Consider the following 108120-nt stretch of genomic DNA (forward strand, 5'->3'; position numbering starts at 1 on the left):
CTCACGCTGTTCCCAATCATCATTAAATCCTGCAAACCTGATTGCAGGTACTTTTTTAGCATTTTTTTTTGTGTTCATTAAATCAGCTCCCGCATTAGTTTCTTAAATTGGTCTAGTTGTTTAGCTGATTTTTCATCTGTTCCTGTCAGCTCATCCATCATATCTAACAATTGTTTTTTGTTTTCAGCTATTTTTTTGTCTACCTCTTGTAAATCAGTTGCAACTTTAACTAAATCAATATCCGGTTCTGGTTCAAAATTATCAACATATCGCGGAATATTGAGATTATAATCATTTTCTTTAATTTCAGCTAAAGTTGCCACATGAGCGTATTTATCAACATCTTTTCGTTCTTTGTAGGTCTTAACAATTCTTGCTATGTCTTGTGGCCGAATAATATTTTGATTCTTGTTTTTTTCAAAATCACGTGAGGCATCGATAAACAGTACATTATCATTATGCTTATGTTTCTTTAAAATCATAATCAAAGTTGGAATGCTGGTTGAATGAAAAATATTAGCCGGCAAGCCAATAATGGCATCAATATGATTATCTTCAATTAACTTCTGTCGAATCTTGCCCTCTTTTGCACCTCTGAATAAAACGCCATGCGGTAAAACAATCCCCATCGTGCCATTTTCTTGCAGATGATAAAAGCCATGCAGTAAAAAGGCAAAATCAGCTTTTGATTTAGGCGGCAATACTCCATAATCTCGGAAGCGTGGATCACTCAGCCGCTTTTCACTGTTATCCCAATGAGCGGAATAAGGAGGATTCATGACCACAGCATCAAACAAATACGGTTCATCGGTCGGCCAATCTTTACTCAAAGTATCTCCATTATGCAGATGCATGTCGTCATACGAAACACCATGCAGCATTAAGTTCATGCGAGCCAAATTATATGTAGTGGTATTTAATTCTTGGCCATGATAGCTGATTAATTTTGGATTATCGACATGCTGACCCACTGTTAACAGCAACGATCCTGAACCAACTGCCGGATCGTAAATCGTCCGAATTTGATTGTCACCTTTATCCCGCTGGTAAGTGACAATTTGGGCAATGATATCTGAAACTTCATGCGGCGTATAAAACTCACCTGCCTTCTTCCCCGCATCACTGGCAAACTGTGCAATCAGATATTCATAAGCATCCCCTAAAACATCACCATTATGTTCTGTCAAGTCGACTTCATTTAAGGCCAACATTGTATCACTGATTGCTTGATTTCGCTGTTGCAAAGAACTGCCTAATTTATTGCTGCTTAAATCAACATCATCAAATAATCCGGAAAAGTCCTGCGCTGAACGCAAATTTTGTGTCGAACGTTCTAAGTCATGCAATGCTTGTGATAAATCATCAAGTGCAAAAGTATGTTTTCGAATTTTCTCAATTAACGAACCATACAAAGCTTCAGGCTTAATAAAATAGCCTAAAGCATTTTTCAAGTAATTAGTTGCTGGCTCTTTCATCTCGATACCTTCAATTTTAAATCCTGGCTGCATATACTTTTTGTATGCCGCGGCAATATTTTCACTTTCCCCTGACCATTCTTCAAAGGCATCTAAAGTCTTTTCAGATAAGAAACGATAAAAAATCAGCCCTAATAAATAATTCTTATACTCTGATGCATCCATTTTCCCCCGTAAAACATCAGCTGCATTCCAAAGTGCACTCTCTAAACTTTTAGCTTGACTACTTTTTTCTGGCATTTTAATTCTCCCACTTTTTAATGTTTAACTAATAAGATTTTACATTACTTGAAATACAACTAAAATATAAAACATTTTAGTTGTTATCTTTTTTTAAAGACCGATTTTCTTAAAAAATCGGTCTTTAATTTATTTCTTCAAATAAATACGTAAATTATTTTCAATAAAGCTACGCCATGTTTTTTGCGCTTTGACGCGATAAACCGGTAATGGCCCTCGAAACTGCAGACCTGCTTTTGAAGCAGCTTGCGCCTTTCTTGCCTGAGTTACATCAGCACTTTCGGTAAGTTCTTGTTCATGCCGCCAAATATTAGTCCCAATCTTGTGTTCCCGTGCAACTCGCAGCAAAGCTTTTTGATTTAGCCCCCAAAGTTCAGCAAATTCTTTAGTTTTTTGATCTAACCTATTTTCAGCAAATTCCGCGATTAATTCAGCTGCGTCAAGTTCTTTAACTGGTTTTCCAATCTTTTCTTTTTGCCGATATTCATCAAGCTTTTCTCGAATATAGGGGAATGCTTCATTAATCAGCTGAGCATCATCAGGGTGAATTTCTTTTAATTCGTTAACCTTTTTGCTGATTTCTGCTTGTTCTTGAACATATTCAGACAGATGTTCTTGCTTTTCAGCAATCGTTGAATACTGCTTTTGCTGATCTAACATATCTTGAATCAAATTTGTCAGATAATCATAGTCTACTTTAATGATTGAACTGATCGATAAAGAAAAGTCAAGGCCAGCTAATTCATCGCCATCTTTAATACCAACTTCAATTTCATGTTTGATCCGTTCAAATTTTCCAGTATAATGTTCAATTTCTTCATCAGTGATTCCAAAACTCTTTTCACCATTTTCCCAAGTAAAGTCCTTGTACATTACTAAAGAATTTAATTGGTTAGCGACTCTCCGAAAAGCTTTGACGAACTGAACTTTATCGGCATTGCTTTTCAAATCATCGGCAGCATTTGGACTTGGGGCAATTCGCTTCAAATCCCCAACTGCCGCTTGAAACTGCTCAACGGCTTCATTATATTTTGGCCGCATAACAATGCTGAAAGATCCCTCACCACTGTATAAACGATAAGCCTCTTTTTCATTTTCTTCCATTACAGCCGGTCGGCGGAAAGTAACGATCTGACCTTCACGTTTCAAATCACGATTCTGTAAACGGTTTGTCCGCGAATACGCCTGAATCAGTTCTTGGTATTCAAGCATCCGATCAACAAATAGCGTATTTAATCTTGGAGCATCGAATCCAGTTAGTAATCTTTTAACCACGATTACTAAATTGATCTCCTGACTTGGTTTTAAATGAGCATAATACGATTCTCTGCGAGCAGCTCTTTTAGCGACATCTTCGTTATAGGCACTCAAATCGTCCATTCCAAAATTAGTCTGATACTGCTGATTGTAATCTTTGAGGATTTCACTCATTTTTTGATGTTCATGACCACTATTTTCATCATTTTCTGCCAATGAATAAGTGATCGCTATCCGTGGCCAATTAGGATCAATTTTGTTCTGAAAACCCTTTTTCTTCTTTTTAAAAGCTGCATAATACCTTTGTGCCATAGCAATCGAACTGGTAGTCAAAATAGCATTAAAATTACCATTTCCTAGACTAGTTTTTCGCGGGCCGTTTTTTAAAATATATTCAACAACTTGATTTAAATGCGCATCGCCTTTTTCATAATCTTCATTCTTGATGTAATTTTTCTCCAATTCTAAATCAGATAATTTTCTAACTTCATCTTGAAGATTAGAAGTGTCAAATGATGATACATCTCGTCCTTGCTTGGCTCTCTTCTTAATTAATTTGTCTTTTTCGCTTTGAATAGCTCGTTTGACTAAAGTATCCTTATCAATTGTATTGACATGTTCAACATTAAAGGGCAAAACAGCCTGGTCTTCAAGAGCATTGCGAATATTGTAAGTATGGCAAACTTTGCCAAATAATTCTTCAGTTGTAACTGCCAATTCACCTTTGATCTGCTTTTTATTCTCGTTAAAAATTGGCGTTCCGGTATAACCATACCAATTGCTGTTGACGAAAACTTCACGGATTTCTTTTTGCATTTTGCCAAATTGTGATCGATGGGCTTCATCAACAAAGAAAATAACTCGTTTTTGTAAAACTTTGCCAAAACGCGTATTCTTGCCCTCTTTTTCAAATTCCTGCTGCTTTTTTACTGCCCGATGCAATTTCTGAATTGAGGTTACCAAAACCTTGCCATCTTTCTCACACAATTTGCGCATCAAATCACCTGTATTTTCGGCCTCCTTGATTGAAATGTCATCATTAGCAGCATAAGCTGAAAAGTTGCTAGTTGTTTGTTCATCCAAATCTTTGCGATCGACTAAGAAAATCACTCGATCAACCCCAGGATCTTGAGCTTCCAGTTTAGCAGTTTTATATGAAGTCAAAGTTTTGCCTGAACCAGTTGTATGCCAAACAAAACCATCTTTATGTTCATGAATACGGCGCATTACCGCTTCAATAGCATAGATTTGATAAGGACGCAAAAGGATCAAACTTTTCCTTTCCTCATCAATTACCGTATACTCGCCGACCAACTTATGAGCCATTGGAATATTCAAAACTTGTTTGGTAAAATCAATTCCATTTTCAACTGGATGATTATCAGACGTGCGCCACTTAAAAATAAACGATTTATTGAATTTATTTGGTTCAGCGTTGGCAAAATAAGCTGAACTGTCTGGACTCATGATAACAAACATCTGAATCAACGAATAGATGCCAGTGTACTTTCCTTCAAGTGCATACTTTTGAATCTGATTGAAAGCTTTTGTTAGTTCAACTGTCGATTTCTTAAATTCAAGTTGAATCAATGGCAAACCATTGATCAGCAGTGTCACATCAAACCGACGTTTAGTATCTCCTGGCCTGAGTGCCGGCCGAACTGCTTGACGAACAACTTCATAACTTGATTTTCCGCCAGCAACGTCAGCCTTCCAAAATAAACACAGGACAACTTTTCCTTCTTTAGCATCATCGCGTTGAATTTCAACTTTACCAATACCATTTTCAGCTGCCAACAACTTAGCTGCCTGGTATGGATTAGGTACTTCAATTGCCCGTTTTATTTGGTTAAATTCATTATCAGTCAGTGGTTTCCCATGCAATTTTGCGTAATTATTATTATTAATTTTGTCGCGTAAATTAGCCCAAAGTTTATCCGGTGTTGCCATATATAAATCTTTTCGTTCCACCCACTGATTTTTCCCAGTCGTTAAAGTTTCGACGACTTCTTTTTCAAAATCTAATTCCTGCACCAATTACACTTCCTAATCTTTAAATGAGCTGTTTCTTGTATAATAACATTTTATCTTATAAATTTTGAAACTTAAATACTTCATCAAGTTCTTTCCCACCCACTTTTGCGTATTAATAAATATACCCGCCAAAAAGGAGAGATGTTTTATTATGGAACCAATTAATCAAGTTAGTGAGTTCAATTTTCTAAAAAGAAGCGATCACTATCTCAATGAAGTCATTCGCCAGCATAAGCCAATTTGTATCACTGATTTAAAACATGATCAACACGTCGTCATCCTCGAAGCCGCCGATTATTCAACTTTTGAATTATTTTATTCTTTTCTTTATTTGCAAAGTAAAGCTATCAGTAAAGAAATGCTTTCTGATAAAGAATTGATTTTTTATTTCCAGTTACAATTAAAACTCTATGTCAAAGCCAAAGAGTATGCTCAACGCCGTTTGACTGAACAAAAAAAGAACCAGTAGCCTAAAAAATCCCCGCAAAATAAAATCTGCGAGGATTTTTTCCTTGTAAATCATTAAATAATTCCGCCGCCATCGACTGCAAAGACTTGATCCATAATAAAATCAGCCTTTGAACTAGCTAAAAAAGCTACCATATTAGCAATATTATTTGGTTCAACCGTTCTGCCCAAAGGAATCGTGTTGATGAAATCTTTCCGGTTTTGCCCTAGCGGTTTGCCGTTGATATCTGACATCTTACGATCAATCTCATCCCACATTCCAGTTTTACCCACAACTCCGGGGGCAAAGCATTGAATTTGATGCAATCAGGTGCCAACCCTTTAGCCGCCGCCTGGTTTAAGCTGATGACTGCTGCTTTGGTTGATGAATAAGTCGCCCAAGCTGGAAAGGCCCGCATACCGGCAATCGACGAAGCATTAATGATCTTGCCAGGCACATTTAATTCTTTAAATTTTTTACCAGCTGCTTGAATTCCATACAAAACCCCAAAAACATTGACCTGATAGCTGAGTTCAAGATCCTTTGGCTTGATGTCTAAGATCTGATCGACTTTTGCAATCCCGGCGTTATTGACTAATATATCGAATCCACCCAGCTTTTGAGCAACTTCATCAACTGCTGCTTTAAACTTAGCCTGATTTGTGACACCCAGTTTGACAAAGATCCCCATCTGATCGGCAGTTTCGATTTCTTGAATAACCGCTTGCGTTTTGATTTCTTGCTGCGGCAAATCAGCCAAGGCAACATCAAAACCATCCTTTGCTAAATGACGTGCGATCTCAGCACCGATCCCTTGCGCTCCACCTGTGATCATTGCTGCTTTACTTGCACCATTATTAGGTCAGTCTTCTCTATTTTTCTATCTATCATTTTACACCACTTAAAGTCTAATTGATTGCGATTACATATACCTAACTTTCAAAAAATAATTATTTCCTTTTTTACTTATTTGGCTTTTGATACGGCTTGATCTTCACGACTGCTCCGATCGAACTATACTTGATCCAGGTGGCCTTTTTTAAAGCAGCTAACTTTTGCGTTTGGCCACTGACAATTATCCCGGCAAACTTAGCTGACTTTAAGCTGGGATAATGTCGGCTGTACCATTTAGCATATTTTAAAACCTGAAATTGGTTCGCAGTGAAATTCAAAGCCGAGCTGTTATGTTTGATTGCATGTTTCAATGCCTGAAAGCTTGTTTCACTGAGCCGACCGTCAGTTGCTTGCAAACCAAGATAGTTATTAGCAAATTCTGCGGCATTGCCCCGATTGCTGGGTCCCAACCAGTACCAGTCAGCTTCAAGATCGTTCGGCAACAACCGTTGAAGCTGATGATAAGTCAACGGTTTGCTAAAAGTCAGGGCAACTTCCGCCACGGAGTTCTTGACTTGGGAAATTTGCTTTAGCTGATTGAGATTGGCTGCTGCTCGATAATGATGCTTAAGACTGTAAAACAGTGGGATCTTTTGCTGTGTTTGCCGATCATAAGCTTGAGCTGTTTTTTCATCATAATCAACACCGGCTTGATTCATGACATCCTCCTGATAGCCGCTCCAACTGTAATTGCCAGTTAACGTCGACCACGGAATCCGATACCCATCAATTTCCTTGTAGCGATGACTAGTGACCGTCCCGCCCCAAAATGAAGTTGTACTCAGATAATTGTCATCGCTAGAAATATTCGGTGACAGCAGTTCCTCTTTGACTTCAAAATCATTCATCAGTTGCCAGCTTTGATTCCCTGCCAAATTCTGGGTCGCTTTATAAATAATTGCCAAGATCACCGGCACCAAAAGAATAATCAAGCCAATCGTCAACAACAGCCGTTTTAATTTCATTTTTCTGATCGTTTTTTCCATTTTTTTCGTTGCTTTATCCATTATTTTTTCCCCCGATCAAACGTCTAATTTTTCGTTTTAAGCGATATAAGCGCATCTTGACAGCTGCCACACTGGTCTGATTGGCCTGAGCAATCTCATTCAGACTGTTGCCTTGTTGATAACGCTGCAGCAGCAAACTTAGTTCAGCTATATTTAATTCTTGCAAAATGGCTTGCAGCTGCTGCTCTTGTAAAACTGCTGGCTCAGTGTGGTCAATAATGATTTGACCGACAGCTTGCGGCCCATATCTCGTCAGCATTTGTTGTTTGCGCTGCTGATGACGCCAATGATCGATTAGCCGCGACTTGGCAGCTTTACGTAGATAAACTCGCAACTGAGGTGGTGCAAGTTTTAACTCCAGCTGCCAAGCCAATATGAAAATATCCTGCGAAATGTCTTCGGCTTCTTGCTGACTAGCCCCCAGTGTTTGTAAATATTTCAGCAGCTCATGACAAAGTTTGATCAACAACCGATCGTACGCACTCAACGTCATCTTCTCCCCTTCCTTCTATAATTATTAGACGTTTTAAACTCGCAAAAGTAACGAAAAAAAGACGAGGAACAAATAAATTCTTTCCTTGTCTTTTAATTATCAAATTGATTGAGTAAATTAACAATCTTTTTTTGTGTATTATCTAAACTTAAGCTGCTATCTTTCAGCACCTGGAGCGTAAAGTGGGTGTGCATCTGTCAATTTTTTAACCTCTTGACGCACTTCAGCTAAAATGGCTGCATCATTGGCATTTTCCAAAACCATAATGATCAGCTCGGCAACGCGTTTAGCTTCATTTTCTTTGAAACCGCGACTGGTGATCGCTGGTGTTCCCAAGCGGATACCACTGGTTTTAAATGGACTAAGCGTTTCAAATGGAATCGTGTTTTTATTGACAGTAATATTGACGGAATCAAGTAAGTTCTGGGCCTGCTTGCCATTCAAATCAAAACCACGAACATTAACCAGCATTAAGTGGTTATCAGTTCCACCGGTAATGATCCGAGCTTTGTCATTTTGATCAAAAACCGCCGCCATTGACTGTGCATTTTTAATGATCTGTTGCGCGTAATCTTTAAAGTCTGGCTGCAAAGCTTCAAATAACGCCACTGCTTTGCCTGCGATGATATGTTCCAACGGACCACCTTGAGTGCCCGGAAAAATTGCACTGTTGATTTTCTTGGCTAATTTTTCATCGTTAGTTAAAATCATCCCCCCGCGCGGACCACGCAGCGTCTTATGCGTCGTCGTTGTGGTGATATCCGCATATGGAACTGGGCTTGGATGCAAACCAGCAGCAACTAGCCCCGCGATGTGAGCCATATCAACCATCAACTTAGCCCCGACTGAATCAGCAATCTCACGGAATTTCTTAAAATCGATCACCCGTGAATAAGCACTGGCACCAGCCACAATCAATTTTGGCTGATGCTTTTTAGCTAATTCAGCAATCGCCGCATAGTCCAGGCATTCTGTTTCAGGATCAACTCCATAAGCAACAAAATTATAAGTCTTACCACTGAAATTAACTGGCGATCCATGAGTCAAATGACCGCCAGCTGTTAGATCCATCCCCAAAACAGTATCTCCTGGTTTAATCAAAGCTAAATAAGCAGCGGCATTGGCCTGCGAACCTGAGTGTGGCTGAACATTGGCAAATTTTGCACCAAACAATTTTTTAGCCCGTTCGATGGCTAAGCTTTCAACAACATCTATGTATTCACAACCACCATAATAACGTTTGCCAGGATATCCTTCAGCGTATTTGTTGGTCAGCACACTGCCTTGAGCTGCTAAAACCGCTTTAGAAACAACATTTTCAGAAGCAATCAACTCCAGATTCCTTTGTTGGCGTTCTTCTTCCTGCTTAATGGCATTCCATAAATCAGGATCCTTTTGTTTAAAATCCACGTTAGATCATTCCTTTCTAATTCTTATTATCTGAATTGTATCACAATTTAAGGCTTCGTTTTTTATCAAATTGTTGCCGCAAACAAATCTTTCAACTTAAAGTTTAAAATTTTCAAAAAATTTGGCTTAACTGCTATTATCAGTGTTTACTACTAGACCAATTTTTAATTATTTCTCGTTTACTCATGAATTATATTTTGAAATCAAGTTTTTCAGTCGCAAATTATTTGCTTTTACTAATCTGTACCAATTCAAAAAAATGGAAACTTATAATTTTACTGATTTCATTTTATTAGTTCTGATTTGATGTTAAAATGACAAAGTATTAGTAGTAAAGGAAGGCAAAACAAGTGGAGCAATATCAGAGCATCTTTGATATCATCGGTCCGATCATGATTGGACCATCAAGTTCGCATACTGCCGGCGCCTTAGCAATCGGTCACGTTGCGTATCAACTATTTAACGGTCAACCCGAAAAGGTCATGATTCATTATTATGAATCCTTTGCCGCAACCCATCGTGGACATGGGACTGATTTTGCAATCGTAGCTGGAATCCTTGGCCTGGGTTATTCAGATTTCAAAATCGTTTCTTCGGTTAAGCTGGCTCAAGAACGCGGAATTCAAATCAACTTTATTGAAGAAAGTCAACCCAGTCCTATTGGTCACCCGAATACGGCTTTCATTGAAATGACTGGGTCCCAACAAAAATTGATCGTTGGCGGCTGTTCAGTTGGTGGTGGCAAGATTGAAATTAGGCAACTGCTTTATCATAATTGTCAGATCAAAGTTAACGGTTTTTTACCATTTGCACTCTGCCCGCTTGATCCACAGTATCTGAAAGTTCAACAACAGATTTGGGAAAAAATTGGTTTGATCCGCCAAATCAAAATTTTTCATCAACAGACGGCAGCAGTGGCGGTTTTGTTTTTGAGCCGCAATCCAACGGTGGCAGAAAGGCAGCATTTACAAAAAATTTTACCGCAAATAACTATTTTGCAAGGATAACCGAGGTAATTTTCAATGTACAAAACAATTAAAGATTTAGTTACTAGCTGTCAACAGCAGCAAAAACCAATTTGGCAAATTGTGTTAACAGCTGAGCAGGAACAGACCCAAGCCAATGAAACTGAAATTTGGCGGCAGTTGAGCAAACGTTACACTGTGATGCAAGCAGCAATCAAACGCGCTACAATTGGTGATGGTGTCTATTCACCAACTGGCTTGACAGGTGGCGAAGCACTAAAAATCAAAAAATATCGTGCCTCCCAACCAACCTTGGCCGGAGGAGCTTTATTGCAGGCTGTTGAAAATGCGGTTGCCACTAATGAAGTCAATGCAGCCATGGGTAAAATTTGTGCGACTCCAACAGCTGGCTCTTCGGGAACTGTTCCAGGCGTGCTTTTTTATTTAAAAGACCGGCTGCAGCTGAATCAACAGCAGTGTTTAAAATTTTTACTGACTAGTGGAGCAATCGGGCTGATCATTGCCAACAATGCCATGATTGCCGGTGCGACTGGTGGTTGTCAAGCAGAAGTTGGCAGTGCCTCAGCCATGGCAGCCGCTGCGGCAGTTGAAGCAGCAGGTGGAACAGCTGAACAAAGCAGTCAGGCTGTCGCAATTGCCATGAGCAATCTTTTAGGGCTCGTTTGCGATCCAATCGCTGGTCTAGTTGAGATCCCTTGTGTCAAACGGAATGCCATTGGAGCAGTCAATGCGATCGTTGCCGCTGATTTGGCCTTAGCCGGCTGCACGAGCAAGATTCCCGCCGATGAAGTCATTGGAGCAATGGCTGATATTGGCCGTAAATTGCCGCGCGAAGTTCGCGAAACTGGCCTGGGCGGCTTAGCTGGCACACCAACTGGTCAGCAAATTCAAATCAAAATCTTTGGTAAAAAGCTCGACTAGTTCCGCTGAAATTTTGATAAGCAAAAAGCAGGTATTAATTTTAGAAATCACTTATACTGCAAATGAGGTGATGAAAGTGAAACTAACTTATCAGTTAGATAGTGAATTAACAATCAAGCGTCTCGGTTATGGAACCATGCAGTTACCTGGTCCAGGAGTTTGGGGTCCAGCAGCTGATGAGCAAAACGCCGTTAAAGTCATTGAAACGGTCATTGATCACGGTGTTAATTTTATTGACACCGCAGATGCTTATGGGCCACTGTATGCCAATTTGTATCTGCGGCAAGCTCTGCAAAACCGTCCTGACAGTCAGGTAGTCGTTGCTACGAAGGTCGGTTTTACGCGACAAGGGCCCGGACAATGGACGCCGAACGGCCGACCAGAATATTTGCGCCAACAAGTTGAAATGAATCTCTTTTCTTTGGGTCTCGATCAACTTGATCTCTTGCAGCTTCACCGAATTGATCCGACCATCCCGCTAGCCGAACAATTAGGAGTTTTAGCGCAAATGCAACAGGAAGGCAAAATCAAGCACATTGGTTTGAGCCAGGTCACTGTTGAACAATTGGCTGCAGCCCAAAAAATCGTCCCGATCGTTTCCGTTCAAAATCGCTATAATCTGATCGACCGACGTGACGAAGATGTTCTTCAATATGCTGAAAAACATCATCTAGCCTTCATTCCTTGGTTCCCACTGGCAACGGGCAAATTGACTCATGACAGCCAATTGACTAAGATTGCGGCCAAATATCAAGCTACTCCGGCTCAAATTGCACTGGCTTGGCTTTTGCAACGCAGTGATGTGATTTTGCCGATTCCAGGAACCAAATCAAGCGACCATGCTTTACAAAATATTGCTGCAACTAAGATCAAACTTTCAACGGCAGATTTTGAGCTTTTAGATCAATTGGGAAAACATTAAAAAAACAGTCACGAAAATCTCGTGACTGTTTTTTTAGATCAAGCGGCCATTACAGTGATCGATCTCATGTTGAATCGTCTGGGCAATCAAACCACTGAATGTTTGCTGCTGCAAACGAAAATTCTGATCAAGATAGCTGACAGTAATCGTTTGAAAGCGTTTCGTTTGCCGCTGGCCTTTAAGCGATAAACATCCTTCTACCGTTTGATAAAGCCCTTTTCGCTGTTTAATTTGCGGATTGACCATTAAAACTGGCAACGGACCAACGAAAAAGGCGATAATCTGTTTGTTTTCGCCAATCATATTGGCCGCCATCCCCAGACAATCAGCCTGGTGAGCGACCAGCGTATCCCGCAAGTCAAGCAGAATAGGTTGATCGTTAACTGTTGCTGGCCGTGACTTATGAGCTAAAAAATTTATTTGCTGATTAATAGGTCTGATCATTTGCTTTGCTCCTAAAAAAACTTGGTTAAAATTATCTTAGCATTTTTTTAGCGTGTAATCATGTTAAAATGATTACAAATGAACTTAAATAAAGGTTGGGATATTTGTGACAGAAGAAGCCGAAAACGAAATAACTGAGATCACTCATAAAAATCAGCGAATGCGCCTTTTGGAAATCGTGCGAATAATGCGTAAACACGACTTTATTCGCAACTTCGTAAAGCAACAGCATCCAGCGGAGATCCGGCAAGCACTTGAAGAGTTAGGCCCAACCTTCATTAAGGCCGGACAACTGTTATCAACCCGGCCTGATTTGATTTCACCAACCTTTATCAAAGAATTCCGCAAACTGCAAGACGATGTAACGGCAGATTCTTTTGCCACCGTTGAAAAAATTTTTTCCGAACAAACTGGCAAACAGGTTGATCAAGTCTTCAGTGATTTTGAAAAAGAACCATTTGCTTCAGCATCGATTGGTCAGACACACCGGGCAACCTTGAAGAACGGAACTCGCGTAGTTGTCAAAATTCAGCATCCCGACGTTGAAAAATTAGTTGCCACTGATTTGGCTCTTTTTAGCCAGGCGTTAAAGATTGTCAAATTCGTGCCTGATATCAGTGTTGTTGATCCAGTGGAAGTTTTTGAAGAAGTCCGTCATTCCTTATTGAGCGAAATCAATACTGAAAATGAAGTTCACAATGGAACTCGTTTTTACCAACTTAATAATCACCACGGAATTTTTTTAGTACCGCGCGTGTATGAAGAATATTCGACACAAAAAATTTTAGTTAATGATGAGATGCCTGGCATTAGTATTGAAGAGATCGCTGACCAAAAGCTCAGCCAGAATCCAGTAGAAGCTAAAAAGCAGCAGCAGACCCGAACCTTTTTAGCCCGAGCGTTAGTCGAAAATTTCATTAAACAAGTTTTCGTTGATAACTTTTTTCATGCTGATCCGCATCCAGGTAATATTTTATTTTGGAAAATTCCCAAATTTGAACCGCACATTCAGCCCGATCTTGAACGACAACTGCGTGCCCGCTTCAAGCCTAAAACTAATCTGCCTGATTATCGGTTAATTTATTTGGACTTTGGCATGATGGGCAAACTAACTCCCAATTTAGCTGATGGAATCGCCAATGTCGTCATAGCTTTAAACACCAAAGAACCGCGATCGATTGGTCAAGCATTGTTAGCTATTTGCAATCGGACCGGCGAAGTCGATCAGGAGGATTTTTACGATCAACTGGCAGTTTTCTTAGCCCCTTACCTTCATAGTGGCCTTGGAGAAATTGATTTTCCAACTTTCATTTATGAAATCATCAGTCTTTGTCGACAAAACAATCTCCAAGCTAAGCCGGAAGTAACTTTATTAGTAAAAGCTTTCGGCTTGCTGGAAGGCCTGGTTGCCCAGCTGGACCCAAAATTGTCAATGATGGACATTGCGCGACCATTTGGACGTAAATATTTACGGCAAAAATTCAATTTTAGAAATGATGTTGAAGATACCATTTTAAATTTGTTTAATGCTACGAAGTCCTTGCCGCAACTACCAATCAAAGCTGAAAAAGTTTTAGATCTTTTGCTCCAAGGCCAAGGCCGGATGAATATTCGTTATAAGGGCCAGGACAGCCTACTAAATCGTTTTGAACAGATCGTCAATCGCTTAATGGTCACAATCGTCTTAGCAGCAATTATTCTCAGTTCTTCCTTATTGGTTCAAGGTAGTGCTGGTCATCCAGCTATCTATAACATCGGTGTCACTGGCTATCTAATTTCTTTTTTAATTATTGTTTTACTGATTCTAGATGAGATGCGCCGCTACTTTAAACATAAGAAATAACCTAAAGGCCTCCAAATTGACTTTTGGTATCAATTTGGGGGCCTATTTGATTGGATTAACTTAGTTCAATATTGTTCCGACTTTTGCCTGTTGTGCTGCTTTAACAATTCGATCAGCCGCGACAACATCGACAGCAGCTGTGCCAACCGTTTTGAAAACGGTAATCTGATTTTGACTAGTGCGTCCTAAAATTTTCTTGTTTATCAGCTGTCCCAGTTCACCAGTAAAGTTATTTTTAGAAAGCTGCCTCTTTTCCACTGGCTGAATAATATCGCCCGCTTCTGCTAAGACACCATCCATTGTATCAAAAATGATGCAATCAGCTTTTTGCAGCACCTCTGTCGGCATTTCACACATATCTGGGGTATATGCTCCAATGCCGTTAATATGCGTCCCTGACTTGACTAATTGTCCATCAAAGGTTGCCCGATGAGAAGTCGTAACTGTAGTAATAATATCAACTTGGGCTACTACTTGATCTGGATCGGCAATTGGCAAAAACTCAGCCGCAAATTGACGGGAAAATTTTTTGGCTGCTTGTTGGGCAAAGTCGGTTGCTCGTTTTTGGTCAAGATCATAAATGTAAATTTTTTTCAATGGGCGGACGGTCAACATTGCTAATAATTGTGACATTGCCTGGCCGCCTGTTCCAATTAACAAAGCTTGACTGGAATTTGAACGCGATAATAATTCAGTCGCCAAGCCCTGAATTGCCCCTGTTCTTAGCTGAGTTAAATAAGTCCCATCTAAAACAGCATTTACCACGCCAGTCGTTGCATCCAGGGTAATCATTGTTGCAGGTACACTTGGCAAATCCTTTTGCGGATTGTCCGGATAAACTGACACGATTTTGATTCCTAATGCTGGTTGAGAACTGCTGACATATCCTGGCATGTAAAGGCTTTGACCATTATGCTCTGGCACATCAATATTGGTACGCAACGGAATATCTGCCCGACCAGCCGAATACAAACTGAGTGCTTCCCGATCAGCTTCAATTGCTTGGCGCATTGAGAACACTTTTTTAATATCTGCTGCTGTTAAATAGCGCATTTGATTTTCCTCCTTATTTGTTAACTGCTGAATTTCTTGTCTGACGATTATCCTGGTAGAGTGAAATTGCTGAGTACAATAAAACTACTACTACGATCCATTGAATAACTCCAGTATTCAGACTTTTTACTACAAAAACTGCTAATAAAACACCAATAATTCCAAAAACTGAAAAAAGCGTAATTTTCCTAGAATAATCATCTAGTTTTATAAATTGCATACTGCCGACGGAAACTGAAAAAGTACATCCACCCATCATAATTGGAAATGCCGCCACTGGATTCATACCCATGGCATAAACAGTTGCCATCGTTAAAGCATATGATCCGATACCGATATTATTAAGTGCACCAAAGACAAACATCAACAAACCTGTCAAAGCCAGTTTCCAACCGTAAAGCTCAGTTGCCGTTCCATTAGAAGGAATCAGCCCAAATTTTCCAGCTAAAATCAAAGCTGTCGCTATTAATAAACCAACAATTACAAAATTGCGAATAACCTTTTCTGATAATTTGACTACAAAATGCGGCCCGATATATGCTCCTATTACCTGACAAATTATACAAACAAGCAAAGTTTTGATACCAACTGAGATATTAGTGATGTATGCTAATGACATTACAAATACCGGGATTACACACTGAGTATTCAAAGTACCCGGTAATTTTTTTAGTGAAACCCATTTCATTTTTGGATACAAAGCTGTTGAAATAGCGAAATCTGAAATACCAAAGGTCGATAAAAAATAGATTGCAATTTGGGCAAGTGGTGTCCAAAAATTATTTGCCGATTCTTTCATAATTTCATCGCGATGTTTGAATAAATCTCGCAGCAATACTAAGATAAATATTAAATTGATCAAGATAATTGCACTGATTAAAATTATTCGCATTTTTAAACTCTCCTGTCATTTCTTAAAATAAATATCACGGACACCTTCAAGATCCTTCCCAAACTCTTGCGTTGCAGATTCATGCAACTGCTGTAAAGTTCTTAAACAATAGGCATCATGCAAAACATATTCTTGTGCTAAAAAAACCATCGAAGGATTTTTAGTAGTTATTACACCAGTGTTAGCTGAATCTGCAAGCAACCGACCAAAAGTTGCTATTTGATTATCACTGACTATATTTAACCAGCGTCCGCCATAATCTTGAAGTTTATCGGCTTCAAAATAGTGTTTGTAAAACCGCCGAAAAGGCAAATCATACCGATGATGCTGGCTAAATAAGATTACCACGAATTCATGCAGTCGACGATCAGCTGCTCCTAACGCCGTAATTAACTCGGAAGAAAGGTCTTCAGAATAAACCTGAACGTATAAACTTTTTTTTGCCTGCTCAATTTGACAAACTGCTTTACTAAAAACTTGCTGATAATTTGGCAAGGACCAGACTGTCCCGTCTGCATTAGCAACCTCTAAACTGCTTAATGTCTGTCTAAACTTACTAATATTTGTCTGACTTTCCCTTTCCAGTCGTTTGCTTACTTCCACTACTGGAACCGTGGTATAAATTACCGATTCATCTTTTGACGTTAAAACAAAATCTTTCTCAACTAACGCTGACAAAATACTATAAATTTTGGACCGCGAAATACCTGACTTCTTACTAATCTGATAGCCAGTAGCAGGCGGTATTTGCAACATTGTAATGTAGACTCGAGCTTCATTTTCCGTTAAACCAAAATTCATTAACACTTTTATTTTTTCATCCATGTTAATCACCCTAAAACAGTTAGTAGCTACTACCAGTTACTACTATAAAGGATTCGTGACAAAATTTCTATAGTTTGTGATAAACTTATCATTTTTATTTTGCTTAAATTAAGAGCATTACAAATAATCATTATAGTCCTTGAATGTTTTATCACAAAAGTCTAAAAAAAAGTTAGAACAAGAAAACTTGTTCTAACTTTTTTGAGATTAAATTTGAATTATTTTAAAATATTATCATTCTCGGGGATGATTTAAATGAGCCAACTGTCCTTGGAACTCACCGCTATATTTAGCAACATCTGAAGAATCCGGTCCATCAGCAACTGTAAAGTCAGCATATTCACCGTGCTCAGCTTGATCCAAGCCAGCAATCTCAGAATCTTTGTCGACCCTCATCTTAATAAATGGCTTCAGAACCAAAATAATGACACTAGCAACGATGGCGACGTAAACGATGGTGAATAATGTTCCAATTAACTGCAATTCCAATTGTTTGACTCCACCACCATAAAACAAGCCATTTCTAGCAATTCCGCTGTTAGCAACTTTGCTGGCAAAAACACCAGTTAAAATTGATCCAACAATCCCGGAGATCCCATGACAGCCAAAAGCATCCAATGGATCATCATATTTAATGATTGGTTTGATCTTCGTAATAAACCAATAGCTAACAACTGCACAACACAAACCTACCCAGAATGCTCCGCCAGCAGTTACAAAACCACAAGCCGGAGTGATTCCAACTAAACCACAAACGGTTCCGGTACATGCTCCTTGCAAAGTTGGTTTGCCAAGTACGAAAGTATCGATCATCATCCAAGTAATCATGGCAGCACCAGTTGCGATCGTAGTTGTCAAAAATGCTTGCACCGCGATATCATTCATCCCAATCGCTGACCCGGCATTAAAACCATACCAGCCGATCCACAAAATAACAGTCCCTAACAAAACCCATGGTAAATTATAAATTTGAGTTTTCTTGCCAAAACCTAACCGTTTGCCTAAGAAAATTGATAAAACTAATGCTGAAACACCAGCATTAATGTGAACAACTGTCCCGCCAGCAAAATCAAGCACACCCATTTTTGCCAGGAAACCCGAACCGCTCCAAACAATATGTACTAATGGGTAATAAATCAAAATTGACCAAAGAATAATGAAGGCCGTTAAAAACTTAAATCTCATTCGACCAACAACCGCCCCAACAAACAACGCCGGCGTAATAATTGCAAACATCATTTCAAAAATCAGATAAGCACCAGTGCTGATTCCCAGATCTTTATTGACAATTGAGGTCAAATCCAGACCGCTTAAGAAGAAGTGGTGGACAGTACCAATAAATCCACCAACATCCCCATTGAATGATAGCTCATAGCCAACTGCGGCATACAATAAAATACCAAGTCCGCAAATGTAAAAAACTGAAAGCATTGTGTTAACAACGTTCTTTTTTGAAACTAAGCCACCATAGAAAAAGGCTAGCCCAGGCGTCATAAAAAGCACAAGAACACTAGAAATAATTAAAAATGTCGAATTTGCTGCGCTCATAAACATTCCCCCTAAATTGATGTTATAAAATATACCATTAGGTGGGTAAATAGTCAAATTGGTTTGAAGGTTCAGGCTCAGAAATTCAATTGAAAATTAACTTTTTCTTAAATATTGAAGTCAAAACTCACTGTTCAAGTTTAAAAATCATTGTTTAAAGCCTTTTCTTATTTATTTTCTAAGAATTTATGAATTGTAGTTTGTTTTTTAAACTAGTTAGTAAAGGCATTGGTGCCAAGCATCTTTAATTGGTACATTTCTTTACATTGGGGAAGCAAAAGTTATAACATTGCAACTATTTAACTATTTTTTTAATAATTAACTGATTCGCTGGCGGCCAATTTAAATCCTTTAATTCATTTGGTTTAAACCATCGATAGCTGCTCGCTGCCGTTAAAGCATAATGATGCGTCATTAGCTTAGCATAAAAGACATTAAATTCAATTGTGTCATATTCATATGTGTAAGTAAACGGCGGCAGCACTAGCTTTTTGACTTTAATCTGATCATCAAATTCTTCATGCAACTCACGGATCACAGCTTGTTGAGGAGATTCCTCAATTTCAATTTTACCGCCAGGAAATTCCCAGTTATCGCCAAAGATCCGGTTACGATTTCTTTTGGCCGCCAAAATGCAGCCTTTTTCAGTAATAACTGCTAAAGCTACCCGCAACATTTTCAATTCACTCCTCAAATTTTTGTGTCGGCAATCAATTCTTCATGCTGTTTAATTTTTGCTGATCTGGTTGGCTGTTTAGCAATAATCAGTAAAAAGAGCGCTTCAATGACAGTCATGGCAGCCAAGCGCGAATAATAATACGTCGATTGCAGAAATGGTGGTCTAACAGCAGTTTTCAACTGAAAATCAGCTGCTAAACTGATTGGCGAATCATTGCGGTTTGTAATAGCAATAATCGTTAGTCCGCCCTGCTTGGCAACTTTCTCCTGCTTTAAAATCTGCTTGGATTCACCGGAATTAGAAATCACTAGTAAAACATCCTGATTGGTCAAATTAAGCGTTTGGGCTAAGGCCATTTCACTAGTTGATGCTGTAATTGCCATAATCCCTAATTGATTAAAACGGTAAGCCGCATCCGCTGCAACTGGAAAAGTATTGCCCTGACCAGCGACTTGGAGGATTCGGCAAGTCAATAAACGTTCTAAAACATCATTAATTTTTTCGTTGGCAAAATTGGCCAAAGTTTGCTGAATCTCAGCGGTTTTACCTTGACTGATCTGAGCTAAAAAATTTTCCACCGAAGTCGCTTCAGTTTTTCTTAACCTAGAATTTCCCCCGACTGTTTTAGCTAATTCGATCTTTAATTCATGAAAACCAGCTAATTTTAAATTGTGACAAAAACGGCTGATCGATGCTTGGCTGACCTTGGCTTGTGCAGCTAAGTTGGCAATCGTCCATTCAGTAACTTGCGTTGGCTGGTGTAAAATAACAGTGGCTATTTTTTGTTCCACCGGCGTCATTGAGCTTAAATGCTCATTAATTTGATCAATAATCTGATTTTTCAAATTGCTTTCACTTCCATTGACAGTTCTTTGATTTCAGTATATCATGTTTATGAAATTTAGTTTCAATACTTTATAATTTAAGAAATTTTGTTTCATCAAGGAGTGATTATCATCAGAAAAACAATTGCTAGGGCGCTAGCTATGATTCAACCTGGGATGAAAATCAGCCTAGGCGGTGGCAGTAATGTTGCTCAACTAACGGCCGCAATTGCTGCAAGCAATTTAACGGTTGATCTTTGTAGCCCAGCCGAAGCAACCCGCCAACTAGCCTATCAATTAGGCCTATCAATCACTGCCCAACCATTTGAAAAAATCGATCTAGCGTTTGATGGTTGTGACAGCCTTGATTCGCAACTGAATGCTTTAAAAAGTAATGGTGGAATTCATACCTTAGAAAAGTCTTTTGCTGCCCGGGCCGATCGTTATCTTATTTTAGCTCCGCTGCAGCGTTTAAAAACTTCCCTTGATCCGCAGATTCCTTTGACCTTGGAAGTTGTAGCACTCAACGCTAAAATCATTCAGTCGACTGCTCAGCAATTGGGGTTAAATGCTAAAATTCGTCTTGCTCAAGTTGTAGCTGGTTACGCCCGGACACCGTTAGGAAATTTGCTGATCGACTGTTACTCGGCCAATGATTGGCGACAAATCTCGCAAATTGAGCACCAATTATCCAGGTTAAATGGCGTCGTTGGTACTTCTTATTTTGAAAAGATCGTCACCGATGCGATTCTATTTGATAACAACGAAAAAATCCGTATCTTAGGAAGGAACAATAATAATGAAAAAATATAATTGGTCAATTATCGGCAGTGGTTGGATTGCCGGCGAAATGGCAGATGCCTTGCAAGCCGTCAATGGCGAAATCTACGCTGTCAGTGCTCGTAACCAAACTAAGCTTAAACAGTTTGCTCAAGCTAAAGGAATTAAAAAAGTTTTTGCCGATCCACTCGACATGATCAACGATCCGCAAACTGACGTGGTTTATATTGCTACACCACACATTACGCATTATCAATTTATCAAAGCGGCTTTAGCAGCAGGCAAGCATGTCTTTTGCGAAAAAGCCATTACGATCAATGACCAGCAATTCAACGAGGTCGAAGAATTGGCACGCCAAAAACATTTGCTATTAACTGAAGGATTTACTTTGTTTCACATGCCTTTGTATCAGCAAGTTCAAACTTTGATCAAGGCTGGTAATTTAGGCAAAATTAAAATGATCCAGGTAAACTTTGGCAGTTTAAAAGCTTACGACCCTCACAATCGTTTTTTTGATCCACAACTAGCCGGCGGAGCATTACTTGACATTGGCGGTTATGCAGCTGCTTTTGCCCGGCTGTTTTTAAGCCAACAACCAAACAATCTTTTGACAACGGTTGATTTTGCCGATAGTGGAGTTGATGAGCAATCGGGCATCATCTTGAAAAACTCTGCTGGGCAATTAGCTGTGATCAGTCTTTCTTTTCGGGCTAAACAGCCAAAAAGAGGAGTCGTTTCCGGTACGAAAGGTTTCTTAGAAATCAATAACTTTCCTCGTGCAACTACTGCTCAGGTAACCTACACAGCCGATGCTCACCAACAGCAACAGCAAGCCATTACTGTCGGGGATGAACAGCGCGCTCTAGAATATGAGGTTGAGGATTTCCAGCGTTACCTAACTCAGGGTCATGATGATGGTCAACTAGCTTTATCACATGATATTGCCCAAATTCTCTCTAGTGTCAGAACTGCCTGGGGATTGAAATTTCCAGGAGAATAAATAGCTTTAAACTAGTCGAATACCCTACAACTGTTAGATAAAAAGTCTAGCAATTGTAGGGTATTTAAAGTTTTAGTAACTTCAAAGCGCTTTTTTAAAACATTAAAACCGCGTTTATATCAGAATGAATAGTATAAAATTACAGTGTAGAAATCAAAAAACCATAAGTTATATAGAAAAAGATCTTAAAAACAAAATTTCTAATAAATACTCTTAAAACTTACTTATGTTCTTTGACAATATATATAGGCCTTTTTTTTGTTTCTAAGTAAATATTTCCAATATACTTTCCGACAATTCCTAGGCAGAATAACTGCAGGCCACCAACTCCCAAAATAATTGTTACCAATGATGCCCAACCGTTGACACTTCCACCATAAACTAGTTTCCTAAAAATAATGAAAAGCATAAATAAAATTGCTACGAAAAAGCTGAAAATCCCGATAAAAGATGCAATCAGCAAGGGCACATCCGAAAAATTGACCAGTCCTTCGATCGAGTACCTAAATAATTTCCAAAACGACCATGAAGTCTCGCCGGCAACCCGATCCCGATTTTGATATTCTAGATACTTTGTTTTGAATCCAACCCAAGTAAAGATACCCTTAGAAAAACGATTGTATTCTCTCATTTCTAATATAGAATCCACGACTTGACGTTTCATCAAGCGAAAATCTCTAACACCTTGAACCATTTGAGCATCAGAGACTTTATTCATCAGTTTGTAAAATAAAATAGAAAAAAAAGATCTAAGAAATGGCTCACCCTTTCGATTGACTCTCCTTGTCCCAACTACGTCATAGCCTTCATTCAATATACTGGTCAACATTTCTGGCAACTGCTCTGGAGGATCCTGTAAGTCTGCATCCATTACCGCGATTAAATCACCGTTTGCATGCTGCAGACCAGCATATAAAGCCGCTTCTTTGCCAAAATTTCGTGAAAATGAAATATAATGCACATTTTCAGAATCTTGCTCATGCAGCTGCTGCAATTCTGCTAATGTTTTATCATGCGATCCATCATCAACAAAGATATATTCAATTTGATAGCCGCGCAATAAAGGTTGAATCTCGCTTACTGTTTTATAAAAAATTGGAATCGTTTGCTCTTCATCGTAACAAGGCACAATAATTGAGATTAGATTCAATACAATTTCCTCCTCTATATGTTTTTATTATTCAATTATTCAGAATCAAAATTGCTTTTCTTAAATATTACATTAAAGCTATTTGTTAGTATCATTAAATACAACTCTAAGATTCCCCAATACAAAAATCCATAAACTAATGATATATTAAATATTAAACTCTTTCATGCTAATCTTCACTATTCTTTTTAAATCTAGCTAACCACGCCACTAAAAGTAACATAAAAATAGATATCCAATTAATCATCATAACTAACCTAGTTAAAATTGTTGGCTTATAAACGATTTTAACTGTATTTTCCCCCCTATGAATTATCAATCCAATTGATCCTCGTTTTGTTTCAAACGAAGAAACCTTTTTCCCATTTACTGTTATCGTATAGTTTAAATTATAATTTAAGAAAGGCAAATCAATTTTTTTTGCAACTTTTTTAATGTTTATTTTATATATAACTCCATCATGCACACTTAAGGGATTTATCTTTATCACTCTATTATTTAAAATTGCTTCATGATTTCTCAAGTCATTAGCATACTTCACAGCCTTTCTTGGCCAATAGTCAATACTTCCAACACCTGTGTTAAACCCCTTAACTAGAAACAAATAGCCCCGTTTTGAATTTACTTGATAATTTGAAAATGGCAATTGTTTCGATAAACTGGGAGCGTAATTTATAACATCTTGATTTAAACTTGTGTTCAAAAAAGTATATGTTCCACTAATTGATAAAAGACTTACACTGATCAATAATACGTAATATCTTATGCTGCTTTCCTCTAAGTTTTTTATAATTCTAAAAAATGTCTCAGTTACAAAAATTGAAAGGAAAAAGTTCGAGATACAAAGTAATCTTCCAGGCCACTGTAACATAACTACAGGAGTTTTAGTAAGGAAGTTCCATGCAAAATCAAAAATAGTTGTTGTTGCTACGAAAAAAGTTGTCCCAATTATGCCAATTATGCGCATTTCAACATTTTGTTTTTTCCATAATATAAAACCAATTATTGTAATGATAAAAATCATCGGTCCAATTGAACCATTATTATTTAGTGCATTTAAAAATGCATCTCCTAAATTTGTACCTGCAGAAGAAAAACCACCTAATTTAGTTGTTAATATATCTGTTTTTGAATACACAGTTATCAAATTTACCCAAAAAAAGGATGTAGTAAACAGTGTAAAAATTACCGCCAAAATAACATAACGAAGGTTCTCAAAAAAACGTTTAGCTGTGAAAGCAGCAATAATTAAAAGCAAAAATACTACAACAGAATACATCATTACACTCAAAATATGACAGTATATTACTGCAGTCATACCTAATGCCAACAAATACCATTCTTTTTTTTCACGATAAAAAATACTATAAGTACCATAAACAACCATTGGCAGAAAAACATATCCACTTGCTTGACCCAAATCAAATGTTTTAAACAACCAACTAAAATTATAAGCAGATAATACATATATAAAGCTAAAAATTAACGACTTTTGTCTATTATTCACCCAAAACTTTTTGCCAATCCAGTAAGAAATTAACATTGAAGCAAATACTATACACCAAATTCCCAAATAAATTCCTGTTACCGGATTCTTTAATAATAAAGTTCCAACTGCTAACGGATAAAGTGGTAAAAAACCATATACCATATTAATTGGCATTCCAAGCTGATTAAAAGAATAAGTAGATAAATATGAAAATATATATCCATGCTTGAGATTTTGTTCCAAATCATATACTCTACTTAAATGGAATGACATATCTACTCCGGAATGAAGCACCCCAGAATGAAAATATGGAAACAAAACCACAATACTTGCAATAAAACACACTAACAAATCCCAAATTTTTGTTTTTAGTTTATACTTTTTTAACATTCAAATTTTTCTCCCTTATATACATTAAAAATGAAAACAATATTGTTATTAAGGATATCCACCTCAAAAATAAATATAGTATTGGAGTCCTGTATCTAATAGTTAATTTAACTCTTTTTTGATAATTCATTCTTATTTCAGCTAAATTTTTTTTGCTAATATAAAGTTTTGTACTTCTATTGTTAATATATGCTTTATAATTTTTCCGATTATATATTATGAATGGTAAAACTATAATGTTTTTTTTATTAGGCAAAAAATGTGTAACTTTGTATGTAACAGACTGATATCCAGATTTTAACTGATCAGAATGTAACAAAAAATTCTTCTTATTTATAGTAATTGTATGTTTAATAATTTCATTTTTATTATTTTTAAAACTTATGGGCAGATAGTCCTCATATTCCGTACTTTGAGATCTAATTTGATTAATTGTTAATGATTTTTTATATGACCTCAAGTCAAGTTTATATTCATATGGATTAATGTACCCTTCTCTTGTACTTGCAACAACATGTTTGTTTTGACTTAACATATAGTTTTCAATTGACCCTAATGATATAAAAACCGTCATCAAGACTAATGCTAAAGCTGTATTTTTGTTAACCACTTTTCCAATCTTACTTGCTGCATAAAATGCTAAAAAAAGAGAAGCAAAGGGTAATAAACGCCATGTAAACTGTATATGTGCTATTGGGGTATTCCTAAAAATGTACCAAGGTACTAGGGTAGTACTAAATGCCAATAGAATTACACCAAAAATATAAGAAAAAGTTTCCCAATAAGAGCTATTCTTTAAGCCCAGAAACCCTGTTAATGCTACAACAATTAAAATTAATCCTATATTGGGCAATCCCTGACCTACTGTATTATTCAAGGAGAGTGAGAGTAAATTTCCAAAGTCTAAAGACTTTGTTACAAAAAATACCGATGTTGGTGCTATGACTTTTGTGTTTCCAGAAAAAGTTAACAGCGGAACTGTAAAAGGTAAAGTAATCAATACAAATAAAAGCCCACTTAAAGCTAATGAAAAAAGAACTTTTAGTTTATTATTTTGTTCTTTTAATGAAGCCACATAAATTGCTATTAGCACAACTACTGTGAAAAGAGTGGTAAGAATATGACAATACAATTCTGCAGATAGACCCATTGATAATACAATAATTCCCTGTATATATTTTTTTTGAAGTATTATATATAAACCTACTAACGTCAACGGAACAAAAACAAATGCCCATGCTTCTCCTATATCTGCACGTCCATAATCATTAAACATCATGTAAGATGAAAAACGTAATACTATTGCAAAAACAGTTGCTCTTAGTCTACTTTTCATTATCTTCATACCAAAATAATATGCCAAAAGTAAGCCTAAAAATTGTTCTAACATTATATAAATATAATATGAACTAATTGGATTTTTAATAAAAAAACGTATTATTACATAAGGCAACAAATTTCCCCAAGGATAATATACACCAATTGCCTGGCCTATTCTTGCAAAACTATAAGTTGAAATCATTGAGAAAAAATTTCCATTTGAAAAATTTAAAAAAGCTTCTTCCATTCTTTCGAGATGATATGAACGATCATCCGCAACATAAATTAGCCCAGAATGCCAGGGCAGAGACACATAAAGCCCTGATAGAGCTAAGAAAAAAAATAACAAACATAATCTACGAATAATTCTCTTTTTTGAATACATTTTTACCTCTTATTTTTTACTCAAATAAATTATTAAATTTTCCTTTTAAAAATTATATTATTATACTATCACATTTCTAGTTTTTTGGATCTTACCTATTTTAAAGACTTTTCTGAAGATTTTTTGGAGAAAAATAATTTATTAATTTATATTTAAACAATAACATAGGCTTAGACTTATTAAGGATGAAACTTTCTAATTGCTACTTTTATCGATAAAATTTGTCTGTAAAACTTATATCAATTTTCTTATTTACAAACTAAACTGTTTAAATTGTCTATATAATATATGACAGATCCTCGACCTTATGCAACTTGATAAAATTATAATAACCTTTTTTCCTGATAATATTCCTTCACAGTTAATAAAATACTCTATCTAAGCCCCTAAAATTATATTGAAAAAAATGCAAAGAAAATATGATCACATAGTATTCTCAAGGAAACTGATATATATTAGCATAGTAGTTCATGTGCTCCATAACTGAATAATCCAAATTGACAACTAGAAATTATATTTTTAATCAAAATCAAATATTTCTTTCTAAATTATACATACAAAAACAACAAATAGATTTTTAGAATCTATCTGCTACTCTTAATAAATTAACCTAACAAAAATTTTTTATCACCAATTGGATCTTGTGAAGTCAAAATTCTGGGACCATTTTTCGTAATTGCCAAGGTATGCTCATATTGAGCAGACAAACTGTGATCCGCAGAAACATAATATTCCCAGCCAGTTGCTGGAACGACTTTTGTTTCTAGACCCCAGTCACCGCCGGCATTGACCATTGGCTCGATGGTGATCACCATTCCGGGCCGTAACCGTAAGCCATGATGTTTGACACCATAATGATAAACCTCCGGATCCTCATGAACTGATGGCCCAATTCCATGCCCTATCAGCTCCCGAACGTCCCCCATATGATTTTGATTTTCAACATAATCTTGAATAGCAAAACCAATATCTCCCATCCGATTGCCTGGCTGAGCTTGCTTAATGCCTAAATAAAGTGCCGTATGGGCAACTTCCATTAAATGATCAATCTCCGGTGTCGATTCGCCGATCACATAAGTCCAAGCTGAATCACTTTGATAGCCATGCCAATTGACGCAAAAATCAACTTTAACTACATCATGATTCTTTAATTTCAAGCCCTTCCGTGGCGTTGCGTGGGCAACTTCTTCATTAATACTGATGCAAGTTGCATATTTGTAACCATCAACTCCCTTTTCCGAAGCAGTTGCATCGTGTGCTTGAATGAAATTATCGATTAATTGTTCAATTTCCCAAGTATCCATGCCAACATACAATTTAGGCTTCAACATCTTATGTGCTGCTGCCAAAATTGCACCTGAATGAGCCATACCTTCAATTTCTCGTTGTGATTTTAAAGTAAGCAAAAAAATTCTCCCTTTGATTTAAAATTAGATTCACCTATATTATACGCTTTAGAAAACTTAAAAACTGTCTAAAAATTCTGCCAACCATGATTTATCAGATCCATTTGCTGCTTTGGTATTTGTGAAACATACGGATTTCCAGCTACCAAGAAGCGCAATGGCTTATCAGTCCATGATCCGCGCTGACTGACTCCAATTCGCGGAGCACTAATAATTTTTTTTTGGTTGATAACCTTTGCTTAAATCAAGCTTTAAGCTTCCTTGATTTAAAAGTGTTAAATTCAAGGTACGATCTGTAATTCCTAAAGCTTCAGTTAGTTTGCCTGGTCCATTAGTTAATTCAAAGCCCTGTTTTGAGCGATTCTGTTCCATTATTTCTCTGCCAGCAATTGGCTCGATCCCGCGAATTAAGATCCCTTGAGGTACCTCTCGTTGCTGAGTAATAAAATTAAGCATCATTCGCCCTCGTAATGAAAAAATATAAATCGTTCCCGGTGGACCATATAAAGCTTCATTAGCTACACTCCGATGTCCCTGAAAAGCATGAGCAGTTGAATCCTTTTGCCCCAAATAAGCCTCAGTTTCAACGATCAGGGTCGTCATTTGGCCTTGCTGACTGTGATAAACCATTTTCTTTCCCAAAAGTTGTTGCGCAATAACTTCCGTTGACTGCTGTCCAAAAAATAATTCTAACTTGCTAATTTTGTACCCTTCTTTACGTGTAATTTTCTGACTTCATTTTAAGTATCATCTTAATTCTACTTTAACACGCATCATAAAATCTACCTCTCCAAAATTTAATTGCAAAAAAGTTGTATAATAGTAATTGTAGACTATTTAAAAGCAAAGGACTGGTGAAAATCCATGCTACATATTGGTTTTGCTTTCCCGCTTCCGCCGCCTGTTTGAAAATTTGATTTCTTGAAAACTTTTTGTTTATACAAAGGAGAGATAAATTTGACTGAAGCAATTAATTTAAAAGCAGGCATGATTTTTGAAAAAGATGGAAAATTGATTAAAGTATTGGAAACAAATCACCACAAACCTGGCAAGGGCAACACCGTTATGCAAATGAAACTCAATGATGTTCGTTCTGGTGCGATTGTTCAAACGACGATGCGGCCAACTGAAAAAGTTGAATTGGCGATCATTGATAAAAAGACTGCTCAATATTTGTATCGTCAAGATGATGTCGCTTATTTTATGGACCTGGACACTTATGAACAATATGAAGTTCAAGTTAAAACAATTAAAACTGAATTTGATTATCTAGTTCCTAATTTGGAAGTTCAACTTAACTTCTGCAAAGGTGAACTAATTGGACTAGATCTGCCGACAACGGTTGACTTAAAAGTTGCTGAAACTGAGCCAAATATTAAAGGTGCAACGGCAGCTAGTGGTGGCAAACCGGCAACAATGGAAACTGGGGTAGTTGTTACTGTCCCAAACTTTATTGAAAAAGGTGAAGTCCTGACGATCAACACAACCGATGGAACTTATAAGCAAAGAGCCCAAAATTAACTTTGGTCTCGCTTTGATTTCCAAAGATTAAAAATAGCTTATCAAGGTAAATCTGGTAAGCTATTTTTTTGTCAAACTAAAGATAAATCCGTCACATTTCCTAGTATGTCGTTCAAAATGAATGACGGAATCTTTGGTAAAAAGGACCTTCAGATGCAGCCAAAGGGATATTTATCAAGCTACTTTAATTTTAATCAAACTTTCTAAAATTATTTTCCGGCATTAGATGATAACTGACGTTTAGTTCATGGCTAAATATTTTTCAATTCTAAAAATCTATTGTAAAATGAATTGTTCAGTTTTGGGTAAATCGAACTGAGATTTTTTTAAATTTAGCAGCTTGAAAATTAAGCAGTCATATCCAGAAATTATAAATTTATTGATCACTAAAGAATAGGAGCAGCAGATGAAAACAATTAGATTAGGTCAAACGGCCTTGCAAGTTCCAGCTATGGCATTAGGCATCATGCGAATGAATGCGCTCACACCACAAGCTGCCGCGCAAACCTTAAAAACAGCTGTCAAAGCAGGAATTTCTTACATTGACTCAGCCGATGTTTATGGTGGTGGAAAATCGGAAAAGGTCTTTCGCCAAGCCATGCAACTGGCTAACATTCAGCGCGAGCAACTGTTCATTCAATCCAAGGGTGGAATAATTCCGGCAAGCGATTTTTCAAAGAGTTGGTATGATTTTTCTAAACAACATTTGATCGAAACTGTTGATGGCATCTTGCAACGCTTTGGGATTGATTATTTAGACTCATTTTTGTTGCATCGACCTGATCCGTTAATGGAGCCGAGTGAAGTTGCAGCTGCTTTTGACGAACTACAACGAACTGGTAAAGTTCGTTATTTTGGGGTTTCAAACTTCAATCCACAACAAATTGCATTGCTCCAAGCTGATTTGAGTCAAAAATTGCTGATCGATCAGTTGCAGTTTAGCATTATGCATACTGGAATGATTGATGCTGGCATGCACGTTAACATGGAGGATACCCGCAGCCTCGATCATGACGGCGGCATCCTTGACTATGCTAGATTAAACCACCTGACGATCCAAGCTTGGTCACCGTTTCAATATGGAGTGATTGCCGGAACTTTTATTGATAATCCTAAATTTGAACGTTTAAATCAAGTCTTAGCTTATCTTGGGCAAAAATATCAAGTATCTAAAAATGCAATTGCCGCCGCTTGGATTTTACGGCATCCAGCTAACATTCAAGTTATTTTAGGTACTATGAATCCTCAACATATTATTGACAGTGCCGCTGGTGCAGAAATTATTCTTTCACGGCAAGAGTGGTATCAAATTTATTTTGCAGCTGGAAATGATCTGCCGTAAGAATTGCAAGCTGCTCGACCAAATTAGTAAAATAGGTTTCTAAATTAGATGAAAATCCAATTTAGAAACCTACTTTTTTACACAACTAAAATTATTTAGCTGTAATATAGCCTTGTGCTTTTAATAATTCTGCACATAAAATTGCTCCGCCAGCTGCTCCACGAGCCGTATTATGTGACAGGCCAACAAATTTCCAATCAAAAATCTTATCAGGTCGTAAACGTCCGATTGAAATCCCCATCCCATTTTCAAAATTGACATCTAATCGAACTTGTGGCCGATCATCTTCAGTCAGATACTGAATAAAATGTTTTGGCGCACTTGGCAGACCAAGTTCTTGCGGTACGCCAGCATAACTTTCCAAAGCATTGATCAATTCTTCTTTAGTTGGCTGTTGTTTGAAATTGACAAAAGCTGCCGCTGTATGACCATACAAAACTGGGACTCGTAAACACTGACTGGTAATTACTGGTGTAGCTGCAGAGATAATTTCACCTTTTTGTTCATCGACTTTTCCCCAGATTTTCAATGGCTCTTTTTCAGATTTTTCCTCTTCACCAGCGATGTACGGAATAACATTATTTAAGATTTCCGGCGCATCATCAAAATTTTTACCCGCACCAGAAATTGCTTGATAAGTTGTTGCGACCACTTGTGTTGGCTCAAATTTCATCCAAGCTGATAAAGCCGGCGCATAACTTTGAATCGAACAATTGGGCTTGACGGCAATAAAGCCGCGCTTCGTTCCTAAGCGTTGCCGCTGAAATTTAATAACTTCACTATGATCAGGATTGATCTCCGGTACGATCATTGGTACATCAGGTGTCCAACGATGAGCACTGTTATTAGAAACAACTGGCGTTTCGGTTTTAGCATAGTCTTCTTCTATCTTTTTGATAGCAGCTTTCGACATGCTAACAGCAGAAAAGACAAAGTCGACTTGGCTCGCAATTTTGTCGATCTGATTAACGTCTAAAACTGTCAAATTTTTAACAGCTGTTGGAATTGGATCAGCCATTTTCCAACGGCCAGCAACTGCTTGTTGGTAAGTTTTCCCAGCACTTCGCGGACTGGCAGCAACGACCACCACCTCAAACCAAGGATGACCAGCTAATAAAGTTACATAACGCTGGCCAACCATTCCAGTTGCACCAAGCACACCGACTTTTAATTTTTCACTCATTTTTCAAACCTCGCTTTTTTCTTTATTACTATCATAAAGGTAAGGAATCTTAAAAATCAATTAAAATTCGCAAGTTTCAGAAATTTTATTAATCTACTTAGTTTTATATTAGACCACTTACTGGCTCAAAATTCAATTTCCAGCTGTAAAATAAATCTGCCTGACTATCAAATCAGACAAGCGTAAATTGCGGCGTAAATTAAGATCTGATAAGATTAGCAAGGAGAAGATTGCAACCATCGATAACTTACAAATTCGATTCCCGTCGACTTGCAGAAAGCAACCGTTAAATTACTTTGAGAACAAAGTCAAGATAAACAAGTTTCAGAAGATCAAATCATCTTACAAGCAATCCTTGAAGGACCATACTGAAAAGCTAAGCGACTAATTAAAATTTTTGATATCAGTCGACCAGTTGTCGGTCGCGTAAAATCATAGCCAATTTTTTTATTGCCGATTTTAAAGAAGATTCTTTCAAGTTAATTAATGAACTTTGATCGTCAAATTAACAACATCGGACGTTAAAATTAAGCTCCTCTTAAACGCGAATTTATTTGAGCTGCCAAGCTTTTAAACTAAAACGATGGTTTGCTTGATGATTATAAAGCATCTGGCAGGTTAATCTGAAATTTCTTAGCTATTTCCGCTATTTCTTCCTGCGTTTTAGGATCGATCACAACCCCTTGTTTTAAATTCTGGTCATAGTTGCGGTACTCACGATCACCAGGAATCATGATTCTGGTCCCAGGAATATGATCTAGTTTTCTGATTCTGTTAAACATGCTGCTTGCTTTAGCTTTTAGAACTTCTAAATCTCCAAAAAAGGCTGGATCGATCACCATGAAGAATTGACTAAAATCATGTTTGCCTTTGCTGGTATCAGCTGAAATTGACCCTTGCGCCAAAATTCCGGTCAATAACTCAATTACTAATGAATTACCGAAGCCCTTATAGTTAGAATTAGTTTCTTGATTGCCACCTAAGGTTAAAACACCACCACCCGATTGATGCTCCGTAAAGGCTGCTTCTGATAAAATCTTAAATGCTTGCGCTGAATCATGGATCACCTGTCGGTCACGATCAACTGCCCACTCACCAGGAATCGGCTGCTGGTTTTTAGCCAAAACAGCGATTTTCCCACTAGAAACACTTGAAGTTGCACCATCAAAAACAAACGGATGCGGTTCAGCTGGAAAAGTAAACGCAAATGCATTTGAGCCTAAGAATGCTTCAATCGCATTAGTCGGCACCACCAGCGGACGCGTATTAGTTGTTGAAATGCCGATTAAGCCGGCTTTGGCTGCTAAGCGAGAATAATAACCTGCTGTTCCAAAATGGTTAGAGTTGCGGATAACTGCCATTGCAACTTGATTTGCTTTAGCTTTTTTGATTAAGCTTTTCATTGCAAAAGCTGATGCAATCTGACCCATATTCCCATTAGCATCGATTAAGAGACTTGTCAGACTTTCTTTTAAAACTTTCACTTGATTTGCCGGTTTAATCGTACCATCAGCAATCATTCGTTCATACCAAGCTAAGCGTTGAATCCCATGTGAGGAAATTCCTCGTAAATCTGCATCAACTAAAATATCGGCCAATAAAGCCCCATTCTCTTCTGTAAAACCATTTTGTTTAAAAACCTGCTGCAAAAACTTTTTTTCTGCATTTACACTTACTCGCATCATGATCTTCCTTCTTTCTTGAAAATAAAAAAAGCCCCGCACCATGGATTGACTAATCCACAGTGCGGGGCGAACTATCTCGCTGTACCACTCGCAATTTGCTTATTACTTCAATAATAAGTCTCAACGGCCTCAAGTGCCCGGCAAGATAACGGTTCCTACCGTCTGACCAGCTTGCACCAATCAAAAATCAACTGAGTTCATCTTCGACAACCTCGCGCTTGCGTCCTTTCACCAGCTGACGCTCTCTTTAAAAACTAAGGCTGCTTACTCTTCTCAAAGAAATATTAACTTGCCTTTTATTTAAATCCTAATTAACTGATTTGTCAATTCGATTTAACCGGAATCCGCAGAATAAAATCATCAAAAATTGACTGCATAGTTGGAATCGTTTCTACTAAAAACTCTGGATGCCACTGAACAGCTAAAATCTGTGGCGAATTTTCAGATTCAACTGCCTCGATCACACCATCGGCCGCCCGTGCTGCGACGCGTAAACCGGCAGCAACTCGCCTAACTGCTTGATGATGATGGCTATTAACCGCCAACGTCTGCTCAGCAAATATCTTCGCCAAATGAGTCCCTGCTGTAATCTTGATATGATGAGAAGCTTCGTTAATATCACCCTTTTGTGCATGCTGAAAAAGCTTTTGCGGTTCGACAAACTGCTTGGTGAGATCTTGATAAACATCACCGCCCAAAGCAATATTAATCACTTGCATCCCGCGACAAACACCCAATAAGGTTTTTCCTGCAGCCACTGCTTTTTTAATCAGTTCGATTTCTAGTCTGTCGCGCGCTCTTTCAACAAAGCTCAATCCCACGGTGGGCTCTTCCTTAAAGTAGAACGGCGAAACATCTGGACCACCCGGAAAATAAAAACCATCACAAATTTTTATATACCGATCAAGTTCGTCTTTAACTTGTGGTGGTAAAAGTACGGGAATTCCCCCGGCATTAATAATCGCCTGAATATCATTTTGATTGACAAATGTTCGTTTGGTATCATGAAATTTTAAATTTCCCGCTGTAATTCCAATAATTGGTTTTTGCATCATTATCCCCCTAAAATCCTGCAATTGTTGCTACATCAAGTTTTAAAATGATCTGTTTGAGCAGTTTAACCATCTTAAATTTTGGTAGCCAAGCAACTCATAACGTACCGCGATTCCAACACAAATTGTTGGAATCCTTTGATAATATAGGAGTTCGCTACCGTCAATTCCACCACCGATCCGCATTGCCCGCGTAAATGGAATTTCTAGCTCCCAGCTTGCTGAGCAGCTAAAGCTTATATGACACAGCATTTTCATCATATCTGCACAAACATTTATCTACATTGTCTATCTGATTAAACAAATTTCGATCATCAATTTTTGAAATATCAAGTGATGAGATCTCCGATGATGCTGAAAGATTGATCATTTAAGCTGAAGTTGCTTTTTTATTATTTTTTCTCCAAAAAATAACACCTGCTACAAGTATAACGATCACAATTAATGCTATCAATACTTTCTTCTTTTTCTCGCTTTCAATAACTTCCATCCCCTTTTTAAAAATCAAAAATCAATATGATTTATTTCTTAGAATACAGTAAATTTCTGAGTAATATCAATTTTGGTTTAATTATTAGGCTGATTTTTTTGATCATTTTTAAGTTTGACTATTAAAATTTTGAATCAATAACTGTTTTGGGACTCTTTACGTGAACTCTGCTTATGCGATCTCGAAATTTTTTGCTTGATTTGCTGATCCATCTTTTTCCTTGCCTCACTACTTATTTTTTATGCTAAACTGAATAAAGAATTCTTTAATTTTTGAAAGAAAGGTGAACCTTTTATGAGTGATTATATTCAAACTATCCGCAGTAAAGTCGGTCATCTGCCCATCATTTTAAATGCTGTCGCTGGGGCGGTCGTCAAGAATCAACAAATCTTATTACAAGAGCGGACTGATACGAAAAATTGGAGTTTACCCGGCGGCTATATGGAATACGGCGAAACCTTTTTAGAAACCTTGCAGCGAGAATTAATTGAAGATAGCGGCTTGCAAGTTGAACCATTAGCCATGCTTAAAACTTTTGACCAAGGATTCACGACTTATCCCAACGGTGACCAAGCCCAAGTAATTAGTCGATTATACCTTGTTAAGCCAGTTGGCGGTCACTTGATTACTTCGCCGACCGATGAAACTTTAAGTCTTAAATATTTTGATTTTTCAGCTTTACCACCGTTACTGAACCAGCAAAATCAAGAGATGATTACCTGTGTTGCAAAATATCTAAAAATCAGTTGATTTGCCTAAAAAAAGAACCACGACTAAATTGTTAGTCGTGGTTCTTTTTTAGAAATCATTTTATCTAGCGGTTACTGAAACTAAGCGATCGCCAGCTTTAACTTGTTCAGTTTCGATGCGATCAACCCCAGCATAGTTGGCCGTATTAGTAATTACTACCATAACTGTTGGATCATAACCAGCTTGCTTAATCTTTTCTATCTCAAAACTGCCTAATTTTTGTCCTTTTTTAACATGCTGTCCTTGCGTAACTTCAGATTCAAAATATTTACCTTTCAGTTCAACTGTATCGATCCCGATGTGCATCAAAACTTCTGCACCACTGTCTGATTTAATTCCGTAAGCATGCTTGGTTTCATACGCAACGGTGATCTCCCCGTTAACTGGAGCAAAGATTTCACCTTGACTAGGAACGATTGCTGCTCCATCACCCATCATTTTGGTTGAGAATACTTTATCGTTAACTTCACTCAAAGATTCTGCTTTACCAGCAACTGGAGCAAAAACAATTTCATCTTTCAAACCTGCTTCTTGATTGATCAAATCAGCAGCTTTTTTCTCAACTTGTGTCTGCTCAGTTGCGCTCGTAATAGCAACTGGATCGACTAACTGTTTATTTTTCTTGCCATAAAGGAAAGTCAAAGTGAAGGCAACAGCGAAACTAATTAATTCACATAAGATATACATTGGAATCGATTTTGCGTTAATTGATAAGAATCCTAGAAACGCAGCCGATCCTAATGAAACAGCAATTACATGAGTTAATCCGGCTAATGCAGATGCAATTCCAGAACCAACTAATGCACAGAAGAATGGGAAGCGATACTTCAAGTTAACCCCGAATAAAGCCGGTTCAGTAATTCCTAAACAAGCTGAGACAGTTGCTGAAGAAGCCAAGCCTTTCATTTTCTTGCTTTTGGTCAAGGTAAAGATTGCAAAGCAAGCAGCACCTTGAGCAATGTTAGCCATTGAAGCTACCACGAAAATAAAATCACCATATCCGGTATGATTCTGCGTAAACGCGGCAATCAGTTGCGTTTCGATGGCTGGGAAAGCTTGATGCAACCCGGTCAAAACAATCGGTGAATATACCAAGCCAAAAATACCTGTTCCAACAAATCCTAAGGTATCATATAACCAAACAATTCCCGAAGTAATTGCATCTGATAAACCACGCATAACCGGTCCCACAATAATGAAAGTCAAGAAACCAGTTACCATTAATGAAATTAATGGTGTGAAAGTAAAATCAACAGCGGCTGGTAATTTTTTATGCAGCCATTTCTCTAAAACTGATAAGATATATACTGCTGCCAAAACAGGAATAACTTGATATTGGTAATTAGCTTGTGAAACATGCATCCCTAAGATATTCCAATATTTACCATCAATTAAATCTGGGGTTGTCATAATCATCCCAACAGCAGCACCTAAGAAACGGTTTGCTCCAAAACGACTTGCTGCTGACATACCAACTAAAATCGGCATGAAGATAAATGGTGCCGAAGACATAACTTGAATCATATCTGAAATACCCTTAATTGCCGGATAAGTTGTCACTAATGCCTTAGGCCCAAACAAGCCTTCAGATGTTAAAAAGTTGTTCAACGCCATCAATAAGCCACCAGCAACCAAAGCTGGAATAATTGGAACAAAAATATCTGATAATAGCTTAATAAATGCCATGATTGGATTGAATTTCTTGCTCTTGTCAGCTACCTTCTTAAGATCATCTGTTGAAGCTTCACTTAAGCCAGTCTGCTTGATCATTTCATCGTAAACATTGTTGACATCACCTGGTCCAATAATAATTTGATATTGGCCATTAGTTTTGAAGGTCCCTTTAACGCCTGGATTTTCATCCAAAGCTTTTTGGTCGATCTTCGAATCATCTTTCAACACCAACCGAAGACGAGTAGCACAATGAGCAGCTGCAATAATGTTATCTTGATGAAGCGCTTTAATAACATCAGTTGCCACTTTTTTGTGATCCATATTAAACAACTCCTTTTTGAAAACGTTTTATTTTACATTTCAATCATACCTGATTTTCAGCATATGTCAATCGTTTACCACAAAAAAATATTTAAAAGTTCTTTTTCCTTATAAAACTGTTTTTTTAATTGGTGTACGATTGACATAAATCAGCTTTTAATTTAAAATAAGTGAGTAAGATAACGTTTTCAAAGGAGCTTAATTATGCAATGGACACGACAACTGCGCTATAAGCCTTATCAAGCTTGGCCAACTGAATACTTAGAAAAAATTGAAAAGCAAGCAACTGCTTCTACTTACTACCCGCAATTTCATATAGCTCCCAATTCTGGTCTTTTAAATGATCCGAATGGATTTAGCTACTTTAACGGCAAATGGCATGTCTTCTACCAAGCGTTTCCTTTTGGGCCAGTCCATGGGCTTAAATCTTGGGTTCATTTGATTTCTGCCGATCTAGTCAACTGGAAAAAGCTTGGTCCTGCTTTGCTGCCTGATTCAAAATATGACGCTCAAGGTGTTTATTCTGGCTCAGCTCATCAAATTGGTGACCAGCTATTTTTAATGTATACCGGCAATGTCCGCGATCAAAACTGGCAACGACATCCCTATCAAAATGGTGCCTGGCTAGATCAAAATAACAAAGTCACCAAATTATCATTGCCTTTGATTAGCCAACCGGAACAGACAACTGATCATTTTCGTGATCCACAACTGATCGAAAAAGATGGTAAATATTATGTCTTAATTGGAGCCCAAGATAAAAAAAGCTTAGCTGGTAGAATCAATGTTTTTACCTCTGACAATTTAACTGCTTGGAAAAATCTTGGATATTTGAATTTTTCTGCTGACGATTTAGGTTATATGATTGAATGCCCTAATTTGGTAACCGTTGATCAACAACCAGTGCTGATTTTTTGTCCACAAGGTTTGGAACACGAGATTTTACCTTATCAGAATATTTATCCGAATACTTATTTAATTGGCAGTCAGGTTGATCTAGATTCAGCCAGCTTTACTAGTCAAAGCAACTTGGCTTTGCTTGATTATGGCTTTGATATTTACGCTAGCCAAGCTTTTAATGCTCCTGACGGTCAAGCTTATTTGATCAGTTGGTTAGGTCTACCTGAGATTGAATACCCGACTGATGCTGAAAATTGGGCTCACTGCCTTAGCTTGGTCAAACGACTCACGATCAAAAATCATCGACTATATCAGCAACCCGTTGCCAATCTTAAAAAATTACGCCAGCAAGAACATCAACTGACGGGGCAAGCATCTGGTCAAGTTGAAAAAACTTTAGCAGCTAAAACGACCAATCAATATGAACTCAAGCTAGAAATCCCGGCTGACCAGCAGGGAACTTTGTGGCTTTTCCGTGATTCAGAAAAGGCTGAAGGCTTAAAAATCAAATTTGCGACTGGCAAAGTTGCTAAAATACTGATTGATCGTTCACAAACTGGTCAACCATTTGCCAAGGATTATGGTCAAACTCGTCAAGTCGCTCTGAATGCCAATCAGCCGCTGCACCTTGATATTTTCGTTGATCATTCAGTTTGTGAAGTTTTTGTTAATCAGGGTGAAGCAGTTTTTAGTTTGCGGGTCTTTCCCAGTGCTTCGGCAAATAAAATTTCACTAGCTGGAAAGCAGCAAATCAATTATAATGGTTCATGGTGGAATTTAGCCAAATCTTGTTTTTAAAGGGGACTTTACCATGCGGCCAAAGTTAACCGATGTCGCCGCTAAAGCAGGTGTTTCAGCAACAACTGTTTCACGAGTGATCAATAATTACGGCTATTTGAGCAAAGCAACAAAAGAAAAAGTCTTTCAAGCAATGAAAGAGTTGAATTATCAACCAAATTCACTGGCTCGTTCTTTGCATGGCAAAAAGACTCAATTGATTGGCGTTATTTTTCCTTCAATCACTAACCCTTTTTTTGCTGAATTAGTTGAACAAATTGAAAATAAATTATTTAATCGCGGTTTTAAAATTATTCTTTGCAATAGTGCAGATAATAAGGAAAAGGAACGCGATTATCTGCGGATGCTGATTGCCAACCAAGTTGATGGAATCATCGCCGGCGCTCATAATCTTGGAATTGAAGAATACAATAAAGTTGGTCTGCCAATCATTTCCTTTGACCGAAGCTTGTCAGACAAAATTCCCATCGTCAGCAGCGACAACCTTAAAGGAACCTTTTTGGCGACTCAGGAGTTATATCAAGCCGGCTCACGTCACATTTATTTTCTGGGCAATCCGCATCAAATCGGCAACCCGACTGATTTACGACTACAAGGTTATCAAAAAGCTATTAATGAACTGAAATTGACTGCCCACATTCATAGCGTTGACTTCAATGAATCACCCAATTTGAAATCATTGTCGATCAAAAAACTATTAATTCAACATCATGCTGATGGAATTGTTTGTACCGATGATCTGACCGCCATTTTAGTTTTACAAGCCGCCCGCCAATTAAAAATTAAGGTTCCGGCTGAATTAAAGGTTATCGGATTTGATGGAACAGCCTTTATGCAGGAATATCATCCCGAACTTTCGACAATCGTTCAACCAATCCATGATGTTGCAGCTTTATTGGTCAATCTGCTGCTCAAACGAATCGAACACCCTGAGCAGCCATTGGAACAAATGCAATATATCTTGCCAATTAAATTACTGCGCAGTCAATCAACATTTAGCTTAGCAGAATAATCAAGGAGGTTTTTTTATGCTTTTCGGCAGTATTGAAGCTGGCGGTACCAAATTTGTCTGTGCCGTTGGTGATGAAAATTATCAAATTAAGGAATCAACAACTTTTCCAACGACCCAACCGCAAGCAACCTTAGACCAAGCAATCAATTTTTTTCAACAATTTTCTGAGCTGAAAGCTATTGGGATTGCTTCATTTGGTCCAATTGAAATTCGCAAAAGCTCAGTCAATTACGGTTACGTAACCAACACGCCTAAACCGGGCTGGTCAAATACCGATTTTGTTGGTTATATTAAAAAATCACTTGATCTGCCAATTTATTGGACAACCGATGTTAACGGCTCAGCTTATGGTGAATGGTTTGCTTATCAAAAACAGCAACAGCCATTAAACTCACTGGTTTATTATACGATTGGGACCGGAATTGGAGCTGGGATCGTCAATGATGGCAAATTTATTGGCAGTATCGGCCATCCCGAATTAGGCCATGTCTATCTCAAACGCCATCCAGATGACTTAGACTTCGCCGGAACCTGTCCTTTTCATGGCGATTGTTTAGAAGGCTTGGCATCAGGCCCAACCTTTAAGGCACGTTTAGGGATCGCTGGCCAAGATGTTCCTTTGAGCAACCATGTTTGGGACATTATTGCCTATTATGTTGCTCAAGCTGCCATTCAAACCACTTTAGCTTTTCGTCCTGAAAAAATCGTAATTGGCGGCGGTGTTTCCAGTGAAGCATTTCTAAAGAAAGTTCGTCAGCAATTCAAACAGTTATTAAATGACTATGTTTCAGTTGGTGATTTAAAACAATATATTGTCATGCCAATTGTTGCCAATAATGGTTCAGCAACTCTTGGAGATTTTGCCTTAGCTCAAAAAGCAGTAACCGAATAGATTATTTTTGCTTTTAATAAAAAAAGTCAGGCCGAGAAGGTTAATTTTCTCAGCCTGACTTTTTTCACTTTAAATTACTAAGCTATGACAATCGCACTGAATTATAAAGCGGCCAGAATTGCTTGGTTAAATTTCGACAAATCAGCTGGCGTTCGACTCGTAATCAATTGGTCACCAATCTCAACCGGCTGATCTTTAACTTTTACCCCTGCGTAATACAGATCTGGCTTTACAGACTTAAAAGCTGTCAGGCGTTCTACCTTTAACCAAACCAGGTTGGTTAAAGAGTTGTGGTCCATGTCAAATCGCAAAGGTTGGTTTGTCTGCTAATAAAAATTTCTTGACAAAATCAGTCATAATTACAGCAATTTTACTTATTGATAGCTACGCGTTGATTTTATCATTGCTAATAATCTGTCTCAAATATTAGGTTTAGAACTGATTACTGTAAATAGTTTCTTAAAGAACGGCAATTTTCTAAGCTCAAATACTTCAACTGAATCTCATCCATCCCCATTCCCTTTTTGATCTGCCAGCCAACATGTCCCAATTGTTGCGTCATCAACCACCAAGTTGTTCTAACTCGCTGACACTGAACTTTATTTTGAGGAGTGATCAGTGTTTTCAAACTAAATCCGTTAACTTTTTTTAAATACAGCAACTGTTCGCCAATCATCCCAGCTGCTTGATGATTGCTGCTCCACCAAGCACGCCACAGCAACAGCAGACTCAGAGCAACTGTCGCTAGGCCTAAATATAAATTCATCCAAAAACCAGCAACTAGCAAAACTGCACTAAACAGCAGCGGAAATCGCAAAAATAACCAGCATGGTCCTTGGTTTAATTTTGCTAATTTAGGTTCTGTCAGATGCCATTCCGGTAATAATTTCTGTAAAATTGCTAAAATTTGCGGCTGATCAGTAATTGGCAACAAATAAAAAGTATCATCATTGACGGTATCATCGTTAGCATTGCTTTCACCAGCTGCTAAAATCAGCTCAACACTAGCCAATTTTAGCCAAGCCCGAAAGAAATTTTGTTTAATTTGAATGGCTTGAATTCGCCGAAGGGGAATCGTTAACGTATTGCGGGTAAATAGTCCCCGTTCCACTAGAAGATCATCATTTTGACGCCAGACTTTAAAATGATAATAGCAAATATAATTCTTAAATAAGGCTGCTAAAATAACCACTCCTACTAAACACAGCCCACCAAACAACAGGCTGACAAATCCGCTTAAAATTAAAGTTTCTAATCGACTGGTCAGCAAATTTTTGGGCAGCCAACCCTTTAACGAATCAAAAAAAGCTATCAAAGCTATCAGCATCACAAAAGCACTTTGGTCAGTCAAAGAAAAGCGCCAAATGTCGCGCGTTGCAACTTCAAATTGCGGACGGAATGACTGTTGGTCAGTTGAGTGAACTTGGCTGTTTTTCCCTTGCCGCAACCTTGCTAGTTGATCATAAACTGTTCTTTTAACTGCTAATAATTTAACATTTTTAGCTGTGGTGCCGGCAGTTTCAACAATTAAGCTGATAATACCGAATGGCTTAAACCAAAACCAGGCTTGGCACTGAATCGACTGGATCCGATTATAAGGCACGATCAACTGTTTTTTGATGAAAAGTCCCTGTTTGATTACCAATTGATCTTCCTCAAAGCGATATTTAAAAAACAACCATTGGTAAAGCGCCTTACCCAAGCACCAAAGCGTCACACCGCAAAGCAGTAAGATCGCGTAAAAATATTTATGTCTTAAAAGGAGTATCAACACAAAAAAATAAATTGTCCCCAGCTTTTGCGCAATTATGACCGATTGCTGTACAATCATCAAGGGATGTAAGCGATGATAGCTAGACATCTTCATTCACCACCCGCAATAAATCGATAATCTTTTGGCGTAAACCATTCGCCTCCGTTAAGCACAAGCCAGCCAATTCATGGGTCGTCGCAGCCGTGTGGATCTTCAAAACAGCTAATTTTTGCCAGCGCAAAAGTGGTCCTTGTTCGATTTCAACGTGCTGAATGCGCACAATCGGGACAAAAATTGTTTCCCGAAAAAGCCAGCCTTTTTGAATGGCAATTTCTGTTTTGTTGATCTCGTAACGATTAAATTTAAAATGATAAGGAATCAGCCAGACTCCTGAAACTAAAACAATTACCACTAATCCTAATAAAATTGTCGCCGTTAGATTTAGCCATTTGGGATGAAAAAAATGAGCAATTAACGTCCAGGCTAACAAAATCACAGCTGTTGAAACAATAAACAATAGTATTTCATCTGCGAGCCAAACTATCTTGATTTTAGACGGTAAGCTTTGCGCAAGCAGTGGATAGTCATCTCTTTTCATCTTATTGAATCCTTCCCCTTTTTAATTTTTTTACTCTTTTTTATTATACTTGATTATCACCGACATTGCTTTAATTTTTCATAACGAAAAAGCGATCCTACTTGATCGGCCCAAATGTCCGTCTTTTCGAGATCGCTTTATCTATTAACTAGCAATATTTTTTGCTGATCATCAGTAAAAAATATTATTTAACTCCATTTGCTAAATTGTTTGATTTGATATAACTATTCATTGAATTTTCAGCTTCCTGGAGTGACTTTTTAATATTCGAGCCATTGTAGATTTGATCCATTGCTGTTTGAACTAAAGTCCTTTCTTGAATTAAGCCTTGTAAAAAGACACCTGAATTCGTCTTATTTGCTTTTGTCTTTCTTAACTGTTCGCCTGGTACTTTAGCGGCTGGCGTTTTGGCATACAGTTTTTGCAAAACCTCTTCCTTTTGTGAATCCTGATTCAAAGCTAAATATCCGGTAGCCACTTGCCATTTAGCCTGGTTTTTAGCTTCCATTAAGAATTTGATGAATTCCCACGATCCACGCTGAACTGTTGCTGACTTATCATTAGAAATCCAAAGTGAAGCGCCGCCGATTGCAACGCCATTAGATTTTTGCCCATCTGGATGAGGATAATAGGTGATTCCTAATTTGTCCTTCGTTCCAGCAGTTAATTGACTGATATCTGCTGACGACTGCAAAAACATCCCAATCTTTCCAGAAAGAAATGCAGCCATTTCATTAGTCGAAGCGCTTGATCCAGAGCCAAAATTCATAAATGTTCCACTTTTAATCAGTTTCTGAATCCATTCCATTGTTGTTACTGCACCTTTTGAATCAAAATTGACTTTTGTTGGTGTACCTGAATGACCATCATCATTATTAGCCATTGATTCACCAGCATTAGCTAAAAATTGTTCAAATAGCCAACCATATATTTCAACACTGATTCCTTTAACTTTTTTATGTGAACGCTGATATAGCTGGGTTGCTACTCGAGTAATGTCGCTATAGCTCGGATTAGTCGGTGGTGGAGTAATATGATATTTTTTCAGTAAAGTCGCATTATAATACAAAACTGGTTGTGACGTATTAAATGGCATTGATAATAATTTACCATTTTGGGAATAAAAAGCTCGTGCGACGGAAGAAATTTTACTGATATCATAGTTGTCCTGATCAATAAATTTTTGGACCGGTGTGGTGTAGCCGCTATGATAAATCTGACTAGTCGAAATATCCATTGATTGAAAAACTGCCGGTGAAGCATCAGTTCCATGGGTATTTAAAATTTTTTGAACCGCTTCATTATAATTTCCCTCAAATTGTGAAACTACTTGATACTTATTTTGTGACTGATTAAATTCCTTAACAAACTCATTCAACTGGGTTTGAGCCGGACCAGTCATCTCGTTCCAAAAAACAATTTTGGTTCGATTGGATTGAGCTAAAGCTGAGTTGGAAAATATTAGATTTAGGCCCAAAATTGCCAACAAAGCAGCCATTATTTTCAATATTTCTTGTTGAATCAATGATTTTTTTTTCATCATTTAACGGCTCCTTCGTTCAAACCAGATTTAAAATAATGCTGACCAAAAAATAAAACGATCAGCGTTGGAATAACCACGATCGCCGCACTAGCTTGAATCATTCCCCAATTATTGAACGATTCCTGTGATTGTAATTGACGCAATCCGTCTTGGACTGGCCGAAAGTCATCGCTAAAAGTCGTCAGCATCGGCCACAAATATTGATTCCAGCTCGCTAAAAAGCTATATGCCGCCAAAGTCAATAAACTGATTTTGGCATAAGGCAAGACTACGTGGCCATAAAATTGCCAGTGTGAGAGTCCTTCAACATCAGCTGCCTCTTTCAATTCTTCAGGGATCTGCAAGAACGCTTGCCGCAACATAAAAATTCCAAACGCCGAGGTTAAAAAGGGAACAACCATGACAGCATAATGATTTAATAAGTTCAAACTACGGACGGTAGCAAAATTGGGAATCACTTCCGCTTCAAATGGCAGCATCATCGTAGCTAAAACAACATAAAACAGGAAATCCCGACCTTTAAATTTTAAGAAAACAAATGCATAAGCCCCCAACGAACAAAAAAGCAACTGAGCTAGCGTTGTTAAAACTGAAATCACTAAACTATTAAATAAATACCTCAAGATCGGTGTTTGTGTAATTGCTGCCACATAATTATCAAATGATAAATGACTGCTCCATAAAGCACCTTTAGAAATTTCATTTGTGGGTAAAAAACTGGTCCAAAACCCAAGGACAAAAGGTACCAGAATAAAAATTGTTAATAAGATCAAAATTAGATATTGCCAGAAATGCTTTTGCTTGACAACTTGATTTTCCATCATTTGTAAGTCACCCGCTTTTCTAGGATCTTAAATTGCAAAAAGGTAAAGAAGGCAATAATTACTGCCAGAATTACTGATTCAGTGCTGGCCAAGCCATAGTTTCCGCTTAAAAAAGCATCTTGATAAATTCGATATACCAACAGATTAGTGGCGTTATTCGGACCACCGGCCGTCATCAGATCAATCAAGCCAAAGCTTTTAAATGCTTCAATTAAGGTAATGATCGACACAAAGAAAATAGTTGGCGAAATTAGCGGCAAAGTAACTTTAAAGAATTGACGAGTTTTGCTAAGGCCTTCAATTTGAGCTGCCTCATAAAAAGTTAGCGGGACTGATTGCAAAGCACCAAAGAAGATTAGGAACGTAAAACCCAGGTTCATCCAAACAGTTGAAATCACCACTGCTGTCATTGCCCAACCAGGTTGTGTCAACCAGTTGATTACTGGCAAATGCAAAAGCGTCGCCAGCTGATCCAAAAGCCCAATTGAGGGATTAAACATAAATAACCAGAAAATCGCGGCCACCGAAACTGAAACTCCCATCGTTCCAGAAAAAACAGTTCGGAAAAAAGTCCTGCCTTTTACTTTAAAAGAAGCTGCCTGAGCCAAAAGCAAACCAAAACCCAGGGTCAATAATGAAACTGCGAAAACATAAATCAAGGTTGCTTGCAAACTAGCTAAGTAAGAACTAGAAGTCAATAAGCTTAAATAATTTTGCCAACCAACGAAAACTGTTGGCTGACCTAAATTATTTGTTAAGAAGAAGCTCAAATATAAAGTTCTGAGCATTGGATAAAAGACAAAAATTGCTAATACTAACAACGATGGTCCCAAAAACCAAAGTGCATAGTACTTGTCACGAGCATTGATATTATAGCTTTTGGTCAAAAGTTTACTTGCTGGTGAAATTCGTTTAAGCTTGTTGGAGTTGTTGGATTTGATTTGTTCCATCTTGTTTACCTCCTTGAGCAAATAAAACTGCCTGCTGATGTTGATCAAAAACAATAAAATTCGGTTTGGCAGTCACCAGCATACGTTGGTTAACTCCAACTGTTAACTGACCAGCGACAGTAATTCTAACTTCTTCACCATGATCCAATTGAGCGTGAATTACTGACTGGGTTCCTAAATATTCAAGATTTCGAACAGTGGCATTGGTTTGTGGTTGATTAAAATCAACTACCAAGTCTCCAGGACGTACACCAATTTGATAAGTTCCAGCTGGAAGTTTAGTTTGTAATTCAAACTTCAAAAATAGATCAACTGCTAACTGATTTGAAACCGCATGCTGAACGGTTAAAAAATTGATCCGTGGAGTACCAAAAAAATCGGCAACAAAAGTATTTTGTGGATGTTGATAAATTTGAACTGGACTGCCAATCTGCTGAACATGTTGATCATGCAAAACCATGATTCGATCCGCCATCGTCATTGCTTCAACTTGATCATGAGTGACATAAATCAACGTCAAACCTAATTGTTGCTGCAATTCACGAATTTCTGAGCGCATTTTGCCACGCAGCTGTGCATCTAAGTTAGATAGTGGTTCATCCATCAGACAAACTTTTGCATCACTGGCAATTGCTCTGGCTAAAGCGACCCTTTGCCGCTGACCACCAGAAAGCTCGCGCGGTTTTCGTTTGGCAAAATCGCTGAGATTGACTAGTTCTAAAGCTTGTTTGACCCGTTGAGCGACTTCATTTTTAGCTAGTCGGCGGGCCTTTAAACCAAAAGCCACATTTTCCGCAACATTTAAAAATGGAAATAATGCATAATTTTGAAAAACCATAGTCAATTTACGATCTTGCGGTGGTAATTGATTAACAATTTCTTCATCAATTTTCAAAACCCCAGCTGAAATTGGGATCAAACCAGCGATCATTCGTAACAAAGTGCTTTTTCCGCAGCCTGATGGCCCGACAATCGCAAAGAACTCACCCGTTTCGATTCGAACTGAGATATCTTCTAAAACTAAGTTAGTATCATAGCTTTTTGTAATTTTTTGCAATTCAATTGACATTCAATCACTCTCCTCTTCCCTAACACACTACCCAGTATATGCAGCCGTTGTAAGAAATTAATTTTGTTTGCGTATTCTTTATGTAAAGCAAATGTATTGTCAGCTTTACAATTCAAAATCAAATCCAACTATTATGCTTTACAACTTAGCTGGATAAGTACATCATCTAGATTGCAATCCAACCTAGTGGAATGAGATGACCGTAAATGAAACAAACTCAATTATTAAAAGGTACCCTTGAAGGCTGTGTCCGAGCGATCATTTCTGAGCAGGATTTCTATGGCTGTCAATTGAATTGTCATTTTAACCTTGCAACAACAAAATTTTGCTTTAACAGCAACCTTTTATTGTTGGCAAAAGGCAATTTTATTCATAATTGCCCTGATTTTCTTATTTTGGATCGCACGTCCAGCCAAGAATACCATTAAATAGCAATAAAAAAAGTCCTGCCAGATTTTAGACAAGACTTTTTTTATTGCTATTTATTCTCCCGCTGTTGAATTTTTTCTAGCTGCTTAAGCTGACTTAACATCCACTGACGATAGCTTAATTTGTTCGGCATAGTTTCGGTGACCTTTAAAATCGGTACCCGATTTTTTCGAGCCTCTTTGACCAAATTCAAGACAGTTTGATCTGATGCTTGGGTATTTTGTACCAAAAAAGCCAGCTGGTGATTTTTTAAAGCAAGCTGAATTTTTTTGATTTGCGCCGGCGTTGGATCTGTTCCATTTTCAACTGCCTTAGCAAAGCCGGCATCAGCAACCTGATAGCCTAACTCATTTAACGTATAATTAAAAACCGGTTCACTGACCATAACTGATTGCTTTCGCCGGTTGGTTTTAAGCTGCGTAATCTTTTTTTGAATAATGGCCAACTTTTGCAAATAGGCAGTTGCCTTGCGTTTAAAGTATTTTTGATGTTTTGGTTGCAACTGACTATAAACTTTGACAAGTGACTTTACCAAAGCTGGCATCGTTTGCGTTCGGTACCAAAGATGCGGATTAGCCTTACCGGTCAGCTTAACAACTTTGGCCACATCGATCAGCTTAGCCTGCTGATTATTAGCAGCCAATTTGCTCATCCAAGTATCATAATTTAAGCCATTGAAAATAATCACATCTGCTTGGGCAACCTTTTTAGCAGTGTCAGTAGTCGGTTGAAAATCATGCGGATCAATACTGGCATTATTCACAATTGCTGTCACTTGGCCATAGTTGCCTAAAACAGCTTGTGCCGCTTCGCCATAAAAGCTCAACGATGTAACCACCTTAATTGACCGCTGAGTTTTATTTTGCTTAGTTTTTTGCTGGCTTGCCAAATTGCACCCAGTCAGCATTCCGACAATCAATAAACAGCTTGCTAAAAATAAGATTTTTAAGATTCTTGTTTGCCGCAAAAGTATCAATTCTCCTTAACAAAACAAAATAAACAAGTTAGTGAAACTTGAGTCGATAGACATTTTATCAATGCTTGCAGGATCGAAGCTGCTAAAACCAAAGTAACTGCCACGATTTTAATTAAATTCAAATTATTTTTAAACAACATTCGGATACTGGTTAACAAGTAGATCATAATTAGACTTAAACTAAAAATATACTGAGTTGCAGCTTCTGATGCTCAACACACAGTTTCACCAGTGATAGTCAATGATTTTGCTACAATCTTTTCCCGCTCTTCCCTTTGCCAAATAAACTTATAACAGCATAACATATATTGTAAATATCGCAAATTTGATCACAATTGTTGGCTTAATCAACCAGCCGTTTTCTTTTGAAGTTTTTGCCGCTTTTGCAATTGAATCAACCATAAATTAACCAGCATTGCCAATAAAGCAAAAACCGCACCACCTGGGCCGATGCCAGTTAGCCCAACCTTAGCGTACAATAAACTGCCAATTCCCGATCCAAGTGCAATTCCAAAATTAGCAAAAATCGAGTTAAACGAAGAAGCTAGCACCAACGACTGAGGATACTTTTCCTCTGCAACTTGTAAATAAAACATCGCACTGGGGGAATTAAGCAGGTACATTGAAACTCCTAATAACATTACCGTAAATAAGCCAAAGATGCGATTTGAAATAACAAATGACAAGCTTCCCAACAGAATAAATTGTGCTAAAAACACGATTGGCATAGTTTTTAAACCATGCTCTGCCGCAATCCGGCCACTATATAAATTGCCGATCAATGACATAAAACCATAGACAAACAGCAAGACGGTCATCGCATTATTGCTAAAACCCATCCCTTGTGAAAAAATCGGCCGCAAATAAGTATAAAAGACGTAAATTCCAGCCAAATTCAACAAAGGTAATAAAATACCAAGTTGAATCTGATGATCGAGAAAAATGGTCAACTGCTTAAAAAAGCTATTAACATGCTGCTGTCGCAAATCATAAGGTAAACAAAACATCGCCAGTAATAGAGTAACTACCGCTAAAATGCTAATAATTATAAAGACATAGCGCCAGCTGGTATAGTTGCTTAACCAAGTCCCCAACGGTACACCAAAAACCGAAGCAATACTAAATCCAGAAAAGATCCAAGCTACGATCCCAGCCCGCTTAGTCACCGGAGCCAAAAATGAAACAAACGTAATTGAAACAGAAACCAAAGTGCCTGATACAATCGCTGTCAAGATTCGGCCAGCAATCAAGAGGTAGTAATTAGTTGCTAGTGCTGTCAATAAATTACTGCAAGTAAAAATCAGCATTAACACAAAATAACTCCAATATAAACGATTATGTCCAACCGACATACTAACCAGTGGCGTCGCGATGGCATAAATAATGGCAAATATCGTAACTAGCAAACCAACTGTTGCAACCGATACATGAAAATCTGCTGCTATATTATTTAAAATTCCAACAATGATAAATTCGCTAAATCCTAGGATAAACGAAGTTAACACCAGGACAAAGCTTTGAAAATTAAGCGTCTTCAATCTCTTTCCTCCAAATACATTTCTCCAAACATTCTTATCCTACACACCAACGTTTTAAAAGGCAATCCCTCTACGCTGTTTTTTAGAACTAAAATTCACTCGATCCATTCAGTTTGAAACAAAAAAATAGCAGCCGACAGAATGGCTGTTTAATTAAATTTTCTTAATCCATTATGACTAAGCTTGGATTAGTAAGATGACAATCTTATCTTTCCCGTTGCTGGAAAAGAGCGCAAAAAAGCTACAGAAAATTATGGCTCAAGAAAAACCAAATTCCTATATGAATGAATTAGCTATCAGACTTTTGAAATTAATCCGCAGTAGCAAACTCTTAAATTACGATTAATCTTTCACTGTCCTTTAACTTGATCAACCTAGTTTGTAAAGCAATAATTATTCAAGTTTTTTGTGAACTACCATAACCAACGTTTTGATCTAGAATTTTAAACAAAATTAACTTGGTGGTGAATTTCTCAACAATGTTTCTACTAACTTTTTTTGTTTCGGCTTTAAGAAATAATTTGCTCGATAAGCTACTGAAATCAAGAAACGTGGTTGCTGATCATCAAGCAAGTCAAGTTTTGTCAGACCATCAGTCGTCGGAACGGCCAAATCCGTCAAAAAGGCAATGCCAACATTTTCTTTAACTAATGCTTTTAAAATATGAACATCATTGGTTTGATAAACAATCTTTGGCTTAAAATCGTTCTGTTCACACATTAACTTAAAAGCATTGGCGTGAACAAAGCCTTCATTTAGAGTAATAAAAGGCTGATCTTTTAATTGTTTGAAAAGAATTTGTTTTTGATTTGCTAAAGGATTTTTTGAACTGACAACGATCTTAAAAGCCGCTGATTTAAAAAGGGTCGCCTTAATTTGATGATTAGCAATTGGTGCCAAAGAACCGATCAAGGCTAAATCCAATTCACCTTTTTGCAGCAGCTGCAGCATATCCTGCGAGCCAGCTTCAAAAGTTTCTAAAGAGTCCATTAATCCTTGCTGTAACAGTTGCGGCGTTAGTGCTGGAAAGTAATAAGTTCCAATAATTGGTGGCAGACCAAACAAAATTTTTTCACTATCCGTCCGTTTAAGTTCTTTTTGAGCCAGCATCAATTCAGTTAAAATCTGTTCGATATGTTGGTCTAATTGATAACCGCCAGACGTGACCTGTAATTCATGGTGAGAGCGATCACGAACAAACAGTTTGCTGCCAAATTGGGTTTCAACCCTTTTAATAGCTAATGTAATTGCTGGTTGACTGACACCAAAATAATCAGCTGTTTGCGAGAAATTTTTGTTTTTAACTAGCTGATGAAAATATTTTAAATCTCTGATGTTCACCAAATGCCCCCCTGATTAGTCCGCTTCCACTCATATAAATAAAATTTATGATGTTACTAGCTTTTGACTATAAATTTTAACCAATGGTATACCTAACATAGCTTAATTGCAAATACTCAGGAGGTTGGCAAATTATGAAATCAGCACAAGAAATTTTGAAGAACCCTTTTTTGAATAAAGGAACCGCTTTTACCTATGAAGAAAGAAAACAGTTGCATTTAATCGGTGCTCTGCCAAGTCGGATCCAAACACTTGCCGAACAGGCAGTCCAAGCCTATGCTCAATTTCAAAGTAAAGATAAATTACTAGAAAAGCGGATTTTTTTAATGAATCTGTTTAATACTAATCGAACTTTATTTTATTATCTGATGGGCCAGCACATTGTTGAATTTATGCCAATCGTCTATGACCCGGTAGTGGCTGAATCAATTGAACAATATAATGAATTATTTTTGCAGCCGCAAGAAGCTGCTTTTATCTCAATTGATGATCCTGAGCAAGTTGAAAATGCTTTGAGGAATGCTGCCAGTGGGCGAGATATCCGTTTAGTCGTTGTGACCGATGCTGAAGGAATCCTTGGCATGGGTGACTGGGGTGTTAATGGCGTTGACATTGCAGTTGGCAAATTAATGGTTTACACCGCAGCGGCAGGAATCGATCCGGCACAAGTTTTGCCAGTGTCCATTGATGCTGGGACCAATAATCAAAAATTACTAAATGATCCGCTTTACTTAGGGAATCGCCATCAACGGATTTACGGCAAACGTTATGATCAATTGATCGACAAATTCATCGCTGCCGTCCAAAAACTCTTTCCAGAAAGCTTATTGCACTTTGAAGACTTTGGTCGCTCCAATGCTGCCAAAATTTTAGAAAAATATCAAGATCAGATCTTAACTTTTAACGATGATATTCAAGGTACTGGAATCGTTGTTTTAGCTGGTGTCTTAGGTGCCTTGAATATTTCAAAAGAAAAGATCACCGAGCAAAAATTCTTGACCTTTGGTGCTGGGACCGCAGGCGTTGGGATCGCGCAACAATTAATGGATGAATTAATGCGGCAAGGTTTAAGCGCCGCTGATGCCCGCAAGCATTTTTATCTGGTTGATAAACAAGGGCTCTTATTTGAAGACACACCGGATTTGACACCTGGTCAAAAACTCTTTGTTCGTTCACGAGATGAATTTGCCAATTCCATTGAACTAACTAACTTAGCTGCCGTCGTTAAAGCCATCCACCCAACTGTCATGATTGGTACCTCGACCCAGCCTGGAACCTTTACCGAAGCAATCGTTAAGGAGATGGCTGCTCACACCAAACGACCGGTTATCTTCCCGCTTTCAAATCCGACGCGGCTCGCCGAAGCCAAGGCTGCTGACTTGATCAAGTGGACCAACGGCCGAGCTTTAGTTGCCACTGGGATCCCAGCTGATGACGTTAACTATCAAGGCGTCACTTACCAAATCGGTCAAGCCAACAACGCTCTCGTTTATCCTGGAGTCGGTTTCGGGGCAATTGCTGCGGCGGCCAAAGTCATTAATGGTGAAACCTTGTCAGCTGCCAGCCATGCTTTAGGCGGAATCGTCGATCCAAATCAGCCCGGAGCTGCGGTTTTGCCCCCAGTTGCCAAATTGCAAGAGTTCTCACAAACGATTGCAGAGGTTGTAGCTCAAAGTGTTATCGATCAGGACTTGAGCAAGGAAAAACTGACCGACGCTAAAGCTGCAGTTGCCCAAGCAAAATGGGAACCAAAATATTAATTAAGGCTAAAGTCTATAAGGAGAATTGAAATGCACGTTTTTTTAACTTCAGTTTCAAGTGTGACCGTGATTGTTTTGATCATGGCACTCGGATATATTTTACGCAAGAAGAAATGGTTTTCTGATAGTTTCGGCAAAAATATTTCGTCATTGATCACTAAAATTGCTTTACCAGCATCGATTTTTATGGCCGTAATGAATAACTTAACGCGGGAAAAATTATTAGGTTTATCAACCGGCATTATTTTCCCAATTTTAGGAGTCGTGATCGGCTATCTAATCGCCTGGCTAACAGTCAAGATTTTAAAGATTCGTCCTGGTCGCCGAGGGATCTTTATGAATGGGGTAGTCAATGCTAATACGATTTTTATCGGAATGCCATTAAACCAAGCACTATTTGGCGATCGGGCTACGACGTATTTTCTGATTTATTACATTGTAAACACTGTTTCAACCTGGGCTTTTGGCGTCTTTTTAATTTCAAATGATGATCCAACCAATTTGCAAGCACCTAAAAATCAGCCGATAAATTGGAAAAAGCTCTTACCAATGCCACTAGTCGGTTTCCTGCTGGCAATTGTCTGGATGCTTTTGAAATTACCGGTACCCAACTTTGCTGGCGAAACTCTCAGTTACGTTGGCGCGTTAGTTACACCTTTGTCTTTAATTTATATTGGGATCGTCTTAGCTGATGCTGGTTTGAACAATATGAAACTGGATCGCGATTCAACCCTTGCCCTGTTGGGGAGATTTGTCTTGTCACCGGTTGTTTTGATCATTCTCATTAAAATTGGAGCAGCCAGTGGCATTGAACTGCCAACTTTAATGAGTCAAACTTTAGTTGTCCAATCAGCGACACCCATGCTGGCAGTCTTGCCAATCTTAGCGAATGAAGCTCATGGCGATGTCAACTATGCCACCAATATTGTGACAATCAGCACCGTTGCCTTTATTATCGTCGTTCCAGTCTTGATGGGAATTTTACAATTTATTTAATTTTTAGCAATCAGTCGTTTGCTAAATGCAGCTGCTAACAAAAACGAGTAACTTTAAAGCGGACCCGCCGAAGTTGATTTGGCCAGCCATACTTTAGTTACTCGTTTTTATTTATTTTGCTAACAAAACCTCGCTTAAAGCTGCCAGCAAATCAGCTGGTGCTAAACTTATCAAGGTCGCTGATAAATTTTTAGTTGGCAAGGTTGGGATCATTTTCCATAAAACTGCCTTTAAATCAAAACTGATCTTGGACTGCTGAATGATTTCAAACATCCTTTGTTGCCAATTAAACACTTGCGGCTGGCAAGGACCAAAGTACAGGCGATAAGTTTTACCAGGCTGAACGTTTTTTAAAATGTACGTCGTTTGAGCTGCTTTTAAGTTAACTAATTTAATTTCCAAGCAGCGCTGCAACGGAATAATTTGCTGTGGATCTTTGATCTGAATCGTCAATTTACCACTTAGCTGATCCCAATCAAAAATTGTTTGCGCAATTTTCTGCTGTTGATGTTCTCCTAAAATATAATGGTTAATTTCCCCGGGGAATAATTCAACCACCAAGTTTTCTGGTAACTGGTCAGCTGCTTTTAGAAAATCAGGCTGTGTGACAATAATTCCGCCGCTCTTAATCAGAATCGGATATTCATCCAGCCGGCGGTTCAAGGTGACGATCCCTGGTCCCTGATAACTTTGCCCAGTTAGCCAATCTGTCCAAACTCCTGACGGCAAGTAAGCTTTCACCATCCCTAGCCCCGTTATTGGACTGCTTGGCTGAGTGATTGGCATAATCAACATTTCTGAGCCAAAAAAATATTCATTTTTGAAATGATAAGCGAGTTCCTGTTCCGGCTCTCGATAATAAAGCGGTTGAACTAAAGGGATCCCCTTTTGATGGGTGGCAATATTGGCTGCTTCTAAGTATGGCAGCAGTTTAGCACGCAGCTGCAAGAACTTGATCATTGCTTGTTGAATTGTTAGCTCATAATTCCACGGTTCTTTACTCATGAATGGATTGTCAGTACTATGCAAACGCAAAATTGGACTAAAGACCCCCAGCTGAAGCCATCTTAGTGATAATTCTGGATCATATTGACCGTGCATGTGACCGCCAATATCATGACTCCACCAAGTATAGCCGATGTTGCTGGCAGTTGCAGTAAAAAATGGTTGAAAGGCCAAAGACTGCCAGCTTGCCACCGTATCGCCCGAAAAACCAATTGGATAACGATGGCTGCCTGGACCAGCATAGCGCGACAAAATCAGCGCATCAGACTTCTTTTGTCGTACCTGATCGCGATAATGCAGATCATTCAAAAGCCACAGCGGATCAGGCTGATCTTTGGCTAAAGCAGTTCCTTGCTGCCAATCGATCCACCAAAAATCCACTCCCTGCTGCTCTAACGGATGCAAAATGGTTTCAAAATAAGCATGCACAAACCTCGGATCAGTTAAATTAAAACAGATTGTTTGCTGGCTTTGAGGATCAACGCCATTTTCTCTAGCAAATTGCGGATATTGGGCTTCTGAAGGCCGAATACCAGCAGCCGGATGCAAATTCAAAGTCACATGTTTGCCTTGCGCATGCAATTGTGACAACATTTTTTCAGGATCACGAAAAAGCTGCTTGTTCCAGGTAAAACCCGTCCAGCCACTGCCATATTTGGCCGGGATCCTAGTCGTATGCCAATTCATATCTAAGACCGCCACTGCCAGTGGAATCTGTTTGGCCCGAAATTTATCCATTAGCTTTAAATATTCAACTTGTGTATACGAGTAATAACGACTCCACCAATTACCCAACGCATAGCGTGGAATTAATGGCGGAAAGCCCGTCAGCTGAAAGTAGTCATTCAATGCTGCCAAATAATCATGACCATAAATAAATAAGTATTGGTCGGTTTCCCAAGCTTTTCTGGCAATTAGCTGACCATTATGCTGCAATAAACTAGCTGCATCATCCAAAACCGCCAAGCCATTTTTGGATAAAATTCCTTGACCAACTGGCACTGCTCCATCAGCATTGTCAAGGGTCCGGACAGTAGCACCAAGATTTTCTGGATCAGAATCGCCAAAATGCCAGCGACTAAAATGTGTCTGATAATTATATTTTGTATCAATAAATAAATTGACCCCGTTGAACTCTCCACCTCGATAATAAAGGTGAAAAGCCGCCGTTTCAATTTGCAAGGCAAAGCCGGCTTGATTAGTCGTTACCTGCCATTCAGGCTGGGCAAAATCACGGTTGATCACCGTCTGCGTCATGTCATCCGTGAACTGACCCTCGGCTTGATATTCGATTCTTAACAAACAATCCGTCAATAAAGTAAAGCGAAAATTTTTCCCAGTAATTTGTTTAGTCATTTTTTCCTCCCTAATTTTTCTCAGTTTTCAAAATTAAACAGCTTGTGACTTGAATCACGATTACGAGCTGTGTTAAATTTTAGTTGAAGTTATTTAAAAGAATTAAAAGCTGATAAAGATTCTATCTAAAACCAGGAGGACTTTTAATGGCAATTAAAATTAATCAAGCTCAAGATGTTTGGAAAGACGTCGGTCAACAAGTTCAGTTTACAGTTTTGCAGCTCAAACGACAAGATCCAGCAAAAGAACGCCAAATAATTCGTGAGTTCGCTGATCGCTACCAAGCCATCATTCGTTCATTGCGGATCAGATCAGCTGATTTGAACCAGCAATCCAGTTTAAAGGTTACTTTTGGCTTCAGCTTTCAAGCATGGACTTATCTCTTCCCAAATGCTGCTCGACCAAAAGAACTTGAAACTTATCAGACGCTTACCAGTGATCGCTTTACGATGCCTGCTACTGATGGTGATTTGTTTTTCCATATTCGAGCCGACAACGAAGCCATCGTCTACGAAGCTCAAAGTCAATTTCGTCATTTTCTCAAGGAAATTACCACTGTCGTCGATGAAACTAAGGGCTTTCGCTATTTTGAAGGCCGAGCAATCATTGGTTTCATCGATGGTACTGAAGCTCCCGAAGCTAAAGATGCTGCCGAATACGCTTTAATTGGCGATGAGGATCCAACTTTTGTGAATGGTTCCTATGCTTTTGCCCAAAAATGGCTACATAATATGGAATTCTGGGATCATTTAAAAACCGAACAGCAAGAAAAAGGGATCGGTCGAAAAAAGTTTAGCGATTATGAACTTGATGAAGAAGATAAATATCACAACGCTCATAATATCAGCTCTAAAATTGAAATCAATGGGCAGGAACAAAAAATTGTCCGCATGAACGTACCTTTTTCTGACCCAGCAGCTGGAAAAACTGGTACCTATTTCATCGGTTACGCTCGCCACTGGAAGGTTACCAAAATGATGTTAGAACAAATGCTAACTACTAAAGATTTTTTGTTGAGTTTCTCAACAATTATTAGTGGACAATTATTCTTTATCCCTTCCTATAATCTTTTAAATCAAATTTCTAGTGGTGAATTCAAATAAACTCCAGCTTTAATCAGCTAAGACTTGCTTTAAGGCCATACCGGTCCGTGATTGCGGTTGTTTCAAGGAAGCTTGCGGAATTCCGGCAAAACAGATTTGCCCACCGTATTGGCCAGCAGCTGGACCTAAATCGATCAAATAATCTGCTTGGGCAATCACTCGCAAATTATGTTCGATCAAAATCAAAGTGTTTCCTTGATCGACAAGTTGATTGAACAGCTTCAACAATTGATCTGTGTCGGCCAAATGCAATCCCGTTGTTGGCTCGTCAAGAAAGTAGAATTCCCCTTGATGGTTTAACTCTAAAGCTAAACGGATTCGCTGTAACTCTCCACCCGACAAAGTTGTCATCGACTGACTCAAGGTTAAGTAGCCTAATCCGACTTGCGCTAGAAACTGTAATTTTTGACTGATCTTTGGCTGATCAGAAAAAAAATTTAAAGCAGCCTTAACTGGCAATGATAAGACTTGATCAATGTCTTTTCCATGGTAACGATAAGTTAAAGTTTTTTGACAGTAACGTTTACCGTGACAAAGTTCACAAGGTTGTACCACCGGATCCATAAAAGCCATATTGGTGATCGTAACTCCCTTACCTTTGCAGCGTGGACAAGCACCGCGACCGTTATAGCTGAAAAGCTGAGTGGAAACCTGGTTGGCTTTGGCAAATAATTTGCGGATTGGATCCAAAATCTGCAGGTAAGTAGCTGGCGTTGAACGAATATTGACACTGGCTGTTTCTTGGGTCAAGTCAACATAATCCGTTGTTAATCGCTGCTTAATTGCCGTAACCAAAGTACTTTTACCAGAACCGGCTGGACCAGAAATAACGGTTAAAACGCCGATCGGAAGCTTAACACTAACATTCTTCAAATTATGCTGCTGAGCTTTTTCAACTGACAGCCAGCTCGTTGGTTGCCGAACCGGTTTAAACTGCAACGGTTGGCGCAACATTTGTCCGGTGATCGTCGCAGATTGCAGCAACTGGTGATAAGTGCCGGTAAAAGTGACCCGACCACCTGAGTTTCCAGCTTGTGGACCGATTTCAACGATCCAATCGGCCATTGAAATGATAGCTGGATTGTGATCAACTAAAATAATCGTATTGCCTTGATTTTTTAACCGAATCAAGGCTTTTTTGATCAATTGAATATCATGAGGATGCAGCCCCACACTAGGTTCATCTAAAATATAGACCAAATCCGACAACGAACTTGTTAAATACTTTGCAATTTTTATTCGCTGAGTCTCTCCGCCAGATAAAGTATCAGTACTGCGATCAAGTGATAAATAACCTAAACCAATATCAATCAATGCTTGAATCTTAGTCAATAATTCGCGAATCACTGAGGTGGCTAGAGGATCCGTAATACCTCGCAAAAACTTAGTAATTTTAATTAAATCTAAGCCGCTGACTTGTGCAATATTCATGCCATTGATCTCATTAGTTAAAACTTTAGCTTGAAGTTTCGTACCATGACATAGTGGACAAACCTTTCTTTGAACAACAGCCTGAATTGCGGCTTGATGATGTTTGCCCTCAGCGCTATGGACGATTGAGCGCATAATTCGCGGAACTAATCCTTCATAAAGCTGAGTTTTTCCCCACCATTGCGGCGGATTTCTTAATTTTTGCTGCGGCGCATGCATTAATAATTCGTACTCGTGTGCTGAATAATCCTGAATTTTTTTATCTGGATCAAACAAACCCGTTTTAGCATAGCGTTTCCAGCGCCACGTTCCAGGTCCAAAACTGACAAAGGTGATTGCTCCTTCGTTTAATGATTTTTTTCGATCAATAAGCCGGTCCTCAGCTAATTGATCAACATACCCCAGTCCTTGACATTTAGGACACATTCCTTGCGGTAAATTAAAGGAAAAACTGTCAGAGTAACCGATCCATGGCTGACCGATGCGTGAAAACAACAATCTTAACAGCGAATAAATTCCAGTATAAGTTGCTAAAGTTGAACGGGCGTTTTTACCGATCGGCTTTTGCTCAACAACAATGGCAACTGGTAAATGTTCGATTTTTTCAACATGCGGCTGGCCAAATTTTGGTAAGTATTGCTGGGTAAAACTTGGAAAAGTCTCATTCAATTCCCGCCGCGAAGTTGCTGCTAAGGTATCAAAAACTAGCGAAGATTTACCTGCTCCAGATAAGCCGGTAAAAACAGTAGTCCGGTACTTTGGAATTTTTAAATCCACATGCTGCAAATTATTTTGAGTGGCATCTTTGATCGCAATAAAGCCCTGTGAAAAAGTTTTATCCATCGCTTATTCTCTCCCTGCTGATTTTTGAGCTAATAATAATAGTTTTTGCCGTAATGCTGGATCAACCGCGTAAATTCCTAAACCATAACGACCGCGTTTCAATAAAATATTGACAACATTTTTCAATAGTTTAATTTGCGCCGCTCTTTCATTTGGCAGATCGGCCTGATGCCGCTTTTGTAATGCTGTTTGATCTTCAAATTTTTCGGGATGAAAAACCACTTGATCTGTTTTGGACTCATAAGTGACACTTGGTCCTAAGACCACCCCAGCGTAATTCAAGTCAAAACCCTGAATTGTATAAATCGAACCAACTTCATTGATTGTTTCCGGCTGGCTAGCCCAAGGCCGATCTTGATAATTGAAGCGATCCCACGGCAGTTTGAGTGATCCAGCTGTTACATACCATGGTTCGCGACTAAAGACTCGAAATGGAAAATCTGTCGTTGCCAATATTCTTGACAAACCGCTAATTTGATCATGCGCTTTGACCCAGTCAAACAGCGGCTGACCATCAGCAAAAATTCTTAGTTCATAATCAGTGGCTGCTGGTAATGGTTCTAATTTGCCGACGATCAGGGAATTGATCCAATCAGCCAGCTTTTCGTCTTGGATTCTTAATTGCTGATCTAAGTCAGCAGTTGCCACTGGATGGCCCGCTAAATGCTGCTGTAATAATGACTTGGACCAATAGCTTTTAAGCTTGACGACCTGATTGAAATCAGCGACTATCACCAAAACATGCGTTAGTTTCATGATTTCATCTAACTGATTAGCTGCCTTAAAATGATTGAAGGGATCAGCTTGACTCAATAGCAACTGAGCTTCATCCACAAAGACAATATCCGCCAGCTGGTGTCGCTTATTCATTCGGTTAATAAAAGGGGTCGGCTTCTCAAAACTTTTCTTTTTCAGATAGTTGGTCTGACCGGCTATTTCCCAATAGATTTTCAACATTTCATTATGATTGACCAGTAAATGATTATCGGTCTGATAAAAAACCGAGCCTCGGCTTTGCGATTTTTTCTGCAGTTCATTGAACACCGCACTCAAAACAACGCTTTTCCCAGAACCAGCATCACCACTTAAAACAAAAACAGCCGTGGTTTTGGCATGCAGCTGTTGACTGGCAAACTTCAAAATCTGCTGCCTAGTTTGTTGCTGCTTGGTAGTCAGCTGAGCCTCTTTAGGTAAAATAAAGGTTGATTCAGTTAATGACAAAGTTTGATCTTCTTTCTAATGATTTATACTTTTATGATAACATGCTCGCTTGCAGATAAAAATTCATGTCCCGCTTTTAAAGAAAATTTTCACCAGTCTTACATCTGGTCGGTTTAATTTTAAAATCCCCAAAACACCCAAAATCAAAATGGGTTTCTGACCAAAAAGAAGAAAATCTAATTAGGCAACTCAGCTTCAAATGATAACTAACGATAACTAACAGATCGGTCAACCCTAAAATAGCTTTCGGCGATTTTTCTCCTTGTTTTTCTGCTAAACATTTTTTAATCTTATTATTTTTAATTAAATTCAGGATTAAAAAGCTTAAAAAAAACAAGCAAGGAATCATTGCTTGTTTGCTAAACTTTTAGAGCCGCTTTAAAAATATCTAAAAGTCCTTGCTAGTTTTAGTTTTGCAAATACTTAAATGCTTGTTGTCCAGCTTGACGACCAAAAACGACCGTTTCAGCAATTGAATTACCACCAATCCGATTATTTCCATGCAGACCGCCAGCAACTTCACCACCGGCAAATAACCCTTTGATCGGCTGGCCCTGTTGATTGAGCACTTGAGTTTGATAATTGATTTTAACTCCTCCCATTGTATAGTGAACAGCTGGCGCAATGTGAATCGCAAAATACGGTGCCTGAGTAATTCCACGATCCATTCCAGTCGAACGGGAAAATTTGGGATCTGCTTGCTGAATAACAGCTTGATTCCAAGCCGCCAGCGTAGTAGTCAAATTGACCGCCGGAACTTTAATTTTATCAGCTAAATCGTTCAAATCTTGACCATGGATCACCAAACCAATATAGTCATAAAAGTCAATTGCTTTAGCGTGCTGCCGGATTCCACCATCAAATATCAGATAAGCAGCTTTTTCAGGCAACTGGTCAATTGCCGCTGTCACGTTTTTACGGGTATCTAACTCATTGACAAAACGCTGGCCTTGCTGGTCAACTAAAATTGCCCCTTCACCGCGAACAGCTTCACCAATCAAATAGGCATGATCAGTATCCTGCTGGACAGTTGGATGAACTTGAATCTGATCTAAATCAACGAAAGCTGCTCCAACTTCCTTAGCTAATTTTAAGCCATCTCCAGTCGCTCCCGCTTGATTAGTTGTTTGATAGTCTGCCAGATCTGGGCGGACTTGCTTGATCAATTCCCGATTGGCTCCAAAACCGCCAGTTGCCAGAATAACTGTTCGAGCAGCCAGTTTTTGACTTGTTCCATCAGGCAGCTTAAGTTTCACCCCACAAATCTGAGTTGATTGATCTTGCAATAAGTGTTCCACTTGAACGCCTGTAAAAACTGGAACTTGCCGTTTTTCAATTTGCTTCAAGAGGTTAGTAACCAAAAATCCGCCAATTGGTGCTGTACTGCTTGGGCGATGAGTTCGTTTGATCTTCATACCACCAGTGATCGTCACGTCATCTAAAATAATTCCATGGTCAGCTAGCCAATCAATCGCTAAGGCTGCATGTGAAGTGAAATAATCCAGTAGCTGCGGATCATTTCTTTGACCTCCACCTAAAAAAGTATCTTGGTAAAATTCCTGATAGCTATCAATGATCCCATGTTCCAACTGGACATTGGTCTCAGCCGCATTCATCCCTGATGATGCTCGGTTGGTATTGCCACCTAATTTTGCCATTTTTTCAAAAACTGCTACCTGTAAGCCAAGTTCACTGGCCTGCAATGCAGCTGTAAGTCCCATTCCTCCCGAACCAACGACGATCAAATCATAACTAGCTTTTAACTCAGCCAAATCCATTGGTTGAAAAACATATTTTGTACCCATTATAAATTCCCCTTTTCCTGAATATTGGTCATTTTTAACGGATCGACCCATCGATCAAATTGCTCAGCGGTAACTTTGCCCGACTTTAAGGCTGCCTGTCGCAAGGTTAACTGCTTTTGATCAGCCAACTGGGCAATTTGGGCGCTGTCATGGTAACCAATGTGCGGGGATAAGGCAGTAACCGTCATCAATGAATTATCAACCAATTCTTCCATCCGCTGAGCATTAACTGTCAAACCATGGATCATTTTATCAGCAAAGCCTTTGATCGTTCCGGTTAATAATTCGGCTGACTCTAAAAAAGCATCAATTAAAACCGGTTTATAAACATTCATTTCAAAATTCCCCTGTGAAGCAGCCAAATCCACCACGACATCATTGCCGATTACACGAACTGCCGCCATTGTCAAGGCTTCGGCCTGCGTTGGATTGACCTTGCCAGGCATGATCGATGAACCGGGTTCGTTTGCCGGAATATTTAATTCATCATAGCCAGCACGTGGGCCACTGGCTAAGAAACGCACATCATTCGCAATTTTCATTAAATCAGCTGCTAGCGTCTTGAAACTGCCATGAACGATATTTAAACCAGAATGAGCTGCTAAACCGTAAAATTTATTAGTCTCAGCCGTAAAGTTTAATTGATAAATCTGACTTAATTTTTTAGCGACCCCGGCAGCAAAACCAGGCACTGCGTTCAAGCCAGTTCCAACTGCCGTCCCACCAATTGCTAATTCCAGTAAAGTTGGAGCCAACTGGTGCAAATAATTTAAATCATGTTCCAACATACTGACCCAACCGCTGACTTCTTGACCAAAAGTCAATGGCGTAGCATCTTGCAAATGCGTGCGGCCAATTTTGACAACTTGCCAATACTTAGCTTGTTTGATTTTCAGTTCATCAATTAAATGTTTTAGTTCGGTCACTAACTTTTGGGTCGCTAAAACTGCCGTAATATTCATTGCCGTTGGAAAAACGTCATTCGAGCTTTGACCACAATTGACATCATCATTGGGTAAAATAACAATCTTTGGGTCAAGCAGGGCGGCTTGATGAGCAATAACTTCATTGACATTCATATTTGTCTGAGTTCCTGAACCAGTCTGATAAACATGTAAAGGAAAATCCTGCTGCAACTTTTCAGCAGGTAAATTTAATAGCTGATCAACCGCTTGAATGATCAATTTACCTTTAGCCTGTTCCAAATTCTTAAGTTGACAATTGACTTGAGCAGCTGCTTTTTTAATCTGCAGTAATACCTTGATCAAGGCTAACGGCATTGTTTTGCCGGTTGGAAAGTTTTGGCGACTTCGCTCAGTTTGTGGTCCCCATAATGCTTGAGTCGGAATTTGTACTTCACCTAATGTATCAGCTTCAATTCGAAATTCATTTGCTGTCATCAAACTGCCTCCTAAAAGCTATTTAATCAAATTTAACCTTCTTTTTACCTGCAATCATACTATCGTTGTTCTCCTTTCGTCAATCAGCTTTTTGCTTAATTCAAATATTTAATTTTGGCATAAAAAAATCCTGGCCTGTTTGCCAAGATTAAAGTTTCTAAAAATTAAATTCAAACTGTTATAAAATCTAAATTATTCTATTTTGCCTGTGATTTTCCAACTGCACCAACTGCAACTCGTCCTTGAGCAAAGTGCCAAACCAAACCTAAAGCAAAGCCAACGATTGCTGGCAATAGCCAATCTAAATCAACATTAGCTAAGGGCAGGAATTTTTGTTGAAAACTAGCAATAGCTAAGCCAAAAGAACTTTGACTAACAACTGCTGGAAATGACACTACCATATCAAAGAAAGCTGGCACAACTGTTAAAACAACCGTCGTCAAGTAAACTCGCGAATCACGTTTGAACCAAGGTGAAGTGATCGAGAGCACAATCAATGCCATTGCCAACGGATATAAAAACATCAAGAGTGGAACCGACCAAGTAATAATTTGATCTAACCCCAAATTAGCAGTCAAGAATGACGCCAAGCAGCTAAATGCCAACCAAACATGATAACTGACTTTCGGGAAATGCTTATGAAAGTCTTGTGCAAAAGCTGCAACCAAACCGACTGCAGTTGTCAAACAAGTCAACGTCAATAAAGTTGCCAAGAAGGCTTGACCAACACGTCCTGCATAGTAGTTAACAATTTGTGTAAAAGCTACCCCACCATCTGCAGAAACTTTAAGTTTTCCAAGTGACATTGCTCCTACCAAAATTAGTAAAAGATAGATCAAACCGATTGCTATCATTGTAAATAGACCAGCACGAGCAGTTGTCAATGCAACTGAACTCGGTTTTTTCTTTCCTAGTTGTCTAACAGCCGTGACAACTGTTACCCCAAAAGCTAGTCCAGCTAAAGCATCCATCGTGTTATATCCTTGCAAAAATCCATTGGTAAATGGATCACTTAAATATGCTTTAGTAACCGTTGCCGTCGTTGTACTTCCCATTGGATTAGAAAATGCGACTAGAAAAACGACAAATAATAAAAGCAAAAATAACGGATTTAAAACCTTGCCAACATTTCTAACAATATTATTTTCTCTATATGATAAAGCAAAAGCCAAGCCAAAGAAAATTAACGAAAATACAAATAATCCAATCTGGTCAAACTGCTTCGGCAAAAATGGTTCAATCCCAACCGTAAACGAAACCGTTGCTGTCCGCGGAGTTCCAAATAATGGCCCAATTGTCGCATGAATCAAGACCATAAAAATCAATGCAAATACTGCCCCCAGAGGTTTACCTATATCATAAACCCCTTCCGAACGGGTTACTGAAATCGCTAAAACTGAAAACAATGGCAATAAAACAGCAGTGACCAAAAAGCCTAACGCAGCCAGTAACCAATGACTGCCTGCCAACTGTCCAAGATGCAATGGAAAAATTAAATTCCCTGCTCCAAAAAACAAACCAAATAACAATGAACTAACTACAAAGTAATCTTTCTTAGTTAGTTTTCTTTCTCTAAATTCCTTCATCAGTAATTCCCCCGATTTTCAATCAATCTTTAGATTAAATACAACATTTTTTTATATTACCCGGGAAAATATAAAAAAAATATAAAAAAAGCGCCCTTGTTGAGTTTCCACTCAAGCAAGGGTGCTTTACTGCACTGTACCACCTTGGTTTGCAATTACATCGCTATAATTGCCTTTCACGTACAAAAAAACATTTTAGACGCTAACGCTGTAATGGGCGTACCCAGCGTGCCTACCAAGAAATTCAACACAGCGCTCAAAAGTGATTTTCACTCTTAACTTAGACTACCTTCTTTCACCGAACAAGGCTCGCTACCGAATGGTAAAAGCTACTCTTCTTTCTCATCGCGTTCTCTTATATTTAATCTTATTATCAATTTTACTTTGCTAGCTTTTGAATGTCAATAAAAAATGGTAAAAAAATTATGAATCTTAATTAGAGACTACAATTTAACCAATAAAAAAAGCCAAAACAAATAAATGTTTTGACTTCTAAATGTTTAAATTATTCTAGTTAAGATCAACCTTTTGTACCCAATTATCAAAGTCTTCACGTTCACTGTACTGAATACCAAGCAATTCTTCGTAAAGTTTCTTAGTATATGGTCCAGCTTCAGTTTCGCTAAATGGAACAAATTTCTTATCTTTATAAGTTAATGAACCAACTGGGGAAATTACGGCAGCTGTTCCCATCGCACCAGCTTCAGCAAATTGATCAAAGTCTGCCATCTTAATTTGGGTTTCAACCGGATTCAAGCCTTGCCGTTCAGCAATTCTCAAAATTGATTTCTTAGTAACTGATGGCAAAATTGAATCCGACTTTGGAGTGACAAATTGACCATCTTTAGTAATTCCATAGAAGTTAGCTCCACCAAATTCATCAATATATTTATGTTCACGTGGATCAAGGTATAAGCAATCAGCAAAGCCAGCATCTTTAGCTTTCATAGCTGGATAAAGACTACCTGCATAGTTTCCAGCGGTCTTTGCCTGACCAGTACCTGCATATGCAGCTCGATCATAATCACTGACCATATATGGCATTGGTGTCAAGCCTTTGATATAAGCACCAACTGGAGTAGCAAAAATGCGGAAAACATAAGTCTTTGATGGTTTAACACCAACCATTGGCTCAGTTCCGACCATAAATGGCCGAAGATAAAGTGAAGCACCAGTTTCATATGGAGGCACAAAATCTTGGTTTGCTTTAACAACTGCTTTGACTGCCTCAACAAATTTATCTTTTGGAAATGGTACCATTGAAAGACGTTTAGCAGAATTCTCCATTCTTTGAGCATTCATATCTGGACGAAAAATGTTAACACTACCATCTTTACAACGATATGCTTTTAAGCCTTCAAATACTTCTTGTCCATAATGAAGATCCTCAGCAGCCTCGGAAAATGTCATACTTGATTCTTCAATTAGACCATCTTCATGCCATTCACCATCTTGATAAACAGCTTGATAACGATACGGAAGATCCCAATATTGAAAACCCAGATGATTCCAATCCATGTTTGCTGCAACTGCCTTTGCCATAAAAATTCCCCCTATAGTAATTTAATAAATAAAGAATTGTAAATTGCCTTATCTCAAAAATCACCGCGCTAATTTGCTCATTTATTAACTTACTTAACTCGTTTACCCCGTAAGATATCCTCATTAAATTACTTGAACAAATCATTATCAGCAATAACTTTCTCTGAAATCTCAGCAATTTATTATTTATTTAAGCATAGTATAATTATCTAACTCTTTTTTGTCAAATAGGATTTTGCATGATGAGCTATTTATCAAGTTATCCTCGATAGCCGCAAACACCAGGTTGATTATGCATAAGACCAATAATTTGCTAGCGTATAATTTATTAACGGCAACGGCGCAAGTGATGTTATCCTTTAGTGCTCCAGATATATGCTCAACATTAATTAAATAGTTACTGAAGATAACAATCATTGCTGGTAAAACTAAACTAAAACTATCCCAAATCACGATATTTATAAAATCACTGTAATTATAAATTGAGTATTCATTACTACTATTTATAGTTGAAAGATTGAAAGAAGATCGGTAAAGATGAGGGAGATAAAAAAACGAGTAAGACATCAGATCTTTTCAATTTGCGAAATTCATTGACAATTAATGTCCCCATGTTTATTCCTTCTCACTTTCAAATAGTTTGACCGCTACATAGTTATGATAAGAAGCCGGCAATACACAAGATTCCAATACAAGAGGGCATAGAAAGGAAGAGCCTGATAATGCTAGCGGACATCGTACCAGCTGAAATATGGGGTAATGACCACTTGAAGACAACAGCAAGCGGCAAAGGGAAGCGATTATATTGTAATGAAATGACAAAACTTAAAATTGTATATAACAAACTCACCACAAACGACATTGAAAACAATCCGCTGTAAGCAAAAGGCCAACCATTTGCGATCCGTCAGCAGCTGTTGGTTAACCGGCAATTTCATTTCATGACTCCATAAATTAAAATAGGTTTTGCGTTGCTGATCAGTCAGCCGTAATTGCTGCAATTTAGTCTGAAAACGTTCTTGATGGTCTGCTAATACTTGATAATATGTCTGGCTCAGTGTCTCAGGTGGCAAGTGATTAGGCAATTGATTCTGCTGATTAGCTGCCAGTAACTGCTGCTGTGCCGAAATTTTACGCCAGAGTCGCCAAAGTATCCAAAGAAAAAATGGTGCGTAAAAAAAGCGCAGTAAATCAAGTGCTAAGCGATTCTGATCATCCTTTAGCCAAACTAAAAGCTGTACTAAACCAATCAATAATAAATAAGCCAAGATTAGTGGCAATTGATCCAGCAAAGATTTTAGTTTACGCAATCTAATTCGTTTCATTTTTTTCAATTAGCCGATAACCTCGTTTCCGCTCAGTAACGATTCGCTGTTGTAAGTTAGTCAGCGTTAACTTTTTCCGTAATCGACTGAGATTGACGTTTAACACATTTTCATCAACAAAGGCTCCCCCCTGCCATAACTCATTCATGATTTGTGTTTTAGTAATGATTTTGCCATGATTTAAAAACAATAATTTTAAAATCACACTCTCAGTTGGAGTTAACTTGATTTGAGTTCACGAAGTCATCAAAACATTAGTTAACAAATTCAGCTGACAATTTTCAAACTGCAAATTGCTGGTAGCCACCGAATTAAGTTGTGTTCGTCGCAAGACTGCTTGAATCTTTGAAAGTAAGACATTTACTGAAAAAGGTTTTGTCAAATAATCATCCGCTCCAAGAGCAATCGCCCGAATAGCATTTGGGTCCATTTCAGCAGCTGATAAGAAAATTAACGGGACTTGAGAAAATTCACGCAACTTAGCTGTCCAATAAAACCCGTCATATAAAGGTAAAGTAATATCCATAGTTACTAAATCAGGCTGTTGGGCAGTAATTTCTTTGACAACTATCTCCCAGTTATCAACCGTTGCGACTTGATAATTCCACTTGTTCAAACCCCTAATCAAGGCTTGAACAAGTGCTTGGTCGTCTCTTCAACAATGAAGATTTTCTTCAAAGTCCTTCACCTCTCATTTGCTGTTCGATTACAGCTTAACTTAGCTAGCGAACTGCACAATAAACAATCCAACATTCAATAGAATCAGTAACCCTAACGCAATCAAGTGAAAAACTTTATGATTCATCAAAATTGCAATATATTCGCGCAAAAAAGCATTGGGAATAAAAAACTTGCTAGTTCTGGCGCCAATTCCGTCAATCTTCAAGCCAACATAACGGGCATAACCGGCCGCACGAAAAGTATGATAGTCGCTAGTTGAAAAAATGCCGGCCGCCAACGGAATCTTCCTTGCTTCAAGGATTTTTTTAGAAAACAGCATATTTTCATAAGTGTTACGCGACTTGGTCTCCGCAACCAAGGTATATGCTGTCATCCCATTTTCTAGCGCATATACTTTCATTGCTTGACCTTCAGGCAGTTTTTCATCTGCTCCTTGACCACCAGAAAAAATAATCACTGGGCGGGAACCAGTTTTTTCAAATTGCTGATCACCAAATTCCTTTGCTTTCATAATTCGCGAAGCTAACAGTGGTGAAACACGTTCGCCATTAATTAAGCCTGAGCCTAAAACAATAATATATTGCTGATTCCATTTTGGATGAAACAGCCGAGTAATTAAAAATGAGGTGATAAAGTTAACCAACCAAAAAGAAAAATAGCCGACAAACACTGCCATCAAACCCATAATTGCCCATGAGATCCGCGAAGGAAAAATTGCCCGCAAAGTACGTGAAAAAACTGGACTCAAAAGAATTGCTAAGCCTAAGATCAATGTCAGCATATTGCTTAAGGTATGGCTTTCCTTGCGCCAAACAATAATTGCATTCCACAATAATAAGATTCCTAATGATAAATACAAAACTACAATCGGAATCGCAATAACTACCAAAGCAACTAACATCGCATGTTCTAACCACGGAACCTGGCTATAAGTAATCGTCAAAGCAAGTGCTGTCCCCAATAAAAATAAACTTAAATTTCCCAAAATTCCATTGAGTAAACGGAATTTATTACGCTTTAGACTGAAAACCAAGCCGCCGAAAACCAATAAAAAAATCAACCAGGCTAACATAACAAAACTTATTCCTGCATTAAATTGCATTCTGTAAACCCCTTTATATAATTACTATCGTTATTTTACCATTATCCATTTGTTAGGCAGTAACTTTTTTATTTGACCAACGTAATAATTAATGAGATACTACCACTGGTGCCAAACCATGGTAAAGGAAAGCGATCGGCGCAGTAACGCGTTCGGAAGGTCGCCGCACTTTACCGCTGACCAGATTGATTTTTCAATCTGGTCTTTTTTTTTATCTTTGGTTTGCATTTAAAGTGTAAATTCATCAGTCAAATTAGTTTTTAATTATACTCACAGTTTCTCTTAAAAAAATTCACAATTTCTTCAAATTTGGTAAAGATAGCTAACCTTTAGTTAAATTACTTTCACTAGTGTTTTAAAAACGTTTTTTAAATTTTATACTGAAACAAACTTGTAACAAGGGAGTCATGATTATGAAAAAAATACTGCATCACCCGATTTTTGATTTTCTGCTTAAAACAGTATTTTATTTTGCTATTTTGCTGTTTTTACTTTATCTTTACGGATACTTTGGTGTTGGACAGGAACCATTTATCTATAACGAATTTTAATAACAGTTTGGGGGAATTTTAATGACAAAGACACTCGTCACTAAACTAATCAACGCATTACAAATAAACGATCAAAACATTGTTTACACTGAGCAGCAAAAAAATCACACCTATCATGAACTAAAAGCAAAAGTTTTTAGATTTGCTGACTTTTTAACAACTAATTATCCTAATTCACGACCAATTTTGGTTTTTGGTGACCACCAATTTGAAATGATCGTCACTTTTTTAGGCTGTGTCTTGACTGGTCATCCCTATATTCCGGTTGACTCGGCATCTGGAATTGAACGGATCAAATCAATCTTAACAACTGCTGATCCACAGGCAATTCTGCTGATCAGTGACTTCCCTTTTACTCAAACTTATCTTGGCAATCGGCCGTTGATCAATCGTCAGCAGCTGCAGCAAATTTTTCAGCAACCTGAAAGTACCTTTCAGCCGAAACGAATTGCCGAACAAACACCTTTCTACATTTTATTTACTTCGGGTACAACCGGCTCACCTAAAGGGGTTCCAATTAGCCACGCAAATCTAAACTTATTTTTAGAATGGCTATTAAGCCCAACGTTTTCAATTCCTGAAAAAGCCAATTTTTTGGGTCAAGTTCCTTATTCCTTTGATGTTTCAAACATGTATTGGTTGCCAGCAATCTTGCGCGGCGGTACGATCAAAGCTCTTTTTCATCAAGAAGTAGAAAATTTTGCCAGTCTATTTCAACGGCTGCCACAACTTGACTTAGACGTTTTTGTTGGAACGCCTTCGTTAGCTGAAATGTTGTTATTGTCGCAAGACTTTTGTCAAGCAAAAATGCCACATTTAAAATTATTCTTACTCTGTGGCGAAGAATTGACCGTCAAATTAGCTACTAAACTAACTAAACGTTTCCCACAAAGCCGTATCTTTAACACTTACGGTCCAACTGAAGCTACGGTTGCAGTTAGTGCTTGGCAAGTTCAACCAGAAAAAATTTCAACTGTTAAGCGGCTTCCATTAGGTACAGCTGAACCACAAGTTAAATTGCTGGTCTGTGATGATCACCAGTTACCAGTTCCAACTGGCCAACCAGGAGAAATTATCATCAGCGGTCCGTGTGTTTCAGCTGGCTATCTCAATAATCCGCAAAAAACCAAGGCAGCTTTTTTCACTTTAAATGATCAGCCAGCTTATCATACTGGCGATTTAGGTTATTTTGATCAAGCTGGTCTTTTAAATTACTTAGGCCGCAAAGATTTTCAGATAAAATTGCATGGTTTCCGAATCGAACTTGATGAAGTTCGAGCAGCACTCGAGCAAAGCAGCCTCATCAAGCAAGCTGTGGCGATCCCCAAATACGGATCCGATCGGCGACCAAGTCACCTAGTTGGCTTAATTATTCCAACTGATTCAACGGCTGATCATCAGTCGCTGATCAAGCAGATTCGACAAGATTTGGCAGGCAAGATCATGCCATATATGCTGCCGAGTCAATTTATTTTCCAGCGCAGTTTCCCACTGTCACCAAATGGAAAAATCGATGTGAAACGATTGATCAAGGAGGTCAACTCTTGACAAGCCTTTTAACTGATCTGCCGAACTTGAAAGTTTACGGCACACCAACTTATTTTATCTATTTGTTGTTAGCAATCCTTCCTTTAGGAATCAGCCTTTATTATGGGAAACGCTTAGTTAAATATGAATTCTTGCTCAATCTCGTCTTTTTGTTTTTCATGTTTGATGACCAAAATTTCCCTCAACTGCTGGCTTTGATCGGCTTTTTATGTTGGCAGACCTTGTTAGTTAAGTTTTATCTTAATTATCGACAACAAGCCAACCAAAGCAGTGTTTTCTACCTGACAGTGTTTTTATCGCTGCTGCCTTTAGTCATTATCAAAGTCACACCGGCTTTGACTGGACAAAATTCGATCATCGGTTTTCTGGGAATCAGTTATTTAACTTTTAGAGCTACGGGAACGGTAATTGAAACACGTGACGGGATGATTCAGGAGATCAATGCTTATCATTTCGTTCGTTTCATGGCTTTTATGCCAGCTCTGACTTCTGGTCCGATCGATCGTTTTCGGCGTTTTGAAAAAGACTATCAACAAGTGCCGTCACGTCAAGAATATTTACAAATGGTTGCCAAAGCAGTTAATTATTTGTTTCTCGGTTTCCTTTACAAATTTATTTTGGCTTATTATCTAGGAAGTCGTTTATTACCAATCCTTGAAAAGCAGGCACTTTTTTATAGTCCACATTTTACTTGGTATCTGGTTGGTGTGATGTACGTCTATGGTTTAGATTTATTCTTTGACTTTGCTGGCTATTCATTATTTGCAGTTGCTATCAGTTATCTAATGGGCGTCAAAACGCCGATGAACTTTAATCAGCCATTTATTTCAAAAAATATCAAAGAATTCTGGAATCGCTGGCATATAACATTATCATTTTGGTTTCGTGACTATATTTTCATGCGCTTCGTCTTTATGGCAACTAAGAAAAAGTGGATCAAAAACCGTCATTTACTATCTTCACTTGGGTATTTGCTGAATATGCTGATTATGGGCTGTTGGCATGGCTTGACCTGGTATTACATTCTTTATGGGCTAATGCATGGTTTAGGATTAGTCATTAATGATTGGTGGTTAAGGTATAAAAAGCAGCATCTTAAATGGCTGCCACACAATAAGCTAACCACCGGAATCGCAATTTTTGTCACTTTTAATTTTGTAATGTTGAGTTTCTTGTTATTCTCTGGATTTTTGAATCAGTTTTGGTTTGGTTCTCATATTTTAAATAAATAAAAGAAAGCAGGGATTTTTAATGGATTTAGAAGAAAAAGTAATTAAGATTTTGGCTGATGTAACTGCTAATGATGAAGCAGAAGTTAAAGCACTGGGTGATCAGGATCTTTTCAAAACTGGTTTTTTAGATTCCATGGCTACGGTTGAACTGCTAGTAACTTTACAAGATGAATTGGGAGTTAATGTGCCGGTTTCAGAATTTGACCGACAACAATGGAACACCATTACCAAAATCTGTAACCAAATAAAGGAGTTACAAAAGTGAAAACAAAACATTTGCTTTGGCAGATCTTTGGTCCTGTGCTTCTAGCAGTCTTATTAATAGCTATCTTGCTTAGTCTGCCGATCCATTACCGGAAAGTTTCTGCTCAAGAAATGCGAAAAGCCGCTGTTTCGCTTGATACAGCAACTTTTAAAAATCAGTTTCTCAAGCAGAAAGCCTTGCAAGATAAAAAAGTCAATTATGTACCTTTTTTTGGCTCAAGTGAATTAGAACGCATGGATGAATTTCATCCTTCAGTCATGTCGGCTAAGTATTATAATTATCGACCTTTCCTTTTAGGCAAAAAAGGTGCTCAATCACTGCCGCAATTTTTAGCCATGGAGACCATTTTGCCAGAACTAAAAAATCGTAAAGTTGTCTTTATCATTTCACCACAATGGTTTGTCAAACAAGGAATCAGTCCCGATGCCTTCAAATATTACAATGGCGGATTAGCTGATTTGACTTGGCTTAAACAAGCTAACCCGCATTCAGCTTATGATCGTTATTTGGCTAAACGCTTAATAAATCTGTTAGGACCTAACGATGAAGTCTCACAGTTAGCAACCAAAATTGCTCAAGGCCATCAGCTAAGTGCCATCGATCAGCGACTGATCAGCAGTCAACATAACTTTTTATGGCATGAGGATGAATTATTTTCACGTTTTCGACCTAATGACAATTACTTGAGCCGGATCAAGCCACGCCTAAATAATCTGCCAACTAAATATAACTATCAAAAATTGCAAACGATGGCCCAGCTTGATGGACAAAAACAAAGTACTAATAATCATTTTCGGATTCTTAATAAGTTTTATACACAACGGGTTAAGCCACATTATAAGTTATTGGCCGGTGCAGAGAAACATTTTAGTTATTTGCAATCACCCGAATACGCTGATTTAGAACTTGTTTTACATCAGTTGGCTAAACAGCATACCCAAGTCTTGTTCATGATTCAACCAGTTAATACCAAATGGGCTGCTTATACTAGGTTAAGTTTGCCAATGTATTACCGTTCAGTTGCCAAGATCAAATTTCAATTGCAGCAACAAGGTTTCGATAACATCGCTGATTATTCACATGATGGTTCAACTCCTTACTTTATGCAAGATACGATCCATATCGGTTGGCTCGGCTGGGTCAAGTTCAACCATCGTGTTAACAGCTTTATCCAAACTAAGCAGCCAACAGTTCACTATCACCTAAAAAAACAATTCTTAAGCCGCAAATGGCAACAGTTAAAGCCGAATCAGCAAAATCTGCAGCAATTTGCAGCACAGCTCAATTAACTTTAAGGGAATTGATGACGGATGAAAAAGAAACTTTTATGGAGTTCATTGATCCTCACAACTTTTGGATTATCAATTTTCGGTGCTAACTTTACACATCAAGAAATAAAAATTAACCAATCAAAAGAAATAACTGTGAGGAAAACTCATTCAAAGAAGCGAAACATTCAGCACTCTAACCGAACCATTGACCAACTTGGTTCTACCCAAAATAAAAATGTCGCTAAATTATTAGCTAATCGACATTTCAGTGGAACCTGTCTGCTGGTTAAAAATGAAAAAATTGTTTTTTTAAAAGCTTTTGGCCAAGCTGATTTTAAAGCTGATCAACCCAATCAGATAGCTGCTGGCTACCCAATAAATTCAGTTCAAAAATCATTGACCGGTTATTTGATTATGCGGCTGGTTTTACAGCATAAATTGACCTTAAACCAGAAAGTTGGTGACTTTTATCCTAAGATCCCAGGTGGGAAAACCGTCACTTTGCGAGAAATGCTCAATATGTGTTCAAGTTATCAATTACTTAAGCCACTAAAACAATCAGCGACTGACCAGCAAGTAATCAGCTATGATTTGACCCATTTAAGTTATACACCAGCTAAGGTTGGCAAGTTTGATTACCAAGAAATCAATTATGTTTTGCTGGCTGGAATTGCTGAAAAGCTGACCAAAACTAATTATCAACAATTAATTAATAAATATTTAATCAAACCGTTGAATTTGCACCAAACGGGATTCTTATCAGTCAAAAAAGACCACCAGCTGCCAGTTGGCTATACGATCACAAGTAATTCTCTGCTAACTGCCCAAACAATTCAACCAGCTTCCATCAGTGCTGAATTAGGTGCAAGCAACATGTATATGTCAGCATTTGATGTTTATCGCGTGCAAGCTGCCTTAAGAAACGGCAAATTACTGCCTGAAAAAGATGACCTCTACCTTTATTTGCAAACACCACATGATCCTTATACGGCTGGAATGTATCCAACTCCACAATATGATCGACTGCATGGGATCGGTTTTGGCTTTGAAAGCAGCATTGCTATTTCAAATAGTGGCAAAAATGCTGTCGTTTTGCTCAGTAATCATTGGAATCCACAAGCAATGATTCAAAACACACTTTTGTCACAACTATATCAGCAAATTACAAACAATACTTGAGGTAAATTGCTTAATTTACTCTAAATTCTTTTTTTACCGAACAAAAAGCAGTCACAATCAAAAAATTGTGACTGCTTTTCTTAAATTTAATCAAACTTAGCTTGTTTCTTAACCTAAATTGTAATAAAATGGCTCTTAAAAATTCAAGATCCAATTTAACTGGAGGAAAGCAAATTGATTAAACAAAATGTCGAACTGTGTATTAAAAATGGCCAAATTCTAAATGTTTTCAGTCGACAATTTGAAAACAAAAAATTATGGATCGATCACGGAAAAATCGTTGCAACCGGTGAAGCCGACCTAACTGCTGAAAAGACTTTTGATGCTCAACAGGCTTTTATTGTTCCAGGAATGATCGATGCTCATGTACATGTTGAAAGTTCAATGGTTGCTCCCAGCGAGCTAGGAAAAGCCCTTTTACCGACCGGCACAACAACAATCGTTGCTGATCCGCATGAAATTGCCAACGTTTGCGGTGTTGCTGGAATAAAATATATGATCAAAGATGCAGCTCAAACTCCGTTAGATATTTTTTATATGCTTCCCTCCTCCGTCCCCTGCACACCGTTTGAACATAATGGTGCAACTTTAGCTGCAGCTGACCTAAAACCGCTATATACTGAACCAACCGTCAAAGGGTTAGCAGAAGTAATGGACTTCCCAGCGGTAGCCAATGGTGATCCTGATTTGTTGCAAAAAATTCAAGATGCTCAAGCAGCTGGTTACCATGCTGACGGTCACGGATCAGGTTTAAATTCTCAACAACTGGATATTTATCGCCGAGTCGGAATTGATACTGATCATGAATGCATGACTAAGCAACAAGCTCAAGAACGTCTTGCAGCTGGCTTTTGGACATTTTTGCGAGAAGGTTCCGTCGAACGCGATTTAGATCAGGTGATTAAGGCTGTTAATGAAGGCAATGCACAACGTTTTGCCTTTTGCACCGATGACAAACTGATCAGTGACATTCTGACTGAAGGTGGAATCAATCGTTGTATTCGTTTGGCGATCAAAAAGGGAATTCGAGCTGAAACTGCCTATACTATGGCCAGCTATAATGCTGCCCAGGCCCATAAATTAACGAACTATGGTGCTTTAGGTACCGGCTTTACCGCTGATTTAGTTGTGTTAGCTGATCTTAACAAGGTTGCTGCTCAGCGCGTTATGAAAGCTGGCCAGTGGATTACGCCTGCAGCTACCCAGCCACTACCATTTGAGCAACCAACTGTTCATCAGCAGCTGCAGCTTAATGACTTGCAGTTAAAACTGACAACCAGCAATTGTCAGGTGATTGGGATCATTCCAAATCATATTGAAACTCAGCGGCTCCAACGACAAGTCCCACTTAAAAATGGTTTGTTTTGTAATGATTTTGACCAAGACATTTCAAAAATGATCGTAGTTGAACGCCACCATAATCTAGGAACTTTTGGCTTAGGCTTGGTTCACGGATTTGGTTTAAAAAATGGGGCAATCGCAACCACTGTGGCCCACGACTCGCACAATATCGTTGCAGTGGGCACTGATGATCAAGCAATTTACACGGCGATTCAAGCAATCACTGCTTGCAATGGTGGCATCGCTGTAGTTCAACATGATCAAGTTTTAGCAATTATGCCACTGCCAATTGCCGGTTTAATGTCGGCCAAGCCCTATTCGGCCGCTGCCCAAGATCTGCAAGCAATTTCGACTGGCTATCAAAAAATAACTGGCAAAAAAACTGTTGATTTCAACCCCTTTATTACTTTGTCATTTTTGACCCTGCCAGTCATTCCAACTTTAAAATTAACTGATCAGGGTCTATATGATTTTGATGCTGGAAAGTTTATTGATTTAGAGGTTGATTAACTTTCAAAAAATTTGTACGCTAGATTTAAAAATAATTTGAAAGTTTCATTGAAGTTGGAGGTCAATTTGTTGAAAAAGATTTTAGTTTTACATACCGGCGGAACGATTGCTATGTCAGAAAACAGAAATGGTGGTGTCGCTCCAACACCACACAATCCATTGGATGAAGCACCGGACTTCTTTCATGGCCAAATTGATTTACGAACTGAAGATGTCTTTAATTTGCCTTCACCGCATATTGGACCGAAAGAAATGCTCAAGATCCAGCAAAGAATCTTGCAAGCAGTTAAGCAGGGATTTGAAGGAGTTGTGATTACGCACGGCACTGATACCCTTGAAGAAACGGCTTATTTTTTAGATCTGACTGTGCCTGATGAATTGCCGGTTGTTGTCACGGGTGCAATGCGTTCAGCAAATGAAATTGGTTCCGATGGGCTACATAATCTGCAAACTGCCATTCAAACAGCTGCCAGTGATGAGGCTAAAGGCCAAGGAGCTTTAGTCGTAATGAATGATGAGATTCATACTGCCCGTTTTGTCACTAAAACTCACACCACTAATGTAGCCACTTTTCAAACTCCTTCTTTTGGTCCAATTGGCTTAGTAACTAAGAAAAAAGTCATCTTCTTTGAAAAACTGCTTTCGCATAGTTACCACCCTATTGATCAAATTGTTGATCATGTCTACTTGATCAAAGCTTATGCCGGAATGGATCCTGAATTGTTGCAATTGATTGATCAGCCACAAACTAATGGAGTTGTCATTGAAGCTTTAGGAGCTGGTAATTTGCCGCCGCAAGTTTTGCCAGCTCTTAAAAATCTACTTGACCGGCAAATACCAGTGATCTTAGTTTCGCGGTGTTTTAATGGCATTGCTCAAGAAGTTTACGCTTATCAAGGTGGTGGCATCCAATTAGGCAAACTGGGCGTTACCTTCTGCCATGGTTTAAATGGTCAAAAAGCTCGCATTAAATTATTAGTTGGTTTAAGTTATGGATTAAAGGGTTCCATCTTAAAAAATTATTTGAATGATGCGATTTCTTAGATAACCAATTAGAAACTATTAAGTAGGTAAACGTTTTATGAGGAAAAATTTAGGAGTTTTGCTGGTTGGAATGCTGGTCAATATGGGAATCGGTCTGATTATGCCGATTACGACTTTATACTTGCATAACCAGTTACAGCAAAAACTAATTGTTGCCGGCAATGTATTGCTGGCCTTTTCGTTGGCAATGGTCTTAGGCAATCTGTTAGGTGGCTGGTTATTTGATAATTGGCGGATCAAACTGACTCATTACCTTGGCGGTGCCATCGTTGGCTTAAATTTGCTATTGCTGTTCTTTTTCCCGCTGTGGCCTTGGTACGCCTTGTTTGCGACCTGTTATGGCTGGGGCTTAGGTATTTTAAATTCTGCCGTTAATGGTTATATTGCCCTGCGTCAAAAATGCACCCCTAATTTGTTTACCCAAGAATATTGGTTGGCAAATCTTGGCATGGGCTTAGCAACTTTTCTGTCAGGAGTTTTATATGCTGTTAATGTTCGCTGGGTTTTCGGTGTTGCTTTTGTCTTATTCTTTTTAGCCTTCGTAATCATCAAGTTTTCCTTTCATGAGCTCAAACGGCCAGTTGATCAAACCAAAAATCAATTTTCTTGGCGGCAGTTTACTCAATTGCCGCTCAAATTCTGGTTTATTTGTTGTTTGCTGATCATTATTTGGATTGGTTACGAGCAATGGAATAGCAATGTTTCAGTTTATATGCTGCAAAAAGGAATTTCTGTTCAAAAATACAGTCTCTTGTTTACTATTTCAACTTTCGAGATTGTCTTACTCCAGCCACTTTTGGGAATTTTCTTTCGACCAACTTTTAAAAATGAGAAATGGCGCATCTTACTTGGCAGCGGCTTTTTTGCAGTTTCATACCTCAGTTTGCTTCACGCAACTGCTTACCCGCAATTTATTCTGGGAATTACTTTATTGTCGCTGGGAGATATTTTAACCTTAACAACCACCCCGGCAACGCTGAATCGTTTTGCGACTGATCAAAATCGAGCAACCATTCAGGCTTTAGGCAGCACTGCTGGTTCATTGGGACGTGCTTTAGGTCCATTATTAGGCAGCGCTTTAATTGAACTGAGCGGTTTTGACTTAACGTTTTTGCTTTTATTTGCAGCTCATTTGCTAATGGTGCTATTAGGCAGTTGCGTTTTACGGACTAAGAGTAATGATCAAGTTTAAATTAAGCCAGAACTATGACATACCAGTTGAGTAATAATTTGCAGCATTTTCCTCAATGGTTTGATGTTTTACTGCAAGGTGAGCAGAAATTTATAGTTGCAGATTTGGTGTTATATATACTAATCCCTCTTTAAAGGGCGAATATGTCTCAAAAATTCCCTTGCTGTTAAAACTGGTGATCAAGTAATATCTTGAAAATTGTCTGGCAGTGGCTGCATTAATTCCAATTGCTTAGCTGTCGGTGAAGTAAATATTTTCTCACTCTTTCTTAGAAAAAAGTGCTTCAAGGTTCTAACTTGTAGAAGCTTTGAACCAAACATCATTAATAACTGGATTTAAGAGTGAACGTTATCACCGTTAATCCATTTTGAATATACCTTTTTTCTTGAAAAAACTATTGAAATTCCCCAATAATAAAAGTTATCAATTATTATCTTGTTTAGAACAGAATATAATTAAACCATCATTTTTATCTTGCTGTTATATGCTTAAAATCTTTGCTAAGAGAATCGCTAACTCTTGTTTCTGAGCCAAGGAAAAGTAACTTTTTCAGAAGAGGGAATTACAGAAAAACTTAAGTATCTATTTAGTATTGACATTTTAAGCGAAATCGGCCGCTATTTACGCTAACTAGTTAAAAAAGCTCCTGGTTGACAGCTAGCAACTTTATTGATCAAACTTATCAGGTACATTTTCGGGTTATTATTTGGTCTTTTGTCTTGCTTCACACGCTTATAAAATTCTAGGTGTTAGTTTTTTAGACAGTTCATTATTCGTGACCATAGACATTTAGAGTGGCAAAGTATTTTAATTTTTGAAAGAATTCTAGGAGAGTTTGATGAATTACTATAATACCTTTGCTTCACCGCTTGGTACAATCTATTTGCTAAGCGATCACCAAGCCTTGCAAGGCTTATGGTTTTCTGACCAAAAGTACTTTACAGCTGACCACCAGCTTAAATCGGCCATCAATGGTGAACCGTCGGCTATTCTAACGGCCAAAAACTGGTTGGAAACCTATTTTGCTGGTAAGGATCCAGCCATTGCGACCTTAAAGCTGGCTCCAACGGTCAGTCCTTTTCAGCGACAAGTCTTGAATGCTTTGACCATGATTCCTTATGGGCAAACTGTAACTTATCAAGAAGTTGCCGCTAAAGTTGTTACTGGAAAAAGTGATCCACGTAATTATGCTCGCGCAGTTGCCAATGCCATTGCGCATAATCCAATTACAATCATTATTCCATGCCACCGTGTCATTGGTACTAACGGACGACTGACTGGCTATGCCGGTGGAATTAGCCGTAAAAAAGCATTGTTAAAATTTGAAAATCCATTTTTAAACATTAAAGATCAACTTTAAAAAAATCACTTGGACTTGCCAGTCAGCAAATTCAAATGATTTTTCAATTCTGCCAAAAACCTCGTGTAATGAGGATAACTATTCTACGCAAACCATTCTGACAGCAGTACTGTCAAGCTTAATTCCACTGACACTCAAATACAGCTAAAAAAGGCTGGGTGTTTCTTTGCCAACTAATCGATTGCTACAGACTTTAGCTAATTAATCTTTCTTCAACCTCAAATTAATCCTAAACGCTTGAAACTAATTTGATTCTAGAAGTTTCATTGCTAAAGTCAATAACATAATTTTTCAAATGGCCGGTTTAATAGTAATCGCTAAAGTTTTAATTGTTTCGCTTTATTTTTTTCAGATCTGTGTTATTTTATAGTTGAATGTAAGCGTTTAAAATCAAAGAGGAGGGATATCTAATGAAATCGATCATGCCTATTTTTCAACGTCAGTTTCAGCAAATTCAAATTGAACGTACTCACTTTTTGAACAACCCATATGATCCTGAACGAACTCATGCTTTACGTGTTTCACTTCGAACCTTGCGGGGCTTATTTAAATTTTTAAAACGGCAACTACCAGCAACAAGTTTTGCTACCATCGATCAAAACTTAAGCCAAGCTGCCAAACTCTTAGGTCCGCTAAGAGAAATCGATGTTTTGATTGAAAAAAGCAGCCAGTATGCTCTTAAATATCCCAGTACTGATACAAGCTCAAACTACTATCAACTTTTTAAAATGTTTCATCAGCAACGTCAGCAAATCATGGAACAAGTTTTGACAACTACTACCCAAACGACTTTAAAAAATTGTTTGATCACTGTTAAACAACAATTAGCTCAGCTAAAATTCCAAACTGAGCTTAATTGGTCAAAGTTGCTCACGCAGCAGCTGAAAAAACGGCAGAAAAAAATTATTAAAGCTTACCGACATTTGGATTTGACTGATTATCCACAGGTTCATCAAATTCGAAAAAAAGCTAAAACTTTGCGTTATTCAGCCACTTACTTTGCCGATTTTATCTCTCAAGCGGCTATTAAGACTCAAGCAGCCGCCGAAAAGATTCAAGACACTTGTGGTGTGATTACGGATGCCCATGTAAATTATGGCTTATTGCAGGACCTGGCTGCAAAAATCACCGATCCCCAACAAAAAGACTTGCTGTTAAAAATTGCTCATGAACAAGAAAAAATCTATCAGCCAACTGCCAAGTCTACTGATAAATAAGTCATCATTAGCCTGTTGAAGGATTAAAACCAACCTTGCCCAGCGAAGAAGTTATTGGAGCAAGATTGGCTTTTTTAGGCTCATACATTATTTTCAAAGTCCACAAAATTGAAACTGGATCAATAACTTCATGCAGTATCCCCTCAAAATCAGCAAAACTTGCAATCACCAAGATAATTAACCATTTTCCCTTTTGAATACTTTTATTCCTGATCACTTAACATATAACCGACCCCACGAACTGTTTGAATCAACTTTTTTGAATTGGGAAAATGATCAATTTTGTTACGTAAATACCGAATATAAACATCCACAATATTTGGATCACCTTCAAAATCAGTTCCCCAAACCAGATCCAATAATTCATTGCGGGTAAAAACTTTGCCAACCGTCTTGAACATTTCTAATAGCAACTGATATTCCCGTTGCGTCAGCTGAATATTCTTACCCTGACGCATGATCCGTCGTTTATCGACATCGAGTGTCAAGTCATCAAGTTTGAAAAGTTGCGCATGTGTACTCAATTGCCGTGGTCTACGCAAAATAGCTTTCATGCGCGCTAATAATTCCTCAATATCAAAGGGCTTAGTTACATAATCATCAGCGCCACCTCTTAGCCCAGCAACCTTATCACCTGTATAATCACGGGCGGTTAGCATGATTACTGGAACGTCAGACGTATGCCTTAAGCGACGCAAGACGCCTAAACCATCTAATTTTGGCAGCATCCAATCAAGGATAATTAAATCGATTGTTTCCTGCTTTTCAAAAAAAATTTTTAAGGCTGTTACCCCATCCATTGCAGTCAATACTTGATAATTCTCAAACTGCAATTCTTTTTTCAAGGAATCTAACAAACCTTGTTCATCTTCCACCAAAAGCACGGTTTTTTTCATCAATAACTCCTCCATGATGCAAATTAGTTTCTTTCTAAACTTATTTTAGTTGTTTTTTTCCAAAGTTTTCTGAGATTTTCTCAGAATATCCTCAGTCTTTATAAATGGCAGTCAAATTCAAAAAAATGTAATATTTTAAAAAGCCTAGTTTCCTTCAATTGAAACTTCAATTTCAAAAATCAATCAAGAATTACTTTACCAAATTTTAAAAAAATTTTGAAAGGAACAGATTTTATGTTTAACAAAATCAAATTTAGCAGTTTAATTGTTTGGTCAATCTTTTTTATTATCTTGCCCTTACCACTGATTTTTAGTCTTTTGACGGGAACTCATTCACTTGGTTCTCAACAGCAGCTTTCAATTTACAGTGGAACCATTGCCTATACTTGGATGCTACTCGCAGTTTTTTTGGGAACTCGACCGCATTGGCTTGATCGTTTAGTTGGTCTACCGAATATTTATCAACTTCATGGCATTCTAGCCACTGCTGCTTTACTATTAGCTTGGTTGCATAAGTTTATTTCGCATGGTGGTGGTTTAATCAAGCAAACCGGTGATCTAGCATTAATCATCTTAACTGGCATACTGATTTATTCATCTTTATTATTGTCAAACTGGCTGACTGCACATTCATCCAACTTCAAAACTTTCCGTCAATCATTAGAGAGAATCTTCAAACATGAGCTTTCACTGTGGATCCATCGTTTAAACTTGTTAGCAATTGTTTTGATTTTCATTCATGTCCAATTGATTGGTTTCGTCACACGCAACACGCCATTTATGATTCTATTTGATAGTTACAGTTTAGCAACCCTGCTGATTTATCTGAAATTCAAATTCAATTGGTACCGTTTAGATGAAGCTGAACTAACTGTATTTAAAAACCAAAAAATCTCCTCCCGAATTTGTGAATTGACGCTTGACGGTCGCCAATTAGCCAAGTTGCAATTACTGCCGGGAGATTTTATTTTCTTAGCGTTCCCCAGAATTAAAAAATTACATGAGCCACATCCTTTCTCAATTGTTGATTTACCGGTCGATACTGGCAAGTTAAAATTAGCGATTCGAGCTGATGGTGACTTTACAACTGCTTTAGCCAAGGTCAAACCTGGAACCCAAGTTAAGGTAACAGGCGGCTATGGCCGATATCAACATTTTATTGACGAGCAGCCAAAACAAGCCAAGCTGGTCGTAATTACCGGTGGAATTGGTGTTACTCCGTTATTTTCAGTGATCAAACATAATTTGTCACGCCAAATTTATTTCTTTTATACAGCCCATCAAGTCTCTGAACTTCTTTACCTTGATCAACTGAATCAGTGGAATCGACTGAATAATTTTCACGGTTATTGGCAAAAAGGCCGTTTTTCAGACAATTGTATCGTTGAACATTTGCCAGCTAGTTGGAAAGAAGATACACTTTTCTTATTAAGTGGGCCAACACCGCTGATCGAACACTGGCAAGCTTTTTTGCTCAGTCAGCAAGTTGAATCCACTCGCATTTTTAAAGAAAATTTTTCATGGTAAATCGAGGAAAATAACTAATGAAATCACTTTTCAAAAAAAATCAAAATAGTGATGCAATCATGCTTCAAAGTTTTCTATTATTAATTATGACCATCATCGTGACCTTTAGTGCTATTTTAGTTATTGCTATTGGTCATCAGCTTTTGGAAACCAGTCGAATCACAGCTGACAATATTGTCAAAAGTCTGGAAAAAACTGTTATTGATGGCAACCATGATTGGAAACAATGGCGTTTTAACAGTACGCTTGATACCAGCACAAGTTACGTAGAGATCCATAATCTGCGATCAACAGCCAAAACTAAGCACTATTATTCTCCTGGCACACAAAAACTCCTAGCTGATCAGCCTCAAAAAATTCCTTTGATCCATGATTTATATTATCAAGAAAATACCGGTTTCTTATTATTTAAGGCCGGTCATGCCAAAGGAATCAATTATAATCTGTGGATCAAATTGCAGTCACAAATTAAAATTCTAGCACGGGTCATGCTGATCACTTTTATTATTCTGCTTTTGACTTTGATCACACTGCCGCTTTATATCCACGTAATCACGCAGCGGCTGACCGGTTCATTAACTAAATTGACTCACGCTTCGCAAAAAATTTCGGCTGAAAATTTTAAAGGTGCTAAAAAGCTACCAGTTCCAACTTCTCCAACTGAAGTTAAGCAACTAGCCCAAAGCTTTAACCACTTGCTGGATAATCTTTACTACCAGAATAATAAAGAAAAAATTTTTGTTGCTAATGCTGCTCATGAATTACGGACACCAATTGCCACGATTCAAAGCCACGCCCAGTTAATTAAGCGTCATGGTCAACAACATCCAGAAATCATTAATGATTCATTAACGTATATTTATCAAGAATCAACCCAAATGGCTGATCTCATTGAAAAACTATTAACTTTATCACGAGCTGATCAAATGAGATTACCTCTAAAAAGTTACAATTTAAGTCGCTCTTTGCAAACTATTGGAAACAAATTTCAAAAAATTTTACCCCAGAAGCTGGCTTTGCTGCTGCCAGAAAAAATCAGCGTCACTGCTGACCAACAAACAGTTGAACAAATTGTAGCTAATTTATTGACCAATGCCAGTAAGTATTCACCAGCTAATTCCGTTGTCACTTTAATTTTAAAACAGTCACCGCAACAGACGACCATTCAAATTTACGATCAAGGGATGGGCATCAGTCCTGAAGAAAAAAAACATATTTTTGAAAGATTTTATCGTTCAAATAATGTCCGTGGGTCAATTGCCGGTACTGGCTTAGGATTGGCAATTGTTGCTCAACTGGCTGCTTTGAACCAGCTTAAACTGACTGTTAGTGATAATGTTCCTCAAGGTTCAATTTTTTCATTGATTTTTGAGAATCGTAACTAATTTTTAAAAATTGCAAGTTTCTGATAGATTTTAATTTTAGCTTTTGTTGAAAACGAACTTTTCGACAAAGGCTTTTTTATTTCTGAAAAATCCTCAGTTTTTTCTTAGCAAGTTTACCTTTTTATAAAGGCTGCTTTTTATTAAACTGGCAACAAGTTAACGTGCTTATGGCATCAAAAAAACTTAGCTGGTTAAACAGTTTTGACTTGCTAATTCAACGGTAACCCCTTTGATTACTAAAAGCTATGATCAACTTCTTTAATCATTTAATTGATAATCCGATTATCAATTTGGTTTTAACTGCATTGTCGTGAAAAAAGTGCGCTAAATTTACTTGAATTATTAGTTAAAGTGAGCCAAAGAGCTCGCCGTGAAAAGAGAGGAAAATTAAAATGAAAAAGCTGACGATCGTCGTGCCTGCCTTGAATGAAGCAACTGTTTTACCAACTACCATTCAAAGGTTAGTAGGAATTGAACAAAAACTGATTAAAAAGCATCTGCTCGCTCCCCAATCAAATATTTTAATTGTTGACGATGGATCAAGCGATCAAACTTGGAATATCATCCAACAAGCTCATCAAACACAACCAGTCTGCGGGCTTAAATTCAGTCGCAACTTTGGTCATCAAAATGCCTTAGTTGCTGGAATGAAGACGGCCATTCAAACTGCCGATCTAGTTGTCACGATCGATGCCGATCTGCAAGATGACCCTGAAAAAATCACCGAAATGGTTAAGCAATTTTCCCAAGGAGCCGAAATTGTGTTGGGTGTCCGAAACAATCGTGATACCGATCGATGGTTCAAACGAACCTCAGCCAATTGTTTTTACAAGTTACTCAACTTGATCGGCGTCAAGTTGATTCCCAACCATGCTGATTTTCGTTTAATGTCGAAGCGAGCTGTTTTAGCTTTTTTAGCTTATCAAGAACGCAATTTATTTATTCGCGGATTAATTCCATTATTGGGTTTTAAAACCTCCAAAGTTGATTATCGACGCACACCGCGACTAGCCGGTCAATCGAAATATCCACTCACAAAAATGCTGGCTTTCGCCTGGGATGGGATAACTTCATTTTCGATTGCACCAGTCAAAATAATTTTGCTTTTCGGCGGTTTGGCAAGTTTCTTGGGCATTATCATGTTTTTATATTCATTAATCACTAAGCTTTTAGGTCTAACCATTCACGGATGGTCATCGCTGATGATTTCAATTTGGGTTTTGGGTGGCTTGCAAATGCTCAGTTTGGGAATTCTTGGTGAATATCTTGGAAAAATTACTTTAGAAGTTAAACATCGTCCACGCTATTTGATTGAAGCTTATCTGAAGTAGAAGTAGGTGCTTTTGATGATTACTAAATTTAACCAGCTTAATTTTTGGCCTAAAGTTTTGATAGGCTACTTAACAATTGCCGTTTTGAGCAATTGTTTCTTTAAAAACTCTCTCAGCCAAAGCTTAATATTATTAATTGGTTTAACTTGGCTGATAGCACTTTTTAAATTTTTTCAACCTGCACTTGATAAAATCAGTCAAAAGCACTTAAATTGCTTGTTAATTATCAGTTTGTTTTTGACCGTTATTTTGCAAAGTTGGATTTTAATAAGATTTCCTGTCAGCGTTTACCATGATCCTTATCGAGTTCTAACAGCGGCAGAACGCTTAGCTACCGGAGATCATAATTGGCAACAAAGTACCTACTTTGAGCGTTATCCCAATAATATTCCCCTGACATTTTTATTATCACTTTGGTTTAAGTTGACTTTCAAATTCCATTTGACTACCAATTTTTCCTTAGGGTTTCTCAATTTAGTTTGCTTAGACACCTTAATTATTAGCATAATTTTAATGCTTAAAAAGTTAGCAGCTCGCAATTCGCTAATCATTGCCAGTTTAACCTTTTTGATCTTTACTCCTTTTGCTTATAGTTACTATTTGCAGATTTTTTATTCAGATTTGCCCGCAATGCTCGGGCTAATGATCATTTTTCAAATTTTGCTAAGCTGGAAAAAAACGCACATTGCTCAAAAGCTTTGGCTAGCTTTAAGCTTATTTATTACTGTTCTCATTAGCCAGCTGATCAAGCCGAGCTTAATCGTGATTCTGCCAGCTACTTTACTATATATTTTGATCTTAAAGCAGCAAAAGCTACTGAAAAACAGTCGCTTATTAACGCCCTTAATTATAATTACTCTGGCGATTTGTATGTCATTTCCAACTGCTAAAATTATTGAACAAGCCGTCGCTTTTCAGCCGGAAACTAAATCCGAATTACCAGTGGAATCATGGATTTTAATGGGCTTGAACCAACATTCACATGGAACCTATGATGCAGCATTAATTGCTCAAGAAATTAAAATGCCCACTAAAGCTGCTCGCCAAAAAAAAGATCTGAAACAAATCAAAGCCCAAATTCATCGGCTGAAAATGGTTGGTTTATTTAAACAATGGTTCATCAAAGCCAGCATTCTTTTAAACGTGCGTTCATTCCTTGCTTGGTATAATGGCGGCTTACGTTCAGCTAATGCAAATATTTGGAATTGGCAAAAATTAGCAACCGTTAGCTATCAGTTGGCCAATATCTTGCTAGCAGCAGTTGTTTTCTTGCGACTTTTAAGCTGGCAGCCCCAGTTGGACAGCGCTAACGAAAGAATAGCTTTGTTTGCAGTCATTGTCGCACTCGGGTTATTATCTTTTAATACTTTTCTCTGGGAAACCGAAGCACGCTACGGACAGATAACTTTACCGCTAAACTTTTTACTTCTTGGAACTATTCCTTTCAAAAAAGCAAAATTTAGCAAAATTCAAATCAAAAAAGCCTTATTAACTAGTATCATTATTCTCTTAGGCATCAGTGGCAGTAACTGGTCAAAACTTAAAAGCTCAAATACCGCATCACAGATTGTTACTGCGCAAAGAAGTCAGCTTTCAAGTCAATACAACTCACCAACTTATGATTTGAAAGCAAATGATTGCATCAAGCAAAGAATCTCATTTACCCACCAAGTTAATTTATTTTGGCTTGAAATGCCAAAGACTTCAAACATTATCGGTTGGTTAATGAACGACAACCATCATTATTCATTAATTAGACAAGGAAAACATTTTGGGGTGAATAAAATAATTGCTCCAGGAAACTATTTATTAATTTTAAAAAATCCAACCAATAAAATACAAAAAATTGATCTAGCCCGAAACATTAACTATCAGCTAGCTGCTTATCCGTTGCAGATCAATCAAAAAACTGATCACTATGCTTCTTTGATTTATCAAGCCCTTTATGTCAGCAGATAAATGCTGAAGCTCAAACGATCAAACCAACCTAAAAGCTCGACAGTCACTAAGCTCTTTAGCTAGCAATTGTTGAGCTTTTAATCTCAAGTTGCTTATTTTCTTGTTCAAGATATTTATTATTTAAAATATTGAATAGCTTGAAAAATTAAATATCCGCCAACTAAAATCAACAAGACTCCCAAAGCACGTGCCAAAAGCTTGAGCCCTCTTTTTAAATCTTGTTCTTGTAATGGATAACTTGCCCCTGCCAACAGTTCGTAATGTTTAAAAAATGCTAACGCCCCGCCACCCCAAAGCACGGTAATGCCAACTAAAACCGAGCCGAGGTTGCTTAGTAAATTATTGTTAATGATCACCCCTAAGATCGTGATTGTTGTACTTGCTAAAATACTGGCAATCCACGGCGTTCTAAAATTCTCCCCATTTTCATTACTTCTTTCGACTTTGTTTTTATGACTTCAGCTTTCTTGAAATAAAGCAAGATTAGTACGTCTTTTTTCTAGGCAGCCTCGGATCTTCTGAAAGCCAGTGGCTAACAATAAATCCCCATTAGTTAAGCAAAACAATGCTCCACTGCTTAAAAAACAAGCATTTTGAAACTCAGCCACTTCAAAATGCCCACTTATCTAATTAATTGTTATCATTGCTTTGATCTGTTTGGTTATTATTATCAGTCGTTGCCGGTGACTCTTGTTGATTATCAGTTTTTTCAGTTGCTGCTTGGTCATTATTAGAAGCAACCGCCTGACTGCCAGAGTCCTCGTTAGACTGATTGGTTGCAACCGCTGTCCCAGCCTTAGTCTCAGTTGAATAATTGCCGGTTCCACTATTAGAGCGAGCATGATAATACGAACGTGAACCTTTGGCATAATTTGTACCAGCATAGCTCGATCCACTCGTTTCACCATAATAATATGTAGTTGTTGAGCTTATCTTCGCACTAGTAGCCGACGAAGCGGTCGTTGATGAGTGACTTTCACTAGAACTTGCAGCTATTGCTGTATTGGCTGCTGAATCCGTGAGTGTTGACTGAGCTGTTGAAGACTTTGCAGCAGCTTGATCAGCCTTTTGATCAAGCTTTTGCAGTTGTTTTGAATATTTTTTTGTCAAATTAGTAATTTGTTTTTTAAAGGCATTTGCTCGCTGAGTTGATGCAAAAATAACTTGCTGATGTTGTTGAAGAAAAGCTTTTGCTTGTTGCAATTTTTTTACCTTTGCCCGCAGATCATGTTTGCTGGCATGTTTTAGATCAGTGATCGTATTTTGCTTGACTGTTTGCTCAATTTGCTGAACAAAATGTCGACGTCCTGATGCAATTACTGCTTGATATTCATCGACCACTCGCTGATTTTGGCTCTCTTGATCCAAATATGTTTGGTAATCATTTTCCAACACTTTAAGCCTTTGCAACCGCTGAGTGTCCGTTTTAGAATTCTTCAGCGCCTTTTTTTGAGCTCGGATCTGATAAATTTCAGCGCTGATACGATTAGCCTCAACTTGTTGATGATGCCGTGAGATCCCTGCCCAGGCAACAATTGTGACCAACAGAACAAAACCAATTACACTAGCAATGACACTAACCTTTTGATTGAGCCGACGATAATGTGATCCTCTCATTTTATTCTTTCCTTTTTATTTGGATTCTGCCTCATAAATTATTTTAGCAAAAAAGGCTCGTTAAAACTAGCAGAAGAACATTATTCAAGCAATGGTTTTCTACGGCTTGTTATTTTCTTATCTTTTTGATATTATAATGATATCAAAAGGCTGGAGGAAGCTAAAATGAAATTATCAAGTATCATTTGTCGTTTAATTGGGGGATATTTGCTTTCCGGTATCTATCTCGGATTTACTCTACTAATTTTAAATGAACGTGGATCCGGTCAAGGAATACCTGTCACTTCAAATTTGTTCAACAAATATTTCATTTTCGATGCACTCTGCTTATTTCCGCTGGCTTATCTGATTGTTGCTAATTGGCGAGCAAAGTTAAAAGCTGCAGCTGATGAAAGCAATATCCAAAAAGCCTTTGAAAAAAGCGGTGAATCATTTGCCACTGCGAACTTCATCCCCGCTTATCTCTATCATGGCACCATGACCGGCTCATCAGCTGCCATTTTTTTACTGTATTACTTGGTATTTTTATTATCACCACTCGTTTTAAGCTGCTGGCTAATCTGGAAAGCAATCAAAAAGCTTTGTTTAACCCTTAAATGAGACCCCCCATTCCCAATGATTTTCTTACTTTTGAGCCGCATTTTTGATTTCTTTCAAATAAATTTTTGGTGAGCGCCGTTGCTTTAAAAATAACGGAACTTTTTCAATCCGAACATCACTAAATTCTAGACCAAACCATTGAGCTGGTGTTGTACTATGATTTTGCAAAAAGATTCTGGCTTTGATCAACCAGTGTTGCCAAGCTGGAAGCGTTGTATCCTCAGATAATAATTCATGAATTAAAATAAAACAAAAATCACCAATTTTTCGTTTCCCTAAAGTAGTATATTTTTGCGGTTGTTGATCGATAATCCCTCTTTTTACTAAATCATTCACAACTTGCCGCAAATAAAGATTAATATGATGACTAGTTTTAAATCCCAGATATAATTGCAAATCAACAATGTTTCTTGTCCCTAGCATATCCACTGTGTAGTAGCAATTATCAGGCTCATCAGTCGTATTAACGGTTACAAACCAATAAACTAAGGCTCGTTTAGGCTGCTTATCCAAAATCGAATAGAGCATTTCTCTTTTTACTTGATAGTTTGACCGTACTTTAGCCATCATTACAACATTGCTCATAAATAAAGGAATCGTTTGATCAGCTGTTAAATCAGCTAGTTGTTTTTTGTAATCCAAAAGTGAGACTTTATCTGTTTCATCCAATAAATTGTCACGAATTTGGTTTCCAAAATACCAAATTGCCATGATTGCCAAAATAATAATCGTGATTAACAAAGTAATATAACCACCATAAATAATTTTAGTTAGACTCGCTAATAAGAAAATCATTTCAATAGTCCCAAAAACTGTCACAAAAATTCTAGCAATTAGTGGATGTCCTCGATGTTTTAAAAAGTTTTTCAACAATAAAGTTGTCATTAGCATTGTCATCGTAATTGCTAAACCATAAGCGGCTTCCATTCGATCTGAAGTTTGAAAGTAAAGCACGATTAGCAACGTGCAAGTACATAATAACCAATTAACTTTATTGATATAGACCTGTCCACGTTGTTTGCTAGGATATTCAATTTTTAAATGTGGCAAAAGTTTTAGACCCATTGCTTCTTCTACTAAAGTGAACGAGCCAGTGATCAAAGCTTGTGAGGCAATAATCGCCGCTAATGTAGCCAGTAAAATTGCAAATGGTCGAAACTCTAACGGTAACATTTGATAAAACGGATTAGTGATCGTCTGACCAGCAGGCTGTTGTAACAGCCAGGCTCCTTGTCCTAGGTAATTAAGCATCAAGGCTAAAAAAATAAACGGCCAAGTGACGTAAATGTTGCTACGACCGACATGTCCCATGTCTGAATAAAGGGCCTCAGCTCCTGTCGTTGCCAAGAAAACTCCACCTAAAATAAAGATTCCAACTGGATTTACCGGCGAAAATAGTAGTTTAATTCCATAGATTGGCGATAAAGCTTGTAAAATCGACCAATTTTGGCTTAGATTTTTCAAACCGCTGATCGCCAAAAAACTAAACCAGCAGACCATTACTGGTCCGAAAGCTTTGCCAATTACATCGGTACCAAAATTTTGGATTGTAAATAAAAGTAACAGAATCACTAAAGTCCCAGCAACAACTTCTTTTTGCTGCGTCACTAAAACTTGACCATTAAATGCCATGCCCTTTAATCCCTCTAAGGCACTCGTCACGGTCACTGCTGGTGTTAGCGTTCCATCAGCTAATAAGGCTGCTCCGCCAATTAATGTTGGAATCAACAGCCATTTGCCATTTTTTCTAATCAGTGCATATAAAGCAAAAATTCCGCCTTCACCTTGGTTAGCGGCATGCATGGCAATCAACACATATTTGATCGTCGTAATTAGCATTAAAGTCCAAAAGATCAAAGACACAGTTCCCCAAACATATTCAGTTGTCAATGGCTGTTTGCCAAGCTCATTTAACAAGTTGCTCATGACATATAGCGGTGAAGTACCAATATCACCATAAACTACACCGACTGTGATCAAACAGCCAATTAACGAAAAACGAATCTGTTTATTCATTCCGACCACTTCCAATTCTCTCTTTAAAAATACCTGAGTGCCAAATAACTATAAATTAACAGCAAACAACCAATTAGCCAAAATTGTCCTGAAACAAAATGTTCTGTCGATAAAAAGGTCAAAATTATCAGTCCAATTAGAACTGTCCAAGCTAGATATTTTTGAAATTTCATTTTGTTTCACTTCACTTTTTAATTTTGAATAAAACTATACCCAACGCCAATGTGAGTTTTAATAAATTTCATTGCGTTTGCATCCGGCTCGATCTTTCTCCGAAGCGCAGCAATTGCCACGCGCAAAGATGTAGTATCGCCAACTGGCTTATCCTGCCAAAGCGAACGCATAAGATAGCCGTGAGTTAAAACCTTTGACGTATTATTAGCCAACAAGCACAGTAAATTATAGGTTGTTTCCGTTAAATTAAGCGGTCCATCTTTTAAATAAGCCGTTCGTGCTAAAAAATCTATTTTTAAATCACCATTTTGATAAATTCGCTGATTACCATTTGTATTTTCCAAATAATTTCGTCTCCGCAGTGCCGCCCGAATATGAGCTAGCAATTCATTAATTGAAAAAGGCTTGATTAAATAATCGTCCGCTCCTTGGTCAAGCGCTAAAATCTTATCATTTTCCTCATTTCTAGCAGAAACAACAATAATCGGCGTTAATTCCACCTGCCTGATCCGTTCAATAATTTCAATTCCATCAACATCCGGCAAACCAAGATCAAGCAGGATAACTTCTGGCTCAAACAATTTAAAACTATTCAAAGCTTCTTTGCCATCTTTGACCCAGATAACAACATAATGATTGGCCTTTAAAGCCATGGTGATCAAATGGCCGACTTCATGATCATCTTCGACTAACATTATTCTGAAATTTTTCATCTAGTTTTCCTCCCAGCTTGGTAAAGTAAACCAAAATCTAACTCCGACCGGTTTGACATTTTCAACACCAATCTTACCACCACAAGCAGAAATGATTGCTTGGCAAAGTGCCAAACCAATTCCCAGCCCTTTTCGACCAACAGTGCCGTTGTGACCACGATAAAAGAGTTTAAAAATTTGATCCTTATCATGAATTTGTGGACCGTTATTATAAATTGTGACTAAGATTTGCTGATGTTTAGTTTTAGTGGCAGCCAATTTGATAATTGAACCTGACGGCGTATATTTGAGTGCATTATTGATTATATTAACAATTACTTGAACAATTAATTGGCCGTTAGTGTTTGCAATTAAATCTGTTTCCGGTAATTCAGTTAAAAGTTGATGTTCTTCTGCCAAGGGGCTCAAATGATTAAGTGCTGCTTCAAAAATATCGGCGATTAATTCCGGCTCGCGTTTTACTTTAAAATTCTGGTTATCAACCTTCGTCATTGATAACAAATTTTCCGTCAAATCAATCAACCAAGCAGCATTTTGATTGATCGAATGGTATAGTTCATTCTTTTGTTTTCCACCCAATTGGTATTCCTCATGGAGCAGCATATCAGAATCACCATAAATTGCTGTCAAGGGTGTTCGTAAATCATGTGAAATTCCACGCAATAAATCAGCTCGTAATTTTTCTTGCTGTGCTAAAGCTAATGTTTCAGCTTGTTTTTTTAAACTTAGATTTTGCCGAATTGCTTGGCCACAAGTCAGGGCAATTGAAACTGCTAAGTCCAGTGTTAATGGATCTGGTAACTTGTTTTGATCAATTTTAATAGCAATTACCCCAGCTGTTTTTTCGCCTCGAATTATAGTCACTGGAAGCAAAATAAAATTTAACTTGCTGTTTTTAGTACTTCCCCATCCAGCTAGCTGCTGATGCTGTTTTACCCACTTAAACAAAGCCACGAAATTTGGCATTGCTAATTCGAGCAAATCAGCTGTAAAATTATCGCCAAATTTTTGCACTAATTCGTATTTGTGATCTTTCTCTTTCCAAATAAAAACATTGTTGCCGAAAAGCTTATTTAACTGTTCCCCAGTTACTTGAAAAATTTCGCTGATTGTTTGACAAGTCTGTAAACGTTGACTGGTTTTTAAAAGAATATCCGTTCGAAACGCCCGACCAGCATCTAAATTCGCTTGTTTCTGAATTTTAGCAGTCCAAGAACCACTCAAAAAAGCGACAATAAATAAGATTCCAAAGGTTAAGAGATTGTTAGTATTTGTTTGTAATGAACCAATTGGTCTAGTAAAGAAAAAGTCATACATAATGGGAATTGCTAAGGAATAAAGTAATGAGTAAAGTCTGTCTTTAGTTACTATTGCGGTCAACATCACTCCCAAAATATAAATCAAAATGATATTCGTATTATCAGAATTAATGTCTTTTAAAATTAATCCTCCCAAAGTTGTTATTAATAAAATTAGTAAAATTTTAAAAAAATTAGTCAGTCTAATTTTTTCAGTCAGCCAGGCTGAAAGTTTCAATCTTCGTTTAGATTTTGGAATTGCATCAATCTTTGAATTGTCTACCCTGACTTTTTCAATTTCTGGTAGCAGATGATCAAGCAAGTTGAATTGATTTTTATCCCAACTTTTCAAATATCCAGTTTCATAAATTACGGTTGTAATCCCCTTTTGCTTCACATATTCACTGAGCAAACGGATTCGATCACTCCCATAAAGGATCGTAACTTTAATGCCTAAACTTTCTGCTAAGCGAAAATTTGAAATCAAATTTCGATCATTCAGCAGGGACAAACTTTGACTAATATAAATTCCAGTTAGCTGAATTTGTCTACCAGCTGCTAAATCAGCAGCTAATTGAATTGTTCTTAGATTGCTAGCAGAATTTGAAAGGCAAACTAGTATTTGCGGTGGTTGATTTTCTTTCATCATTAGTTGCTCCTTCAACTTGAATTTGCTGCTTTCGACTATACCAAAATTCTTGTTAAAATGGTGTTAAAATCTCAGATATTTAAGAGAAAATAAAAAAGTGTTATAACTGCGTTAAGTCAACTAATCACTAAATTGTTCAACTTCATTTAAAATAGATTGAACAATCTCTTATGATTGGTTACTAAAATCGCTGTTAACGCACTTTTTCTTTTTGGAAAATGCCGTTAATAACTTCTAACCATGAAAATTACCAGTATACTGATTAACAGTAACATATGGTAAATTGCCTGTGTTGTATTCTTTAACCCAGACCTCCCAAAGACCATTTCCAATATATTGATAACGATTTGGTGTTGCATGATAGCCAGCATACAATTTTTGCTCAAAAGCTTTGACCCAAGCACCTTGCGGCTGAGTTGAACTGCTGACGGCGGTTCGACTATTAACTGAAGAACTATTTGAACTTGCTGATGTCATTAGCTGATTGGCCTGATGTGTTATTGAACTAGCACTGTCTGGAGTAGAATTAGTAATCGATCTTGAAGCTGCTGTGGTTGACTTGTTGCTGGTAGAAACGACACTGTCTGATTTAACTGCAACTGACGATCTTGAACTAGTTTTTTTCGTTGGTTCTTTTGCTGATCTTGTCTTTTTAGATTGTTTTTTATCTTTAACACTGGTTACTTCAGTTGTTGACTTGCTTGAATGTGTTTGCAAACCCCAAATTGCAACTGCACCCACAACAATCACTAAAACAGATAGCGCTAAAAGCCAGACCGTTTTCTTCATAACTTTTACCCCCAGAGGATTTTTTCCACATTATGACATATTCAATCTTGACTAACCAGTTTCTTTAAGGAAAATTATATTTTCTAACCTAAAAAAATAGCAGTCAAAAAAGCTTCGACTGCTACTGATTAAAAACAAAAATCTAATTAACCATTTTTAACTAAAAACAGAAATTGCTCGGTTGAAAGTCCCGGAGTGATGCGAACCCGATCAAGTGAATAAAAGCCTTGACTTTTTTGGGCAAGACCAGGATGAGTCGTCAAACCTAACTGATAATTGCATTTTTTAACTAACTGCAGTGTTTGTTGATCATATCTTCCAGCCGGATAAGCAATTACCTGCGTATTTTGATTTAATTGTGAATCTAACGTTTGCTTAGCATTATCAAGTTCCTGCCATTGCTGTTTGGCAGGCAACTCATTTAGGTCGAGATGATCAACTGTATGACTGGCAAAACTGATTAAACCCGTTGCCCGCATTTGCTTCATTTGTTCAACAGTTAAGTAGCCATTGCGCTGCTCAAAACCCGTAATATAATTAATCGTCGCTTTATAATGATATTTTTTTAAAATTGGAAAAGCGGCCGAATAGTTATCTGAATAACCATCATCTAATGTTATCCAAACACACTTGGCTTGAGGCAAAGAATTTGTCGTAAAAGCTTTAACGGCTTCAGTCGCCGAAAGCGAATAATAGCCAGCCTGTTTAAGAGCCACAATTTCAGCTGCAAATTGGGCTGGTGGCACCCGCAATGAATTGCCGCTGGAAATACTATGATACATTAAAATTGGAATCTTGATTGGCTGTTGATAATATTTCCAAGGCTTAGCTTGAGTTTTTTTATTTTTAACCGTTGCTATTTTATTTTTTGTTACTTTTTTGTCTTTTTTTGTTTGAGATATTCTAATTGTTTGTCGGTTACTTTTAGCTGTCTTTTCTGAGTGACAACTAACTAGAAACAATATCATAAAGCCCCAAGCAATTCCTAATAAAACTCTTTTTTTCATTTTACATTTCCCCAATTCATTGATACTTGTCCCTTTTAAAAGTCGGCGAATTAACTTATTATTTAAGTAGTTTCTTATTTTCCCCTCACCCCAAAGGATTGAAGGCTTGGTCATGTCATTTTTATTTATTTTTGTTTTTTTAATCATTGCTGGTTTTGTTGCTGGTTTACTATCTTCAATTGCTGGTCTGGCTTCACTTGCTTCTTATCCCGCATTACTCTTGATTGGCTTGCCACCAGTTTTAGCAAACGTAACCAATACAACCGCTTTAGTATTTACCGGCATTGGTTCACTGATTTCCTCGCTAAAGGAACTTCATGGACATTGGAAAAAGGTGATGGTTTTGACTTTGTTGTCAACTGGTGGCAGTATTTTAGGAAGTTTATTGTTATTACTTGCTCCAGCAGCTTCATTTGAAAAAGTTGTTCCTTTCTTTATTCTGTTTGCTGGTATCTTGCTCTTGTCCTCAAGTCGAAAAAACAATCATTTCCAATTTAATTTTCAAAGAATTCCAGACTTTTGGTTAAATTTACTAAGCTTTGGTGGCATATTTTTAGTTGGTGGTTACACAGGCTATTTTGGGGCTGCTGGTGGAGTTATCACATTAGCCATCTTGTTAGTTATTATTAACGAAGATTTTGCAACCGTCAATGCAGTGAAGAACCTTCTTGGCTTTGCCTGCAATCTAATTGCTGCCATCATTTTTATTTTCAAAACTAAAATTGATTGGACAATGGTTATTCCGCTTGGAATTGGTTTACTAATTGGCGGCTACGTAGGACCAGTCATCGTGAGACATGCTAATATTCATCTCTTGCGGATACTGATTGCTTTAGCTGCTTTTGGTTTAGCTGCCTATCTGTTTATAACGGCCTATTTTTAAATCTTCACTTAAAAATATTAACATCTCCACCAGCAACCAAGATCTTGCTTTTATCTTTGGAAAAATCACAGTTGTGATAATTGATATCAGCACCTTCACTCCTTTGGTCAATCGCTGGAACCGACACTTGGCTCAACTTTGCATCATCTTAAATATCAATAAATAGATTTTGCAAAGCTTTAACATCTTGCAGGATCAAATTTGTGTCACCAGTTATTGTTAGCTGGGCTGTTTGTAAATTCTGTAAATTGACCTCATCTTGATCTTAATCGCTGTAAGTTTTGTTTTTGCGGGCAAAATAATTCTAATTGGCCGTGCTCTATTTTTAGTATAAGTGATGCCAAAGTTATTAAGCACTACATTTCGTCCTTGAGTGTGTTCATTAATTGTCAAACTAAAACTCCAAAAGCTAATCCAAGTCAATTTTAAACTGATGCCATTCAGCACAAATCTTTTGGTACTGTATTTTACCTGCAGTCGTGATTTGATAATATCTTTGGTTTCTGCCTTGATAAGGCTCATCATAAAATGGATTTCTTAAAAAAATCAAGTTGTCTAATAAAACTTTAATTACTGCTAAAAAAACACAATAAATTTTTTAAAATAATTAAAAACAATGGGAGCTAACCTATGTCATAATTTGCAATTATTGGGCATAATTTCTGTTTGATTACTTGAACTGAAACAGACAGTGGCAACACCGTAACTCACATTGACAATTTTGCTAAGCTGCACCAACGTATTAAGCTTCTTAGCCGGCACTTTTGGCGTTTAAAGGGCAGCATTACTTCAGCTGATTAAACCTGCTTCTGTAAAAAAGATCATCAGTTAAATGCTGATGATCTTTTTTGATCGCTAATTTGATTACTGGATATTAAAAAAACTAATCAATGCTTGGGAAACCGTTCAAAAATACTATAGAATTGAGATTTATCGCCAAAATCAGCCATGTACTGCCCATTCAATCCAGCTTTTTGTCCAATAACCTCCAATTTAATAATCAAGTTTTCCTCATCCTTAGAATAATGCAACTGATCTTCCAAAGAAACACTTCGGATATAATTAATTAAGCGCATCACTAAAGCTTCGGGATTTTTAGCTGTTGGTAATTTTGAGGAAACTTGCAGCAAAACGTCAATAATATCATTTAATTTAGCCGATTTATGCTCCCGTTTGTCTAACATAGCAATTAATCGGTCAACATATTCTTGTGATTTTTGAGTATTATTCTTCATTAAGTAAGTGGCCTCCTGTAAATAATTTGTTTTGAAAATTAGAAATATGTCATTTTTAATATATCTGATTGATATTTTAAAAGCAACCGCAAAAAAGCTTTTATTTCAAGCATGCTTCAATAATCAGACCTGCATGCTTCAAGACTCAGACCTTTTTATTTACTTGCTAACCAGTCAAACTTTTACCATGCTATAATGGAAAACAACAACAATCCTTAGTCATGAAAAAGCAATTTTTGATAACTTGTTAAAAAATTAAATTAGCGGAGGCGCTGCTAATGCTTAAAAGAATTTTGGGCATTTTGGGCATCTGGATATTATTTTTTTCTTATCTAACTTTTCCTTCATCTCCGAGTTTTATTGCTCTTTTAGGTGAAGTTGCAATTGCAATTATTTTTTGGTTTCTAATTTTAAAGGAAATCAAGTCTACCAAAGTTTTGAAAAACCACTTAATTTTTAATCGGCAGCAAAAAATTACCATCAGCTTGATTTTTTTGTTGCTAATTTTGATTATGCTTGCAGGCAACGTACCTCAAAATATTAGCCAACTTGCTAATGAACCGCTAAAAAAATTTTTAGTTGGTTTAATAACAGCCGTAATGGCCGGCTTTTTTGAAGAAGCCTTTTTTCGCGGCTACCTTTTTTCCAGTTTTATAAACTGCCTGCAGCAAGGATCCTTTCGCCTAGTCTTAGCTGGTATTATATCTGGACTATTATTTGGATTGGCTCATCTAATAAATTATTTTATGGGTGGGGCAAATCTCCAAAGTACCCTGCAGCAAGTTTTTTATGCCGTTAGTTTTGGACTTTGCTTGGCAGCCATCCGGACAGCTTTCAATGGTTTAATTATTCCAATCATCATTCATATTCTAATTGATCTTCAGCCGGCGATAACTACTTACTCTAATTATCATGACCCCTGGTTGCCGATTATTCTAGCCTTTGCCCCTCTTTTATTGATTTCTGGACTATTTTTATTTGAAATTGGTCACAAAGTAACCGATAAGGACTATATTAGAATTAAGTAATTAGATTAAATTTAGAAGGATCAAGAAAATGGCTCAAAATACCAAACCAGATTTACGTCAACTAAAAAAGGAATACCGGCGGCGACACCGCCATCCATTTAAACGACCTGTCTTTTTAATGATTTTTGTCACAGTTATTTCATTTGTCGTCTTTTTTGTCCGCAAATATTTCGACCCAAGCAGTTATTTTTCAAACTTGCAAGAACTTTACCAAACACATGTTAAATATCAGGAAGCTCAAGGCAGTTTCAACGCTTTAGTAATTGGATCTGATGAACGAAAAAATCAAACTGTTGGGCATACTGATACAATCATGCTGGTTCATGCCAATCTAACTAAACATCGCTACACAGTTGTCAGCATTCCGCGCGACTCGCGAATTTATCTAGATAATATTGGTCATACTAAATTAACAAGTGTACAAACTATTTATCAAGGAAAATATGGTGCAAAAAAGGGAATTTTAAAAACCGTTGAGGCGATCTCGGCTTACTTGGATGTACCAATCAACTACTACTTAGAAACCAACTATTGGGGGTTACGTTCAATAGTCAATGCGATCGATGGAATTACTGTTAACTTGCCATTCAATGTGACACTCACCCATCCTTGGTACCAAGAAGACTATGATAAAGTCTTCACGAAAGGAAAACATCATTTGAATGGTAAACTAGTTGCCGAAATCGTCCATGAACGTGACTCAGTCCCCGAAACTGATTTTGGACGTCAGCGACTACAGGAGGCTGCTTTGGTTGGCATTATCAACAAGGTAACTAAACCAGCTTACGCCCTTAAAATTCCGGCGCTCGCCAGATCAATGTCAAAATTTTTGGTTGCCACCAATCTTAATACTAATGACTTAATTAGTATTGGCTTAGCTGTTAGAGGAAATTTCAATGCACAAAAACAAGTCAAATATCATCAATTAACTGGAAAAAATAAGGTTCTTTATGACAATGTTTTACAAAATTATAACGATGAAATTGTTTTGAACCGTAATCAACTCGATCGGATCATTGAACAAGACTTTGACGGGCAATAAACCTTTAATTTGCTGATCAAAAAGCTGGAAACTTTATTCAATGATCATTAATTAAATGAGTAGCTGGAAAACCCGATTACGATTACTTCCACCTGGGAATAGTTTGCTCAGTTTCTGACACTGAAGCGAATTACAAAATAGCCCTCAAAATTGATATTTAAAATCAATTATGAGAGCTATTTTTTCAATCAAGCTGCCAAGTGCGACTAAACTCCAAATAATTCTGAGTTATCTAACCAGTCATATTTCATAAACTGTTTTAACTTTTTGTTAACTGGGATCCAAAGACCGGTTCGTAACAAGTCATGCATAACTTCCGTAAACATAAAATCATTTTTCGGTTTTTTGATCAAAATAATTTGATCAGTTTCTGTTTCACAAATTACCTGTTGTTTTTTAAGACCAATAATTTTAACTGAAATAATATTAGGATTAAATTTCATAAGATATTTCCTCCTGCCTAATAGTGTTGACCAAATCAAACACTTGAATTGCTGCTATTTAAGGATTATGTACCTTAACGACAATTCTTATTTTAGAGATGAAATTTGAAAATCCAACGAAAAACGTTTGACATTCTGCTTAGGTTTTTACTAAGAAACGCTGACTGTTTAAACTAATTGCAACCAGCTTAATATTTTTTTATTTAAGTTGTGAATTTTCTGAGCTGAAATTTTTGCTATACTATATTAGTAAAACGGTATACCGTTCAAATAAAATGAAAGAAGCGAGTTCAAATGAAAATTATTTTAGCTGGCGACCATGCTGGATATGAATTAAAAAAAATTATTGCTACAAAACTGCAAGAGATGGGACACACGGTTAAAGACGCCGGTCCGTTTAGCGATGATTCAGTTGATTTATCTGACTTTGTTTACCCTGCAGCTCTGGCAATTAGCAAGCATCAATATGATCGCGGAATCTTTATCGATGGAGTTGGCTATGGTAGTGCTTTGATTGCTAACCGAATCTATGGAATCGATGCTGTTGTCTGTCAAGATCCATTTTGTGCAAAATTAGCTCGCCAACATAATAACAGCAATGTTTTGTGCTTAGGTGGAAAAATTATTGGTCCTGCAATTGCGGAAGAGATCGTTAAAACGTGGATGACAACTGAACCACTGACCCAGGAAAAATATCTGCGTCGAATTAAAAAGGTCCAAGCAATTACCGAACGTCATTTAAAAAAGTTAGATGAAATTTAAACAATTAACCTATTAAACAAACTAGAGGTTAAGGAAAGAGCAATTTTCTTTTCTTAACCTCTATTTATTTGAGATTATTTCTGGATACCTGCAAAGCAAATCTTGTCAATACTGATAAGCAAAAACTGCACCTTTGACTATTAACGTAGATAAAATTCAGCATCTGTAAATTGCAAAGTAATTGCATTAATTTAGATCAGTTGGATTGTTATCTCAGCTAATTCAAATTGTCTGAATTGGCGATTGCTAGAAATGACATATAATCCTGAATAAAACAAAAACAATCATGTTTGCTTGAATAATTTGCAGATTTTCGGCTTTCTCTCCCCAGTTTTTAAATAATAATCCGCTTAATTTATAAATTAATAAATACATATTTCAACTACTATTTTAAAAACTATTGCAATAAAATTCAAAAAAAGATCATAATTTATTCACAAAGTTAAATTAATCTAAAAATTAGAAGAAAACTAATGCACTTACATTTTATTAAAAATATGGGCGGGATTAATGATGAAAAAAAATATTTTATTTACCAATTTACGACATAAGTTGATAAAAATTACTGTCAGTTTAGCAATAGTTTTTGCATTTGGAGTATCTATCACCAGTCAAGTACAAGCCGCTAGCTCTACTTTTAAAGACCCAACAACAACTAGCCAAACAACAACCTCAAGCCAAAATACGACAAATTCAAAAATTACTCCTTACAGTTATCCCTTCAGCAGCCGTAATATCAGTGTCTATCTTGAAAACATGAGCAGTACATATCAGGCGTATTGGAAACAAGCTATTGCAGCATGGAACGATACAGGAATTGTTAAATTAACTATTACGACAACCAGCAGCGATGCAGATATTACTTGCAATGTTGAAACGTCATCTTCTGAAAACTACACTGGAATAACTGAATTAACCTATGATTCCGTTAATAAAAAAATTAAAAATGCTGTTTCTACTTTGTATAGCAATACTCTTGAAGACAATAACTATGGTGAAACAGGCTGTGTTGACGTTGCAACTCATGAATTGGGACATGCTCTGGGTTTAGAACATAATACTCAAGATCAAGATAGCATCATGTGGCCATCTTCCGAATATCAAACAATTGATGAAAACGATATTGAAGGCTTAACTGAAAATTATGCTTCAATTCCTTCTTTAAGTTCTACAACTAGCTCAGCTGCGACAAGCTCAATCAATTCAGCTACAAGTTCATTTAGCAGTTCCAGTTCTTCCAGCACGAGTAGTAGCTCGACTTCTTCCCTTAGTCCAAATAAAGATCAGAACTTTCAATCAATCAGCTCTAATCACCAAGTCAGCTCAACTAAAAATGTTCAAGTAATTCGTCAATCTCGTCACCATCAAGCTTGGCAAACGACCAAAACTATTCGTTCAAAAGTTTCAGATGCATCTCACCTAACTAGCAAAAAAAACAATCATTCTCAAAAGTCGGCTTCTTCACAAGAACCATCAAGAATGTCACCTTTAATTCAGATAAAAAGTAAAATTACTAGCCTGGTTAGAAATTTTAAAAAAGTTAGTATTGTTACAGACACTCAAAATTATTTAAAAGGTTTGTTATGAATATAAGTAAAAAGCGTATCTTTTTACTCTAAAATTACTAACCTAATGACGTACAGCTAATCTAATTATCAAAAACCTTAATAAAAAAGGTTCTTTTTCAAGTAGTACTGATAAATAAAATTGCCTAAATTGCAATTTAAATTGGTATAGCTGGATTATTAAGCTATCTGTTCTGCGGAATGGATGGCTTTTTTGATGTAATAATGATAATTTAAGCTGACGTAGCTGTTTTTTAAAGATAATAAGATTCGTAAGCGGAAGTTTTCAAAATTTCTAAATCCGTATGCGGTCCTTTTAATGACTTTGATTTTATTATTGGTACCTTCTACTGGGCCATTTGAAAACGAGGTCTTGAAACTGTTGATAATTTCACTTTGATGTTTACACAGTGTTCGATTAGCTTTCTTTATTTGTTCAGGCATTCCAGCAACTGAATTTAATAGATTACTTAAGGATTCAGTATCTTGATGATGAATGACATGTAACAGCTGTTGGTAATAGTTATAAGCTTTCCTCAGTTCGTCAGACATGTTCAGCAGACGATCAACGACATCAGC

96 protein-coding genes, 1 pseudogene and 1 other annotated feature (1 of these 98 running past the window's edge) are annotated in these 108120 nt (G+C 37.7%); of the genes and pseudogenes, 38 read left to right on the plus strand and 59 right to left on the minus strand.

The features are described from left to right. The 3 genes from KH893_RS01715 to KH893_RS01725 form a co-directional block, all read right to left on the minus strand. On the minus strand, window positions 1-78 hold the start of the coding sequence (locus KH893_RS01715; protein WP_281164442.1) for a restriction endonuclease subunit S. 1164 nt of this gene lie to the left of the window's left edge; the window shows 78 of its 1242 coding nt (coding positions 1-78); it begins with the start codon at window positions 76-78; its stop codon lies beyond the left edge, outside the window. Beyond that, window positions 78-1715: a type I restriction-modification system subunit M gene (locus KH893_RS01720; RefSeq protein WP_281164443.1), complete on the minus strand. Its 1638-nt coding sequence runs from the start codon at window positions 1713-1715 to the stop codon at window positions 78-80. Before KH893_RS01720 ends, KH893_RS01715 begins: the two co-directional genes overlap by 1 nt. Window positions 1716-1844: 129 nt before the next feature. Then, window positions 1845-5006, minus strand: coding sequence for a type I restriction endonuclease subunit R (locus tag KH893_RS01725; protein WP_281164444.1), 3162 nt, complete (start codon window positions 5004-5006; stop codon window positions 1845-1847). 151 nt (window positions 5007-5157) lie between these two features. Here KH893_RS01725 and KH893_RS01730 point away from each other — a divergent pair, with 151 nt between their 5' ends. Then, complete coding sequence (locus KH893_RS01730) at window positions 5158-5475, plus strand: hypothetical protein (protein WP_281164445.1); 318 nt, start codon at window positions 5158-5160, stop codon at window positions 5473-5475. 53 nt (window positions 5476-5528) lie between these two features. Here KH893_RS01730 and KH893_RS01735 read toward each other — a convergent pair whose 3' ends face one another. The 5 genes from KH893_RS01735 to glyA all read right to left on the minus strand — a co-directional run bounded on the left by KH893_RS01735 (window position 5529) and on the right by glyA (window position 9258). Beyond that, on the minus strand, window positions 5529-5708 hold the full coding sequence (locus tag KH893_RS01735; RefSeq protein WP_281164446.1) for an SDR family oxidoreductase: 180 nt from the start codon (window positions 5706-5708) through the stop codon (window positions 5529-5531). Further along, on the minus strand, window positions 5681-6289 hold the full coding sequence (locus KH893_RS01740) for an SDR family NAD(P)-dependent oxidoreductase (protein ID WP_281164447.1): 609 nt from the start codon (window positions 6287-6289) through the stop codon (window positions 5681-5683). The genes KH893_RS01735 and KH893_RS01740 overlap by 28 nt, the downstream gene beginning before the upstream one ends. 127 nt (window positions 6290-6416) lie before the next feature. Then, window positions 6417-7355 carry an anti sigma factor C-terminal domain-containing protein gene (locus tag KH893_RS01745; RefSeq protein ID WP_281164448.1) on the minus strand — a complete coding sequence of 313 codons (939 nt, stop codon included), beginning with the start codon at window positions 7353-7355 and terminating at the stop codon, window positions 6417-6419. Beyond that, window positions 7348-7848, minus strand: coding sequence for an RNA polymerase sigma factor (locus KH893_RS01750; protein WP_281164449.1), 501 nt, complete (start codon window positions 7846-7848; stop codon window positions 7348-7350). Before KH893_RS01750 ends, KH893_RS01745 begins: the two co-directional genes overlap by 8 nt. A gap of 156 nt (window positions 7849-8004) precedes the next feature. Continuing rightward, window positions 8005-9258: a serine hydroxymethyltransferase gene (gene glyA / locus KH893_RS01755; RefSeq protein ID WP_281164450.1), complete on the minus strand. Its 1254-nt coding sequence runs from the start codon at window positions 9256-9258 to the stop codon at window positions 8005-8007. Window positions 9259-9608: 350 nt separating this feature from the next. On the opposite strand from glyA, the gene KH893_RS01760 reads away from it, so the two are divergent. From KH893_RS01760 to KH893_RS01770, 3 genes are all read left to right on the plus strand, one after another. Continuing rightward, on the plus strand, window positions 9609-10265 hold the full coding sequence (locus KH893_RS01760; protein WP_281164451.1) for a serine dehydratase beta chain: 657 nt from the start codon (window positions 9609-9611) through the stop codon (window positions 10263-10265). A gap of 15 nt (window positions 10266-10280) precedes the next feature. Next, a complete protein-coding gene (gene sdaAA, locus KH893_RS01765; RefSeq protein ID WP_281164452.1) occupies window positions 10281-11165 on the plus strand; it encodes an L-serine ammonia-lyase, iron-sulfur-dependent, subunit alpha in 885 nt (294 codons plus the stop codon). A 70-nt stretch (window positions 11166-11235) separates the two neighbouring features. Then, window positions 11236-12087 (plus strand): aldo/keto reductase, encoded by an 852-nt coding sequence (locus KH893_RS01770; protein ID WP_281164453.1) that lies wholly within the window; start codon window positions 11236-11238, stop codon window positions 12085-12087. Between the two features lie 33 nt (window positions 12088-12120). On the opposite strand, the gene KH893_RS01775 is transcribed toward KH893_RS01770, so the two are convergent. Continuing rightward, window positions 12121-12531 carry a peptide deformylase gene (locus tag KH893_RS01775; RefSeq protein ID WP_281164454.1) on the minus strand — a complete coding sequence of 137 codons (411 nt, stop codon included), beginning with the start codon at window positions 12529-12531 and terminating at the stop codon, window positions 12121-12123. A gap of 106 nt (window positions 12532-12637) precedes the next feature. Between KH893_RS01775 and KH893_RS01780 the strand changes: the two genes are divergently transcribed. Then, window positions 12638-14374: an ABC1 kinase family protein gene (locus tag KH893_RS01780; protein WP_281164455.1), complete on the plus strand. Its 1737-nt coding sequence runs from the start codon at window positions 12638-12640 to the stop codon at window positions 14372-14374. Between the two features lie 60 nt (window positions 14375-14434). Here the strand turns inward: KH893_RS01780 and KH893_RS01785 are convergent, their stop codons facing one another. The 6 genes from KH893_RS01785 to KH893_RS01810 form a co-directional block, all read right to left on the minus strand. Then, window positions 14435-15427, minus strand: a complete 993-nt coding sequence (locus tag KH893_RS01785) for an ornithine cyclodeaminase family protein (RefSeq protein WP_281164456.1) — start codon at window positions 15425-15427, stop codon at window positions 14435-14437. A 13-nt stretch (window positions 15428-15440) separates the two neighbouring features. Beyond that, window positions 15441-16319, minus strand: coding sequence for a sulfite exporter TauE/SafE family protein (locus KH893_RS01790; RefSeq protein WP_281164457.1), 879 nt, complete (start codon window positions 16317-16319; stop codon window positions 15441-15443). A 15-nt stretch (window positions 16320-16334) separates the two neighbouring features. Then, complete coding sequence (locus KH893_RS01795) at window positions 16335-17144, minus strand: TrmB family transcriptional regulator (protein ID WP_281164458.1); 810 nt, start codon at window positions 17142-17144, stop codon at window positions 16335-16337. 234 nt (window positions 17145-17378) lie between these two features. After that, window positions 17379-18692, minus strand: coding sequence for an ammonium transporter (locus KH893_RS01800; RefSeq protein WP_281164459.1), 1314 nt, complete (start codon window positions 18690-18692; stop codon window positions 17379-17381). Window positions 18693-18987: 295 nt separating this feature from the next. Then, window positions 18988-19368: a (deoxy)nucleoside triphosphate pyrophosphohydrolase gene (locus tag KH893_RS01805; protein WP_281164460.1), complete on the minus strand. Its 381-nt coding sequence runs from the start codon at window positions 19366-19368 to the stop codon at window positions 18988-18990. A 14-nt stretch (window positions 19369-19382) separates the two neighbouring features. Further along, window positions 19383-20216 carry a MurR/RpiR family transcriptional regulator gene (locus tag KH893_RS01810; RefSeq protein WP_281164461.1) on the minus strand — a complete coding sequence of 278 codons (834 nt, stop codon included), beginning with the start codon at window positions 20214-20216 and terminating at the stop codon, window positions 19383-19385. A 141-nt stretch (window positions 20217-20357) separates the two neighbouring features. On the opposite strand from KH893_RS01810, the gene KH893_RS01815 reads away from it, so the two are divergent. Continuing rightward, window positions 20358-21008: a ribose-5-phosphate isomerase A gene (locus KH893_RS01815; RefSeq protein WP_281164462.1), complete on the plus strand. Its 651-nt coding sequence runs from the start codon at window positions 20358-20360 to the stop codon at window positions 21006-21008. Then, window positions 20995-21975, plus strand: a complete 981-nt coding sequence (locus KH893_RS01820; protein ID WP_281164463.1) for a Gfo/Idh/MocA family protein — start codon at window positions 20995-20997, stop codon at window positions 21973-21975. Before KH893_RS01815 ends, KH893_RS01820 begins: the two co-directional genes overlap by 14 nt. A gap of 220 nt (window positions 21976-22195) precedes the next feature. Here KH893_RS01820 and KH893_RS01825 read toward each other — a convergent pair whose 3' ends face one another. The 5 genes from KH893_RS01825 to KH893_RS01845 form a co-directional block, all read right to left on the minus strand. Continuing rightward, window positions 22196-23125, minus strand: coding sequence for a glycosyltransferase family 2 protein (locus KH893_RS01825; RefSeq protein WP_281164464.1), 930 nt, complete (start codon window positions 23123-23125; stop codon window positions 22196-22198). A 169-nt stretch (window positions 23126-23294) separates the two neighbouring features. Beyond that, window positions 23295-25004 (minus strand): 6-pyruvoyl-tetrahydropterin synthase-related protein, encoded by a 1710-nt coding sequence (locus tag KH893_RS01830; RefSeq protein WP_281164465.1) that lies wholly within the window; start codon window positions 25002-25004, stop codon window positions 23295-23297. Continuing rightward, the gene (locus KH893_RS01835) at window positions 24988-26709 is read right to left on the minus strand and encodes a 6-pyruvoyl-tetrahydropterin synthase-related protein (protein WP_281164466.1); all 1722 of its coding nucleotides are present in this window, start codon (window positions 26707-26709) and stop codon (window positions 24988-24990) included. The genes KH893_RS01830 and KH893_RS01835 overlap by 17 nt, the downstream gene beginning before the upstream one ends. Window positions 26710-27314: 605 nt before the next feature. Next, window positions 27315-28115: a type I methionyl aminopeptidase gene (gene map / locus KH893_RS01840; protein ID WP_281164467.1), complete on the minus strand. Its 801-nt coding sequence runs from the start codon at window positions 28113-28115 to the stop codon at window positions 27315-27317. Between the two features lie 207 nt (window positions 28116-28322). Beyond that, window positions 28323-28757: a DNA-3-methyladenine glycosylase gene (locus KH893_RS01845; protein WP_345803722.1), complete on the minus strand. Its 435-nt coding sequence runs from the start codon at window positions 28755-28757 to the stop codon at window positions 28323-28325. Between the two features lie 315 nt (window positions 28758-29072). Between KH893_RS01845 and efp the strand changes: the two genes are divergently transcribed. Continuing rightward, the gene (gene efp, locus KH893_RS01850) at window positions 29073-29636 is read left to right on the plus strand and encodes an elongation factor P (protein ID WP_281164468.1); all 564 of its coding nucleotides are present in this window, start codon (window positions 29073-29075) and stop codon (window positions 29634-29636) included. Window positions 29637-30042: 406 nt separating this feature from the next. Beyond that, window positions 30043-30978: an aldo/keto reductase gene (locus KH893_RS01855; RefSeq protein WP_281164469.1), complete on the plus strand. Its 936-nt coding sequence runs from the start codon at window positions 30043-30045 to the stop codon at window positions 30976-30978. A gap of 91 nt (window positions 30979-31069) precedes the next feature. Here the strand turns inward: KH893_RS01855 and asd are convergent, their stop codons facing one another. From asd to KH893_RS01870, 3 genes are all read right to left on the minus strand, one after another. Further along, entirely contained in the window at window positions 31070-32161 is a 1092-nt protein-coding gene (asd, locus tag KH893_RS01860) for an aspartate-semialdehyde dehydrogenase (RefSeq protein WP_281164470.1), read from the minus strand. Window positions 32162-32760: 599 nt separating this feature from the next. After that, complete coding sequence (locus KH893_RS01865; RefSeq protein ID WP_281164535.1) at window positions 32761-33843, minus strand: Ldh family oxidoreductase; 1083 nt, start codon at window positions 33841-33843, stop codon at window positions 32761-32763. A gap of 326 nt (window positions 33844-34169) precedes the next feature. Continuing rightward, window positions 34170-34898 carry a gamma-glutamyl-gamma-aminobutyrate hydrolase family protein gene (locus KH893_RS01870; protein WP_281164471.1) on the minus strand — a complete coding sequence of 243 codons (729 nt, stop codon included), beginning with the start codon at window positions 34896-34898 and terminating at the stop codon, window positions 34170-34172. A 784-nt stretch (window positions 34899-35682) separates the two neighbouring features. Between KH893_RS01870 and KH893_RS01875 the strand changes: the two genes are divergently transcribed. Next, window positions 35683-36138, plus strand: coding sequence for an NUDIX hydrolase (locus KH893_RS01875; RefSeq protein ID WP_281164472.1), 456 nt, complete (start codon window positions 35683-35685; stop codon window positions 36136-36138). Between the two features lie 60 nt (window positions 36139-36198). Here the strand turns inward: KH893_RS01875 and KH893_RS01880 are convergent, their stop codons facing one another. Beyond that, complete coding sequence (locus KH893_RS01880; RefSeq protein ID WP_281164473.1) at window positions 36199-38133, minus strand: sucrose-specific PTS transporter subunit IIBC; 1935 nt, start codon at window positions 38131-38133, stop codon at window positions 36199-36201. Window positions 38134-38337: 204 nt separating this feature from the next. Between KH893_RS01880 and KH893_RS01885 the strand changes: the two genes are divergently transcribed. From KH893_RS01885 to scrK, 3 genes are read left to right on the plus strand one after another with little or no spacing between them, the layout of a single operon-like run. After that, window positions 38338-39831: a sucrose-6-phosphate hydrolase gene (locus KH893_RS01885; protein ID WP_281164474.1), complete on the plus strand. Its 1494-nt coding sequence runs from the start codon at window positions 38338-38340 to the stop codon at window positions 39829-39831. A gap of 13 nt (window positions 39832-39844) precedes the next feature. Then, the gene (locus KH893_RS01890; RefSeq protein ID WP_281164475.1) at window positions 39845-40843 is read left to right on the plus strand and encodes a LacI family DNA-binding transcriptional regulator; all 999 of its coding nucleotides are present in this window, start codon (window positions 39845-39847) and stop codon (window positions 40841-40843) included. Between the two features lie 16 nt (window positions 40844-40859). Continuing rightward, a complete protein-coding gene (gene scrK, locus KH893_RS01895) occupies window positions 40860-41735 on the plus strand; it encodes a fructokinase ScrK (RefSeq protein ID WP_281164476.1) in 876 nt (291 codons plus the stop codon). A 101-nt stretch (window positions 41736-41836) separates the two neighbouring features. Here scrK and KH893_RS01900 read toward each other — a convergent pair. The 7 genes and pseudogenes from KH893_RS01900 to KH893_RS01930 all read right to left on the minus strand — a co-directional run. Beyond that, window positions 41837-42086: pseudogene (locus KH893_RS01900) on the minus strand (DJ-1/PfpI family protein); the annotation flags it as partial. Window positions 42087-42177: 91 nt separating this feature from the next. Beyond that, window positions 42178-43596, minus strand: a complete 1419-nt coding sequence (locus KH893_RS01905; protein WP_281164477.1) for a PH domain-containing protein — start codon at window positions 43594-43596, stop codon at window positions 42178-42180. Further along, entirely contained in the window at window positions 43589-44086 is a 498-nt protein-coding gene (locus KH893_RS01910; RefSeq protein WP_281164478.1) for a PH domain-containing protein, read from the minus strand. Before KH893_RS01910 ends, KH893_RS01905 begins: the two co-directional genes overlap by 8 nt. 184 nt (window positions 44087-44270) lie before the next feature. Further along, entirely contained in the window at window positions 44271-45629 is a 1359-nt protein-coding gene (locus KH893_RS01915; protein WP_281164479.1) for an ABC transporter substrate-binding protein, read from the minus strand. Beyond that, window positions 45626-46450 (minus strand): carbohydrate ABC transporter permease, encoded by an 825-nt coding sequence (locus tag KH893_RS01920; protein WP_281164536.1) that lies wholly within the window; start codon window positions 46448-46450, stop codon window positions 45626-45628. The genes KH893_RS01915 and KH893_RS01920 overlap by 4 nt, the downstream gene beginning before the upstream one ends. Beyond that, window positions 46450-47403, minus strand: a complete 954-nt coding sequence (locus tag KH893_RS01925) for a carbohydrate ABC transporter permease (protein WP_281164480.1) — start codon at window positions 47401-47403, stop codon at window positions 46450-46452. Before KH893_RS01925 ends, KH893_RS01920 begins: the two co-directional genes overlap by 1 nt. Beyond that, on the minus strand, window positions 47366-48472 hold the full coding sequence (locus KH893_RS01930) for an ABC transporter ATP-binding protein (RefSeq protein ID WP_281164481.1): 1107 nt from the start codon (window positions 48470-48472) through the stop codon (window positions 47366-47368). Before KH893_RS01930 ends, KH893_RS01925 begins: the two co-directional genes overlap by 38 nt. A 206-nt stretch (window positions 48473-48678) precedes the next feature. Between KH893_RS01930 and KH893_RS01935 the strand changes: the two genes are divergently transcribed. After that, the gene (locus tag KH893_RS01935) at window positions 48679-48900 is read left to right on the plus strand and encodes a hypothetical protein (RefSeq protein WP_281164482.1); all 222 of its coding nucleotides are present in this window, start codon (window positions 48679-48681) and stop codon (window positions 48898-48900) included. A 50-nt stretch (window positions 48901-48950) separates the two neighbouring features. On the opposite strand, the gene KH893_RS01940 is transcribed toward KH893_RS01935, so the two are convergent. The 3 genes from KH893_RS01940 to KH893_RS01950 form a co-directional block, all read right to left on the minus strand. Beyond that, on the minus strand, window positions 48951-49868 hold the full coding sequence (locus KH893_RS01940) for a metal ABC transporter solute-binding protein, Zn/Mn family (protein WP_281164483.1): 918 nt from the start codon (window positions 49866-49868) through the stop codon (window positions 48951-48953). A gap of 356 nt (window positions 49869-50224) precedes the next feature. Further along, window positions 50225-51415, minus strand: a complete 1191-nt coding sequence (locus KH893_RS01945; RefSeq protein WP_281164484.1) for an MFS transporter — start codon at window positions 51413-51415, stop codon at window positions 50225-50227. A gap of 453 nt (window positions 51416-51868) precedes the next feature. Then, a complete protein-coding gene (locus KH893_RS01950) occupies window positions 51869-52756 on the minus strand; it encodes a LysR family transcriptional regulator (protein ID WP_281164485.1) in 888 nt (295 codons plus the stop codon). A gap of 134 nt (window positions 52757-52890) precedes the next feature. Here KH893_RS01950 and KH893_RS01955 point away from each other — a divergent pair, with 134 nt between their 5' ends. Further along, window positions 52891-54516, plus strand: coding sequence for a malolactic enzyme (locus KH893_RS01955; RefSeq protein WP_281164486.1), 1626 nt, complete (start codon window positions 52891-52893; stop codon window positions 54514-54516). Window positions 54517-54546: 30 nt separating this feature from the next. Next, window positions 54547-55512: an AEC family transporter gene (locus KH893_RS01960; RefSeq protein WP_281164487.1), complete on the plus strand. Its 966-nt coding sequence runs from the start codon at window positions 54547-54549 to the stop codon at window positions 55510-55512. Window positions 55513-55623: 111 nt separating this feature from the next. Here KH893_RS01960 and KH893_RS01965 read toward each other — a convergent pair whose 3' ends face one another. Then, window positions 55624-57873, minus strand: a complete 2250-nt coding sequence (locus KH893_RS01965; RefSeq protein ID WP_281164488.1) for a glycoside hydrolase family 31 protein — start codon at window positions 57871-57873, stop codon at window positions 55624-55626. A gap of 146 nt (window positions 57874-58019) precedes the next feature. Here KH893_RS01965 and KH893_RS01970 point away from each other — a divergent pair, with 146 nt between their 5' ends. Further along, on the plus strand, window positions 58020-58976 hold the full coding sequence (locus tag KH893_RS01970; protein WP_281164489.1) for a Dyp-type peroxidase: 957 nt from the start codon (window positions 58020-58022) through the stop codon (window positions 58974-58976). A 9-nt stretch (window positions 58977-58985) separates the two neighbouring features. Here KH893_RS01970 and KH893_RS01975 read toward each other — a convergent pair whose 3' ends face one another. From KH893_RS01975 to KH893_RS02025, 11 genes are all read right to left on the minus strand, one after another. Continuing rightward, a complete protein-coding gene (locus tag KH893_RS01975; protein WP_281164490.1) occupies window positions 58986-61250 on the minus strand; it encodes an ATP-binding cassette domain-containing protein in 2265 nt (754 codons plus the stop codon). Window positions 61251-61253: 3 nt separating this feature from the next. Beyond that, window positions 61254-62471 (minus strand): DUF2075 domain-containing protein, encoded by a 1218-nt coding sequence (locus tag KH893_RS01980; protein ID WP_281164491.1) that lies wholly within the window; start codon window positions 62469-62471, stop codon window positions 61254-61256. A gap of 407 nt (window positions 62472-62878) precedes the next feature. Continuing rightward, window positions 62879-64276 (minus strand): flavocytochrome c, encoded by a 1398-nt coding sequence (locus KH893_RS01985; RefSeq protein WP_281164492.1) that lies wholly within the window; start codon window positions 64274-64276, stop codon window positions 62879-62881. Further along, complete coding sequence (locus KH893_RS01990) at window positions 64276-65676, minus strand: class II fumarate hydratase (protein ID WP_281164493.1); 1401 nt, start codon at window positions 65674-65676, stop codon at window positions 64276-64278. Before KH893_RS01990 ends, KH893_RS01985 begins: the two co-directional genes overlap by 1 nt. 197 nt (window positions 65677-65873) lie before the next feature. Beyond that, window positions 65874-67262: a branched-chain amino acid transport system II carrier protein gene (brnQ, locus tag KH893_RS01995; RefSeq protein WP_281164494.1), complete on the minus strand. Its 1389-nt coding sequence runs from the start codon at window positions 67260-67262 to the stop codon at window positions 65874-65876. A gap of 114 nt (window positions 67263-67376) precedes the next feature. Further along, window positions 67377-67617, minus strand: a binding site (T-box leader). A 155-nt stretch (window positions 67618-67772) separates the two neighbouring features. Further along, entirely contained in the window at window positions 67773-68804 is a 1032-nt protein-coding gene (locus KH893_RS02000) for a branched-chain amino acid aminotransferase (protein ID WP_281164495.1), read from the minus strand. Window positions 68805-68990: 186 nt separating this feature from the next. Further along, window positions 68991-69371: an ABC transporter permease gene (locus tag KH893_RS02005; RefSeq protein WP_281164496.1), complete on the minus strand. Its 381-nt coding sequence runs from the start codon at window positions 69369-69371 to the stop codon at window positions 68991-68993. A 233-nt stretch (window positions 69372-69604) separates the two neighbouring features. Next, window positions 69605-70138: a hypothetical protein gene (locus KH893_RS02010; protein WP_281164497.1), complete on the minus strand. Its 534-nt coding sequence runs from the start codon at window positions 70136-70138 to the stop codon at window positions 69605-69607. Then, on the minus strand, window positions 70116-70334 hold the full coding sequence (locus KH893_RS02015; protein ID WP_281164498.1) for a winged helix-turn-helix domain-containing protein: 219 nt from the start codon (window positions 70332-70334) through the stop codon (window positions 70116-70118). Before KH893_RS02015 ends, KH893_RS02010 begins: the two co-directional genes overlap by 23 nt. A gap of 30 nt (window positions 70335-70364) precedes the next feature. Continuing rightward, complete coding sequence (locus KH893_RS02020; RefSeq protein ID WP_281164499.1) at window positions 70365-70745, minus strand: response regulator; 381 nt, start codon at window positions 70743-70745, stop codon at window positions 70365-70367. Window positions 70746-70847: 102 nt separating this feature from the next. After that, window positions 70848-71912: a YdcF family protein gene (locus KH893_RS02025; RefSeq protein WP_281164500.1), complete on the minus strand. Its 1065-nt coding sequence runs from the start codon at window positions 71910-71912 to the stop codon at window positions 70848-70850. Between the two features lie 413 nt (window positions 71913-72325). Between KH893_RS02025 and KH893_RS02030 the strand changes: the two genes are divergently transcribed. From KH893_RS02030 to KH893_RS02080, 11 genes are all read left to right on the plus strand, one after another. Further along, window positions 72326-72463 (plus strand): teichoic acid D-Ala incorporation-associated protein DltX, encoded by a 138-nt coding sequence (locus tag KH893_RS02030; RefSeq protein WP_281164501.1) that lies wholly within the window; start codon window positions 72326-72328, stop codon window positions 72461-72463. A 21-nt stretch (window positions 72464-72484) separates the two neighbouring features. Beyond that, window positions 72485-74011: a D-alanine--poly(phosphoribitol) ligase subunit DltA gene (dltA, locus tag KH893_RS02035; protein ID WP_281164502.1), complete on the plus strand. Its 1527-nt coding sequence runs from the start codon at window positions 72485-72487 to the stop codon at window positions 74009-74011. After that, a complete protein-coding gene (gene dltB, locus KH893_RS02040) occupies window positions 74008-75243 on the plus strand; it encodes a D-alanyl-lipoteichoic acid biosynthesis protein DltB (protein WP_281164503.1) in 1236 nt (411 codons plus the stop codon). Before dltA ends, dltB begins: the two co-directional genes overlap by 4 nt. Before the next feature lie 19 nt (window positions 75244-75262). After that, on the plus strand, window positions 75263-75508 hold the full coding sequence (dltC, locus tag KH893_RS02045) for a D-alanine--poly(phosphoribitol) ligase subunit DltC (RefSeq protein WP_281164504.1): 246 nt from the start codon (window positions 75263-75265) through the stop codon (window positions 75506-75508). After that, window positions 75505-76797 (plus strand): D-alanyl-lipoteichoic acid biosynthesis protein DltD, encoded by a 1293-nt coding sequence (dltD, locus tag KH893_RS02050; RefSeq protein ID WP_281164505.1) that lies wholly within the window; start codon window positions 75505-75507, stop codon window positions 76795-76797. The genes dltC and dltD overlap by 4 nt, the downstream gene beginning before the upstream one ends. Window positions 76798-76818: 21 nt before the next feature. After that, the gene (locus KH893_RS02055) at window positions 76819-77958 is read left to right on the plus strand and encodes a serine hydrolase domain-containing protein (RefSeq protein WP_281164506.1); all 1140 of its coding nucleotides are present in this window, start codon (window positions 76819-76821) and stop codon (window positions 77956-77958) included. Between the two features lie 177 nt (window positions 77959-78135). Next, window positions 78136-79809, plus strand: a complete 1674-nt coding sequence (ade, locus tag KH893_RS02060) for an adenine deaminase (RefSeq protein ID WP_281164537.1) — start codon at window positions 78136-78138, stop codon at window positions 79807-79809. A 69-nt stretch (window positions 79810-79878) separates the two neighbouring features. Then, on the plus strand, window positions 79879-80853 hold the full coding sequence (locus tag KH893_RS02065; protein ID WP_281164507.1) for an asparaginase: 975 nt from the start codon (window positions 79879-79881) through the stop codon (window positions 80851-80853). A gap of 37 nt (window positions 80854-80890) precedes the next feature. Further along, on the plus strand, window positions 80891-82045 hold the full coding sequence (locus KH893_RS02070; RefSeq protein ID WP_281164508.1) for an MFS transporter: 1155 nt from the start codon (window positions 80891-80893) through the stop codon (window positions 82043-82045). Window positions 82046-82883: 838 nt separating this feature from the next. Beyond that, window positions 82884-83405: a methylated-DNA--[protein]-cysteine S-methyltransferase gene (locus KH893_RS02075; RefSeq protein ID WP_281164509.1), complete on the plus strand. Its 522-nt coding sequence runs from the start codon at window positions 82884-82886 to the stop codon at window positions 83403-83405. A gap of 410 nt (window positions 83406-83815) precedes the next feature. Next, a complete protein-coding gene (locus KH893_RS02080) occupies window positions 83816-84622 on the plus strand; it encodes a CHAD domain-containing protein (RefSeq protein ID WP_281164510.1) in 807 nt (268 codons plus the stop codon). Window positions 84623-84629: 7 nt separating this feature from the next. Here KH893_RS02080 and KH893_RS02085 read toward each other — a convergent pair whose 3' ends face one another. Further along, window positions 84630-84839, minus strand: a complete 210-nt coding sequence (locus KH893_RS02085; RefSeq protein WP_281164511.1) for a hypothetical protein — start codon at window positions 84837-84839, stop codon at window positions 84630-84632. After that, entirely contained in the window at window positions 84826-85518 is a 693-nt protein-coding gene (locus KH893_RS02090; RefSeq protein ID WP_281164512.1) for a response regulator transcription factor, read from the minus strand. Before KH893_RS02090 ends, KH893_RS02085 begins: the two co-directional genes overlap by 14 nt. Window positions 85519-85752: 234 nt before the next feature. Between KH893_RS02090 and KH893_RS02095 the strand changes: the two genes are divergently transcribed. The 4 genes from KH893_RS02095 (at window position 85753) to KH893_RS02110 (ending at window position 91720) form a co-directional block, all read left to right on the plus strand. Continuing rightward, a complete protein-coding gene (locus KH893_RS02095) occupies window positions 85753-87045 on the plus strand; it encodes an FAD-binding oxidoreductase (protein ID WP_281164513.1) in 1293 nt (430 codons plus the stop codon). Window positions 87046-87062: 17 nt separating this feature from the next. Continuing rightward, complete coding sequence (locus KH893_RS02100; protein WP_281164514.1) at window positions 87063-88430, plus strand: HAMP domain-containing sensor histidine kinase; 1368 nt, start codon at window positions 87063-87065, stop codon at window positions 88428-88430. A 392-nt stretch (window positions 88431-88822) separates the two neighbouring features. Further along, entirely contained in the window at window positions 88823-89761 is a 939-nt protein-coding gene (locus KH893_RS02105; RefSeq protein ID WP_281164515.1) for a glycosyltransferase family 2 protein, read from the plus strand. A 15-nt stretch (window positions 89762-89776) separates the two neighbouring features. Next, a complete protein-coding gene (locus KH893_RS02110; RefSeq protein WP_281164516.1) occupies window positions 89777-91720 on the plus strand; it encodes a hypothetical protein in 1944 nt (647 codons plus the stop codon). A 116-nt stretch (window positions 91721-91836) separates the two neighbouring features. Here the strand turns inward: KH893_RS02110 and KH893_RS02115 are convergent, their stop codons facing one another. Further along, window positions 91837-92076 (minus strand): hypothetical protein, encoded by a 240-nt coding sequence (locus KH893_RS02115; protein ID WP_281164517.1) that lies wholly within the window; start codon window positions 92074-92076, stop codon window positions 91837-91839. A 274-nt stretch (window positions 92077-92350) separates the two neighbouring features. Next, window positions 92351-93337, minus strand: coding sequence for a hypothetical protein (locus KH893_RS02120; RefSeq protein ID WP_281164518.1), 987 nt, complete (start codon window positions 93335-93337; stop codon window positions 92351-92353). A 165-nt stretch (window positions 93338-93502) separates the two neighbouring features. Here KH893_RS02120 and KH893_RS02125 point away from each other — a divergent pair, with 165 nt between their 5' ends. After that, the gene (locus KH893_RS02125; protein WP_281164519.1) at window positions 93503-93937 is read left to right on the plus strand and encodes a hypothetical protein; all 435 of its coding nucleotides are present in this window, start codon (window positions 93503-93505) and stop codon (window positions 93935-93937) included. A gap of 24 nt (window positions 93938-93961) precedes the next feature. Here the strand turns inward: KH893_RS02125 and KH893_RS02130 are convergent, their stop codons facing one another. The 5 genes from KH893_RS02130 to KH893_RS02150 all read right to left on the minus strand — a co-directional run bounded on the left by KH893_RS02130 (window position 93962) and on the right by KH893_RS02150 (window position 100583). Further along, complete coding sequence (locus KH893_RS02130) at window positions 93962-95953, minus strand: KUP/HAK/KT family potassium transporter (protein WP_281164520.1); 1992 nt, start codon at window positions 95951-95953, stop codon at window positions 93962-93964. A gap of 191 nt (window positions 95954-96144) precedes the next feature. After that, window positions 96145-96840, minus strand: coding sequence for a response regulator transcription factor (locus KH893_RS02135; protein WP_281164521.1), 696 nt, complete (start codon window positions 96838-96840; stop codon window positions 96145-96147). Next, window positions 96841-98784 carry a DUF4118 domain-containing protein gene (locus KH893_RS02140; RefSeq protein WP_281164522.1) on the minus strand — a complete coding sequence of 648 codons (1944 nt, stop codon included), beginning with the start codon at window positions 98782-98784 and terminating at the stop codon, window positions 96841-96843. 237 nt (window positions 98785-99021) lie between these two features. Continuing rightward, entirely contained in the window at window positions 99022-99576 is a 555-nt protein-coding gene (locus KH893_RS02145; protein WP_281164523.1) for a hypothetical protein, read from the minus strand. A 146-nt stretch (window positions 99577-99722) separates the two neighbouring features. Then, a complete protein-coding gene (locus tag KH893_RS02150) occupies window positions 99723-100583 on the minus strand; it encodes a polysaccharide deacetylase family protein (protein ID WP_281164524.1) in 861 nt (286 codons plus the stop codon). A gap of 112 nt (window positions 100584-100695) precedes the next feature. Between KH893_RS02150 and KH893_RS02155 the strand changes: the two genes are divergently transcribed. Beyond that, window positions 100696-101466, plus strand: a complete 771-nt coding sequence (locus tag KH893_RS02155; protein WP_281164525.1) for a sulfite exporter TauE/SafE family protein — start codon at window positions 100696-100698, stop codon at window positions 101464-101466. A gap of 4 nt (window positions 101467-101470) precedes the next feature. On the opposite strand, the gene KH893_RS02160 is transcribed toward KH893_RS02155, so the two are convergent. Then, window positions 101471-101602 carry a hypothetical protein gene (locus KH893_RS02160; RefSeq protein WP_281164526.1) on the minus strand — a complete coding sequence of 44 codons (132 nt, stop codon included), beginning with the start codon at window positions 101600-101602 and terminating at the stop codon, window positions 101471-101473. A gap of 751 nt (window positions 101603-102353) precedes the next feature. Further along, a complete protein-coding gene (locus tag KH893_RS02165; protein ID WP_427859743.1) occupies window positions 102354-102701 on the minus strand; it encodes a bacteriocin immunity protein in 348 nt (115 codons plus the stop codon). A gap of 278 nt (window positions 102702-102979) precedes the next feature. Here KH893_RS02165 and KH893_RS02170 point away from each other — a divergent pair, with 278 nt between their 5' ends. Next, entirely contained in the window at window positions 102980-103729 is a 750-nt protein-coding gene (locus tag KH893_RS02170) for a CPBP family intramembrane glutamic endopeptidase (protein ID WP_281164527.1), read from the plus strand. 28 nt (window positions 103730-103757) lie between these two features. Next, window positions 103758-104771 (plus strand): LCP family protein, encoded by a 1014-nt coding sequence (locus KH893_RS02175; protein ID WP_281164528.1) that lies wholly within the window; start codon window positions 103758-103760, stop codon window positions 104769-104771. A gap of 206 nt (window positions 104772-104977) precedes the next feature. On the opposite strand, the gene KH893_RS02180 is transcribed toward KH893_RS02175, so the two are convergent. Beyond that, window positions 104978-105214, minus strand: coding sequence for a hypothetical protein (locus KH893_RS02180; RefSeq protein WP_281164529.1), 237 nt, complete (start codon window positions 105212-105214; stop codon window positions 104978-104980). 294 nt (window positions 105215-105508) lie between these two features. Here KH893_RS02180 and KH893_RS02185 point away from each other — a divergent pair, with 294 nt between their 5' ends. Both KH893_RS02185 and KH893_RS02190 read left to right on the plus strand, forming a co-directional pair. Next, the gene (locus KH893_RS02185) at window positions 105509-105976 is read left to right on the plus strand and encodes an RpiB/LacA/LacB family sugar-phosphate isomerase (RefSeq protein WP_281164530.1); all 468 of its coding nucleotides are present in this window, start codon (window positions 105509-105511) and stop codon (window positions 105974-105976) included. A gap of 513 nt (window positions 105977-106489) precedes the next feature. Next, window positions 106490-107563 carry a matrixin family metalloprotease gene (locus tag KH893_RS02190; protein ID WP_281164531.1) on the plus strand — a complete coding sequence of 358 codons (1074 nt, stop codon included), beginning with the start codon at window positions 106490-106492 and terminating at the stop codon, window positions 107561-107563. Between the two features lie 158 nt (window positions 107564-107721). Here KH893_RS02190 and KH893_RS02195 read toward each other — a convergent pair. After that, window positions 107722-108120: transposase (locus KH893_RS02195; protein WP_281164532.1), on the minus strand; the 399-nt coding region annotated here is incomplete at its 5' end.

It is taken from the genome of Liquorilactobacillus sicerae, from assembly GCF_029916425.1.
GTDB classification, from domain to species: Bacteria; Bacillota; Bacilli; order Lactobacillales; family Lactobacillaceae; genus Liquorilactobacillus; species Liquorilactobacillus sicerae.

Excerpts from the sequence above, each read along its gene's own strand:
- KH893_RS01960 (WP_281164487.1), top strand. The coding sequence starts at position 54,547 with ATGCACGTTTTTTTAACTTCAGTTTCAAGTGTGACCGTGATTGTTTTG.
- KH893_RS02130 (WP_281164520.1), bottom strand. The coding sequence starts at position 95,953 with ATGAATAAACAGATTCGTTTTTCGTTAATTGGCTGTTTGATCACAGTC.
- sdaAA (WP_281164452.1), top strand. The coding sequence starts at position 10,281 with ATGTACAAAACAATTAAAGATTTAGTTACTAGCTGTCAACAGCAGCAA.
- KH893_RS01975 (WP_281164490.1), bottom strand. The coding sequence starts at position 61,250 with ATGGATAAAACTTTTTCACAGGGCTTTATTGCGATCAAAGATGCCACT.
- KH893_RS01830 (WP_281164465.1), bottom strand. The coding sequence starts at position 25,004 with ATGTTAAAAAAGTATAAACTAAAAACAAAAATTTGGGATTTGTTAGTG.
- dltA (WP_281164502.1), top strand. The coding sequence starts at position 72,485 with ATGACAAAGACACTCGTCACTAAACTAATCAACGCATTACAAATAAAC.
- KH893_RS01925 (WP_281164480.1), bottom strand. The coding sequence starts at position 47,403 with ATGGAACAAATCAAATCCAACAACTCCAACAAGCTTAAACGAATTTCA.
- KH893_RS01750 (WP_281164449.1), bottom strand. The coding sequence starts at position 7,848 with ATGACGTTGAGTGCGTACGATCGGTTGTTGATCAAACTTTGTCATGAG.
- KH893_RS02165 (WP_427859743.1), bottom strand. The coding sequence starts at position 102,701 with ATGAAGAATAATACTCAAAAATCACAAGAATATGTTGACCGATTAATT.
- KH893_RS02175 (WP_281164528.1), top strand. The coding sequence starts at position 103,758 with ATGGCTCAAAATACCAAACCAGATTTACGTCAACTAAAAAAGGAATAC.
- KH893_RS01880 (WP_281164473.1), bottom strand. The coding sequence starts at position 38,133 with ATGGATCACAAAAAAGTGGCAACTGATGTTATTAAAGCGCTTCATCAA.
- KH893_RS01805 (WP_281164460.1), bottom strand. The coding sequence starts at position 19,368 with ATGTTGCGGGTAGCTTTAGCAGTTATTACTGAAAAAGGCTGCATTTTG.
- KH893_RS01770 (WP_281164453.1), top strand. The coding sequence starts at position 11,236 with ATGAAAGTGAAACTAACTTATCAGTTAGATAGTGAATTAACAATCAAG.
- KH893_RS02190 (WP_281164531.1), top strand. The coding sequence starts at position 106,490 with ATGAAAAAAAATATTTTATTTACCAATTTACGACATAAGTTGATAAAA.
- KH893_RS01730 (WP_281164445.1), top strand. The coding sequence starts at position 5,158 with ATGGAACCAATTAATCAAGTTAGTGAGTTCAATTTTCTAAAAAGAAGC.
- KH893_RS02090 (WP_281164512.1), bottom strand. The coding sequence starts at position 85,518 with ATGAAAAAAACCGTGCTTTTGGTGGAAGATGAACAAGGTTTGTTAGAT.
- KH893_RS02135 (WP_281164521.1), bottom strand. The coding sequence starts at position 96,840 with ATGAAAAATTTCAGAATAATGTTAGTCGAAGATGATCATGAAGTCGGC.
- asd (WP_281164470.1), bottom strand. The coding sequence starts at position 32,161 with ATGAGTGAAAAATTAAAAGTCGGTGTGCTTGGTGCAACTGGAATGGTT.
- KH893_RS02030 (WP_281164501.1), top strand. The coding sequence starts at position 72,326 with ATGAAAAAAATACTGCATCACCCGATTTTTGATTTTCTGCTTAAAACA.
- KH893_RS02005 (WP_281164496.1), bottom strand. The coding sequence starts at position 69,371 with ATGTCTTACTCGTTTTTTTATCTCCCTCATCTTTACCGATCTTCTTTC.
- KH893_RS01965 (WP_281164488.1), bottom strand. The coding sequence starts at position 57,873 with ATGACTAAACAAATTACTGGGAAAAATTTTCGCTTTACTTTATTGACG.
- KH893_RS02095 (WP_281164513.1), top strand. The coding sequence starts at position 85,753 with ATGTTTAACAAAATCAAATTTAGCAGTTTAATTGTTTGGTCAATCTTT.
- KH893_RS02140 (WP_281164522.1), bottom strand. The coding sequence starts at position 98,784 with ATGAAAGAAAATCAACCACCGCAAATACTAGTTTGCCTTTCAAATTCT.
- KH893_RS01930 (WP_281164481.1), bottom strand. The coding sequence starts at position 48,472 with ATGTCAATTGAATTGCAAAAAATTACAAAAAGCTATGATACTAACTTA.
- KH893_RS02145 (WP_281164523.1), bottom strand. The coding sequence starts at position 99,576 with ATGAAGAAAACGGTCTGGCTTTTAGCGCTATCTGTTTTAGTGATTGTT.
- KH893_RS01990 (WP_281164493.1), bottom strand. The coding sequence starts at position 65,676 with ATGACAGCAAATGAATTTCGAATTGAAGCTGATACATTAGGTGAAGTA.
- KH893_RS01985 (WP_281164492.1), bottom strand. The coding sequence starts at position 64,276 with ATGGGTACAAAATATGTTTTTCAACCAATGGATTTGGCTGAGTTAAAA.
- KH893_RS01720 (WP_281164443.1), bottom strand. The coding sequence starts at position 1,715 with ATGCCAGAAAAAAGTAGTCAAGCTAAAAGTTTAGAGAGTGCACTTTGG.
- KH893_RS01935 (WP_281164482.1), top strand. The coding sequence starts at position 48,679 with ATGAAACAAACTCAATTATTAAAAGGTACCCTTGAAGGCTGTGTCCGA.
- KH893_RS02105 (WP_281164515.1), top strand. The coding sequence starts at position 88,823 with ATGAAAAAGCTGACGATCGTCGTGCCTGCCTTGAATGAAGCAACTGTT.
- KH893_RS01835 (WP_281164466.1), bottom strand. The coding sequence starts at position 26,709 with ATGTATTCAAAAAAGAGAATTATTCGTAGATTATGTTTGTTATTTTTT.
- KH893_RS02025 (WP_281164500.1), bottom strand. The coding sequence starts at position 71,912 with ATGCAATTTAATGCAGGAATAAGTTTTGTTATGTTAGCCTGGTTGATT.
- KH893_RS01915 (WP_281164479.1), bottom strand. The coding sequence starts at position 45,629 with ATGATGAAAAAAAAATCATTGATTCAACAAGAAATATTGAAAATAATG.
- KH893_RS01885 (WP_281164474.1), top strand. The coding sequence starts at position 38,338 with ATGCAATGGACACGACAACTGCGCTATAAGCCTTATCAAGCTTGGCCA.
- KH893_RS02075 (WP_281164509.1), top strand. The coding sequence starts at position 82,884 with ATGAATTACTATAATACCTTTGCTTCACCGCTTGGTACAATCTATTTG.
- KH893_RS02180 (WP_281164529.1), bottom strand. The coding sequence starts at position 105,214 with ATGAAATTTAATCCTAATATTATTTCAGTTAAAATTATTGGTCTTAAA.
- KH893_RS02000 (WP_281164495.1), bottom strand. The coding sequence starts at position 68,804 with ATGGCAAAGGCAGTTGCAGCAAACATGGATTGGAATCATCTGGGTTTT.
- KH893_RS02155 (WP_281164525.1), top strand. The coding sequence starts at position 100,696 with ATGTCATTTTTATTTATTTTTGTTTTTTTAATCATTGCTGGTTTTGTT.
- KH893_RS02120 (WP_281164518.1), bottom strand. The coding sequence starts at position 93,337 with ATGAGAGGATCACATTATCGTCGGCTCAATCAAAAGGTTAGTGTCATT.
- KH893_RS01875 (WP_281164472.1), top strand. The coding sequence starts at position 35,683 with ATGAGTGATTATATTCAAACTATCCGCAGTAAAGTCGGTCATCTGCCC.
- KH893_RS01855 (WP_281164469.1), top strand. The coding sequence starts at position 30,043 with ATGAAAACAATTAGATTAGGTCAAACGGCCTTGCAAGTTCCAGCTATG.
- KH893_RS01740 (WP_281164447.1), bottom strand. The coding sequence starts at position 6,289 with ATGATCACAGGTGGAGCGCAAGGGATCGGTGCTGAGATCGCACGTCAT.
- KH893_RS02110 (WP_281164516.1), top strand. The coding sequence starts at position 89,777 with ATGATTACTAAATTTAACCAGCTTAATTTTTGGCCTAAAGTTTTGATA.
- KH893_RS02100 (WP_281164514.1), top strand. The coding sequence starts at position 87,063 with ATGAAATCACTTTTCAAAAAAAATCAAAATAGTGATGCAATCATGCTT.
- KH893_RS01775 (WP_281164454.1), bottom strand. The coding sequence starts at position 12,531 with ATGATCAGACCTATTAATCAGCAAATAAATTTTTTAGCTCATAAGTCA.
- KH893_RS01745 (WP_281164448.1), bottom strand. The coding sequence starts at position 7,355 with ATGGATAAAGCAACGAAAAAAATGGAAAAAACGATCAGAAAAATGAAA.
- KH893_RS01910 (WP_281164478.1), bottom strand. The coding sequence starts at position 44,086 with ATGAAAAGAGATGACTATCCACTGCTTGCGCAAAGCTTACCGTCTAAA.
- KH893_RS01890 (WP_281164475.1), top strand. The coding sequence starts at position 39,845 with ATGCGGCCAAAGTTAACCGATGTCGCCGCTAAAGCAGGTGTTTCAGCA.
- KH893_RS01970 (WP_281164489.1), top strand. The coding sequence starts at position 58,020 with ATGGCAATTAAAATTAATCAAGCTCAAGATGTTTGGAAAGACGTCGGT.
- KH893_RS02055 (WP_281164506.1), top strand. The coding sequence starts at position 76,819 with ATGAAAAAGAAACTTTTATGGAGTTCATTGATCCTCACAACTTTTGGA.
- KH893_RS01920 (WP_281164536.1), bottom strand. The coding sequence starts at position 46,450 with ATGGAAAATCAAGTTGTCAAGCAAAAGCATTTCTGGCAATATCTAATT.
- KH893_RS02185 (WP_281164530.1), top strand. The coding sequence starts at position 105,509 with ATGAAAATTATTTTAGCTGGCGACCATGCTGGATATGAATTAAAAAAA.
- dltC (WP_281164504.1), top strand. The coding sequence starts at position 75,263 with ATGGATTTAGAAGAAAAAGTAATTAAGATTTTGGCTGATGTAACTGCT.
- KH893_RS01795 (WP_281164458.1), bottom strand. The coding sequence starts at position 17,144 with ATGGATGAAAAAATAAAAGTGTTAATGAATTTTGGTTTAACGGAAAAT.
- KH893_RS01735 (WP_281164446.1), bottom strand. The coding sequence starts at position 5,708 with ATGTCAGATATCAACGGCAAACCGCTAGGGCAAAACCGGAAAGATTTC.
- KH893_RS02070 (WP_281164508.1), top strand. The coding sequence starts at position 80,891 with ATGAGGAAAAATTTAGGAGTTTTGCTGGTTGGAATGCTGGTCAATATG.
- KH893_RS02125 (WP_281164519.1), top strand. The coding sequence starts at position 93,503 with ATGAAATTATCAAGTATCATTTGTCGTTTAATTGGGGGATATTTGCTT.
- KH893_RS01785 (WP_281164456.1), bottom strand. The coding sequence starts at position 15,427 with ATGCGCTATTTAACAGCAGCAGATATTAAAAAAGTGTTCTCAATGCGC.
- KH893_RS01865 (WP_281164535.1), bottom strand. The coding sequence starts at position 33,843 with ATGCGAGTAAGTGTAAATGCAGAAAAAAAGTTTTTGCAGCAGGTTTTT.
- scrK (WP_281164476.1), top strand. The coding sequence starts at position 40,860 with ATGCTTTTCGGCAGTATTGAAGCTGGCGGTACCAAATTTGTCTGTGCC.
- KH893_RS01905 (WP_281164477.1), bottom strand. The coding sequence starts at position 43,596 with ATGTCTAGCTATCATCGCTTACATCCCTTGATGATTGTACAGCAATCG.
- KH893_RS01790 (WP_281164457.1), bottom strand. The coding sequence starts at position 16,319 with ATGCGAATAATTTTAATCAGTGCAATTATCTTGATCAATTTAATATTT.
- KH893_RS01870 (WP_281164471.1), bottom strand. The coding sequence starts at position 34,898 with ATGCAAAAACCAATTATTGGAATTACAGCGGGAAATTTAAAATTTCAT.
- KH893_RS01815 (WP_281164462.1), top strand. The coding sequence starts at position 20,358 with ATGATTCAACCTGGGATGAAAATCAGCCTAGGCGGTGGCAGTAATGTT.
- brnQ (WP_281164494.1), bottom strand. The coding sequence starts at position 67,262 with ATGAAGGAATTTAGAGAAAGAAAACTAACTAAGAAAGATTACTTTGTA.
- KH893_RS01820 (WP_281164463.1), top strand. The coding sequence starts at position 20,995 with ATGAAAAAATATAATTGGTCAATTATCGGCAGTGGTTGGATTGCCGGC.
- KH893_RS02170 (WP_281164527.1), top strand. The coding sequence starts at position 102,980 with ATGCTTAAAAGAATTTTGGGCATTTTGGGCATCTGGATATTATTTTTT.
- KH893_RS02080 (WP_281164510.1), top strand. The coding sequence starts at position 83,816 with ATGAAATCGATCATGCCTATTTTTCAACGTCAGTTTCAGCAAATTCAA.
- KH893_RS01800 (WP_281164459.1), bottom strand. The coding sequence starts at position 18,692 with ATGAGCGCAGCAAATTCGACATTTTTAATTATTTCTAGTGTTCTTGTG.
- KH893_RS02150 (WP_281164524.1), bottom strand. The coding sequence starts at position 100,583 with ATGAAAAAAAGAGTTTTATTAGGAATTGCTTGGGGCTTTATGATATTG.
- KH893_RS01955 (WP_281164486.1), top strand. The coding sequence starts at position 52,891 with ATGAAATCAGCACAAGAAATTTTGAAGAACCCTTTTTTGAATAAAGGA.